Below are 113,247 nucleotides of genomic sequence, written 5' to 3'. Positions count from 1 at the left end.
GAGAACCACTGCGCCCGCGCTACCAAACGATGGGTCAAGAACACCTGCGGACGTGTACCGCACGACCGTGCTCGTTCGGCCGGGCTGCTGGGCTGCGACGACTAGAGATCCGTCGCTTTGGGACGCAATTGCTGGATAGATACTCGCCGACGGCAACGCCGCCTTTCCACGCGAGCCGAAGGAAAAATCGGTCTGACCTTCCGCGGCAAATGCTGAGGCAGGACCCTTGAGAGGTGCGCTGCTGACAGCAACGCAGAGCAAGAGGAAGAAACGAGGAAGAAGCCGGTCGTAGCGCATCTACGCCTCCCTGCTCGGTGGGGAGCAGTTCGATATTTGGGGGTGCGGGAGGCTACACCAACCCCGGCGAAACGTTCCAGCGAATCTGTGCCTGAACAGCACGTTGGCGACGAGTCTGTTCAAGCCGCTCTTAGTGGAGTGCTTTTACGGTTCTAGAGTCTCGTGCTCTGCGCCCCAGAGAAGTGCCCCAAAATGGGGCGGGATTTCGGCCGCGGCGTGATACTGGTACGGGCGATGAGGGGCGACCGTGGGAAATTGTTTTGAAGAACCGGCCGGCCCCTCACCGTCCGCTACAAAATGGCCTCGTCTGACATTGAGCAATATCGGGCACTTCCGACAATGACGTGGTCGAGGAGTCGCATGCCGAAGACGTCGCCGACCTCCTTCAGCCGCTGGGTAATCGCCCGGTCCTCGGCGGACGGGGTTGGGTCGCCGCTCGGGTGGTTGTGGAGCAGAATGAAGGCCGCGGCATTTGAAAGAATCAGACTCTTCATCACCTCCCGGGGATGGACCAACGACGCGGTGAGCGTGCCCACTGACAGGGTCTCGGCCCCGAGGAGCCGATTCTTTCCGTCGAGTGCCAGCACCAGAAATCGCTCTCGGTCCCAGGTGCCTGCGTCCTCGGCAAACAGCCGGTAGACGTCGCTCGACGTCCTGAGCGGCTCCGAGTAACGCTCGCCGGAATCGCGGACCAACGTCACCCGGTGATAGAGCGCCCGCGGAGGGCGGCCCGTGGCCGCCCTCCCCTCCTTCGTTGCCACGCGAGGCGTGTTCACGCCGCCGCCTCGCCCGCCTTCGTGTGTTCGCGGAGCCAGAGCTCGGCGGCGACACTCGCGCGAACGACGTCGGCCAAGTCGCGCGGATTGAAGCTCGCCGTCGACTTCCAGTTCTCGCCGTCCTTGTAGAGGCGCGTCAGCGTCACGCTGTAGCGCGTGCCGTTCTTGGTGGCGTTCGGCCACACGACGGCCTTCACGAACCCGACCTTCACTTCGTGGACCGGTCGAGTCTTTTCCGCATACTCCTTGGGCATAGTGCCCTCCTTCCTGTACGGGTCACACCTCGTTCGGGTGCAACTGGTTGGAGCCTGAGGGCAGGTCCGAAAACCTCTCGTGAGAACCGTTCCCACGCTGCCGCCCTCGCGCGCCGCGGGCGACGGGCGAGAGGGGCATGTGAATGGTCTACCGGGTTCGAGACTGAAAAAGAGCCTTCACCGGGATTATGCGTTCTGGTCGTCCGCGCGTGACTTTTCCCGATAATAACGCGGCGCGGCGAAGCCGGGCGGAGATTTCACTTCCGTTTTCCCGGCAGTCTGCTACGCGAATCGCATGGGCGACCTCGCGCTCACACCAAGTTTCCTCACCTCCCCCCACCTGGAGGTTCTAAACAACGGTGGATCACACGCACTACAGGGACCGGGGTTCTTCCCGGGCAACCGTTTCGGTTTCCCATCCCAACATCGCCGGACGACCTCTACGGAGATCGTGCGTCGAGTGGCGCTCAGTCGACGCCATGTAACAGACGCTGCTGGTGCAACCAGTAGCTCTTATTGGGATGCAACGAAGATGGGAAAATTAATCTTCACGGAAAACGGACGGCAGATCTCACGGAACTTCGCGAATTATCGGGTCATGCTCCCTGACGGGCGCATGTCACGACCGCGCAAGTTCCCGGGGTCGATCGTGATGACGACGGGAGACGGTGAACCTCGAACACTCGAGTTTCAGTTTCCCGACGGCAGCACGCGGAGTCGGCTATGGTCGTGCTTCCTCAGCCTCGCCGCTGGGATGCTCGTCATGCGATTCCTCGACATCATCGTCATGGTGCTCCAAAACATCTGACGACGTTGTCAGCAAAGACACCAGGAGCCTTGGCTCCTGGTGTCTTTCTTCTCTCACGAAGCGAGCGGTTTCACCTCGCAAGATAGTAGGCCACGAGTTCATTTGACCCCCAGCTGAGGAAGAATCCTCCCAACGTCACCAAGACGAACGGAAAGAGAATCTCCGCGAGCGTAGGCCGCGGTTCAGGGCAGATGACCTCCATGGCTTCGTGAAACGCGCGAACGCGTTCCACCGGAACCTGCACCTCACGATCACGTGGCAATGTTCGCAGGAAGGCGAGATAGTCGCGCACGATGTCGTTGGCGGTAGCGTGGTCCATGCGAGAAGAGTCCCATAGACGGCATCATTCGGGCTATCCGGGCATGCCCGTATTTTGCGATTGCCACTCGCGAAGCGCGCGTGCTACCCGAGGAGCAGGCAGCACGACGATTTTCCACACCTCCCCACGCCAGGAGGTTCTAAACGAAGGCGAAACTACCAAATGGTCCTGCGGGACGACACGGTAGAATTCAAAGGAGGTACGACACCATCATCAGCGTGCAAACAGCGTGAAAGCGACGCGACGCCGATGTTGCGACGACGATAGACGAACTGTCAGTCTGTGTCGTACCGAGACAAGAGCCCTTCGGGGCTCTTGTCTTTTGTGGGCCGGAAGATGGTTGGCACTGCCCGAGGAAGTACGGGAATCCGAATCGGCGCTCCTCCGAGGCGCGACACGATGGGATGCCGGGTGGTCCAGCGACCGAACTCCTCTGCCTGAACCGCGTCGTCGAGCAGGTAGACGATGGTGAGCAGCTCGTGGCGTGCGAGATGCCACCACGGCGCAAATCCATCCGAGGCGACCAGGTCTTGCAGCAACCCAAGCGCGCGCTGGAGCGCATCGTCGCGGTCGTGCCAACGGAGCGGATGCACGCGCACGATATGGAGGCGGTCGTTCGCGCGATAGCACCGGACGTAACGTGGGACCCGGTCGAGAACGATGTCCGCTTCGCGAATCCCGGCAACCAGCTCGCGAAACTCGCGGGGACTGAGCAGCGCCTTCACGGGGCGCATCATCCGGCAGAACCAGAGCACGCAAAGCGCCTCGGCCAATTCCGCGTCGGAGAGCGGCGTGTGATGCGTCGTGTAGTACGTACGCCCATTGGCAACGTGCCGGGTCAGCTCGCCTCGCGCGCGTAGAGCTTCGAGTGCCCGCGACGCGCTACGCGCACTGTCACCGAAGAACGTTCGCGCTACGATCTCGACTGTCGTGCAGCCGTAGATGCGAACCTGCGCAAGAATCGCACCCCCATGCGCCCGGTGCGGTGGTTCAGCTCTTTTCGGCTTTGGAGGCAAGGAGCTTTTGGAGCTTCGCCTTCTGCGCCGCCGCAACCGCCGCGGCCTCCTCGACGCGCTCGCGTTCGATGGTGTCGACCGCCTTGGTGCCAACGGACAGGTGCGGTGTCGGTGTCGGCCAGGCTGCCGTGGCGCGGGCATCGTAGGTATCGCGAGTGAGCGGCCACGTCGTACGGACCGGAATCGGCAAGCCCCCGAACTGCGAGTACCCGCTTCCACGGGAAATCTGGGCAATGGCGTGGAGCGGGTGGTCAGTCGCGCCGATGATGTCGTTCCGGGTGAGACGCGGCTTCACGATTTCCGCCCACGTCGCTGAGGACGTCGAGCCCTGCGGCGAATACCCGCTCGTGAACGAGGACATCAGGGCGACCTCTTCCCCGGACATCTCCATGAGCGCACGCACTTCCGTCGGTTCGCTCACGCTGAAGTAGAGTTTGAGGCGCGTATTCGTGCGGACAGTCGGCCGGAGGTCACCGCTCGGCGTGTCGAGGTCTGCTTGCGTCTGGTTCGCGAGCATCGCGGCGACGCCAAAGCTCCGCGCCTGCTCAAGGATGATTTTGAAATTCTCCCCGGCGAGTCGCTGAAATTCGTCGATGACGAGCAGGGCCTTGCGCTCCTCGGCGCCGGCGCGCTGGCGGTCGATCGCCGCGGTGAGCAGGGCATAGAGAGCGAGCTTCCCAATCTCGCGCACACTGATGCTTTCGAGCGCCGCCGGCAGCCAGAAATACACGACCTGACGCTCCTCCAAGACTCGCGCCATGTCGATGACCGAGTCGGCTGCGGGTGGTGTCGCTGCCGTCGTCAAGAGCTGCGGATAGAACGTCAGGGCGTGAATCGTGGAGATGAGCTCGAAGACATCCTTCTTCTCACGCTTCAGCGCTTCGAGCTCCTTGTAGAGCGCGTCGAAGGAATCAATGTTCGGGTTCTTTTGGAGGACGCTCAAGAGCGCGTACCGACTTTGGCGCGAGTAGTACGAGCGCCCATAGCCCTCGCCGTGCGAGAGGGCGAGCGAGTCGAGAATCAGCTGGCAGAGCTGCGGCAACGAGCGTGAGGTCGTCTTCAAGGACGTGAACGGATTGAAGTAGTGGGATGCCCGGTCCTTTTCGGGGGTAAAGAACCGAAACGGAATCTTGAGCGTCGCGCATTCCTCGCGCAGCGTGTGGAAGAACGCCGGGTCTCCCTTGAGGTCGAGGATCACCATCGGGGGCCGGGGCGGACCATGCTGGCCGTCCCGCGGCTCGCCGCCACGAAGCAGTTGGAGGACAAGCGGCATGACGCCGAGACTCGTCTTCCCGCTTCCCGTTTCGCCACAGATGTAGGCGTGTTCGTGAAGGACGTCTCGGTCCAACAGCACTGGGAACTTGAAGTTGGGTTCGACGCCGAGAAACAGGTGGTGGGCCTCGTGCACCGTACCGCCGAGCGGGTCAGGCGCCACGTGCGGGGAGATGCGGAGCCGGTCTACGTACCACTGCCATTCGGTGCGTCCATCCTCATCAAGACCTGATGTCCAGGTCCCGTCAGCGTTGCGGACGCCTTCGATTCGGTCGCGCTGCTCCGCAGCTTCGAGCAGCGGACGAGCATACACGGCGAGGAGCAGCACCAGCGGCAGCGTGAGGGCAATGATGAGCGCCACGGGAAGGATGAAGACCCAGAGCGGGCTTCCGTCGCGGAGCAAATAGAAGAACACTTCGAGCCAGCGCACCGGAGAGTCATGGAGCAGCTCGCGGAGTGCAGCGGCCGTGTAATGCCCTGATGCTCCAAACCACAGGATGTCGTTCGGCGCATACAGACAGAGGGCTTCCGCGAGCGTGACGAAAAGCGGCAAGAGGAGCAAACACACGGTGGCGATACGTCGTCGAAGGGTCGTGGGCGCTTGCCAGATACCCGGAGCGTGCGTCGACTGCGCACCGTAGTGCAGAAACTGGACGAGTACTTCCCGGGCGACGGGCACGAGCCGCAGCCCAAAACGATGCGGCGCCAGGCGCGAGAAGGCGAGCACGTAGAGGCTTACAATCGCCGCGCTCGCTGAGAGCATCGGCACACCCACGGCAATCGCGAGAACGATGGCCAATAGACGGTAGTCGGGGGCACCGCCTGCCGGCTGCAAGGTCGCGCGGGTCTCCGGACGCAACCGGGGATGAGTTGTAAGCCAGGCCTGATAGAAGCGGCACGGCGCTGCACCCTCGACGGCAAACGCACCGAAGGTCAGGCCGGCCAGGATGAGGCTTCCGAGTAGACGACTTGGCAGGATGAAACTCAGGAGATGCGCGAGCGCCGCGAAGGCGAGCGGTCCCCCCAAACGCCAGACGATGCCAAGCGCCGTCGCACGACGCGTGAGCACCAACGTGACCGTCGCGGCGCCACCAACCGACATCGCAAGCGCATAGGCCCAAGTGATCGGAATCAGCTGGTCGAGGAGCACCATCCCCCACGCCAGCAGATGGGCGACGATGGCGAGGAAGAGCAGGAGTGAGAGTGTCTCGCGAGCAAGCGTTTCGGTGGAGAGGGCCTGCTCTCGGTAGGCGAGGTCCATGTCGCGCATCGCCGCAAGGGGCGGCAGTCGCGCCGTGTTCAGCTGCGATGTGGATTTCGGACTGTAGAGTAGCGGGTAGCGTTGAATCGTCGGCTTGTCGCCGAGGTCGTAGACATCGCCGGGGGCATTTAGGAATTGCGGCGTCGGATTCGTCGGCACCTTCTCAGCCATGGCGTAGCTTTCGGACTGCGTCGTGGAGTGCGTGTGGTGGTGGGGCGTAGGCCGTTCGCACTTCGAGAGGGAGCGACGTTCTCCGAAGCACTGTATCGACCCGCATCCGTCGTTGTCCTTCGTCGAGCAGCACGGCGACCGCGTATAACCGATTCTTCATCCAGGATGCGAGGATTTCATTGGCCGTCAGCGCCCCGGCGTAACGGGCAAGGGTCTTCACAATGACCGTCGTTCGCGTCTGCGGTCCTGGTACATAAACGCGATACACGCGCGGCGGCTCACCGGGCTCGACCACATGCGGACCATGCGGGGGCTCCGTGCCAAGCAGCGCTTCGAGCTCGGGCCGCTCCAATCGATAGCGCAGCGGCTCGTCACACGCGGCAAACCAGAGCACTGCAAGCGCTTCCGCAAGGGCCCGACTGCCCAGCGGATGCGCGCGATGCGGGAGGCCTCGCGTGGCAGCCTCCGCCGCGGTGAGTTGGTAGAGACGCAGCGGACCGCCACGCAGGGGGCGCGACCGGATGCGACCGGCAGCAGCGAGGCGTCCGAGAACATTCCGGGCGTCGGCACCGTCGAAGAACAAGCGCTCCAGGATCGGGCGCAAACTGACGTGGTAGAGCCCAAGGTGAGCGAGCAATCGCTCGTCGCGTCCAGGACGGGCCGCAACCTCACCAGAGTTCATAGGCGAGCCCCTCATCGGTGCAAAAGGCGTGGAACGCCGCGAGCTTCTTGGCGTCGTACTCGCCCGCGAGCTCGATCGCCGTCCGATGTCGTCCATCGGTCACGTAGGCATCGGGGCGCTTCTCCCCCGCTCCGCCGAGGTCGTCGACGTGGTCCTCAATCACCCAGGAACGCGCCCGGGTCGGCAAGTCACGACGCATCTGAAGGTACACCTGGGCCAAGTGGAGGTCGTGGGTGACTTCGACCACCCGCGGCAAGCGCAGGGTCCCGCGGCCGAACTGTTCCGCCGTGGGAGCCGTCGGCGTCACGCAGGGGGTCAGGACGGCCGCAGCTTGCTGCCACCGACTTCGAAGCGTTCCTGCAATGGTCGAGAATTGCGGCGTCGTTTCGTCCGGCTGCCAGCACACCAAGGGACGGCGCAACGACACCATCGGTCGCGCCAGGAGAGCGTCCGACCGCACCCATCCTGCCTCCGCAAGCGCCGCCATCCTCGCCGCAGCCTGTGCCACCGCCGACGGTCGAGCACCCCACCATGCCTCGGCCAGTTGTCCCATGGACAGGACTCGGAGACGCGTACCGAGGACCGTGAGGATGTCGCGGTCTCGTGTGGTGAGCGCAACGCCGACTGCCATCAAGGCCGGACTCTAGCGAAACACCTGCGCTTCCGACCAGGGTCGGACCCCGTCTTACATGCGGGTGGACTTGTCTTTGGGGGTTCCAGGAAGGGTTCCTGAGTTCAGCAGCTTACGGACGATTCTGGGCATGCAGAGGAGCATGCAGAGGTGTGGAGGCTTTGCGTGGGGAGGTCACGGAGGTTCGAACGGAAGACGATAGGGGTCGGAGTTGTCAGCCGAAAGCAGCGGAGAGGCCCGGCGTCGAGAACAAAGAAAGGACCGCCAGCGAAATCGCCGACGGTCCGTGACTGCCCGTTTAGTTTAGTACTCGTCAGGCAGGAGGACGGTGGTTGCCGAGCGGTCAGCTTCGGTGATCACCCAGAACTTGACGCCTGCCGCTGAGTGGTAGACCGAGAACAGCCGGAAGCCCTCACGTAGGGAGAGCTCGTTCTCTTCCCAATCTTCGGGCCCGCAGTCGCCCCAGTCCCCGACCGCGTGGCGACGAAGCGCGCTCAGGATGTCGCCCGGCGTCAACGCCGCAAGGGCTCCCGGCGTACTCAGGGTCCTTCCGAGTTCGAATTTCCCCCGCAGCTTCTCGACCGTTGTATGTAGTTTACTCATGGTTTTTTTCTCCGATGTTACGGGCTAGCGGCTGTTCCCTCCGCCGGCCTTTGTGTCGTTGCTCGCTCTCGGAACTGAGAGCAGAGCGAACCTTGTTCGCTCATAGCGGCCGACACGCACGGCCCGCCGAGGGGTCAAGGCTCGCGCCTATGGCGCGACGAGCGGAGCGAGCTTGGCCTTGACGCCGCAAAGGCGGGTCGTGCTACCGGGAACTCTCGCAGGGCCCAGACCTGGGCTCACCAAGAGAAGAGCGGTTCCGAGGTGCCTACGGAGAGTCGAGGACGGCTGCTGCGGTGGTCAGCGCCGCCGCCCCTTCGGGCGACGACGCGGTGCTTCCTCGACAACTACGAGCTCCATGTTGTCGGCCACGTAGGTACGACAGATGACTGGGGCAGGCATGCCGGTTGTTGGGTCGATAGGCCAGGGCACGCGTGGGTGGTCCGCAGCCGCGTAACCGCGGATGAAGTCCGCCGAAACCCGGCGAGGCTTCCGGTACGTGACACGTAGTCTCGGAGCGGACACATCGACGCACGTAGCGAATAGGTCACGTGGTGCCAAGTGCGATGGCTCTACGACCAGCAGGCGCGTGACTATTGAAGTGCCGATTGATGTCGTGCTGCGAGGTCCTTGAAGATCTTCGTCAACAACGCGCCTCGACTCCGAACGCGAACGCCGCCTTCCTCTGCATCCCGGAGCTGACTGAGACCCTGCTGAACGAGGTCGGCACCGAGGGCCTCCGCGCATTTGGTCCACCACAGCACATCGTCGCGACTCCCGACGCGCGCGGTAATCTCCTGGACGAGAAGAGCAACCTCGGGGTCGAGGGACAGGGCTGCGTGGCGCGGGAGGCGGTAGCTCTGCGTGGGCTTGGTCCGCCGCTCGAACACGACGAGCCACTCACCCGTACGCGCGGATTTCTCGAAAGAGTATGCGCGAAGCGTTGGCACCCCGCGGGTGAGGAGACCGTCGGCAGCACGAGCAATGGTCGCCCGGAGGTTGTCGGGACGCGCCGCCTCAATCGGTAGGGCGCGCGCGAGGTCGGCGACGTAGCGCTGATGCCGTGCCTGCGAAACGAACTTCTTCGAGAGGTAGAGCGCAAGCCGCTGCTCCAGCGGCTTCAGTGAGTGGAACAGGTCGGAGTTGAACCCGAGCGAGAAGAAGCCGCGCGTCCGCGCGATTTGCTGAAGCACGCGGCTGACTTCGATGAAGCCAAACGGCAGCTCCTCTTGCCAGGAGTTGTTTGGGCGGGGCTTGAAGTAGCAAACGTCGCCGAACAATCGCCAGTGCATATCGACGTAAGCTTGGCGCTTCCGGTCCCAGAAAGCGTTCCGACAATGGAAATCGTAGCCGCGAAGGATATCGAGATCGCGGCGGAGTCGCGCGTAATCCTTGGTCGAGGGGTTCCGCGCCTCAGGCCACGTGCGAAGCAGGAGGGCGCGCGGTGTGCCGAATTGGATCTGCGTCCCGCGGCATCCTTGCTCGATGTAGAGCTGGAGGAGCTCGTAGAGTACCTGCTGCGTGGTTTGGCCCCCGAAGCCGAAGGGGCCGGGATAGACCTCCCAGTGACGTTCAATCCGCGCACCGTCCCTGCCGGTGATGGTATCGGCGTAGACGAGGGGCTCCCGCGAAGCCGTGTTTCGGTCGTTCTTGCTGTAGCGAAAGAGCGGGAATTCGGCGAGATCGAAGTCGTATCGGCCCGTGTCCATCGCATCGGACCGAGCTGCAAGCACCCTGTCGTCGTTTCGAAGAGACGACGATGGTGTCGAGGCTGGCGCGAGATTCTCCAGGCCTAATTGATCTAGGATGGTTTTCGCAGAGAATGGTTGTGTAATTCTTCCGTGCATATTTCTTCAAACTTAACCCGCATTGCGCTTTAATGCATTAAGATAATTTAAGATCATTCTTCTTTAAGAAGTACTTTACCTTCCCAGATCGCGGGTCGTTGCGGCCAGTTGCACCGACTTTTCCTACCGAAAGCACGAACCGTCCCTACTGAAAGCACGAACTTTGGCGGCAAGCTTCCTACTGAAAGCACGAACGCAGGGCGCGCGTTCCTACCGAAAGCACGAACGGCAAATGGCGGGCTGTGGATAACTCGGGCGCCCCCGCCCCGGCACCTCCGCACGGCCGCTGCCTCTCCCCCCGAGAAGCACAGCGGTGACGCTGCCCGCTCCACGCAACCTCGCGCCAGGCTCTCTGGCCTGGCACTCGGCCGCTCGTTCCACGCGCAGCGTAGCGCCTTTGACGAGGCCAATTTTTGGCCTCGCGGGCCTCACGTCGGGTGAAGGCCCGCTCACCCAAAAAAATGTTGTGGGGTGAGAAGAAAGGAGCACGACCAATGACAGGACGACGACCAGATTTTGTGGTGCACTCTGCGGTAGGAGCGCCGGGACGCCGCCGACGGCGAGAAGTCGGCGTGGCCTTTTGGAACGCGCGCAAGGACGCGCTGATGGTGCTGCTCGATGCGCTGCCGCTTTCGGGGAAACTCATCCTCGCGGAGCCGGCGAGCCGGCGACACGAGGCGGGAGAGCGCTCCGATGTCGCGCCCTGAGAACCAGCGTCGGTTGCGTGGCAAAGACTCGGGTCGCGGCGATGCCGACATCGCACGTGAACAGCTGCTCGACGTTAAGCAGGCGGCCACGATGCTCGGCGTCCGGCCGGGCACGCTCTACCAGTGGGCGTACAAGCGGCGGATTCCTGTGGTGAAACTCTTCGGTCGACGGGGCGCGCTCCGGTTTCGCTTGAGTGACGTGGCGCAACTGATCCAGGATTCCGTGCGCCCGGCGCGACCGTCCTCGGACGAGACGCGGTGAGGCGAGGACGACGTCCATGGCCGCGAAACCTGAACAACCGAAGCGGAAACCGCGCGAGCGTGGGCGCGGGGTGTTCGAGCGCCCTGTCGGCTCCGGCACCTGGTGGGTGCGCTACCACGACGAGCATGGACGGGAGCATCGCGAACGCGTGGGCGCGCGGGGGCTTGCGGTCGAGGTGTATCGGAAGCGCAAGACCGAGGTCGCCGAGCGACGCTTCTTTCCGGAACGCATTCGGCGGCGCGAGGTGCGCGTGGCCGACATGCTCGATGATTACCTGAGCCGCATCGAGCACACGCATCGGAGCTATTCCGAATCGGTGCGCCAGGCGGCGCTATGGAAGACGGCGCTTTCCGGGCGGACGCTTCGGGAAGTCGTGATGGGCGACCTGGAGCGCTACAAGGCCCGCCGGCTGTCGGGCGAGCTGAAGCCCGCGGAGCGCCGCATCCGGAAGCGACAGCGCGGGCGGGTCATGATTGCGACTGTTAACCGCGAGCTGAGCTTCCTTCGGCGGGTGTTCAACGTCGCCATCGCCGATGGATTCGCCGAAACGAACCCCGTCAAACCGACGCTCTTCGGGAAGGAGAACAACGCGCGGGTGCGCTTTCTGACCGAGGAGGAAGAGGCCCGTCTCCGGGCCGCCGTCGGCGAGGCGCACTGGCCGAAGGTGGCGCTCGCGCTCCACACGGGGCTCCGGCGGGGGGAGGAGTTCGGTCTCCGCTGGGAAGATCTCGATTTCCACACCGGGCTCATCACGATTCCGCGCGCGAAGAGCGGCACGCTCCGGCGGGTTCCGATGAACGATGCTGCACGCGAGTTGCTGCGCAGCCTCCCGAGTCGGCTCAAGAGCGCATTCGTCTTCCCAAGCCAGACCGCCAAAACGGCCCTGGATGCGAAGAACTTCGTGCACCGGGTGTTCGAGCCGGCGCTGCGCGAAGCGCGCGTCACGGGCTTTCATTGGCACGATTTGCGGCACACCTTCGCGAGCCGCCTCGTCATGGCGGGCGTCGACCTCCGCACGGTCCAGGAGCTCATGGGGCATCAGTCGTACGAGATGACCCTCCGCTACGCGCACCTCGCCCCGGCGCACACGCTCGAAGCCGTGCAGCGACTCTGCCGGAATGTCACGGACGTTGACTCCTCAACCGGCACCACTACCGGCACCAGCGCGTCCGAGACGAAAAACCCCGACAAAACACTGGACGTCGAAACGAGGGAAGCCCCTGACAACGCAGGGGCTTCGAAGAGAGCGGGCGACCGGGGTCGAACCGGCGACGTCCAGCTTGGGAAGCTGGCATTCTACCGCTGAATTACGCCCGCGTGGGTTCGTCGATAGCGGAGCCGGCGTGGCGTGACAAGTCGCGCGGCCGACCGTTTCCTGCCGCGCGGCGGCGTCACCGATCCCAGCCGAGGCACCGATGACGACGGTCTTCCCTTCGAAACGACGATGCCTGCGTCGGAGCCATGGGCGAGGCTCCGGACCGTCAAACGCGCCTTGACCTCGTTCCGGCGATTGACTTGAATGCCCGGCCTTGGCCGCCTCGACGACGCAGACGATCCGCAAGATCTTCGCGGACAGCCTCGCCGCCAAGCGCACGTTCCTGCGCGAGCACGGCGCACGCATCGCACCCGTCGCCGACCTGATCGTAGCGCGCTTCGCCGAGGGCTCGAAGCTGATGCTCTTCGGGAATGGCGGCAGCGCGGCCGACGCGCAGCACCTCGCCGCCGAGTTCACGAACCGCTTCATGATCGAGCGCCCGCCGCTTCCGGCGATCGCCCTCACCACCGACACGTCGGCGCTCACCTCGATCGCGAACGACTACGGCTACGACGAGACGTTCTCGAAACAGGTCGAGGCGCTCGGGAAGCCCGGCGATGTCGCGATGGCGTTCTCCACGAGCGGCAATTCGCCGAACGTGCTCCGCGGCGTCGAGGCGTGCCGCCGTCTCGGCGTCCACACGGTGGGGCTCACCGGCGGGAACGGCGGCAAGCTCCGGACGCAGGTCGACCATTGGCTGAACGTGTCGGCGAGCCGCGAGGCCGCGCGCATCCAGGAGACGCACATCCTGATCGGCCACGCGATCTGCCAACTGGTGGATGCCGCGCTCTATGGCGGCAAGCGCAAGAAAAAGTAGTCCGCCGGCGGCGACGGTCGTCACGCTGACGAGCGATTTCGGAACGCGCGACGCGTTCGTCGGTATCATGAAAGGCGTGATCCTGCGGACGGCGCCAGCCGCCCGTCTGGTCGATCTGACGCACGACGTACCGCCGCAGAACGTGCTCGCGGGCGCGTACGCACTCGCCGGCGCCGCGCGCTGGTTCCCGCGCGGCACGATCCACGTCGCCGTGGTGGACCCGGGCGTCGGCGCACGGCGCCGCGCACTCCTCGTCGAGACCACCAACGCGTGGTTCGTCGGTCCCGACAACGGCCTCCTGAGCCTCGCCGCGCCCGCCGCCGCGGTCCGCCGCGTCTTCGACGTGTCGCGCTCGCCCGTGCGCCTCCGTCCGGTGAGCCGGACCTTCCATGGTCGTGACGTCTTCGCGCCGGTCGCGGCGGCGCTCGCCGCCGGCGTCGATCCGCGGACGCTCGGCACACCGCTCCGCGCGATCGCGCGCCTGCGGACGCCCGCGCCCCGGCGTCACGGCGGAAAGCTCGTCGGGACGGTGCTGTGGGCGGACGGCTTCGGCAACCTCGCGACGAACGTCGGCCGCGCCCATCTCGCGCGCGCGGCCTTCCTGGGCCGGAGGCTTTCCATTACGATCGAGGGGCACGTGCTCCCGTTTCGGCCATCGTACGCGAGCGTGCCCGCCGGGCGCGCACTTGCGCTCGTCAACAGCTCCGATGTGCTCGAGATCGCCGTGAATCGCGGCTCCGCCGCCGAGCGGTTCGACGTCCGTCCGGGCACGACCGTCACCGTGGAGCGCGTGTAGCCATGGTCCCGCATCCGCACGACGAGGTCTTGGGCCCGCCAGGGTCGCCGGTGACGCCTCCGGCGTGGGTATCCGCAGAGACACCCGCACGCCGCAGCCGGCTCCGCCCGATCCACGTCGGACTCTTCTTCGCGACGCTCTTCACGACGACGCTCGCGGGGAGCTTCCAGGCGGGCGTGAACCCGTTCGAGGACTGGCGGCTGCTCGCGCGCGGTCTGCCCTTCTCGGCGACGCTCATGGGCATCCTGCTCGTGCATGAAATGGGTCACTTCGTGATGTCGCGCATCCACGGTGTCGAGGCGACCCCGCCCTATTTCATTCCCGGTCCGCCCTTCCTCGTCGGAACCTTCGGAGCGTTCATCCGCATGCACACACCGACGTCGCGCAAGGCGCTCTTCGACGTCGGCGCGGCAGGACCGTGGGCGGGATTCCTGGTCGCGATTCCGGCGGTGTTCTACGGGCTGACGCTCTCCGAAGTGCGCCCCCTCGCGCCCACGAGCGAGAGCCTCATGCTCGGCGAGTCGATGGTGTTCGTATGGCTCGCGCGCGCGGCGCTCGGCGTCTCGCCGTCCGACGCGACGATCTTGCTGCACCCGATCGCGCTCGCGGGGTGGTTCGGTCTCTTCGTGACGTTCCTGAATCTCCTGCCGATCGGCCAGCTCGACGGCGGGCACGTCGTCTATGCTCTGCTCGGACGCCGGCACCGCCTGGTCGCGCGCGCCGGCCTCCTGGTCATCGTCGGGCTCGCGTTTCTCGGCTGGCAGGGTTGGGTCATGTGGGCGATCCTGGTCACGATGCTCGGGCTCGATCATCCCTCGACGATCGACGACACGCCGCTCGACCCGGCGCGGCGCGTCGCCGCGTGGCTCACGATCGCGCTCTTCGGCGTGACGTTCATGCCGGTACCGATCGCGATCTCCTGATCGTGGCGAACGCCTACCCGCTGAGGGTTCCCGCATGGCGCGAGATCTCCGGCCTCGTTCACGGGTTCCTCGGTCGCGCACACGGCTTGCCTGCGGGCGCCTTCACGACCCACGACGTACGCGACGCGCTGGCGCGCGCTGGCGAGGCGCCTTGCCCCGTCGCGGCGGCGCGCCAGGTCCACGGCGCGACCGTGTTGTCCCCCGAGGATGTCCCGCTCGCGCGCGAGGACGGCGTCGGGATCGTGGCCGACGACCTTCCCGAGGGAGACGTCTGGGTGAGCGCGTCGGCCGACGTGGTGCTGACGATCCGCACCGCCGACTGCGTGCCGATCCTCCTGGTGGCGCCGCGCGCGCGCGCCGTCGCCGCGGTGCACGCCGGGTGGCGCGGCGCGCTCGACGGCGCGATCGAGGCGGCGCTCGCCGCGCTGGCGGCTCGGTACGATGCCCGCCCCGAGGACGTGTCGGCGGCGATCGGACCCGCGATCGACGGCTGCTGCTACGCGTTCGGCAGCGAGCACGTCGCCGCGTTCGAAGCGCGCTTCGGTCCCGAGGTCGGCGCGGCATGGCGTCGCGAGGGCGAGGCGTCGTTCCTCGATCTCCGCACCGTCTGCCGGCGCGCGCTCGAGCGGGCGCGCGTGCCCCGCGACGCGATCCACGTGCTCGGTCCGTGCACCGCCGGCCACCCGGACGAGCTGCATTCCTACCGGCGCGACGGCGCGCACGCCGGACGCCAACTGAGCTACATCGGCTGGCGATCCCGCGCCTGACCCGCGGCTGCTCCTAGCGCGCCGTGCCGGTCGCGGAGTCGGACGACGTCGTACGCGCCGGCACGGGACCAAGCTCCTTCTCCGGATCTTCCACCACCCGCCGGAGCACGGCCGCGATCGCCGTACCCTGGGCTCCGTCGATCATCCGGTGGTCGAACGTGCAGCCGAGCGTCACGACCGAACGCGCGACGATGCGGTCGCCCTCGACGACCGGCTTCTTCTGCACCTCGCCGATGAGAACGACGATCGGGCAGCGGCTCATCGGCACGAGCGGAGCGAGGGCGAAGCTCATGCCGAACCCCTCGAAGTTGCCGATGTTCGAGACCATGGCGCTCCCGAACTGGTCGGACTCGATACCGAGACGCGAGAGGTCGAGCTGGAGATCGTAGAGGAGGAACTCCATCGCGCGCACGGTCAGACCGAGCAGCGCGTTGGGAAGGCGGTGCACGAGGCTCTTGGTGCGCTCCACGCCGGGATCCGCGTGGCGTCGGACGCGCGCCGCGCGGGTGGCGAGCTCGCGCGCGATCTCGGCGAGCGGCATGGCGTCGACCCTCGTGAGCTTCGTGCCCGAGAGGTCACGGCCGCCCTCGGTCGCGACCTGCAGGAAGATATCGACGTCCTTTCGGAGAGCGATCCGGCGTCGGGTCACGATCCCGTTCGCCTGCGGCATGCGCTGGATGCCGAGCGCGAGCGCCTTGGTCACGAGGTGCGTCATGCGGACCTTCGTGCCGGAGACGCCGCTCAACGCGTCCAGGTACGGCAGGGCGCGATCGACCACCAGGTCCATCACCCCGTAGACCGTCGGGTCGTGGGGACGATCCCAGACGTGCGGCGCCAGACGGCGCCAGCTCGTCAGTTGCTGTGCGGGTTCGAAGAGCCTCCCCATCCCGGCGGCGCCGGATTCTAGGGACCGTTCGGGAGAATGTCCACGACCCGATCGGGGGTTGTTGGCCCATATCGAAGTTGGTAAGTTCGATGGCGGCCTGACGCTGGCCGGGGAGGGTTCTCATGCGGAAGCTCATCATGGTGGCGGTGGCGGCGGCGCTCCTGGGTAGTGCGCAACTCTCTTTCGCGGCCAACGGGGCCGACGACTACGACGACTCGCAGGCACACCCCCTTCGTCTCGCGGCCTACATCATCCACCCGATCGGGTTCACCCTCGAGTGGCTGGTGACGCGGCCGTTCCACGAGTTCGTGGCGCAACCCGATCTCGCACCCGTCTTCGGGCACACGTCCCACGAGTATTACGGGGACGCCCCGGTCGGAAATGCAAACTCCGCCGAGCCCTACCGCGAGTAGGTCGGCGCCGGGCGCTCGCTCGCCCCGCCGTCGTCGACTTCGCCGACGATCTCGAGGTTCGCGAAGCGTCGGATGAGCTTCTTCGTGCCCGCGCGTGCGAACTGCACCAGCAGCTTCTCCTGCTCGCCGCGTCCCTCGCTGCGCCGTACGATCCCGACGCCGAACGTCGGGTGACGCACCTTGGTTCCCGGCGGTAGGCACCCGTTCCCGCCGAAGGCCTCCGGTGCTTCCTGGCTGTAGCTGTAGTCCATGACGGGGCCGCTCGGAGTGCTCGGCACGCTCGGGAGACGCCGGAACGGCTTCTCGGCGGCCCTCGCCACCTTCACGTACTGTTCGGGGATCTCCTCGAGGAATCGGGACGGCGGCCGCTCGCTGATGGTGCCGAAGCGAAGGCGGCGCTCGGCGCGGAAGAGATAGAGCTCCGCGCGCGCGCGCGTCATGCCGACGTAACAGACACGACGCTCTTCCTCGAGCGCCTGCGGATCTTCGAGCGTCCGCTGGTGCGGAAAGATGCCCTCCTCCATGCCGAGCACGAAAACGACCGGGAACTCGAGGCCCTTGGACGTATGGAGCGTCATGAGCGTCAAGCGATCGCGCGCTTCGGCCGTGCGATCCCAGTCGGTGACGAGCGCCGCCTCCTCGAGAAAGCGTCCGAGGCGCGCCCGGGCCGCTTCGTCCACGGGCGAGCGCTCGTCAAAGTCGCGCGCGACGGCGAGGAGCTCGTCGATGTTCTCCCCCCGCGACGTCCGTTCGCCTTCCGTATCGTCGAGACGCTCGCGGTAGGACGTGAGCTCGAGGAGGCGTTCGAGCACCGTGGCGAGCGAGACCCCGTCGAGGGTCGTGCATAGTTGGTCCAACAAGTCGGCGAAGACGCGCACCCGACCCGCCGACGTCGACGCGAGGCCGGGGATCGGCGTCGCGCGCCGGAGGAGCTCGGTGATCGGAACGTCGGCCTCCCGCGCGGCGAGCCGCAGCGCCGAAACGGTCTGGTCGCCAATACCGCGCGTCGGCGTGTTGATGATGCGCTCGAGGCTCGCCTCGTCGGCGGGATTCATGAGCACGCGCAGGTACGCGAGCAGGTCCTTGATCTCCTTGCGCTCGTAGAAGCGTATGCCGCCGACGATCGTGTAGGGCATGGCGGCGCGCATGGCGGCTTCTTCGATCGCCCGCGACTGCGCGTTCGTCCGATAGAAGACGACGACGTCGTGGAGGCGCCGCCCCGCGTTCACCAGCCGACGAACTTCCGCCATGACCATCCGCGCCTCGGCGAGGTCGTCCTCGGCGACGGCGACGGTCACCGGGGCTCCCTGCGGGTTGGCGGTCCAGAGCGTCTTGCCCTTGCGATCGCTGTTGTTGGCGACCACCGCACCCGCCGCCGCGAGGATGGTCTTGGTGGAGCGATAGTTCTGCTCCAGGCGGATGACCGTCGCGTCCGGAAAGTCGCGCTCGAAGTCCAGGATGTTACGGATCTCCGCCCCGCGCCACCCGTAGATCGACTGGTCGTCGTCTCCGACGACGCACAGGTTCGGACGCTCCCCGCCCGCGAGCAGCCGCAGCAATGCGTACTGCGCCCGGTTCGTGTCCTGGTACTCGTCGACGAGCACGTGGCGCAGGCGCGTGCGATAGCGTGCCAGAACCTCGGGCTGCTCGCGTAGTACCCGGGCCGCCAGCATGATGAGATCGCCGAAATCAACGGCGTTCTGTCGTTTCAGGAGGCGCTGGTAGCACCGGTAAACGCGCACGACGACGTCGCCCGAGAGCGGCCGGCGCGCCAAGGCCTCCGGGTCGAGGCCTTCGTTCTTCGCGCGGTCGATCGCCCACGCGATCGCCGCCGGTGTTCCCGCCTGCTCGCCGATGCCCTCCTCGGCGAGGCATTGGCGCAGCAGCTTCGCGCAATCCTGCTCGTCGAAGATCGAGAAGGTGCTGGTGTATCCGAGGTGATGGACGTGCCGACGCAGGATCTGCGCCGCGGCGCTGTGAAACGTGCTCATCCAGAGCTCGCCGACCCGGCCGCCGACCATCGCGCCGAGCCGGTGCCGCATCTCGGCAGCAGCTTTGTTCGTGAAGGTGAGCGCGAGGATGGAGCGGGGCGACGTGCCGTCGGCGACGAGCGTCGCGACGCGGGTCGTGATGACGCGCGTCTTCCCGCTCCCCGCCCCGGCGAGCACGAGCAGCGGGCCCTCGCCGTGCATGACCGCTTCCCGCTGCCGCTCATTCAATTCGACCGCCACGTTCGTCTCCTCCAGATCGAAGTTCCCGAGCGTGCGGGACGCCTCCTTGTAGTCGACACGGCACGAGAAGGGAACTTTGCGATCGCCACGAAGCTGCTAGGGAAGAGCCATCGTGTACGAGCGAAAGGACGCGCTGCACCAACGGGCCAAGCGCGAGGGGTACCGCTCGCGCGCGGCCTACAAGCTCCTCGAGCTGCAGAAGCGCACACGCGCCGTTCGACGCGGCGACGTGGCGCTCGACCTCGGGGCGTGGCCGGGCGGCTGGCTGCAGGTCCTGGCGGACCTCGTGGGTCCCACCGGACGCGTCGTCGGCGTCGACGTCGCAGCGATCGACCCCTTGCCAGCTCCGCAGATCACGGTGCTCCGCGACGACGTCACCGACCCCGACTGCGCGGGGCGCGTCGCCGTCGCGCTCGGAAAGCGCGCGGACGTCGTGCTCTCGGACCTCGCCCCGAAGCTCACCGGCATCGCGCCGCGCGACGCGGCGCAGTCGGAGATCCTCGCCATCGCGACGCGCCGGATCATCGCCCGCGTGCTCCGGCCCGGCGGGACCCTCATCATGAAGACCCTCGGCGGCCGCGAGGGAGAGGCCGCGCACGCTGAGCTCAAGAAACTCTTCCGCGGCGTCCGCCAGCTCGGTCTCGAGTCCACCCGCAAAGGTTCATCGGAGCTGTATATCGTCGCCGTGGATTTCAAACCCTGAACTATCCGCTTACACCGACTCCTGAAGCAGCGCCCGACAACGTGCTCAGCGGCGCGCGCCGGGAGATGACCGGCCTCGGCGCGCGGGTTCTCCGCCTTCATGATCGTGTCGGCCCGGGCCGGGCCCGGAAGCCTGGCGCCGATGCGCTGCGCCGAGTAGTATCTCCGCCTCTCGGGGCGTCGGTCCCCGGCGTTACGGTGGGAGGGCAAGCTATGCGGTCGGGTTGGTCGTGGCTCACGGTCGTGCTCGCGACGGGCATTGCCGCGTCGGTCGTCGGCGCGGAGGAGTCGCCGCGCAACATCACGGTCGTCGGGGTAGGGCGTGAGATCGGCGCCCCGGACGTCGCCCGGTTGAGATTCGCGGTCGAGCAGACCGCGCCGACCGCGCAGGCCGCGAGCCAGGCGGCAGCCAGGAGCGCTACGCAACTCGTCGAGGCGCTGCACAAACAGCTCGGCGAGGACGGAAAGGTGCAGACGAGCGGATACGACCTGCGCCCGGTCTACCGTCAGGAGGCCGGTCGTATGCCGCCTGATCGCCCGCATCGTCCCGAGATCGTCGGCTACACCGCCTCCAACGAAGTGACGGTCGAGACCCGTCGCGTCGACGCTGTCGGTGCCCTCATCGACACAGCGGCGAGCTCCGGAGCGGCACGCATCGGCGAGGTGTCGTTCGGGCTCCGCGATCCCGGGCCGGCGCGCAACCGCGCGCTGAAAACCGCCGGGGCCGACGCCAGCGGTCAGGCCGCGGCGATCGCGGAGGCGCTCCAGGTGCGGGTGGCCCGCGTCCTCGAGGCCACGACCGAGGGTGGGGCCGGCCCCATCTCGTACAAGCGGGCGGCAATGGCGATGGCGGCGGAGTCCGTAGCCACGCCGATCGAGCCGGGAGACGTCACGACCGAGGTTCGCCTGCGGGTGACGTACGGAATCGAATGAGCCGCTCGGACTTGCGCTCCGCTCCCAACCATACGCATGATCGACCGGAGCGTCGTAGCTCGGGGAGGGGAATGAACGTGCGCGAGGCATCGCAACGGCCGAGTCGGTCCAAGGCACGAACGGCGGCGGAGAGTAGCGAGGCGGAGACGACGCTCCATCGGTTGCGGGCACGCGGCGAGCGTCTGCTGCAATGGTTTCCGGAGCTGCGGAGAACCTGGCAGCGTGATGCCGAGCCGAACCTCGAAGCCCTGCTCGGACAGCTGCAAGCGCTCGGCGGACAGGTCGGTCGTCGGGCCCAGAAAACCGGACGAGATCTCGAAGCCCGCGTCGAGCGGCTTCTCGGCGATCTCGAGCGCCAGGCCGTGCGAGGTCTCGGACCCCTTCTCTCGCGAGCGAATCTCGCCTCGGGTAGCGATCTCGCCGACGTCCACGAGCGCCTGCAGGACCTCGAAGCGCGCCTCGCGCCGCTCGCGGGTCGCCATGCGGAGCTCGCGGAGCGCCACGATGCGCTCGCGGCGCGCGAGGCGGATCTCGCGCGGCGCCACACCGAACTCGCGGAGCGGGACACCGAGCTCGGTGCCGCGCTCGACGCGGTCCGCATGACGCTCATGGAGGCCCGTGCGGACGCCATCGAACGCCTGCGCGAGATGACCATGCGACTCACCGCGAGCGAGGAGCTGCAGCACGACCTCGGCCGCGTTCACGAGCACCTCGATGCACTCTCCAAGGAGCAGGTCGCGAGAAGTCTCGACATCGGAAAGCTGCACGACCGCTTGGTGCGCCTCGAGATGCGCATGGGCGACCTCGTGAAGGAGCAAGGGGTTCAGGTGAACCTCCAGCAAGAGACGGAACGCCGGCTCGTCGATATCGATCATGCGGCCGGCGAGGCGGCGCGCGTCGCCCAATACGTCCACAACCAGGTGGAGGGTGCGGCAGCGGACGGACGCGCGACGGACGCACGCCTCACGGCCCTCATGTCGGCGCGGAACGGTGACCACGACGAACTCACGCGTCTCGCGGACCTGCTCGGCAGCATCCATCAGACGCTACGGCAGGTCGATCTGCGGCTCGGCGATCTCGGAGAACGGTACGCGGCGGTGCGCGACGAGATCGCGAACCTGGCGGTACGGGTGAGCCATCTCGAGCTCGCGCCGACGCAGCCGGTCTCCGCCACCCTCCTCGTGGGAAGCACGGAAGGCCACTGACCGCGTGGAGATCGTTCCGCTTCCGCTGCTCTCGGACAATTACGGCTACCTGCTGATCGATCCCGACGTCAGGCGCGCCGCGATCGTCGATTGCTCGGAAGCGGGACCGGTGCTCGCGGAGGTGGAGCGGCGCGGGCTTCGCCTCGAAGCGGTCCTCTCGACCCACCACCACTTCGACCACGTCGGCGGCAACGAAGATGTCGCCCGCGCGCTCCCCGGAATCCGCGTCATCGGGTCACGCGCCGATGCCGCGCGCGTGCCGGCGATCACGGAGGGTCTCGACGACGGCGAAGAATTCGAGGTGATCGGCTGCCGCGGCCGCGCCATTCTGATCCCGGCTCATACGAGCGGCCACCTCGCGTACTTCTTTCCGAGCGCCGGTCCGAGCGTGTTCTCGGGTGACACGCTCTTCGCCGCAGGCTGTGGACGGCTCTTCGAAGGATCGCCCTCCCAGATGATGCACTCCCTCGGCAAGCTCGCGATCCTGCCCGACGCGACGCAGGTTTGGTTCGGACACGAGTATACGGAAAAGAACCTGCGCTTCGCGCACGAGCTCGAGCCGACCAACGCCGACATCCGTGCCAAGCTCGCGCGCGTCGAAGCGCTCCGAAGGGACGGCGCGCCGACAGTGCCTTCGACGGTCGGTGAGGAGAAGCGAACGAATCCGTTCCTTCGCTGGGAAAGCGCTGAGCTCCGCCGGACGTTGTTGCAGCGCTTCCCCGACCTTTCGACGGACGCCGTCGCGGTCTTCGCGAAGACACGCGAGCTCAAAGACGCCTTTTGAGAGTTTTTGCATGACCTGCCCCGAGCTGCTTTCCGAGCGCGATGGCGCCATCGCGCTCATCACGCTGAATCGCCCCGAGAAGCGGAATGCTCTCACGGTGCCGATGCTCGAGGCGTTCCGTACGGCCGTTCGCGATGTGGCGACATCCTCCGATGTTCGGGTGCTCGTCGTCCGGAGCGCTGGCACGGCCTTCTGCGCCGGCCTCGATCTGAAGGAGATGGGCCTCGCGCGACGCGCCGACGGCAGCGTCGAGTATCCGGAGATCGAAGGCGTCCTGCACGAGCTCGAACGCTGTCCGATACCGACCATGGCGATGATGCAGGGTGATGCAATCGCCGGAGGGCTCGAGCTCGCGCTCCACTGTGATCTGCGCGTGGCGGGTGCGGGAGCACGCATGGGCATGCCGCTCGCGAAGATCGGGCTCGTCGTGCCCTTCCCGTTGACGCAGAAGCTCCTCGACACGATCGGAACGGCGAAGACGAAGGAGATGCTGTTCACCGGAGAGCTGCTCGGCGCCGACGAAGCCTGCGCGGCCGGTCTCGTCACCCGCGTCGTTCCGGACGCCGAGCTCGAGGCCGCAGCGCGCGCGCTCGCGGCGGACATCGCCGCGAATGCCCCTCTCTCGCTGCGAACCATGAAGGCGGCCATCGCCGAAGCCAATGCGTTCCGGAACGCACAGCCTTCGGCGGAACTCGCGGCCCAGGCGGCCGCCGCTCGGAAGAGCGAGGACCTGCAAGAAGGCCTCCGTGCGGTCTTCGAGAAGCGCCGCGCCGTGTTCCACGGTCGCTGAATCGGCCGGCGATCAGCCCCGGGCCGGCTCCAACAGCGGCTCGAGCTCTTCCCAGGTCGTGGCGGGCGCCGAGCACGTGTAACGGTGGCACACGTAGGCGGTCGCGCGTCCCGCGATCTGCGTCTTGCCCTCGGCGAGCGGCATCACCACTCGCTGGTCGGGATCGGCAATCGCGATCGTCTTGTTCGGTACGTAGGTCGAGTGCACGCGCGCCGCGAGCGCTCGCACGTCGCGATCATCGCGGCCGCCCACGATCACTATCTCACGCGGCTTCCGCCGATGAAAATCCATGGCGGCAATCATGTTCGCGAAACCGAACGGATTCTTGCTCATGCCGACACCAAATACGGCGAGCGCCCGCTCTGCCGCCGTCATGAAGCGCTCCTCGCCGAGGTAGTGATGGAGGCGCAACAAACCGTGGACGGCCGCTGAGTTTCCGGAAGGAATCGAGCTGTCGAACGCGGGCTTCGGTCGATGCACCAGCGTCTCGTGGTCGCTGGCGGTGAAGAAGAACCCGCCGCCTTCACGATCCTCGAAACGATCGACGACGGCGGCGCCGAGATCCCGCGCCTCGTACAGAAGCGCGGGGTCGGCGACGTCCTCGAACACGTCGAGCAGCGCGTTCATCAGGAACGCGTAGTCGTCGAGATAGGCATCGAGCTTCGCCTCGCCGGCGGTCCAGGTACGGAGCAATCGCCCGTCACGGTAGAGCTGCTCGTGTACGAAGCGCACCGCTCGCTCGGCCGCCTCGCGATACCTCACATCGCCGAGAACCTTCGCTGCCTCGGCGAAAGCCCCGATCATGAGCGCGTTCCAGCTCGTCAAGATCTTCTCATCGCGCGCCGGCGGCACCCGCCGTGAGCGCGCCGTGCGCAGCGCGGTGCGCGCCTTCGCGACGGCGTGGGCGACCGCCTCGACGGACCTGCCGAAGAGTCGTGCCATCGGCTCGGTGTCGAGGGTCCGGTGCAGGATGTTCTTGTGCTCGAAATTTCCCCCCGGTGTGACGTCGTAAAGACGGCAGACGAGCTCGACGTCGGCGGCGGCGACGGCGGCCGCCACCTCCTCAGGCGTCCAGACGAAGAACTTGCCCTCGACCCCCTCGCTGTCGGCGTCCTGTGCCGCATAGAAGCCGCCGTTCGGATGCGTCATCTCGCGCAGTACGTAATCGAGGGTCTCGCGAGCCACTTGCGCGAAGCTCTCGTCCCCCGTCGCTTGGTATCCCTCGAGATAGAGGCGCACGAGAAGCGCGTTGTCGTAGAGCATCTTCTCGAAATGGGGCACCAGCCACTGCGAGTCGACGGAGTAGCGATGGAAGCCGCCGCCGATCTGGTCGTGGATGCCGCCCGCGTCCATGGCGCGCAGCGTGGTCACCACCATCTCGAGGAACCGCGGTTCACGCGTCGCGTGCCAGGCGCGGAGGAACAGCGAGAAGACCATCGTGTTCGGAAACTTCGGAGCGTCCCCGATGCCACCGTGGCGCTCGTCGTAATGCCGGGACACCGCACGCGCGGCGCCAATGAGGAGATCAGCGGGGATATCGCCCGCCGTCGCCGCCTGTTCGCTCTCCTTGAGGCCGGCGAGAATCTGCTCGATGCTATCGCGAATCTGACCCGGCTTGGTGCGGTACGCTTCCGAGATGCCGGCCAGCACGCGCGGGAAGCCTGTCATGCCCTGCCGGTCGACGGGGGGGAAGTACGTGCCACCCCAGAACGGCGCGCCCGTCGGCGTCAGGAACACCGTGAGCGGCCAGCCGCCGTGTCCCGTCAGCATCTGCACGGCGCTCATGTAGATATGGTCGAGATCCGGCCGCTCCTCGCGGTCGACCTTGATACACACGAAGTGCTCGTTCATGAGGCCGGCGATGGCTTCGTCCTCGAAGGACTCGCGCTCCATCACGTGACACCAGTGACACGCCGAGTAGCCGATGCTGAGGAGGATCGGCTTGTTCTCGCTGCGGGCGCGCTCGAGCGCCTCGGGACCCCATGGATACCAGTCGACGGGGTTATGCGCGTGTTGCAACAGGTACGGGCTCGTTTCGTGGATCAGTCGGTTCGTGTGCGCGTGATCCACGAGGAGGCTCCGATCAGTAGCCCACTGGCGATCCGCCCGGGCTCGCCTCGCGCCACGCGGCGAGCGCATGGAGGCCGGCCCCCACTTGCACCGCCACCAACTTTTGGAGCGGCAGTGTCTGCAAGTTGCTTTGACTGGTGATCTGCCCACAGACCTCTTCGAGCCGACGTCGCACCACGCGCGATACTTCTTCGTTCCCGCGCGCCACGGCCAACCGGTACACCTCGCCCAGGTACAACATGTGCTGGAACACGCGACAGACCGTGGAGTCGAAAGCCTCGGCGCGGGTGGCTTCCCTCGCGTACTGCGGCGCTTCCACCTCACGCTTCAACGCGGCAAGCCGCTTCGGCGTCTTCTTCGTGTACTCGTCGACCGACCGATACAAGCGGTCGCGCGGCGCGCCGCGCGACACGATCGCGAAGTACTCGCGGATGTCGTGATAGATCGAGTCGACCCGGAAAACTCCCTGCAACATGGCGTCGCGCCGCGAGATGCCGGCAGGCGTCCGATCCTGCAGGACGGGGTCGAAATAGTACGGCAGCTCGCTGACGAGGGAATACCCGGCCGTCACGCTCTTGAGGTGGTCGTCGGAACTCGTACCGCCTTCGATGAATGGAGCCGGATCCTCGCTCAGGTTGCGGGCCAGGTAGTCGTACGTCTCTCGCACCCCGAAGAGCGCGAAGATCCCTTCATCGAAACGCTTCACGTAGGGTGCTTCCGGCTCGCCCTGGTGGATCGGCAAGCCCTGGGACGCGGCGACGCGGCGCAGACGCGGGAACAACCCGGGAAGCGGGCGAGAGACGTAGAAATACACCCCGCAGAAGCCGGCGTTGTGGAGCGAATAGAGGAAGGTCGGCCGGCTCTGGTCCACCACTTCCATGACCGCCTTGGTCTCCGGGCACGGCGATTGGAAGTGCAGGCTCTTGTAGTGGACCGGGAAACTCCACTCGATCTGCTCGCGGCGGGGCGGCCGATAGAAGTTCAGCGCGTAGGTGAGCGGCGTGAAGGCCTCCTTGAACCACCCCTCGTTGAGCAGCGTGCCATCCGGATCGGAGCACTTGATGACGTAGAACGTGTAGCCGAGCTCGTCCCGAAGATCGTCGTCTTCGCAGAGCCGTCGGGTGAGGAACTCCAGTGTGAGCGTCCCGATCGGCTCGTTCGGGTGCGGCGTGCCGAGAAGCAGCGCCCGCTTGGGCCCGGTGCCTATCGTGAGCATCTCGATCGGTCGCCCCTCGGTCGACGTCCCGATCGTCCGCAGCGTGACGAGCTTCGGGTAGCGCCGCGCGAGGTCACGTGAGCTCGCCGAGAGCTCCTGGACCGTCAGAAATTCTCGATAGTCCGGTACGTCGCCGATCAACTGGTAGACATCCATGTGGACGCGAAAAGTACCACACGGCTCTTCTACGTGAAAGGAAACGCCGGGATCGCGCCGCTAGGAAAGCTCCTTGCTCGAATAGCCGAGGATGCGGCGAGCGATGATCATCATGTTGATCTGCTGCGTGCCCTCGAAGATGTCGTTGATCTTCGCGTCGCGCATCCACTTCTCGAGGAGCAGCTCGCGCGAGTAGCCGAGCGGCCCGAGGATCTCAACGGCCTTCTGCGTCACCTGTGTGACCACCAGGCCGGCCTTGGCCTTCGCCATGGATGCCTCGAGATTGTTTCTCTGACCCCGATCCATCATCCACGCCGCTCGCCAGGTGAGCAGGCGTGCCGCCTGGAGGTTCGCCTCCATGTCCATGAAGTCGCGCTCGATGGCGGTGAGCTTATGGACCGCCGTACCGTAGCGGATCGGAATGTTCTGGCGCTTCAGCTCCTCGCGCACGAAGTCGAGCGCGGCGCGTCCCACACCGATCGCGCTCGCGGCGACGATGGGCCGCGTGGCATCGAACGTGGCCATGACACCCTTGAACCCCTCACTCGTCTTCGGAACCTCGGGGCTGCCGAGAATCTGATCGAGAGGAATCCGGCAGTCCTCGAAGATGAGCGTCGCCGTGTCCGAGACGCGAATGCCCATCTTGTCTTCGCACTTGGCTATGGTCATGCCCGGCGTGCCCGCGTTCACGATGAAGGACTTGATCCCGGCGCGTCCGGCGGAGCGATCTACCGTCGCCCACACCACGATGAAGCCGTTCGATTTGCTGGGGTCGCCGGCCATGAGACCACTCGTGCAAAAGATCTTGGTGCCGTTCAGCACCCAGTGGTCGCCGTCGCGGACCGCCGTGGTCTGGATCGCCGCGCTGTCGGAGCCGGCGCCGGGCTCGGTGATCGCCATGGCGGACCACACCGCCTTCTCGCCCTTGAATCGCGAGAGGAACCGCTCCTTCTGCTCCGGCGTGCCCGCGGCCATGACGGCCGCACCGCCCAGTCCTGGCCCCGGCATCGCCAGGTACAACCCCGCGTCACCCCACGAGAGTTCTTCGACCGCGACGCACGTGCGCAGATTCCGCTCGGCGTCGGGCCGCGGCTCCGTCTTGTCACGATTCTCTCGGCCCGGCCCGATGCCGGAGTTCTTGGAGAGTTGCCACGTCATGTTGATGAAGTCCCACGGCTTCTCGTGCTCGCGCTCGTCGTAGTCGCGGGCGATGGGACGCATGGCGTGCTCCGCGAGCATGTGAAGCTGCTCGCGCGTCGCGACGATGTCCGGGGAGAGCTCGTAGTCGATCATGGTCGTCGTCCTTTCAAGCGATGGCGAAGCCTTCGAGCATCGCGAAGCTGCGCGCGTTGCGCAAAAAGAGCTCGACGAGGTGGTCGCGGATGTATCCATGCCCACCGAGCACCTGCAGCGCGTTGTCGGTGATCTTGAGCGCCATCTCCGCGGCGTAGCGTTTGGCGAGATGCGCTTCGCGGGTCGCGTCCTCGTTGCGATCGAGTTTCCACGCGGCCTCCCACGTGAGCAGGCGCATGGCGTCGACCTCCATCGCCATATCGGCCAGCATGAACGCAATGGCCTGCTTCTGCGCGATGACCTGTCCGAAAGCGCGGCGATCCTTCGCATAGTCGCGGGCGTAGTCAAAGGCCGCGCGCGCGACGCCGACGGCCATGGCCGACTGCGCGACCCGCCAGAGGTTCGCCAAGCGCGCGATCGCGCCGTCGCCGCCGCCGAGGAGTTGTTCGCGCGGAACCTTGCACCCGTCGAACACAAGGCGTGTGGTCGCCAGGGCCTTGAGGCCCATGTTGCGTTCGCGGTCGCCGATCGTGAGACCGGGCGTCTCGCGATCGATCAGGACAGCTTGCGGGTGCGACGCGCCGGTGCCGTTCGAGAGACCCGCGATCACGAGGAACTGCCGTGCCTCGTTCCCGAGCGGTACCAGGCACTTCTCGCCGTTCAGCGTGTAGTCATCGCCGTCGCGCTTCAGCGACGTGGTGGGCGTCAAGGCGTCGAAGTCCATGCGCGGCTCCATGACGGCAGCCGAGGCCGGCTCGAAGCGGTCCCCGCAGAAGCGCGGCAGGACGGATCGCTTCAATGCGTCAGAGCCGAACTCCAATACCGGGACCGTAACCAGCCGCGGCGCCAACAAGTGCATGGCAATCGAGAGATCGCCATAGGCGAGCTCTTCGGCCACCACGGCGCCGCTGATCGCCGAATGACCGTTGCCGAAGCCTCCGAACTCCTCGGGGATGATGCTCTGCACGAGGCCGAGCTCCCATCCTTTCTGGATCAACGCCGAGGGAATGAGACCCTTCTCGTCCGCCTCGCGCGCGTGCGGGCGGATCTCGTCACGTGCGAAGCTCACGACCGTGTCGCGGATCAGCTGTTGTTCTTGGTCGAGCTCGAAGTTGATCATCTAGCGCTCCTTCGATGATTTACGCCGCGAGGCTCGTCCGCCAGCGGCCCGCCTGGGCGGCGCTTCGGTGGGGGTGAGAAGCGCGAGGACTTGCGCGACGACTCCCTGCATGGCTCGCGTGAGATCGACCCTTTCCGGGTCCTGGTAATGCTGCAGCTCGGCACCGATCACGCCGCCGGCGAAGAGCTCCGCTACGAGGGATGCGTCGACGTCGCGACGGAAGACGTCTCGCTCCTGGCCGACCCGGACGATGCCGGCAAGGTAACTCCGGAAGCGACGAAGGATCCCGCGGAACGCCTCCGACAATCGCGGATTGGTGTCGAGCGCTTCGACCATCAGGGTCAGAATGAAGCGCCGGAGGTTGTTCTTGGTCGCGATGTGCACGCAGACCCGTGCGATCTCGGCCAATGCTCCCGCGGGATCGGTCGAAGGATTCACCGAGCCGACGACACGTTGCTCGAATTCTGCGATGCGATCCTGGACCGCTTCGAAGAGGAGCTCTTCCTTGTCGCGAAAATGGTAGTAGAGCGCCCCTTTCGTAACGCCGGCCGCGCTCGCGATGCGATCAATCGACGTACCCTGGTAGCCGTACCGGGCGAAGCAATCGATCGCGATGGCCATGAGCTCCTTGCGACCACGGCCCGCCGCTCTGACGCGTCCCCCGACGGGTTCCGCCGAAGAAGCTTCCGACCGTTGCGGCATACTGAACGTTTAGTATTGCTCGCTGCGTTATGTCAACGAGGGGCGTAACCACGCGGAGCCGCGACGGAAACGCTGGCGCCGGTCGCGGCGCATCGCTATGGTCGGAGCCGCATGCTCGAGCGCAACCGGATCGCCGACACGCTCCGGAACGCACGAGAGAAGCGCGGGATGACGGTCGAGCAAGCCGCGTCGGCCACAGGGATCCCTCTTCAGTACCTTCGTCTCCTGGAAGGCGAGTCGAACGTCCGGGTCGGCGTGTCCGACGAGCTCTACCTCGTCCCGTTCCTCCGGAAATACGCGAGCTTCATGGCGATCGATGCCGAGGAGCTGCTTCCCGAGTTCCTCGGGATGGTTCAGCAGATCCCCGCTGACACGAGTCCGCCGTTGCGGCTCGCCTATCGGCCACGCTACGCGGGATTGTGGAAACCGATCTCCGTAGTCGTGACGGCCGGGTTCGCAGTGACCTTGCTGCTACGGCAGACACGCACCCGCCCGAGCTTCGAGGAAGCCAGCACGGGAGACGCGAACCGCACCGCCATCACCGCAGAAACGTCGTCGACTCCGGAGCCGACGTCTTTCCCCACAGGTGAGCCAGCGGTCGCCGCGCCGCCTGCTATCGATGGCTCTCCACCCGCACCGACCGTTTCGGCACCACCACTCGTCGACGCGACACCGCTCGGCGCGCACGAGCTCACGATCGCAGCCAAGGAAGACGCATGGCTCGCGCTCGCAACCGACGATCAGTCCGCCAAGCAGTACCTGCTGCGTGCGGGAGAATCGCGTACCTGGACCGCGACGCATTTTTCTCTGACGGTTGGGAACGCTGGCGGGATATCGCTCTCCCTCGATGGCCGCGAGCTGCCTCCGATCGGCAAGCCGGGTCAGGTGATACGCAAGCTCCGATTCCCGGAAGCCGCGCCTAGCAACCCCCCGGGCTGAGGCAGCGCGGGCGAGGATCTCGCTTACGACTTTTCCGAGGCGGCCGCGATGCGGGCCGCTTCGCGATCAACGGTACGACGTGCGCCGGCGAACTCGGGAGCGCCGACATCGATGTTCTTGAGAACGTCCTCGGCTTCGTCGTGCGCCCGTCGTGCCGCCTCGAGGTCGATCTGCCGTGCGGCCTCTGCGCCGTCCGCCAGCACCGTCATGACGTTGTCGGCGACCTCGGCATAGCCCCCGAAAATCGCGATGACATGGCGTTGGCCACCGACCTTGTACGCGAGCCGACCGGGAGCAAGAGCCGTCAGGAAAGCAATGTGGTCCGGCAGGACACCGAACTCGCCGGCGGCGCCGGGCGCGATCACTTCCTCGACCTCCTCGTCGAGAAGGAGGCGTTCCGGAGTGACAATGCGGATGCGAAAGCTGTTGGCGGCCATCGGAAGCTGCGTGCTTAAGCCGCGAGTCGTTTCGCGTTCTCGATGACGTCTTCGATCGTCCCCTGCATGTAGAAGGCCTGCTCGGGGATGTCGTCGTGCTTGCCGTCGACGATCTCTTGGAAGCCTTTGATGGTGTCCTTGATGTTCACGTAGACACCAGACTTCCCGGTGAACGCTTCGGCCACGTGGAAGGGCTGCGAGAGGAACCGCTGCACCTTTCGCGCACGCGCGACGGTGAGCTTGTCGTCCTCGGACAGCTCGTCCATACCGAGAATCGCGATGATGTCCTGCAGATCCTTGTAGCGCTGCAAGATCTCCTGCACGGCTCGCGCGGTATGGTAGTGGTCCTCGCCGAGAATCGTGGGGTCGAGAATGCGCGAGGTCGAATCGAGCGGATCGACCGCCGGATAGATGCCGAGCTCCGCGATCTGTCGCGACAGTACGGTCGTGGCGTCGAGGTGCGCGAAGGTCGTCGCGGGCGCGGGATCGGTAAGATCGTCGGCGGGCACATAGATCGCCTGAACCGACGTGATCGACCCCTTCTTCGTCGACGTGATCCGCTCCTGGAGCTCACCGAGATCGGTCGCCAGCGTCGGTTGGTAGCCGACGGCTGACGGCATGCGACCGAGAAGCGCGGACACTTCCGAGTTCGCTTGCGTGAAACGGAAGATGTTGTCGATGAACAGCAGCACGTCTTTACCCTCGGCATCGCGGAAGTATTCCGCGGCTGTGAGGGCCGAGAGAGCGACCCGGGCACGGGCGCCAGGCGGTTCGTTCATCTGGCCGTAGACGAGCGTCGCCTTGGCGATAACGCCGGATTCCTTCATCTCGGCCCAGAGGTCGTTTCCTTCTCGTGTGCGCTCGCCGACGCCGCCGAACACCGAGTAGCCGCCGTGTTGCTTGGCGACGTTGTTGATCAGCTCCTGGATGATGACCGTCTTGCCGACGCCGGCGCCGCCGAAGAGCCCAATTTTACCGCCGCGGGCGTAGGGACAGAGGAGGTCCACGACCTTGATGCCGGTTTCGAGCGCCTGAACCTCCGTCGCCTGCTCGACGAACTCGGGCGGCTCGCGGTGGATCGGCAGCGTCGATTTGGCGTTCACCGGACCCATGCCGTCGACAGGCTCCCCGATGACGTTCAGGATGCGGCCGAGCGTTTCGGCACCCACGGGCATGCGAATGCTGTCGCCCGTGTCGCGCACCGACATGCCGCGCACCAGGCCGTCGGTCGTATCCATGCCGATGCAGCGGACGGTACGTTCACCGAGGTGCTGCGCGACTTCGAGCACCAGATTGTCCTCACGCTCGTCGATCGCAGGGTTCGTGACGGTGAGAGCGTTCAGAATCGGGGGCAGCTGTCCCGTGTCGAACTCGACGTCGATTACGGCTCCGATGACCTGGGTGATTTTCCCGACGTTGCCCGTACCATTCGTTGCCACGAAGATCCTCCTGATGAGCCGTCGCGCGCAGCGACGCGTCAACCCTTGAGTGCCTCGGCGCCGCCGACGATCTCCATGAGCTCCTTGGTGATCGTGGCTTGCCGGGCTCGATTCATCTCGAGCGTGAGGCGCTCGATCATGTCGCTGGCGTTCTTGCTGGCACTTTCCATCGCCGTCATTCGCGCGCCGTGCTCGCTGGCGATCGACTCCAGAACCGCCTGGAACACCTTCACCTCGACGTAGCGCGGCAGGAGACTCTCGATGACCGCGTCGCGGTCGGGTTCGAAGAGGTATTCACGCGGGCTGTCGGTGGCCGACGGCGCTTCGATTGGAAGGAGACGCTCCACCGTCGGAACCTGCGAAATGGCGGAACGGAAACGACTGAAGAGCACGTGAACCGCGTCGACCTCCCCGGCGGTGAACCGGGCGACCGCTCGCGCGACGATGCTGCGCGCCAGATCGATCGGACTGCCGCTGCCGGCGGTTGCGTGCTCCACGATCTCGACCGAGCGGCGCTTGTAGAAATCGAATGCCTTGCGACCGATCGTGCCGAGAACGGTGGTTCGGTCGGGCGTTGCGAGGAAGCGCTCCGCTTGCCGGATCAGGTTGGTATTGAAGCCGCCGCAGAGGCCGCGATCGGAGGTCAACACGATGAGCATCACCCGGGCTTCCGGGCTGCGATCGCGAACGAGGACGTGCTCGCGCAACGAGCTTTCCGAAGCGAGCCCGGCGACGACCTCGCCGAGCTTCTCGCCATATGTCCGTGACTGCACCACGGCTTCCTGCGCGCGGCGCAGCTTGGCCGCCGCGACCATCTTCATGGCCTTGGTGATCTGCTGCGTGTTGCGAACCGAAACGATCCGCTTGCGGATGGCCTTGAGACTCGCCATCAGGCGGCGAACCGTCCCTTGAACTCTTCGAGGACGGCGTTGAGCTGCGCCTTCACCTCGTTCGAAAGCTCCCGCTTCTCGCGAAGCGCGACGAGGGCCTGTGGGTGTTTGCTCTCCACGTAATCGAAGAGCTCCGCCTCGTAGCGGTGCATCACTTCCGGAGGCAGCGCATCGATGAAGCCGTTCGTGGCAGCATAGACGATCAGCACCTGCTTCTCGACGGCCTGCGGCTGCAACTGCGGCTGTTTGAGGATCTCGACCAGCCGCACTCCGCGCGCGAGCATCTTCTGCGTGGAGGCATCGAGGTCCGAGCCGAACTGCGCGAACGCCGCCATCTCGCGGAACTGGGCGAGGTCGAGACGCAGCGTGCCGGCGACCTGTTTCATCGCCTTGATCTGTGCGGCACCACCGACGCGAGACACCGACAGACCGACGTTCACCGCGGGTCGGACGCCCGAGTAGAAAAGGTCGCTTTCGAGGTAGATCTGCCCGTCGGTAATCGAGATGACGTTCGTGGGAATGTAGGCCGAGACGTCGCCCGCCTGTGTCTCGATGATCGGCAGTGCGGTGAGGGAGCCGCCGCCGCGATCGGCGCTCATCTTCGCGGCACGCTCCAGGAGACGCGAATGCAGATAGAAAACGTCGCCGGGGAATGCTTCACGCCCAGGGGGGCGACGCAGCAGCAGTGAGAGCTGCCGATACGCGACCGCATGCTTCGAAAGATCATCGTAAATGATGAGCGCGTGCTGGCCGTTGTCGCGGAAGTACTCACCCATCGCGCACCCCGTGTAGGGCGCTATGAACTGGAGCGGTGCCGACTCGGAAGCGGTTGCCGCAACGACGGTCGTGTACTCCATCGCGCCTGCCCGCGCGAGCTTTTCGACGACCTGGGCGACCGTGGAGCGCTTCTGGCCGATTGCGACGTAGATGCAGGTCACGTCCCCGCCGCGTTGATTGACGATCGTGTCGAGAGCGACGGCGGTCTTGCCGGTCTGGCGATCTCCGATAATGAGCTCGCGCTGACCGCGGCCGATCGGGATCATCGTGTCGATCGCCTTGATGCCCGTCTGCAACGGCTCCTTGACCGGCTGCCGCGCGACGATGCCGGGCGCTTTCAGCTCGATGCGGCGATTCTCCGTGCTCGCGATGGGTCCCTTCCCGTCGATGGGCAGCCCGAGGGCGTTCACGACACGTCCCCGCAGAGCTTGACCTACCGGAACCTCGGCGATGCGACCCGTACGCCGCACCTCGTCGCCTTCGCCGATCGCGCGCGCCTCACCGAACAGCACCGAGCCGACGTTGTCCTCTTCGAGATTGAGGACCATGCCGAAGATATCGTGTGGGAACTGAAGGAGCTCCCCGGCCGCGGCCTTGTCGAGGCCGTAGATGCGGGCGATGCCATCGCCACAAGAAAGGACGACGCCGGTTTCTCGCACCTCGAGCTCACGGCTGTACTCGGCGATTTGCTGCTTGATGACGTCGCTGATCTCGGCGGCGCGAATCTCCATCACTGTTCCTTTCTCAGTGCTTCAACTTCCGGTGGCCATCTGCTGCCGCAGTTTGCCGAGCTCCGTCCGCAGACTGCCGTCGTAAACCTTGCCTTCCACCTCGACGATCACACCCGCGATGAGATCCTGCACGACCTCGACCCGTGCCTTGACGGTCCGACCAGTGATCGTTCCGAACGTTCGCGTGATCTCCTCGAGGATGTCGGCGGAGAGCGGCGTGGCGCTGCAGATGACCGCTCGGGTGATACCGCGCTCCCGATCCAGCAACGCATCGAAGACCGTGCGGATCGCTTCGACGTGACGGAGGCGCTCATGGTCTGCGAGCAGCGACAGAAAATCACGAAGAGCCTGCGGGGCATCAACCGTCTCGACGATCTTCGCGAGGAGCGCCCGCTTGCGGTCACGATGAACCGGCCCCGTGAGCACTCGCATGACGTTCGGCTCGACGAGAGCATCCGTCATGGTGCCGAGGGCTGAGCCGACGGAATCCAGAGACCCTTGGGCCTTGGCGATCGAAAAGAGCGCCCGTGCATAGCGGCGGGCAATGGCATCGGGCCTCATCGCGTGCCCGCCTCCCGGAGGAACGCCTGGACGAAGGACCGCTGATCGTCCGGCGTGAGGGCGTTTCGCACGCGATCTTCCGCAATCCGAGTGGCCGCTTGCGCGAGATCACTTCGGAGCTTCACCATGGCGCGCCGCCTCTCTTGCTCGGCCAAGAGTGTAGCGTCCGCCAGGCGCCGGGCACCGGTCTCTTCCGCTTGCGCCTTCAACCGTTCGGATTGGCGGTTCGCGATCGTGACCAAATCATGCCGAATGCCTTCGGCCTCATCCTGGAGACCCGCGAGACGTGCCTTGCTGGCGGCGAGCTCGGCCTCTGCGCGTGTCAGAGCGGCGGCGGATTCGGCCTGCGATTCGACGAGGTCGGAATGGCGACGCCGCAGGAACTCGCGCATCGCCGGGATCACGAACCGTACGACGATGAAGAAATAGACGGCGAAGTTGATCGCCGGGAACAAGAGCTGATCCAGGCCCGGAGCGTGGTGCTCGGCATCGTGCCCGTGCTCGGCGGTCGCTTCGTGATGCGGATCCGCGGCAGCGGCGACGGCCAGCGGTGCCGCCTGCAACGATGCCACGACGACAAGGACCGCTGCGACCTTGGAGAAAAGGCGCGGCGCCTTCACGCCGCCCGTCCCAGCACTCGAAGCACGACGCTGCCGGCGAGCTTCGAGGCTTCCGCTTCGAGGGGAGCCCTAGCTTCCCGAACCTGCGCATCGGTGGCAGCCCGCTCGCGTTCCAACACGCTCGTGGCTTCGCCGCGGTATCGTTCGAGTATCCCGTGCTCCTCGGCCTCCGATGCACGGCGTATGTCTTCGGCCTGACGAGCTCCCCGCTGACGCGCGTCGGCCAACCCGGATTGCACCGCTGCATCGATCTGGGCGGCTTCCGCGATCATAGCCTCGGCACGTAACCGCGCTCCACCCGTGCTCTCGGCACGCTTCTTCAGCGCCGCCTGCATCGGGGAGAACAGCAGCACGCGCATCAGCTGCCAAAACACCACGAACCCGACGAGCTGGATGACGAATGTTATGTCTGGCGGAAGCTTGATCACGGAATCTCGATCGTCGTTGGGAATGGCACCGCAGGTTCTTCCTAAGAAAGCCTGGGAAGAGTCCTAGGGCGGCGTTGGCTGTGGAGCTTCGTCGAACCCGACGAAAGCGAAGGCTATTTTGTGCCCTCGGAGTGGACCTTCAAGAGGCCGCCGCCGTCGGATATCTTGTCGTCTTTCGGGAACGGCGTGACCTTGCCGGTCGCCTTCGAGGCCTCCGCACCGCCCATCGAACAGTGCCCCTCGAAGATCACACCTTCCTGGATGATGAGGCTCGGCGTCGTGACGTTTCCGAAGAGCTTCCCGGGGGCGCGAATCTCGACACGCTTACGGGCAGTGATGTCACCCGTCACACGACCCTTGATGATGACACAGCTGCCGGTGATCTGAGCGTTCACGATCGCGGGCTCTCCCACGATCAGGGTGTCTTGTGCGGCGATCTCGCCCTCGACTTGGCCGTCGACGCGAACGGTTCCTTCAAAGTTGAGCTTACCCGTGACCCGGCTGCCCTTGCCGAGGTAGGCATTCACCTCACCGGCGACCGACGCCGGGACCGCTTCCTTGTCCAGGCCTTCGCGCTCGATGCGGGGGGGCTCGTCGATTGCCGTGCGAATCTCCTGCGACTCGAAGCGATCGTTCCGGTCGCGATTCTCTTTGCCGAAGAGCGCCATAGAGGGCTTCCTTTCGACGGACTGCTCGCTGATTGGCCGACCCAAAACCGCGTCGTCTTACCATCGGCTATCGGGAGTTGTCAAAATCCGGAGCCGCGTCCGCCTATGCGATCCACGAGGCCCTGAAGCTCTTCGGGCGAGTAGTACTCGATTTCGATTCGGCCGCCCGGACCCTTCGGAGCAATGCGAACTCGAGTCCCGAGCGCAGCCGAGAGGTCGCGCTCGAGGGCCGCGCGATGCGGATCCCTTGGAGTCACCGGCTGGGCGGATTTGCGCGTCGAAGCGAGCTGCTCCGCGTCCCGAACCGACATCTGACGCGCCTGGATCTGCTTGGCCGCGCGAAGCTGAGCATCCGGATTGTCGATGGAAAGAAGAACGCGCGCATGTCCGGCAGTGAGCCGACCGCGTGCGATGTCGTTCTTGATCGCCTCGGGAAGTCGCAAGAGACGCAGGGAATTCGCAACCGCCGGCCTGCTCTTGCCGACCCGCTCCGCCACCTTCTCCTGGGTGAGGCCGAACTCATTGATGAGTCGCTGATAGGCGGCCGCCTCTTCCAGCGGAGAGAGATCATCGCGTTGCAGGTTTTCGACGAGTGCCAGCTCCAGGCTCTCGCCGTCAGAGAGATCGCGGACGTAGACCGGAACGTGGGTCAGGCCCGCGCGCTCCGCGGCTCGCAACCTCCGTTCCCCTGCGACGAGCTCGAAATCGCCATCGGCGAGGCGCCGCACCAGGAGGGGTTGGATGACCCCTTGTACGCGGATGGACGCCGCCAGCTCGGCAAGCGGGCCCTCTCCGAACTCGATCCGAGGTTGGCGAGGATTCGGGCGGATCCGGTCGAGGGCCACCATCAGGTCGCCCGGCGTCGCCTCCTGGACGGGCTCCGGAGCCTGAGATGCCTTCCCGGCTCCCGGAATCAAAGCGTCGAGTCCGCGTCCCAGGGCCTTGCGCATCGCCTATCTCCCAACAGCGTTTTGAACCAACTCTTGCGTCAAGGCGGCGTATGCCTTGGCACCTCGTGAGCCAGCGTCATAGACCATCGCCGGCACGCCATAACTCGGGGACTCGCTCAGGCGAACATTTCTAGGAATCACAGCCTTGAAGACCTGCTCCGGGAAGTGCTGTCGGACCTCGTTCACGACCTGGTGAGCGAGGCTGTTTCTCGTATCAAACATCGTTAGTAAAAGACCCTCAATCTCAAGAGATGGATTGAGGCTCTGGCGAATGAATCCGATCGTGTCGAGCAGGGCGCTCAGGCCTTCCAACGCGTAGTACTCGCACTGGAGGGGGATCAAGACCGCGTCCGCGGCGCTGAGCGCGTTGACCGTGAGGAGCCCCAAGGAAGGCGGGCAATCGATGATGATGAACTCGAAGCGGTGCTTCAGCGTAGCGATGGCCTGCTGAAGCCTGAATTCACGGCGCGGGAGGGGTACCAACTCGATCTCCGCCCCGATCAGGTCTCGACTTGCCGGCATCACCCATAGGTTCTCGACCTGAGTAGAACGTACGATGTCCTCGACCGCACGCTCTCCGATCAACGCGTGATAGACAGATGCGCCAACCTCTTGGGGATGAATTCCGAGGCCGCTGGTGGCGCTCGCTTGCGGATCGAGATCGATCATCAACGTCAAATGGCCCGAGATAGCCAAACCAGCACTGAGATTGACCGAAGTAGTTGTTTTACCAACGCCGCCTTTCTGGTTGGCGACCGCTAGAACCCGTCCCACGAGCACCTCCGCGCCATGAACGGCCGTGTCGCATCGCGTACCACAAAGCGAAGCATACGAAAAGGACGCTCGACCTCGCCCGCCTGAGGCAAGACGTGGGCGACGTTTCACGTGGAACAAAATTCCGATCGAAGTTTCACGTGAAACTATGAATCGTCGCTACGCCTGAAAGCGCAGCACATCCACGGCTCGATCCCGGTCGCCCTCGATCCCGTACCGTACAGTTCTCTCGAGGGTGAACGAGCGCCCCTCGATGACTTCGGAATCCTGCGCTTTCATCCGAAGCAGCATCCCGTCTTCATTCACCCACGCCGCCGCAACTGCCACCAGCCCCTCGTCGGACCAGACCGCGCGCGAAATCACCACCGCCGCTTGATGCACGTATCCCGAGGGCGGCGTCTCGGCCCGGCCGGCTATCACTTCGACATTATGGAGTCCGAGGGTCCTCCGAACCTCGGAGAGAAAGCTCGCCTTGCGCTGTTTGGACTCCACGAGCACGAACGGTTGGTGCGGCCGCACGATCGCCAGAGGTAGACCTGGAAATCCTGCTCCCGATCCGAGGTCGACCACGGTGCCGCGGAGTGGAAGCAGGGGACTTATCGCCAAAGAGTCCAGTAGATGACGGTCCACGAGCTCGCGCGAAGAACCACAGGACAGGAGATTCGTTCTACGACTCCACAGGTCGAGGATGTCGGCGAACCTGGTGAGCTCTCGAACTGCCTCGGGCGTCACTTCGACACCGAGGGCTGCGGCGGCGATTACCAGATGCTCGCGGTCATTCTCCGACAACCGCAGGGTCGTCGGCCTCACGACGCTGGCGGGACTTCAGGAAGACGGAGAGAATGGCGATGGCCGCTGGCGTTACGCCTGGAATTCTCGATGCTTGTCCCAGGGTCTTCGGTCGCACGGCCGAGAGCTTCTCGCGAATCTCCTTCGAGAGGGAAGGGACGTCGGAGTAGTTCAAGTGGCCGGGAAGGTCGAGGCCATCGAGACATCGAAGGCGAGCTATTTCGCGCTCCTGCCGACGAATGTACCCCTCGTACTTGATGCGACATTCGACCTCGCTCTGTACTCCTTTCTCCGGCAGAGGAAAACCTTCGGGACGTCGCCCGATCAGGTCCTGGAAGGCCGTCGATGGGCGACGGAGGTCGCTAGCAAGTCCGATCGACTCGAGGAGGCGGATCTCGTCTCTGATCCTATCCTCCTTCGCCATCACGAAATCGTATCGTTCACGACCGATCAGTCCGGACTCGAAAGCGATCCGGGCGAGCCGCTGGTCGGCGTTCCCTTCGCGAAGGATCAACCTGTGTTCGGCCCGGGAGGTGAACATCCTGTACGGTTCGCCGCCCACCCCCCTCGTAACGAGGTCATCGACCATGACTCCGATGTATGCCTGGTCTCGCCCGAGGATGATTGGTGTCTCGCCCCGCACCAACCGAGAAGCATTCAACCCAGCCAAGAGTCCCTGCGCCGCGGCTTCCTCGTAGCCGGTCGTGCCGTTGATCTGTCCGGCATGGAAGAGACCAGAAACCGCTTTGGTCTCCAGGGAAGGGTGGAGTTGGAGCGGATCGACGTAGTCGTACTCGATCGCGTATCCGGGGCGCATGATCTCTGCACGTTCGAGCCCCGCGATCGAGCGAACCATGGAGACCTGGATGTCGAGAGGGAGACTTGTCGAAAGACCGTTCGGATAGATCTCTACCGTGTCCAACCCCTCCGGCTCCAAGAAAATCTGGTGGCGATCCTTCTCGGCGAACCGGACTACCTTGTCCTCGATCGACGGGCAGTAACGCGGACCCCGCGAGTTGATCCGTCCTGAGAACATCGCCGACTCCGGCAGGCCCCGTCTCACGATCTCGTGAGTGTCCGAGGTCGTGTGGGCGATGAAGCAAGCGACCTGTGGTTGCCGGATCACCGACGCAAACGACGAGAACGGCGTCGGATCAGGATCCCCGGGTTGCTCAGCCAACCGGGAGAAATCGATGGTTCGACGGTCCAGTCTCGGGCAGGTGCCGGTCTTCAATCTCCCGACGACGAATCCAAGCTCCTCGAGACTCCGGCTCAAACCCAGGATCGCCGCCTCGCCGGCGCGACCTCCAGCGAAGCTCCGCCTCCCGACATGGATCAGTCCCTGGAGAAAGGTGCCGGTCGTCAGGATGACGGCTTTCCCCGCGAACACCTCACCGAACCCCGTCTCGACCCCGACGACGCGTCGTCGGTCCACACGCAAACGCTCGATGCTTGCCTGGCGCAGCGTCACGCCCCGTGCGGCCTCGACGATTCGCTTCATCCGCGCGCGATACAGTGCCTTGTCCGCTTGCGCTCGAGTGGCCCTTACCGATGGACCCTTCTTCGTATTGAGCGTCCGAAACTGGATTCCGGTTTCGTCGATCGCCCGCGCCATCTCACCACCAAGGGCATCGATCTCCTTCACCAAATGTCCCTTACCGATCCCGCCTATTGCAGGATTGCAAGACATTTGTCCTACGTGGTCGATATTCTGTGTAAGGAGTAGGACGCGAGCCTTGGTTCGTGCGGCTGCCAAAGCCGCTTCGATGCCGGCATGTCCGGCGCCGATCACGATGACGTCGTACGAATCCATTGTTCGACGCCAAACTTATTTTCCGAGACAGAAATCGGCAAATACCCGGTCGAGGACGTCCTCCGTTGTGATCTCACCCGTGATGGACGAAAGCGCCGCAGCCGCCAGGCCAAGGTCGCTGGCGACTAGCTCGAGCGGTGAGCCTTCCTCGATCGCTCGCTCGGCGCGGCTCAGATGCGACAGGGACTCGCGAACGGCATCGTGATGTCGGGCACGGAACAGGACGACTTCCTCTTCGTCCGGGTGCTGGCCGAGTCCGAAGACCGTACTCTTCATGGCCGCCATGAGCGCCTCGATGCCTTCCTGGGTCACTGCGCTCACGCGGACGATCGGCGCATCCCCGACAAGCGAACGCACCTCCGCATCCGACACCTGCGGCGGTAGATCCGTCTTGTTCACCACCGCAACGGTTCGACCGGGCCGAACGGCGTCCACGACGTGTGCGTCGTCCGCATCCAGGGTCGTGCTTCCGTCAAAGATCACCAATACGCACCTGGCCTCCTCGACCGCCCCTCGGGTCCGCTCGACACCCAGCGCTTCGACCAAGTCCGTGGTACTCCGAAGGCCCGCCGTATCCAGAAGCACCACCGGTGCTCCACCGACGACGATCCCTGCCTCCAGAACGTCGCGCGTGGTCCCCGGAATGGGCGTCACGATCGCACGATCGCGACCCACGAGCGCGTTCATGAGGCTCGATTTGCCGACATTGGGGCGACCCACCAGCGCCACACGTGCACCGTCGTATTTCAAACGTCCTCGTTCGAACGTCGCCGCCATCCCTTCCAATTCGCGCCGCACCCGCTTCAGCGCGTCGCCTACGTCGGTACCCTCGACCTCCGGGAGATCCTCCTCGGAAAAATCCAGCGCGGCCTCACAAAGCGCACATGCGCCCACGAGCGCTCCGCGAAGCCTCGCCACGCTGCTCGAAAGATTTCCTTCGAGCTGCGACAACGCGAGACGCCGGCCCGCCTCACTCCGAGCGGCGATCAGATCCGCGACCGCCTCTGCTTGCGCGAGGTCGATGCGCCCGTTCAGGAACGCGCGCTTCGTGAACTCTCCGGGCTCGGCGGGGCGGGCTCCCGAAGCGCACACCGACTCCAGGACCCGCTGGGTGACGAGCGCGCCGCCGTGACAATGGAACTCCACCACGTCTTCGCCTGTGAAGCTCGACGGTGCCCGCATCCCGAAGGCCAGGACCTCGTCCAGTACCTCGCCGGTTCTCGGGTCGACGAGCTTGCCTACGTAGATCCGCCGCGTCTGTGGAACACCCGGCCCACCGCGACGACGGAAGATGGCGCCGGCCACCGCATGGGCATCCGTACCGCTGACCCGAACGATCGCGACTCCTGCGGAACCGGCTGCCGTCGCGACCGCCGCGATGGTGTCGCGCGTCATGATGGGCACCGGCTCGCGGCAGGAGTGGCCGCAAGCGGGTCTGGGGGCGGGAGGCTCGCTACGCCGGCTGAGACGCCGGGGCCTCGCGATTCGACCACCACTGCTGCGCGATCGTCAGCACGTTGTTCACCAGCCAGTAGAGCACCAGCCCCGACGGAAAGTTGATGAACATCACGGTGAACATGACCGGCATCAGCACCAGCATCATCCTCTGTTGAGCCGGATCCATGCCCGTCGATGGCGCCAGATACTGCTGCAGTATCATGCTCCCCCCCATCAGCAGCACCAGGATCGGAAGGGGAAGGCCGAGGATGGCGAACTCGTTGCACCCGCTGATCGTTCCTTGTCCGGGCCATGGATAGCACTCGTGCGCCGACAAGTCGTGTACCCAGAACGCGAACCGTGCGTGACGAAGCTCGATCGCCTGACTCAGGGCTTGGTACAACCCGATGAACACCGGAAACTGCAGGAGCATTGGCAAGCAGCCCCCGAGCGGATTCACGCGATGCCTGCGATACAGCTCGATCATCTCCTTGTTGAGCCGCTCACGATCGTCCTTGAACTTCTCCCGGAGCTTCGCCATCTGCGGCTGCAGACGCTGCATGTCCCGCATCGATTTCATGCTGCGATTCGTAAGCGGGATGAAGAGGACCTTGATCAGAATCGTGAGCAGCACGATGTCGACGCCGTAGTTTCCAGTGATTCGATGAAACGCCTTCAGGAGACGCAGCAGCGGCACCGCCAGAAAAGAGAACCAGCCGAAATCCACCGCGCGCTCCAGCTGATTTCCGACGGTCGTGAGAACCTCGACGTCCTTGGGTCCGACGAAGACCGTGAACCGGGCGGAATCCGTCGAGCTCCGCGCACTCGTTACCAGCAACTGTATGCCGCCGTTCTCTGGGCTGACCGTCGCGCGCGACGCGGCCGGTTCTTCGGGCATCAGCGCGGCAAGAAAATAGTGATCGGCGTAGCCCGCCCAACGCACGGGCGGTTGGAAGATCTTTACCGGTGAACCCGCCAGGCTGGTCGCGAGATCGCGGACGACCTTCTTGTCCTCGAGCACCAGCGTGCCGCGGTAGTGGGCCTCGGGATCACCCGAGACCACCTCTCCGATCTGATGTCTCCACCCGAGCCCGATACGGCCGAGTTGCGCTGGCGCCCCGGTTGCCGTCACCTCGACCGAGAATGGATAGCTGGCACCGGAGAAGGTGAGCTTCTTCTCGATCGTGCCGCCCGAAGGCAACGTTCCACGAAGAACGATCGCCTGCGTCTCCGCGCCCCGCAGCGTCAGCTCGGATCGATCGGCGGTGTACAGCACGCGCGTATCGTCCTCGACGACCTTGCCGTCGTCCGATGCCAATCGCGCGCCGAGGGGGGCGGCGGCCCCGGACGCGACCTGGATAAGCTCCAATGGCTCGCTGTCGGCGCCGACTGCCGCCCGAAACGCCTTCAGCTTCAGACTCGAGATGCGACCGCCCGCGGTTTCGATGCGGGCCGTGAAGAGCTCCGTATCCACGATAACCGGTTCGGTCGGCGGCGGGGAGACCGCGTCGTCGATAGGCTGCGGTGCCGCTTCGTGTTTCGCCACCGAGGTCCCATCGGGCGTTGGAGCGTCGGTGCTCGTCGCTTCACCCGACGGTGGCGCGGGATACAGATAGCGTAGGGCCTCTTGATATCCGACCAGAACGATCAGACACAGAACGGCCGCTACGATCGCGCGTCGTTCCATCATTCACCGAGGCGAGCCGGGAACCGGGTCGACTCCCGCCACGGACCATGGGTGACACCGTAATAGCCGTCGAGCCGCCAGCCACGCCCCGCGCGCCGCACCGTGCACGAGAACAGCCTCCTCGGCGTACTCGGAACAGGTCGGATAGAATCGGCAGGCCGGTGGCAGCAAGGGAGAGAGCACTCGTCGATAGATCCGGATCGGAAGGACTGCTCCCACCCTCAGTGCCGATCGACGGTCACTCACCGGGAGCTCGCGTGCCTACGTCCGAATGCCTCCAAGATCGACCCCACGTCGCTCTGAACGATCGCCGCTGGAACCGCTCCTACACCCGCTTTCGCGATCACGAGCAGGTCCCCGAAGAAGCGGTCGCGCATCGGATGACGCCGGAAGCTCTCACGGATCCGACGCTTCAAGAGATTCCTGGTCACGGCACCGCCAACCTTGCGGCTCACGGTGATACCCAGCCGCCCAGCCGCACCCGAACTCTGGACGACGAAGGTGAAGTGCTCGGTCCTCCGCCTTTCGCCCCTTCGCCCCAATGACAAGAACTCCCCGCGGCGCCGAATCCGTGCCGACCGCGTGAAGCCCTCGCCATTTTCGGCTGTCATCGGGGCTGCTTCGGAGGGATCGAGACCGTCAGCCGCTTTCGTCCCTTGGCTCGCCGTCGCTTCAGGACGTTACGCCCACCGGGCGTAGCCATCCGCGCGAGGAAGCCGTGGGTTCGCTTACGGCGCGTGTTGCTGGGCTGGAAAGTTCGCTTCATGGAATCGGGCTATCCATCACAGGGGATCGCCGCTGTCAATTTCTTATGCGGAGGCGGCGGCCGCTTCCCCGCCCGCCGCGGGAGCTTTGCTTCCGTGTTCCGCGCACTTCGACCCGATCGCACGGGGCTTCCGGCAGGCTTCCGCCGTACACGTCTTGTATCGCGCCTTCGGCAAAGCCCCCTCACGCCACCGCTTGTAGTGTCGCGCGCAGTACCCCTTACCTGCCACCGCGCCGGAACACCCTTCGAACTTGCACGTACCCTTGGACATTCGAGATTCTCCTCTGGTGCGGTCACCGCAAGACCTCGGGGTTTCCCGACCGAGGATGCCGGGGTCTTTCACATCGGTACCTCCATGGCAAGCCGAACAGCTCGATGCCCCCATTCCTATAGGTAGGACGCGCCGGCTGGACCTGGTAGGACCCGTCCGCGTGTCACTCAAGTATGCGATCCTGAGTCTGCTCGCACACGACCCTCTCACGGGTTACGAGCTGATGAAGCTCTTCGACGGATCCGTCGGCTACTTCTGGCACGCGACCCACCCGCAGATCTACAAGGAGCTGGCGCGCCTCGAACGCGCGGGACAGATTGCCCATCGCAGCGTGGAGCAGAAGGGTCGTCCGACGAAGAAAATCTACTCCCTCAGCGAATCTGGTCGGGACGAATTGATCGAGTGGCTGCGGGTTCCCCCCACCACTCAACGGGTCAAAGACGAGATGATGCTGAAGACCTTTTGCAGCGGTCTGCTGTCGGACGACGAAGCACTCGCCCTCATTCGCCGCCATCGCGAGTTGCACGAGATCAAGCTACAGCGCTACCAGGAACTCGAGCGTTTCCTGGAAAGCGGTCTCCCTGTCGCTACTCGCGATCGCCTCGGACCGTACCTCACCTTGCGCCGCGGGATCCGCTACGAGCGCGACTACATCGCGTGGTGCGATGAAGCTGCCAAGCTTCTGCAACGCTTGGCTCAGGCGATGCCGCTTCAACCCCTCAGACGATCGCGGCCGGGCCGTTTTTCACGCAAACGACACGGATAGCGGCACTCATTCTTCCCTGGGATCCCCATCCTCCGCGTTGCCGTTCGCGGCGCCCCCGTCTTCTTCTTCCTGATCCGAATCTTCTTGCTCCGCCAGCCGCGCGAGGCTGACCACGCGTTCGCCCTCTTCAATGTCGATCAGCCGCACGCCTTGCGTATTGCGCCCGATCACCCGGATGTCGGCGACACGCAGCCGGATGATCTTTCCCGTGCTCGTCACCAGCATGAGGTTGTCCTCGTCGGTCACTTGTTGGACCCCGATGACCGCCCCCGTACGTTCCGTCGCCTTCATCGTGATGATGCCTTTGCCTCCGCGAGCCTGAACACGATACTCCGCGATGTCGGTACGCTTCCCGTAGCCGTTCTCGGCAACGGTCAAGACGCTCGCCCCGGGACTGAGGATCTCCAGGCTGACAACCTCGTCGCTACTGTCCAGGGTGATGCCTTTCACCCCGGCCGCGCCGCGTCCCATGCTGCGAACCTCCTCTTCACGGAAGCGGATCGCCTGGCCGGCGCGCGTCGTGAGGATCACCTCCTGTCGGCCGTCGGTGAGACGGACCCCGATCACCTCGTCGCCGGTATCCAGTCCGATCGCTATGATCCCCGATGGTCTCGGGTTCGCGTACGCCATCAGGTCGGTCTTTTTCACGATACCTTGCTTCGTCGCGAAGAACACGAAGTGGTTCTCACGGAACTCGCGGACCGGAAGAAACGCCGAGATCTTCTCGTCCGGATGCAGGTTCAGCAGGTTGACGATCGCCTTGCCACGAGCGGCTCTGCCGGCCTGCGGCAACTCGTGCACCTTGATCCAGTACACCTTGCCGATGGTGGTGAAGAACAACAGGTAGCTGTGCGTCGACGCGACGAAGAGGTGCTCCACAAAGTCTTCGTCCCGTGTCGTGGTACCGATCTTCCCCTTGCCGCCTCGTCGCTGCGCACGATAGAGCGAGGCTGGATTCCGTTTGATGTAGCCCTCATGGGAGATGGTGACCGCCATGTCCTCGTCGGCGATCATGTCTTCGATCGATATGTCCCCGACGTGCTCGACGATCTCGGTGCGCCGCGTGTCGCCGTACGTCGATTTCAGCTCGCGCATTTCCGTGACGATGATCTTCGATATCTCACGCTCGTCGGCGAGGATCGTCCGCAAACGAGTGATCAGCGCTTCGACCTCGTGGTGCTCCTCGAGAATCTTGTCCCGTTCCAGATTCGTGAGCCGTTGCAGCCGCATATCGAGAATCGCTTGCGCTTGCAGCTCCGAAAGCGCGAACGTGCTGATCAACCCTTCCTTGGCCGCCGTCGGGTTGGCCGCCTTCCTGATGAGCTGAATCACGGCGTCCAGGTTCTCGATCGCGATCTTCAGCCCCTCGAGAATGTGGAGCCGCTCCTCGGCCTTGCGCAGGTCAAAGACCGTTCGCCGCGTCACCACCTCGAAACGATGAGCGACGAACTGCTGAAGGGCCTCCTTCAGGCTCAGCAGGCGCGGTCGATTGTCGACGATCGCCAGCATGATCATCCCGAAGGATTCCTGCATCGGCGTCATCTTGTAGAGCTGGTTGAGCACCACCTCCGGAACAGCGTCGCGCCTGAGCTCGATCACGATGCGCATGCCCTGCCGATCGGACTCGTCGCGAAGATCGTAGATGCCCTCGATGCGCTTCTCGTTCACCAGTTCCGCGATCCGCTCGAGCAGGCGCGCCTTGTTCACCTGATAGGGGAGCTCGCTGACGATGATGCTGCTGCGGCCGCTCTTCTTCTCGACCTCTGTCGCGGCGCGAGCCCGAACCTGGAGAACGCCCTTTCCGGTCTCGTACGCCTCGCGAATGGCGTCCTTGCCGTGGATGAAGCCCGCCGTCGGAAAATCCGGGCCCGGAAGATGCTCCATGAGGCCGGTGATCGTGATCGCCGGGTTCTCGATCAACGCAACGACGGCGTCGGCGAGCTCGTTCAGATTATGGGGCGGAATGTTGGTCGTCATCCCAACGGCAATGCCCGAGCTTCCGTTCAGCAGGAGATTCGGGAGTCGCGCCGGCAGCACGCGCGGCTCGTGCAGCGTCTCGTCGTAGTTCGGGCTGAACTCGACGGTTTCCTTGTCGATGTCGGCCAACAACTCGCCGGCGATTCGCGCCATGCGTATCTCGGTGTACCGCATGGCAGCGGCCGGATCACCGTCCACGGACCCGAAGTTTCCCTGGCCGTCGACGAGCGGGTAGCGCATGGAGAACTCTTGGGCCATGCGTACGATCGCATCGTACACGGCCGAATCGCCGTGTGGATGGTACTTACCGATGACGTCGCCGACGACGCGCGCCGACTTCTTGTAGCCCTTGTTCCACTCGTTCCCGAGGTCGTACATCGCGTACAAAATGCGACGATGCACGGGCTTCAATCCGTCGCGGGCATCCGGCAACGCGCGACGGATGATGACGCTCATCGCGTAGTCCATGTAGGACTGACGCATCTCGTCTTCGATGTTGACCGGAATCTTGTTCTGCTTGAGCGTCGACTCCATCGCTCTCTTCCCTCACCCGAATGGCTCTCAATCGACGGCGGATTCCCGCCAGGCGTCGGATATGCTCACGGTGCTCCGACGATTGCGTCGATACACCGGTGCACGAATCAGACGTCGAGATTCCTCACCGCCAAGGCATTGGCTTCGATGAACTTCCGGCGGGGTTCGACCTCGTCGCCCATCAGCGTCGAGAAGACCTCGTTCGCAGTGTAGGCGTCGGAGAGCTTCACCTGCAGAAGGGTTCGCGTCTCCGGGTTCATCGTGGTCTCCCATAGCTGCTCGGGGTTCATTTCTCCGAGTCCCTTGTACCGCTGGATCTCGAGCCCCTTCCGACCGTCACGAACGATCTGTTCGACGGCCTCCCGGAGGCTGCCCGCCGTGACCACTTTGCTGCCCGTCGTCAGGGTGAACGGTGCCGCTCCCGTCGCACGCAGATCCCCCGCCAGACGCCGCAGTTCCTCGAACTCGGGGGACTGACAAAGCTCCATGTCGACGACCGTGCGATGGCTCGTTCCGTTTCCCCGCGTCGAGAAAACGAGCCGCTGGCTGTTGTGCTCCGCGTCTTCCTCGACCGCGAACGTCACGGGCAGCAACTCGGAGTGGACGCTTGCGAGCCGCGCGATGACTCCGTTGGCGACCTCGACCACACGTTGGCCGTCCCGGAGCCATACCTGTGGATCACCATCCACGGCGGCGATCGCACGAACGATCTCACGCTGTCGCTTCTTGCGCTCCACGACGTCGAGGATCTTCTCGAAGCGCGTCGTTCGCTTGACGATGCCCTTCAGCGCCACACCCGTGAAGCTCGTTCCGTTCGACTCGAGTCTCACGTCCTCGGTTCCGAGCTCGATCAGATGGTCCTCGAGCGCCGCCTCGTCCTGGAGATAGCGCTCCTGCCTTCCGCGTCGCACTTTGAAAAGCGGCGGTTGGGCGATGTAGAGGAACCCCTTCTCGATGAATTCCTCGAACTGGCGATAGAAGAACGTCAACAGGAGCGTTCGGATGTGCGAGCCGTCTACGTCGGCGTCCGTCATGATGACGATCGTCTGATAGCGCAGCTTCGAAAGGTCCTTCCCGTCCTTGCCGACGCCGGCGCCGAGCGCGGTTATAAGCGTCCGGATCTCCTGCGACGAAAGCATCTTGTCGAAGCGCGCCTTCTCGACGTTCAGGATCTTCCCACGCAACGGAAGGATCGCCTGATTACGCCGGTCGCGTCCCTGCTTGGCGGACCCGCCGGCCGAATCGCCCTCAACGATGAAGATCTCGGAGAGCGCCGGATCCCGCTCCTGGCAGTCGGCGAGCTTCCCCGGAAGTGATCCGGAATCGAGCGCTCCTTTACGACGGGCGAGCTCTTTGGCCTTGCGGGTTGCTTCGCGAACGCGCGCGGCCTCGAGCCCCTTCTGCACGATGCGCTTCGCTTCGGCGGGATGCTCCTCGAGGTACGCTCCCAAGCGCTCGTTGACCAATGCTTCAACGAAACCTTTCACCTCGCTGTTGCCGAGCTTGGTCTTGGTCTGTCCCTCGAACTGCGGCTCCGGAACCTTCACGGAGATCACCGCCGTAATCCCTTCGCGACAATCATCGCCCTGGAGTGCCTCCTGCTCCTTCTTGCTCAAGCTGGCCGTCGCCGCGTAACTGTTGACTGTTCGCGTCAGCGCAGACTTGAAGCCGACCAAGTGCGTCCCGCCTTCCACCGTGTTGATGTTGTTGGCAAACGCATAGATGTTCTCGGAATAGCCTTCGTTCCACTGCATCGCGAGCTGCATCTCGACACCTTCGCGTTGGCCTTCGAGATAGATCACGGGATGGATCGGAGTCTTCGTGGAGTTCAGATGCTCGACGAACTCGACGATCCCTCCCTTGTAGTGGAACTCGTGTCGCTTCTGGTCGCGTTCGTCCTGTAGCGAGATGTAGACACCCTGGTTCAGGAAGGCGAGCTCGCGAAGGCGTTGGGCAAGCACGTCGAAGCTGAACTCTTGAACCTCGAAGATCAACGGATCAGGCTTGAACGTGACTTTCGTACCGCGCTGGTGGGTCGTTCCGACCTCCTGTAATCGACCATCGGGAACGCCGCGACGATACCGTTGAGCGTAGACTTTGTTGTCCCGTCGGATCTCGACCTCGAGCGACTCGGAGAGGGCATTCACCACTGAGATGCCGACACCATGCAATCCGCCCGAAACTCGGTATGCTCCCTTGTCGAACTTTCCTCCGGCATGCAGCTTCGTGAGGACAACCTCGGCCGCGGAAATTTTCTCGGTCGGATGGATGTCGACGGGAATTCCGCGCCCGTTGTCCTCGACGGTAACGCTGTTCTCGACGTGGATCGTCACGTCGATGCGATCGCAGTGTCCCGCGAGCGACTCGTCGATCGAGTTGTCGACGACTTCGAACACGAGGTGATGGAGTCCTCGTTCCCCGGTGTCCCCGATGTACATACCGGGACGCTTCTGGACGGCTTCGAGACCCTCCAGGATCTTGATGCTTTCGGCGCTGTACGCGGACGACTCGTGCGAAATGTTCTCTGCCATGGTCATGCTTCGGAGTCAGTGCTGGCGCGACGGAGCCGACCCACGGCTCTCCACCACCCCGCTTCTCTAGTTCCGAAACCTAGCAAGCGGATACTGAAGCGTAAAGCGATTCCGCTTTCTACATCGTGGGCTTAGAGCCGCATCGGCATCACGACGTACGAGTAGCTCTCATCTTCCTGCATACGCAGGATGCCTGGGCTGACCTCGTCGGTAAGCCCTATCTCGATCGTGCCGGCTACGCCGCCCAGCGACAGTACATCGAGCAAGTAGCGAGCGTTGAATCCGATCGCGAACTCGTCTCCGGCGTAGTCTGCTTCGATCTCTTCACGCGCTTCACCAATGTCTGGGTTCGTCGTCGCAACCTCGAGAAGGCCGTTCTCGAGACGAAGCTTGACTCCGCGAGCCCGCTCGCTCGACAGGATCGCAACACGACGGAGTGCGCCGAGAAGCTCCTGCGAGTTTACGCGCACGTGACGCTTGCTCTCTTTCGGGATGACTTGCCGGTAGTCCGGAAACTCTCCTTCGATCAGGCGCATGAAGAGCTCGACTCCATCACGTTCGATTCGAGCCAGATTACCACCGATCGAAAAGCTCAACTCTCCTTCGGAACCTTCGAGCAGCCTGCGGGCCTCGACCAGACCCTTGCGCGGCAGGATAACCCCCGGCCGAATCTCGGCCCCGGCCTCCTCGCGTTCGACCAATGCCAGTCGATGACCGTCCGTGGCGACCATCCGGACATGACTCTTCTCGATGGTCTCGATGAATACCCCACCCAGACTGAGCCGCGTCTCGTCGGTCGATACGGCGAACAAGGTCTTTTCGATCATCTCGGCCAGTGCGTCACTGGCAAGACGCATCATCACCGTTCCCTTCTTCGCCGCGGGGGTCGCTGCCGGAATGCTAGGGAAGTCCTTGGGATCGATCGAGAGCATCCTGTATCGGGCTCGTCCGCCTGTTACTTCGACACCACCACTACCCGCACGTAGGACGACTTCATCGCTCGGAAGCTCCCGCACGATCTCGTACAACTTGCGAGCATTGAGTGTGATCGAACCGGGCTGAGCGACTTTTCCCTTGCAGGAACGACGGACACCGACTTCGAGATCGGTTGCGGTGAGCTGGATCTCGGCACCCGTTGCCTCGATCAGGACGTTCGCGAGGATGGGCAACGTATTGCGTTTCTCGACGACTCCCTGCGTCAAGTAGAGCCCCTGCAGAAAGTCACCCTTCTCGACCCGTAGATCCATGTTCGAATGTCCTCGGTAACGCGCCTTTCTAGCGTACTGCTCTTAGAGAAGTAAAATTAGAAGAACTAGTAGTAGTAGGCACCTCCCGGCGGTGGAAGAAACTCGCAAGGTCCCGGAACGCCGCATTCTTGTGGGATTCAGTATGTGGATCCGAGGACTGGCAATCCAGTGGGATGCGCGAGGCGACCACCGGCATCAACAGACGGTGCAGAAGACGTCCCCAAGCGATCCAACGATCATCCACAGGGTGCGATCTCATCCCTTACGTTGTGTCAATCGTTCGAGCTCATCGAGAGCCGTTCGGAGACGTTCGTCGTTCTTGAGGCGACGGTCGATGGTGTTCACGGCGTGAATGACGGTGGAGTGATCTCTACCGTCGAAGCGCGCTCCGATGGTGGGAAACGAGTTCGCCGTGAGCTTTCGCGCTAGGTACATGGCGACCTGACGGGGAAACGCGATGTTTCTGCTGCGCTTCTTGGAAAGCAGGTCACCGAGCCGAATGCCGTAGTGTTCGCACACGGTCTGCTGGATCGCCTCGATGCTCAGCGTAGTGCGGCTGCGAAGCAAGTCGTGCAGGACGTGACGAGCGAAGTCGACCGTGATTGCGGTCTTGGACAAAGAAGCGAATGCCGACAGCCTCGTCAGACATCCTTCGAGCTCGCGCACGTTGGAGTCGATCTTGGAAGCCAAGTAGATGGCGACCTCGCGCGGAAGGTCCAGACCGTCGATTTCCGCTTTCTTCTCGAGGATCGCGACCCGGGTTTCCATGTCTGGAGGCTGCAAGTCGGCGATGAGACCCCATTCGAAGCGATTCCTGAGACGCTCCTCGAGCCCGGGTATGTCTTTCGGCACCGTATCGGAAGTCAGGATGATCTGTCGGTGAGCTTCGTGCAGAGCGTTGAACGTGTGGAAGAACTCCTCCTGGGTACGCTCTCGGTTCGCGAGGAACTGAACATCGTCGATGATGAGGACGTCGATTCTCCGGAAGGTCGATTTGAACTCTTCCATGCGGTCGCGCCGGAGTGCCGTTATCAGTTGCGTCATGAAGGCTTCGGCGCTGAGGTACGCGACCCTGGCCTCGGGGTTCATCTCGAGGGTGGCGTGTCCGATCGCGTTTGCGAGATGCGTCTTGCCCAGGCCTACCCCTCCGTAGAGGAACAGCGGGTTGTAGTGATGTCCCGGTTGCGCAGCGACGGCTTTGCAGGCTGCGTTGGCGAACTGGTTGCTCGCTCCCACGACGAAGGTGGAAAACGTGTACCGTGGTACAAGGGCGCCCACCCGGATCGGACGCCGGCGTCCGACGGGTGTCTCGCCCGGGAACAGTTCTCCTTGGGCGCGGGGTGCGGCGAGGACGCTGATACGACACGCACGTCCGGCGGCGAGCATGGCCTCCTCGAGGCTTCCGGGGTGATGGAGGCTCATCCAGCTCGCTACCGAGGCGGTGGGTGCGACGAGACGAAGCTCGTCACCGTCCATTCCGGCGAAGCGGAGGCCCTCGACGCCTGCTTGATAGGCTTCGGGTCCGAACTTGGTGAGCAGCAACTCGCGAGCTCGCTGCCACGCGAGTTCGGGCGAGGTCTCGACGGGTGCTGGGCGGCTCATGGCAGCCGACGCCAATGTCGCTTCATAGGTCGATCAACATCGCATCACATGAACGAACCAGAGCAACGAGCAAGAAGGCGGGTGTAGACCCTTTGATCTGGGCACGCAAGCAGAAACGTGCCGATGATGATCGCGATGACCGCACGTTGACCCCTTGGTGGCGCGATGGTACCCGCCAATCGTCCGATGACGCTCTCGACGAAGCTCTACGACGAAGCGTCCCGTTTGTTTCCGGGCGGCGTGAACAGTCCCGTGCGTGCCTGGCGAAACGTGCGGGGCCGTCCGCTCTTCATCACCCGAGCAAGCGGCGCCACCGTCACCGATGCCGACGGCCGAACGTATCGCGACTTCGTCGGGTCCTGGGGTGCTGCCATAGCCGGCCACGCGAATCCCGCGGTAGTAGGCGCCGTGCATTGCGCGGCGAGCAATGGTCTCGGGTACGGAGCGCCGACGCCTTCGGAGATCGTACTGGGACGTGCGATCGTCGAAGCCATGCCGTCCATCGAGCGCTTACGTATGGTCAATTCCGGCACCGAAGCGACGATGTCCGCTGTACGCGTCGCGCGAGCATACACAGGGCGCCCGAAGATCCTCAAGTTTGCGGGCTGCTATCATGGCCACTCCGACGGGTTACTGACTCGTGCGGGATCCGGGGCGCTGACGTTCGGCGTTCCCGACAGCGCCGGAGTTCCGGAGGCGATCGCCGCGAATACGCTGGTTGCAACGTACAACTCCGAGGAAGCCGCCGCATATCTTACCGCCTACGGCGACGAGGTGGCGGCGGTCATCGTCGAGCCGATCGCCGCGAACATGGGAGTAGTGCCCCCAGCCGACGGGTTCTTGCAGCGTCTCAGGCAGATCACCACCGACGCCGGTGCGCTGTTGATCTTCGACGAAGTCATCTCGGGCTTTCGGATAGGACGCGGTGGCGCGCAGGAGATGTTCGGCGTCCGACCGGATCTGACTTGTCTAGGCAAGATCATCGGCGGCGGTCTTCCGGTTGGGGCGTTTGGCGGTCGCGCCGACGTCATGGAGCTGCTGGCACCCCTCGGTCCCGTCTACCAGGCAGGGACGCTCTCCGGGAACCCCGTCACGATGGCGGCCGGCGCTGCTACGCTTTCCCTACTCGACGGACCGGCGTACGAGAGGCTCGAAAGGATGGGCGCTTGGGTCGCTTCCGAGCTTTCGGATGAGCTCCGACGTTCGAGCATCGTGGGGTGCGTGCAAGGCGTCCGCTCCATGTTCACGATTTTCTTCGGAATCGAAGCTCCGAGGTCGCTTTCGGAGGTCGAAGGTGCCGATCGAGAGGCCTTTCGAAAATTCTTCTTTGCCATGCTGGAGCGGGGTTTCTATCTTCCGCCTTCCCCATTCGAAGCGGCTTTCGTCTCGCTAGCGCACACGGAATCGGACCTCGAGGCATTGGTCGCAGCGGCGCGAGAGGCACTCCGCGGCATCCGATGAAGGCCCCCGCGGACTCGTCCTTCTTCCGTTATGCAAAATATTTCGCGGTCGCGTTCGAGTTCATCGGGTCCATAGCGGCTGGAGTTTTTCTCGGCAGTGCGCTAGACGCCTGGCTCTTGACCGCGCCGTGGCTGGTGATCGCGATGACCATCGCGAGTACCGTGGTCGGCTTCTACCGGATGGTCCAGATTCTGCAGCGCCTGCAACGAACTCGATGAACTTCCGACTCAAACGCATCCAGGGATTGGTACTGCTGCTGAGCGTACTGGTCACCGTTCTGGCTCAGTCCGTCGGATTCGTCACGCCGATGGGAATCCTCATCGGGGGCCTGGCTGCGTGGCTGGATTTCGTCGTCATCAAGGAGTTGGGCTCTGCGATGCTCGTCCGTCGAGTGGCGAAGTCCCACATCGTGCCGTTGGCGTGCGCGAAGTCCGTCTTGTTGGTGCTGATCCCGGCGGGTGCCCTTGTACTTCCGAGAAGCGTCGTCGACGGAGTGTCGTTCGCCGTCGGCGTCACGATGCTTCCCCTCGCTATCGTGATCGACGCGTGCCTCGGAATACCCTCGATGCAAACTGGAGACGCGTGAGATGGAGCACGGCTTTGCTTGGGTGCAACACGTTCCTGGACTGGCGCTGCTCGAGCCTCATACCGCGACGGCATTGCTGGTCATGGTCGGTTTGCTGCTTTTCGCGCTCCGAGCGCGTCAGCAATTGGTTTCGGCGACGGATGTCGTCGTGCCAGACCAGGGGTTCTCGGCCCGGAACCTGGCCGAGGTGATCACGGAGTTCATCACGAATCTCGCCGAAAGTGTGATCGGCCACGACGGCCCGAAGTACGTTCCGCTCTTCGCCAGCCTCTTCGTGTTCATTCTGGCATCCAACCTGATCGGTCTGATCCCCGGCTTCACGCCTCCGACCGACAACTTTAACGTTACGCTCGCGCTGGGTGTCGTCGCTTTCGTGGCGTACAACTACTACGGCCTGCGCGCGCATGGCGTGGCGTACCTCAAACAGTTCGTTGGTCCGTTGCTGCTTCTGGCGCCGCTGATGATCGTGGTGGAGATGTTCAGCCATCTGTTCCGTCCCGCCTCGCTGGCGATTCGTCTTTACGGCAACATGTTCGCGGACCATCTGCTGTTGGGAATCTTCACTGACCTCACGAAAGTACTGATCCCGGTGGTCTTCTATGTTCTCGGAACGTTCGTTTCGCTGGTCCAAGCGCTGGTCTTCACTCTGCTGACAATGGTCTACGTCGGGCTCGCGATCAGTCACGATCACTGAGGACTTCACGGTTCATTCGATTCGATCGGTCCTGCACGGGGAAGAGGAAAGAGAAGGATGAGGGGAGCACGGCCGGCGAATCCCAAACAGGAGGGTAGGATGTCATACATCGTTCGTATCGTGGTTCTCGTACTGGGGATGATCGTCGTTGCGAGCCCGAGCTTCGCCGCGGAGGGCACGGCGGCGGATGCGAGTGGCCTGATCGCTCTCGGCGCCGGTCTTGGCATCGGCATCGCTGCGCTCGGTGTGGGTCTCGGTCAGGGTCGTGCGACTGCGGCCGCAATGGAGAGCATCGGTCGGAACCCCAACTCGGCCGATCGCATCTTCGTGCCGATGATCATCGGCCTGGCGTTGATGGAGGCTCTGTGTCTTTACGCGCTGGTGATCGCATTCTTCTTGCAGGGAAAGATCGGGTAAGAAACGCGGAAGGGTCGCTCGTTAGAGCGACGTTCGGGCGAGGGGCGGGACGGTTGTTCCGCCCCTCGTTGTTTTTGGGAGGCTCAAAAACAGCTTGGGTTCGTGGCCGCTTTTGGGCTATGGTCCTCGAGACCGACGCTCCGAAGCTCCTGATTCCTGTGTTCGCGTGGTGGTTGGGAAAGGAGGTCGCGGTGGAAGCAAACGCTGGAGCAGCGCGAGGTGTCGCCTTCGCTGCAGGTCAATTCGCTGGTCGCCAGAAGGTTCTCCTCGCGGCGATACCAATCGACGATCTGCAACCGAACCCGCAGCAGCCTCGTCGGTTCATCGACCCAGAGGCGCTCGAAGAGCTCACCGCCTCCGTTCGGCAACGAGGGATCCTCCAGCCGATCATCGTGAAGCGTGAGGGTGACCGGTACCTCATCATGGCCGGTGAGCGTCGGTACCGTGCAGCCAAGGCGGCTGGATTGACGGTAGTGCCTGCGATCGTCCGCGACGACGACGCGAACGAGATCGCCTTGATAGAGAACCTGCAGCGGGAGGACCTGACCGCCCTCGAGGAAGCCGAAGGTCTCGGGGCCATGGTCGCTCGGTACGGATACACCCATCAGGCGCTCGCGCAACTGCTGCACAAGAGCCGCCCGTATGTCTCCAACACGCTCGTGTTGACGCACCTTCCCGCCGAAGTGAAAGCGGAGCTGCATCGTTATCCCGCAGTGTCTCGCGAGATCCTCATGACGATCGCGCGCCAAGAGTCGGAAACGGAGATGCTGAAGCTCTGGCGGCGCGTGAAGCTGGTCAACATCTCGGTCCACAAGTTTCGCGAATCACGTCGTCCCGATCGGACGACCTCTCGTGCGCGTGAGGTGATGGCTGCGGCGCGTCGAATCAACAGGAAGCTCCGTGACTTCAAGGTGGAATGCCTGGAGGGGGACGAGCGTCAAAAGCTCACGCGGGTGCTACGGAGAACCAGAAAGCGCGTCGAGCTTCTCCTGGGTGCCCTCGGAGCGTAGTGAAGTCAGTCCATGGACGCGCCTGACACCGGTTGCTCTTGCTTGGTGAGCAACAGCTTGCTCACACGGCGCCCCTTCATTTCGATGACCTTGGCCGTGTAGCCGTCGAGCGACACCCAATCGCCGAGTCGCGCGATACGCCCCAGCCGAGCGATCATGTAGCCGCCGAGCGTGGAGCTCTCCTGGTCGGGTAGGGTGAACCCCAGGCGGGCAGCGATCTCGTCTAGAAGGACCAGGCCGTCGACGACATAGCCGTCCGGGGTCGCCTCCATACGGGGGGTTTCTGTGTCGAACTCGTCTTGGATCTCGCCCACGATCTCTTCGAGAATGTCCTCGAGGGTCACTAGACCCGAGGTGCCGCCGTACTCGTCGACGACGACAGCCATGTGTACCCGGCGCTGCTGGAAATCGCGCTGGAGCGACTCGAGTGGTCGACTTTCCGGAACGAACAAGATGTCGCGCTTCAGCTTCAGAAGATCCGAGCTGTCTCGCAAGCCTTCGACGGGTTGAAAGAGATCCTTGGCGTGAATCATGCCGACGACGTGATCGATGTCGTCGTCGCAGAGCGGATATCTGGTGTGCTGCGTCTGACGGATCGTGTCGAGATTCTGGGTGAGCGATCGACGCAAGCTCAGGTACACGATGTCGGCTCGGGGAACCATGATGTGTTTGGCCGATCGACGTGTATAGTCGAAGACGTTCTCCAGAAGCTTCCGCTTCGAAGCGGACAGTGTTCCCGTGCGATGCGACTCGGCGAGCAGCAGCCGGAGCTCTTCTTCCGAGTGCGCCAGCTCCGTTTCGGTGGCCGGCGTGATGCGCAGGAGCTGGAGAAAGAAGCCGGACGACGCGTTCAAGAACCATAATGCCGGGTAGAAAAGACGATAGAAGAGTCGCAACGGAGGCGCGACCAGCAGCGACGTTTCTTCCGGCCGGCGGATCGCGAGCGACTTGGGGGCGAGCTCGCCGAGCACGATGTGCAGGAATGTGATGACGGCGAACGCTATGGTCAGCGAGATGCTGTGGATGACTTTCTCCGACCATATACCGAAGGAAGCGAACAAAGGGCCGACGATGCTGGCGAATGCAGGCTCGCCTATCCACCCCAGTCCCAAACTCGCCAAAGTGATGCCGAGTTGCGTGGCCGACAGGTACGCGTCAAGGTCCTTGATCGCGTTCTCGACCGCGACCGAGCCGCGGACGCCCTCGCGAACGAGCTCTTGCACCCGTGTCGAGCGAACTTTGACTATTGCGAACTCGGCGGCGACGAAGAACGCGTTCAAGAGTACGAGCAGAGCCGCTAGAAGCAGATAGCCCGTACTCATGCGTTGCGATCGTCGGACATAGGGCTCTCTGGCGAAACGGAAAGAGGCGACGTTGGAGGAGCCCCCATCACGGGTGGTCGAGAACTGTAGCCAATGCGACGGATGCACCGCAAGGGCGGCATTTCGGCTGCTGACACGTCCAGGGCTGCTGGTGTAGGTTGCCAGGGAGCGAAACCGAGGAGGGTGCACATGCGAAGGGATATGAGGACGGTCATCGCTACGTTACTGACGTTGGGATTGGCAGCGCCCTGTTTCGCGGCCGCGACACCCATCGGTCCCGGTCGGCCCATAGGAGAGCAAGGCTTCGAACGCCAGCTCCGAATGAACCCAGAGCTCCGCTCCTTCGTGGAGCTACGCGGGTATCCCGACTGGGTCGAGGAGGTGGAGGTCGACAGCACACGACCGCTCGATGCGTACGAGCTTCGCCTCTACTATCTGCGTTTCGACCGCGAGGTCGCGTTCACGCGGGCCTTCATCCTCGGTCGTCCGCAGGTCAGCCTTCGCCTCTTCGATCGTCCGATCGCGCCGGCGGATCGGGCGCGAATCGAAGAAGCGTACCTCGCGATCGATCCAGCCAGACGATCCGAGCGCGCCGCGGATCGCGCGATGGCGGCGGCCGAGCACGCCGAGCGTGCCGCAGATGCCGTGGAACGCCTCGCGGATCACGCCGAGCAATTGAACGAGCGGATGGAACGAGACTTCCACCGCCGCTTGCGCAAGTAGCATCGGTTCCTTCATCTCGCGATCGGGTGCAGCCGCAGTCTTTTGAGGAATCGGGCGTGTGCGCACGATTCTAGGGGCGTGCGATCCTCCGAGAACGACGCTGCGCGCGCGCAGGCAACTCTCAATGCGGCGACCCTAGAAAATGCGGGTTTCCCCGCTGGCGGGAAAAGTCGCAACCAGTTGGATCGCAAGCAGATTCACCGTCGACGGCCACCGTCGTTCGCTGTCGCCACCGCAGTGCTCCGCGCTCCCGAGAAGATTCGAACCAGAAAGGGGGCCCGATGGCACGGAACTTGGTCACCATGCGTCGTAGTCACACTCCGCGTTGTCGAGAGGAGATACCGACGCATGTTCGGCGAACCCACCACCGCTTCCGCGAACTCCCGCCCCGCTCTGCTCAGCGACATGCATCTCGATTTCCGCAGCTCGTACGAGACGATGTTCCTGCTCGTGGAGCTGTCGGATGCGATGAAGCGGGGCGTCCGGCACTACAAGCTGGACGGGACTCCCCTTGATCGCCTGAACAACGTCGTCGAGGCGCTGATCTTCGACGGAGAGGTCTTCTTCGACGACGCGACGAGTTCCGCACCGCTCGGACACTGAAACCGGAAGCCTTGGCGAGGTCGTCCGTCGTACGACGACTTTTCGGGCCAGTCTTCTTGGATCGCTGACTAGGCCGATTTCTTCAGGTACTCACGCGGCCCCGTGATGCTGTGTCGGCGACCGTTCACGCGGCGAAACGGAAAGCGGTAGAGCGTCGGCTTGCCTTGTCGGATGCGGTGCAGCTCGGCCGCCTTCCAACGCGCCATACCCGTACGAAGGTACTCAGGCTCGAGGTTCAAAGCCGCGCATACGTTCTCGAACGAGAACGGCCAGTCCGCTTCGGCACCGGACGTCCAGCTTTCGACCTCTTCGACCAACCGTTGGCTGCGCCTGTTGTCCGACATCACGTGGCGCTGGAAAGTTGCGATCGCTTCCTCCAGCACCGCGAGCATGAGTCGCTTCTCGGGTTGAAAGGCCCCGTCCGAGCCGACCCGATCGAAGTATTGAGCCGGGACGAGCGTGTCGGGCTCGAGAGGAGTTGCGGTTCGCTCTTCCGTCACTGCGCTACGCAATTCCATCGATCGATCCTCCCCGGTTGAGCGACGCCGGCTGCTGTGTACCCAACCTGGCCCGGGAGAGAGCAGTTGGCATGCCACCAGGGTTCGTACGCGCTAACATCCCGATGTAGCGGCGATCGCATGTCGGAGGTTTGATCGGATGGGCCGTCGCTCGGCGGCCTAGATTGGATCGAAACGAGACCGTTATGCGGTGAAACACGACAGCCGGTGAGGCTTCCGGGCCGGGCTATTCCGCAACCAAGACACGCCGTACACGCGTTGCTACGACCCGGCGATCTGGTAGCTTCCGCCGTCCGATGTCGGAGTTCACGACGGGGAGCGACCCAGCAGCGCAGCAACCGATCGAAGACGTCGAGCAGTTGATTCGCTATGTGGCGAGCGGCGCGAAGCCCGAAGCCGACTGGCGTGTCGGCACGGAGTACGAGAAGGTCGGGGTCCTTCAGGAGAATGGCTGGGCAGCCCCCTTCAGCGGAAAGCGCGGCATCGAGACCGTGCTCGAGCGCCTCGCCGAGCGGTTCGGGTGGATCCCGAAACGCGAGCGTGGTCGGCTCATCGCTCTCACGGGTCGCGATGCGAACATCACGGTCGAGCCCGGCGGACAGCTGGAGCTCAGTGGTGAGCAGTGCTCGAGTATTCACTGCGCCCACGCGGAGCTGATCGAGCACATCAAAGAGATCGTCACGGTCGGCGCCGAGCTCGGGATCGTTTTCCTCGGCCTCGGTATTCAACCGGTCAGCCGGGTCGAGGCGATCGAATGGGTGCCCAAACGGCGGTACGAGATCATGGGTCCGTACATGACGCGCGTCGGAACTCTGGGTCAGAAGATGATGAAGCAAACGGCTACGGTGCAGGCGAATTTCGACTTCGGCGACGAACGCGATGCGATGCGAAAATTCCGGGTGGCAATGGGGCTCGTCCCCTTGATCTCCGCGATGTTCGCGAACTCGTCCCTTTCCGAGGGGAGGACGAACGGCTTCATGACCCTGCGGGGTCACATATGGACCGATACTGACAACGCGCGTTCGGGACTGATGCGGTTCGCATTCTCACCCGAGGCGAGTATCGACGACTACGTCGAATGGGCGCTCGACGTGCCGATGTATTTCATCATCCGAAACGGAGAGTACGTGGAGACGCATCAGACGTTTCGCGACTACGTGCGGAACGGCATGGGAAGCGAGCGCGCCACTCTCGAGGACTGGGCGCTCCACCTGACGACGCTCTTTCCCGAGGTTCGGCTGAAGCGATACCTCGAGGTGCGGAGCGCGGACAGCCAGCCGCCGGAACTGATGCTGGCGTTGCCGGCGTTGCTCAAGGGGATACTCTACGAGCGGGACTCGCTGGAAGGGGCGTGGGATCTCGTGCGCTCGTGGACCTGGGAGGAGCGGCTGGCGATCTATCGCGACGCGCACCGCGAGGGCCTCTACGCGCGGATCAGGAGGATCGCCCTCGCCGACCTGGGTCGCGAGCTCGTCACCATCGGCGCAGCGGGCTTGCGCCGACAGAACAAGTTGGATGCCAAGGGCGAGGACGAGCGGATCTATCTAGACCGGCTCGAAGAGCTGGTGCGTCACGGGAAGTCTCTCGGACGGATGCTTGCGGAGCTCTGGGAAGGTCCGTGGAATCGCGACGTCACACGCCTCATCGAGCACACAACGTACCGGCTCCCGCAGTAGGTTCCTCCACGGCCATGCCGACGCGTCGGTGATGCGTCAGCCGCTGACGATGCGCTAGCCACGTCGAGGACCGTCGCTAAAGTGTCGTCGAGCGTAGGAGAACCACGACAATGAGCGAAGCCGCAAGCTGGGAACCTAGTTTCGTGCGAGTGACGACCAGACCGGGAGCAATTCGCCGACTTCCGCTCGAAGGTGTCTTAGTCGCCAATGACGGGCTCGAGGAAGTCCGACTGTCGCCTGCACGCGGTACTACGGCGTCCGATCGCGCCCCGAGCGTCCGCGCGTTCCTCGTCCAGGGCGAAGCACTCAGCAGTGCCGGTCTGCAACGAGGGGACTACCTCCTGGTGGACGTCGCGCGCGTGCCTGAGCCGGAAGGTCTGGTCCTCGCCAGGGTCGCCGGCCGCCCCACGCTTCAGTGTGGCTCCGCTCTTCGGGAGATGGAACCGCCTTGCGACATCGTGGGAACCTTCGTCGGGATCATCAGGCGTAAGGGATTTCCACCGCGCTGCGGCGCGCCACCTTCAGGTGACGATGCTCTCACTCTCGCGACCGCTCGCTCTCCTAGCCGACAAGGGATTCTGCGTAGTCAGCTGAGCATGCTCGAAGCGACCCGAGCCACGACGCGCAATCCCCGTCTCCGAAGAGCGCTTCGCAATGAGGCGGAAATGGTCCGTAAACAGCTTCAGATCAGCGTACTTGACAATTAGCCCTGCTAATTGTCGATCGTAAGCTTTTTCATTTCATACGCCCTCTCCCACGGGCTAGTAATTTGCCGCAACGCGGCAATTCGAGGGGAGACAAGGGTCATGCAAGCAAGGGGTAAAAAGTCAGAGGGTGGCACCGGTGCTGGGCTGTTCGAGCCGGATATTCTGTTGCCGAATCAATATTTTGCCGCTTTTCGCCGGGGTCGGGCGGTAGAGGGTGAGCGTCGTCTGATGCTGGCGGTCCTCGAAGACGCTGTCGACAGCTACCGAAAGCACGCAGCGGCTTGCGACCCGCGTGAGCAGGCATGCTTCCTCGAGGCAAAGGAATGGTTCTCGTCGAACGATCGCTCGTGGCTCTTTGCCTTCGAGAACATCTGCGACGTTCTGGAGATGAACGCCGACTATCTGCGTTCCGGCCTCGATCGCTGGCGCCGGGCCGTCGCGGTTCGCGCCTCGCAGCGCAGCGAGGTTCACTACGAAGGTGCTTTGCAGAACGCTATAGCGTGAGGTGTTGAGCGGCCGGGCTTCAATGTTGGGGCGCGGCCGTTTCCGGTCTTCCCCGGTACGAGACAGACGTGGGAACACCAGTCTGATCTCGGATCGAGCGGTGTAGACGCACCGGATCGACGCGATCGATCCAACCACGCTGCGCAATGATCCGGTTCGCTTCGTCTTCCAGGTTGCCTCGGAGCCCGTAGATGTCCGGGTGGACCTCGACGAAGATCTCGCCGTCGCGACTGCCCAGCTTGACGGGTTGGTAGAGGAACTCCCCGGGACTCCCAACCGTCACCTCCCGAAAGAGGATCGCGATGTCCTCGTTGTAGAGTCGGATGCATCCATGGCTGACTTGCATGCCGACACCCCAGGGCATGTTCGACCCGTGGAGTGCGTAGAGCGGGAGCGTCAATTCCAGACGATACTGGCCGAGCGGGTTCTCGGGGTCGCCGCCCGCGATAAACGTTCGGGGATCGTTGCGCTCACGGATGTGCTCGGCGCGGATCGATTCCGGGATGACCCAGGTGGGGCTCTCGGTCTTGCCTCGGATCTTGAACGTTCCCTCCGGCGTTCGCCAATCGTCGCGACCGAGTCCGACGGGATAGGTCACCAGGGTTCCGCCGCGGAAATGGTAGAGCCGCATCTCCGGAATGTTCACGATGACACCCGCAGGACGGGCGTCCGGCAGCACGAACTCCGTAGGGATCACCAGCACTTCTTTCGGCGATGGCATCCAAGGGTCCACGCCGGGATTCGCGGACGTCATCTCGTTGTATCCGAGGTCGAAATGGCGACCAACGTCGAGCAAGGTGTCGCCCTCCTCCACGACGTAAGTCTCGAGGGCACCGACGATGCTTGTGCCACCCGCTCCGGGCGATCCGCTGACCGGGTAACGAGTCGGGTTCCGGGTGGCGAAGTCTTCCTCGGTCCATCTCGATGCGTTCGTCGACGTCGCGACGAACGTCAGGAGCGATCCGAGCCACAGGACAGCACAGACCCCACTGACCACCGCGACACGCCTCGTAACCCCAATCCCCATTCCAACGCTCCTCGAAACGACAGCCACCGCGCCGCGATTCTGACGACGTCCGCGGCTGGTCGGCCGGTACTCTGGAGCAAGGCGCGTTTCTTGTCGAGACGGAATGACCTGTGAAATACTGCCTTCGCGGCAGGGTGCGAAGGTCGGGAGGCAAATCGCGATGCAAACCGGTAGTCGGTGGGTGTGGGTGGCGGCGGTTGCGGCAATGCTCGTGCAGGTGCGACCGGCGGCATCGAATGCGGCGGACGCGCCGCGCGTGACGGCGAAGTCGGCGATCATCGTCGATGCGCGAACGGGAAGCGTGCTCTGGGCGCAGGATCCCGACGAGCAGCTCCCTCCGGCGAGCACGACCAAGGTCATGACGGCGATCTTGGCGTTGGAGAGCGGTCGTCTGCGGGACCGGGTCGAAGCGAGTCCCGAGGCGTGCATGGTGGCACCGAGCAAGGTCAACCTCCGCCCGGGGCAACGTCTTCTGCTCGAGGATCTCGTCTATGCGATCCTCCTGAACTCGGCGAACGATGCGAGCATCGCGATCGCCGAGCATCTCGCGCCGTCAGTCGACGCCTTCGGCGCCCGCATGACGGCTCGAGCCCGGCTGCTCGGTGCTAGGAGGACGCGCTTTGCGAATCCTCACGGGCTTACGCAGGACGGGCATTATTCGACCGTCCGGGACCTGTCGACGATCTTTCGCTATGCGCTCGCCGTCCCGAGGTTCCGGGAGATCCTCGGGACCAAAGCAGTCGTCGTCGGCGTCGAGAACAGCACGCGTCGTATCGCTCTGCGGAGCCACAACCGGCTTCTCGAGAACTATCGCATCCCCGTGATTGGGAAGACGGGCTATACCATCGCGGCGAAGAAATGCTTCGTCGGGGCCGGCAGCTACGGCGGCCGCGAGATCATCGTTGCGCTGATGGGATCGCGAGACCTCTGGGGCGATGCCCGTCGGCTGCTCGAGTTCGGCTTTGGCGACGAGATGCCGCCCGACGCGGATCGACGATCCAAGACGCAGCAAGCGGTGAATCGTGCTCCGCAGAGCGAACGACGCGCGTCGACGGCGAGCGCAAAGGCCGTACGATTGCCTCAGTACGCTATCCACGTCGGGACCTTCGATCGCCAGGATCGTGCGGAGCGTCTGGGTCGCGCCCTCGGCCGACGAGGATTCGACGTGTCGGTCGATCGCCTCGCCGACGGTCGAGGTCGGCGGCGTCGCGTCCGGTATCGCGTGGAGGTTGGGCCCTACAAGGACCGCCGACAGGCGGAATCGGCGGCGCGAACGATGGCGGCGCAGGTCGATTTGCCGACCCGTGTCGTGCAGCGCTGACGGCCTCTCAGGGGATCGCGAGTAGATCCGGGAGTTCGCGAAGCTCTGCGATGGCGCGTGCCGTGCCGCTGCACGAGCCGACGCCGACGTACGGAACACCCGCGGCCGCGGCCGCGTCGCGGTCTATCGACGTGTCGCCAACGTAGACCGCGGCGGATGCCGGGACCTGGGCCCGATCGAGATTTGCCAAGAGAAGATCGGGGGCCGGCTTCGCGCGCGGTACGTCGAGGATGCCGAGCCAGGCCGACAGAAAGCGATCGAGACCGAAGCGACGCACGACCTCTCCGACGGTACGCCCCCGGTTCGTCGCCATCGCCACGCGACAATGACGCGCCAGACGAGCCAACGTGCCGTCGAGCGCGGGCGTAGGACGCATCAGTTCATAGAAAGGCGAGTAATCCGCGTGCGAGGCCGCCGCTTTGGCGCGTGCGAGCATGGCATCATCGTCGGAGAAAAGGTGCGCCCAGAGCTGCGGACCCGACATGCGCTGACACAGATCGCGGGCCATGCCGACGAGCGGGCGGTGGCCGAGATCCTTCAGGACGGAATCGTAGAACGCGACGTTTGCTTCGAACGAGTCGAACAGGACACCGTCGCAGTCGAGAATCACAAGTCGAACCGCGCTGCCGCGGGGCAACGTGTCGGTTGGGGTCACGGTTGTCGGCGGCCGAGCTCTACGATGCGCTTCCACCGCGCCATGCGCTCCGTGCGCTCCTCCGAGCTCCAGCGCGGCTCGAACGACTTGTCGCGACGCCACATGCGGTCGAGCTCGGCGACGTCCCGCCAGAACCCGGTCGCCAAGCCCGCGAGGTAGGCGGCGCCGAGACACGCGGCGTCGAACACGACCGGCCGTTCGACCGGTACGCCGGTCACGTCAGCCTGACACTGCATGAGGAAGTCGTTCCTCGCGGCGCCGCCGTCGACGCGCACGACGTCGAGGGTGGATTCCGGAGCATCCGCGCGCAACGCCTCGATCACCTCCCCGCAACGGAAGGCGATGCCCTCGAGTACCGCTCGGATGATCTGGGCGCGGCCGGTTGCACGCGATAGTCCGCCGATCACCGCACGTGCTCCGGGATCGAGGTAGGGCGTGCCGAGCCCTTGGAACGCCGGAATACACCAGACGCCACCACTGTCCTCGACGCTCCTCGCGATCGCCTCCGAGTCCGCCACGTCCGAGAGGATGCCGAGCCCGTCCCGGAGCCACTGCATGGCGGCCCCGACGGTCACGGCGCTTCCTTCGAGACAATACGATCGTGCGCCATCGAGCTCCCACAGCACGAGCGGGAAGCAGCCGTTCGGGGACAAGCGAATGGACGGGCCGACGTTGAGGTCCATCATCGCCGCCGTTCCATAGGTGATCTTCATCATCCCGGGCTGGATGCGGAGCTGTCCGAACATTGCGGCTTGCTGATCTCCTGCACGCGCGGCAAGCGGGATCGGGGCGCCGAACAGGTTCGTGTCGGTGACTCCGGCGATCGCGCTCGTCGAAACGATCGCCGGAAAGCTCGCGTGCGGCAGGTGCAGGCTCTCGAGCAACGCCGCGTCCCAGCCGCCGGTCAGGAAATCGTAGACCCCCGTGCACGAGGCGTTCGAGTCGTCGGTGACGTGAGACGTTCCGCCCGACAACTGCCACGTGAGCCAGGTATCGACCGTGCCGAACCGAAGGCGTCCGGCATCGGCGCGCGCCCGCGCGCCCGGGACGTTCTCCAGGACCCACGAGAACTTGGACGCGGATTGCAGCGGGCTCAAGATGTAGCCGCGCCGTCCGAGATCGTTGCAGTACTCGACGGTCCGGAGATCCTGCCAGCCGATGGCGGGATAGATCGGCTTTCCGGTGTCGGCGTCCCATACCAGCGCGGAAGCACGCTGGTTGCAGATGCCGAGCCCCGCGATCTCCGTGGCCGGTATCCCAGCGCGCTTCAGGGCGGCGCGCGCTACTTCGAGCGAGCGGGTCCAGAGTTCGAGCGGGTCGTGCTCGACCCAACCCGGTCGGGGACAAAGGAGCGAGATCTCCGAATGGGCCGTCGCGACCTCACGCCCGTCGTGGTCGAAGATGTAGGCGCGGACGCCGCTGCCGCCCTCATCGATGGCGAGGACGTGCGAGCTCAAGCGCGGCGGCTCGTGGGGTCGGGGAGCAGTGCTCCCGGGTTCATGATCCCGAGCGGATCCAGAGCCTGGCGGATCTTCGTCAGCAGCGGATACGCCGACCCGAGCTCGCGTGGAAGCCATTCTCGGCGAACTCGGCCGATGCCGTGGTGATGCGAGATGGTCCCGCCGGCCGCGAGGGTCGCCTCCATCGCGGCGTTCCAGATGCGGAAGTAGAGATCCTCGAGATCCTCGGGTCGGTCCGGCCTTCCGGCGAAGGTGAAGTAGATGTTGGTACCCGTCGCGTAGCTGTGAGAGCTGTGGCCCGACGCGACGAGGATTCCTGGGACGGCGCGCATTCCCGCCAGAACGCCGGCGTAGAGGCGGTCGATCCGGTCCCAGGTCGATGCCACCTCGATCGTGTCGACGACCATGCCTTGGTTGAGGAAGTACTCGAACCCCGGAACCGCGTTGCGATGATGGAGCCAGCTGTCGACCGGCGCGGCGCCGACGACCCGACCGCCCACATCACCGGCGACGCGGATCGCGCCGTCGAGTTCCACGCGGGTGAGCTCGGGTGGGCCCTCGGTCAGGACCAGCAGCAGGCTTTCGCCGTCATTGGCCGCGCCCGCGAAGGATCGGCCCGCCTCGATCTCGTCGTAGAGCCGCAGGACGGCCGGGCGCCACCCCGAGCGCATCACACGGCGAAGCGCCTCGAGGCCCACGCTCATCGATGGGAACGCGATCGCCACCTTCTCGGTCGACGGCGCCAGCGGGTGAATCTCGTACGTCAGCTCGGTCAGGATGCCCGTCGTGCCCTCGGCGCCGAGGAAGAGGTGTCGCAGGTCTTGCCCCCCGGCTGTCCGCGGTACGGCGCGCGTGCGCACCACCTCACCGTCGGGCAGCACCGCCTCGAACGCGACCAGCATGTCCTCGATGTTGCCGTACTTGGTCGAGAACTGACCTGCGGCGCGGGTCGCGACCCAGCCACCGACCGACGACAAGGCGATCGATTGCGGGAAGTGGCCCATCGAGTACCCCGCGTCGTTCAAACTCTGCTCGAACTCCGAACCGAGAAGCCCGGGTTCGACGGTCGCCAGCAGGGCGGTTCCGTCGATGTGCTTCAACGTCCGCATCGCTCCGAGATCCACGACGATCGAGTGCTCCGGTGCCAGGACCGCGCCGCATACGCCGGAACCGGCGCCGAAAGGAACGACCGCCACGCGCTCGCGGGTCGCGTACCGGAGCACGGCGCTCACCTCGGCGGTCGCTGTCGGGCGAACGACGCACACGGGGTTCGCGATCGGCGCGTTTTGCAGGCTCCGCCAGACCGAGATGACCCAGGTGTCCCGACGGGCACGTGCGAGGGTTGCGGGATCGTCGACCACGCGCGCGGGGTCGAGAAGATCGTGCAGGTCGTAGCGAATGCGTTCGGCGGTGCGCATCGAATCATTCTCCTTGTCAGACGGCGATATTCCGCCACGCGAGTCGTGCGTCGCACTGACGCGTGAAGGCGGCCACTTCGCGATGGACGCGGTCGGCGTTCCAGCCGAGCTCTCGCGCGGCGATCGCCGCGACCGCGGGCGCCGCGCCGCGCGCGGTGTCGGTCGCGAAGTAGGACAACCGCGTCCGGCGTTCGAGGATGTCGACGAGAGTGAGAGCCATCTCGTGGCGAACGGAGTACCGGACCTCCGCCGCGCATAGTGGAACGCCGGTGGCGACCGGGGACCACGTGTCCGGACCATCCGCCGTCGCCACGAGATCGAGCGCGTCGCCGCCGTACGTCGCGATCAAGCGCGCTCCGGTTTCCGCCGGGAGCGCGCCGAGCGCGGCTCGCACCAGCGGCAGCGCCGCGAACGACTCGAGATCGAGTGCTCCGTGCAGGTCCCCGCCGGGCAGCGTCTCCTCCGCGCTACGCGAGGCCGCGAGACTGCGGCCGATCAGCGGCGCGACGGTTTCGACCACGCGCTCGGCCATTCGCCGGTAGGCCGTGAGCTTCCCGCCGGCAATCGTCACGACCCCGGTCGTGCTGACGACGATCTCGTCCTTGCGCGAGATCTCCGAGGGCTTCTTTCCGGGTTCCTGCACGAGCGGCCGCAATCCTGCCCAGGCACCGATCGCGCGGTCGCGGCTCGCCGCGATGCCTTGGAAGGTTCGCTCGAGCGCTTCCTGGAGATACGCGACGTCGTCGACGGTGGCCTGCGGCTCGTCGAGCGGACCGACGTAGTCCGTGTCCGTCGTTCCGACATACACGTGATCGCGGCGGGGCACGACGAAGACGGGGCGTCCGTCACGCGCCCGCATGACGACGCAATGCCGCGCCGGCAGATCGGAAGGGCGAAACACGACGTGGATGCCCTTCGTGAGGTGCAGGCTCGGCGCGTCCTCGGGCCGATCCAGCCGCCGGACGTCGTCCACCCACGGTCCGGCCGCGTTCACCACCGCGTGCGCGCGGACGGCGAAGGTGACGCCGCTCTCTTCGTCGCGGAGGTCGACCACGCGCGGAGCCCCGGCGGCCCCGAGCTGCGTCACTCGGAGGTAGTTCCCCACGACGGCGCCCGCGTGATGCGCAGATTTCAGGGTGTCGAGCACGAGCCGCGCATCGTCGGTCTGGTACTCCGGATAGCGGATCGCTCCCTGGAGTCGCTCGCCCGCGAGATGGGGCTCGGCAGCGAGGGTGTCGTCCCGTCCGAGCACCTCGTGGCGCTCGGACGCGGCGACCGCCGCAAGCTTCTCGTAGAGAGCCAGGCCGACCCGCAGCTTGTAGAGCCCCGCGCTCGTCCGACCGTGCACAGGCAACAGCATGGACGCGACCGCCGTTCGGTGCGGCGCGATCCGACGGAGCGACTTGCGTTCCGTTGCAGCCTCGCGGACGAGCGCGATCTCGCCTTGCTCGAGGTACCGCAGACCGCCGTGGATCAGCTTCGACGAGCGGCTGCTGGTTCCCGAGGCGAAGTCGCGCGCTTCGACCAGCGCGACGCTCAGACCGCGCAGCGCCGCCTCGCGGGCGACGCCGGCGCCGGTGATGCCGCCGCCGATGACGAGCAGATCGAAGGTCTCGTCCGCGAGGCGGGCGAGGTTGCGCACGCGGCAGGCCGGATCGAATCCCGACATGCGGCTTCAGTAGCCCCACTCGTCGAGGTCGTCGTCGTCGATGCCGAAGAAATGCGCCACCTCGTGGAGGACCGTCGTACGGATCTCGTCGCGGATCTCCGCCGTCGAATCGCATGATTCGATGATCGGCAGGTAGAAGATCGAGATCTTGTCCGGCAGTGCCGCGTAGTCGTGGCCGCGCTCGTGCAAGGGGACGCCTTCGTAGAGCCCGAAAAGCGTCTCTTCGCGCGGATCGAGGCCCGCACCGCGGATCTGCGCGTCGGTGGGCTCGTCCTCGACGACGACCTCCACGTTCTCGATGCGAGAAGCGATGTCGGGAGGGAGCGTTGCGAGAACCTCGGTCACGAGTCGGCGGAATTCCTTTCGCGTCATGACGCGCTCCGCAACGCCGCCGGCGCGGCCGTCATGGGTGTGGTGCGACCCCCGCGGCGCACACCGGTGGAACCGTGCCACACGCGGTTTTCCATGACAAGGACGAGCGGCTGTAACTTGACAACCCCAGGGTCGTGGGGCACACGAAACGCACTCGAAAATCCCACCAAAGTCGTTCTCTGGGGTACCCCCCAAGGAGGTTCTCTTCATGCTTCTCGACGGCAAAGTTGTCGTAGTCACGGGTGCGGGTCGCGGCATCGGCCGCGAGGAGGCGCTCCTCATGGCGAAGCTCGGCGCCAAGGTCGTCGTGAACGATCTCGGCGGCGGCTTCGACGGTAGCGGAGCCAGCACCGGGCCGGCGCAAGAGGTCGTGAACGAGATCAAGAAGGGCGGCGGCGAGGCGGTCGCCAACGGCGACAGCGTCAGCGACTTCAAAGGTGCGCAGCGCATCGTCGAGTGCGCCGTCGACACCTTCGGAAAGCTGAACGCCGTCGTGAACAACGCGGGCATCCTTCGCGACCGCATGATCTTCAACATGTCCGAGGACGACTGGGATTCGGTCATCGCCGTGCATCTGAAGGGCACGTTCGCATGTACACGCCATGCCTGCGTCTACTGGCGCGAGCAGCACAAGGCCGGCAACATCCTGAACGGCCGCATCATCAACACGGCCTCCGATTCCGGCCTCCTCGGCAACCCGAGCCAGAGCAACTACGGCGCGGCCAAGGCCGCGATCGCGGCGTTCTCCGTCATCATCGACAAGGAGATGGCGAAGTACGGCGTGACCGTGAACGCGATCGCGCCCGTGGCGCGGACGCGCCTCACGGTGGAAGCGACGCCGGCGACGGCGGCTCTCATGGGACAGGAGGTGCCGGCAGGCCAGTTCGACGTGTTCAGTCCGGCGAACGTCGCGCCGCTGGTCGCCTGGCTTGCGAGCGACGACGCTGCGGGCGTGCACGGCGAGATCTTCCGGGTCGGCGGCGGCACCGTCTGGCTGATGCAGGGTTGGCACTCGGTCGGTAAGGCCAAGAAGGGCGGCGAGTGGGAGGCGTCCGAGCTCGGCACCGCGCTCAAGGCGGAGCTCGCGAAAGGCGCCACCCGCAAGGAGACGATGAACGACGTCTTCGCCGAGGGTCTCTGATCTGCCGGACGTCCGGCGTCGCATCCTGATCGTCTGCCACGCCAATGTCAGCCGGAGCATCATCGCCGAGGCGCTGCTGAGGAAGATGTTGACGGAGCGCGGACGGGATGACGTGGTCGTCGCGTCGGGCGGAATCGCTCCCTACGCACGGGATTCGAGCCTGGTGTCTATGGATGCCAGACTCGTTTTGCGAGAGGACTCGATCGAGATCTCGTCCGAGGCGACGGCGTGTGACCTCAAACGTCACCGCGATCGGTTGCTCGAGGCCGACATCATCGTCACCATGACGACCGAGCAGAAGGACATGTTGACTGCCTTCCCCGAATCGGACGGCAAGGATGTGCTCACGCTGGCGGAAGCCGCAGGAGAAGCGGGCGACGTCGAGGACCCCGCTGGCCGCGACGAGGATTTCTATCGCGCATGCCGCGATCAGATCCGCCGCTGTCTCGCGAAAGCCCTCGATCGTCTGGCGCCTCCCCTCGGGGCGTGAGGGGCAGCCGAGATGAGCTCCGACAACCTTTCGGATCACGAGATCCGCGAGATCCTGACGGAGCCCATGACCGTCGCCGTGGTCGGCTGTTCGCCGGATCCCACGCGCGACAGTCACAAGGTCGCGCGAGCGCTTCAGACCATGGGCCACACGGTGATCCCCGTGAACCCCCAGGCGCGCCAGATTCTCGGGCTGCGCTGCTACGGCTCCTTGCGGCACATCGAGGAGCCGGTGACGATGGTCGACGTCTTCCGCCGCTCCGAGCTCGTGCCCGCGATCGTGGACGACGCCATCGCGATCGCGGCGCGCATCCTGTGGTTGCAGCTCGGCGTCGTCCACGAAGAAGCCGCGGCGCGCGCGCGAGCTGCCGGGCTCACCGTCATGATGGACCGCTGTCCGGTCGTCGAGTACCGCCGGCTCGTGTCGGCCGATTGATCGTGCGCAGGCCGCTGCACACCTGGGAGCGTCTCGCGAGCGAGATCGCGTACACCTGCCGTATCTTCACGATCCGGCGTGACCGCTCACGGTTCTCTCGCGACGACGCCGAGCACGACTTCCACGTTCTCGAGTCGACCGACTGGGTGAACATCATCCCTGTCACCGCGGCGCGGGAGGTCGTTCTCGTGCGGCAGTTCCGTCACGGTATTGGCGACTGCACGCTCGAGATACCGGGCGGAATGGTCGACGCCGAGGATCCGTCACCGCTCGTCGCGGCACGCCGGGAGATGATCGAGGAGAGCGGCTACGACTCGGACTGCGTCGAGCCGCTCGGTGCCATCCATCCGAATCCGGCGATCCAGAGCAATACGTGTCACTCGTTCGTGGCATGGGACGTGGAACGGCGACACCAAACGCGGTTCGATACGACGGAAGAGACGGAGGTTGTGCTCGTACCCCTTGCCAGTATTCCCGAGCTGATACGCGCGGGCGACATCACCCATGCGCTCGTCGTGGTGGCGTTCCACTGGCTGGCACTGCGGACCTGACCGTTCTTCGATCGTAGCGCAACGACTGCACGAGCAAGGCGCGTACCCGGAAAGGAGAACCGCGTGGCCGTCATACGATTGCCGGAGATCGAGGAGATCTTCGGCGTGCTCGACCGGCGAGGCATCTCACGCGAAGCGGTCGTCATTCCGCTTACCAAGCGCGATCCGGGATCCGTGCGGCTCTTGCCGAATGAGAAGCTCGAGATCGTCGTGCCCGAGCGGCAAAGCGTCGCCGCTTGGCTGCCGGAGCTCGAACGGCACATCGACGCCGTGATGAACGGGGGCTGAAGCAGTCGGCCTACTTCCCGATCAGCACCGGGGTGCCGATCGGGACCATGTCGTAGAGCTCTGCGACGTGCTGGTTCAGGAGCGAAACGCATCCGAACGTCCAATCGTCGCCGCGGACGTTCGAGTCCTCGCGGTCGGTGCCGTGGATGCCCACCGCGCCGCCGATACCTGGCGCGCGACCGTCGATGATCGGGACCCGTCCTTCGCTCAACGCCATCGCATAGCGGCTGCGATCGTCGTCGTTCGGATAGCTGAGCAACAGAAAGCGACTCCAGCGCGCGTGTGGCCGCTTCGAGCTGATGCGGTAGACGCCTTCGGGCGTCCGAAGGTCGCCCTGATAGACCTTGGGCCCGTAGGACGCGATGCCGAGGACGATCGGATAGACTTTCACTTGTGTCGTGCGGTGGTAGACCGTGAGCGTGCGCTCTTCCTTGCGGACGACGACTGCGTATTCACTGCCCCGGGTCCAGGCGAACGCCGGTGTAGCGCTCGGACTGGGGGTCGGAGTGGGAAGGGTGACCGGATCGGCCTTCGGCGGCGGCGTCAGGAGGGCGCACGCGGCCAGCATGCTGACGACGACCACCCCGACCGCAGCTGCCACCACCTTCCGCAACATGGCCAACGCGCGCAATTTGCAATAAGATCTGCACGAGGGCAAGCACCGGCGCCACGTCGCTACGGATGAAGATCGATCGCACGGAGCTTCGTCGCGTCATGGGACATTTCGCGACGGGTGTCGCGGTCATCACGACGCGGGACGTCGACGGGAAGCCGTACGGCCTGACGGCGAACGCCCTCTGTTCGGTTTCCCTCGAGCCCCCTCTCCTCCTGGTTTGTGTCGACAAGCGCGCGGAGAGCCATCCGGCTTTCGAGCGCGCCGGGATCTTCGCGGTGAACATCCTCGGGCACGGTCACGAGGACCTATCGCGTCGCTTCGCCGTCTCGGGCGGAGACAAGTTCGGGGACGTCTCGCACCGCACCGGTGGGACCGGAGCGCCTATCCTCGACGGCGTGCTGGGCGTGGTCGAGTGTCGGGTGGTAGCGGCGCACGACGCCGGGGACCACACGATCTATCTCGGCGAGATCGAGCATCTCGAGGCGTCCGAGGGCGACCCGCTCCTGTTCTTCCGCGGAAAATACCGGCGCCTCGACGAAAACTGAGCCCTCGCACGGCGTTTTGGAGGTGGGAAACCCTCCGGACGCGGTGTACAACCAACCTCTGCACATGGCCGCCAAGCAATTGGGTATCATCATCCTCGCTGCGGGGCGCGGTACCCGCATGCGATCCGACCGGGCAAAGGTCTTGCATACGATCGCCGGGAAGCCGTTCGTCGTCTCCGTCGTGGAGACGGCGGCCGCTCTCGTGCCGACCCGGCTCGCTGTCGTCGTCGGCCATGAGGCGGCTGAGGTGGAGCGGGTTTGCGCCGCCCATCTCGCGCGCCAGCCGATCGCCGGTGGTACGACGTCGTATCCCCGGCAGATCGAGCAACGCGGCACCGGCGACGCGGTGCGGGCCGCCGAAGCGGTCTTCGCGGGATTCGACGGCGACGTCCTGATCCTCTACGGCGACGTTCCCGGCCTGAAGGCGGCCACGCTGGGAGCCCTCGTCGAACAGCACCGGGCCTCCGGTGCGACCCTTTCGCTCTTGACGAGCGAAGCTGAGGATCCGACAGGCTATGGTCGGATCGTGCGCGGACCGAATGGCCGGCTCCGCGGTATCGTCGAGGAACGGGACCTCGAGCCAGCGGATCGCGCCATCCGCGAGATCAACCCGGGCATCTATTGCGCGCGCGCCGGCTTCCTCTGGCGGGCGCTCGCGCGTCTGCGGGCCGACAACGTCCAGCGCGAATACTACCTTACGGACATCGTGGCGATGGCGGTCGAAGCGGGTGAGGTCGTCGAGACGCGGTCCGTGCCGGACGCGGGAGAAGTGGCCGGGATCAACTCGCGCGAGGACATGGCAGTCCTGGAGCAGCGCGCGCGTCGCGACCTCGTCGAGAGATGGATGCGGGCCGGCGTCACCTTTCGCGATCCCGCGACCGCCTACCTCGAGGAGGACGTCACCATCGGCAGCGACACCGAGATCGGTCCGAACGTGCAGCTCCTCGGTCGTACGGCGGTCGGTCGGAGTTGCGTGATCGACGGGACCGCGGTGCTCCGCGACGCGAGCCTCGGTGACGGCGTCCACCTGCGACTCGGTGTGGTCATGACGGAGTGCGAAGTCGGCCCGGGAGCCATCGTCGGGCCCTTCGCGCACATCCGGCCCGGAAGCGTGCTCGCCGCGGGCGTCCACATCGGCAACTTCGTCGAAACCAAGAAGGCGAAGATCGGCCGCGGCACCAAGGCGAATCATCTGACCTATCTCGGCGACTGCGAGATCGGCGCCGGAACCAACATCGGCGCCGGGACGATTACCTGCAACTACGACGGGTTCGCGAAGCATCGCACCGTGATCGGGGATCGGGTGCAGATCGGCAGCGACACCCAGCTGGTGGCGCCCGTTACGGTCGGTGACGATGCGTACGTCGGCGCCGGGACGACCGTCACCGTCGACGTGCCCGCGGGTGGCCATCTGGTCGTGAGCCGCGTGCCGCAGCGCACGATCGCCGGCTGGGTCGCCCGCAAGCGCGCCGGGGTGGTGAACGAACCCGCGCCGTCCGCCGTGACGCCGGCACCGCGCAAGACCGTTCGCGCCAAGAAGCGCACGCCGAAGCGCAAGGTGGTCGCCGCGAGAGGCGCGGCACGCGCCCAGGGCGGTCGCCGAGGAAAACGCTGATGTGTGGGATCATCGGATACGTCGGGAACCGTGATGCCGCGTTCATCCTGGTCCAGGGTCTGAAGCGGCTCGAGTATCGCGGTTACGATTCGGCCGGCGTCGCCACGTTCCACAATGGCCAGATCGCGGTGCGTCGTGCGCTCGGAAAGCTCTCGAATCTCGAGAACCTTCTACGCGAGGATCCGATCACGGGCAGCGTCGGCATCGGCCACACGCGCTGGGCGACCCACGGACGCCCGTCCGAGCAGAACGCGCACCCCCATCGCGCCGGACGGATCGTCGTCATCCACAACGGCATCATCGAGAACTACCTGGAGCTGCGGGCCGCGCTGCAGTCGCGCGGACGGCGCTTCAGCTCCGAGACCGACACCGAGGTCATTTCTCACCTCATCGACGAGTGCGTTCAGGACGGGCTCGATTTCGTCGCCGCCTCGCGCAAGGCCATCGCGCAGCTCCACGGCTCGTTCTCGATCGTCGTGATGCACGAGGACTGTCCCGATCGCCTGGTCGCCGCCAAGAGCGCGACGCCGATCGTGATCGGTCTCGGCGACAACGAGAATTTCGTCGCGTCGGACATTCCCGCGATCCTCGACCATACGCGCAAGGTGTTGTTCCTCGAGGACGGCGAGATGGCGGAGGTGACCCGGGACGCGGTGACGGTGACGACGTTCGCCGGCGAGCCGGTGGTGCGCGAGCCTCGCACGGTCGCCTGGGATCCCGTCACCGCGCAAAAGGGCGGGTATCGCCACTTCCTTCTCAAGGAGATCCACGAGCAACCCCAGGCCATCATCGACACGATGCGCGGCCGTCTGCTCCAAGAGGAGGCGGACGTCAGCCTCGACGAGATCGCCGCCGCGCCGTGGCTCGCGAACGCCAAGCGGATCGTGCTCGTTGCGTGCGGCACGGCGTGGCATGCGTGCCTCGTCGGCAAGTACTTCCTCGAGCAGATCACGCGCATCCCCGCCGAGGTCGACTACGGAAGCGAGTTCCGCTACCGCGACCCGGTCGTCGAGCCGGGAACCGTACTGATCGTCGTGTCCCAGTCGGGCGAGACCGCCGACACGCTCGCCGCGGTCGAGGCCGCGCGGGAGCGCGGCGCCAAGGTGCTCGCCATCTGCAACGTCGTCGACTCGAGCATCGCCCGTCGCGCCGACGCCGTCATCTACACCCACGCAGGTCCCGAGATCTCCGTTGCCAGCACCAAGGCCTTCACCACGCAGCTGACGGTGTTCTACCTGCTCGGCCTCTATCTGGCGCGGCGCCGAAAGCTGATCGACCATGAGGCGGCGCATGCGCTGATCTCCGACCTCGTGAACCTGCCGAAGCGGATCGAGGAGTGCCTCGAGCGCGAGCGGGCCATCGAGAAGATCGCCAAGAAGTACGGTGACGCCAGGAGCGTTCTCTACCTCGGGCGCGGCATCAACTATCCAATCGCTCTCGAAGGCGCGCTCAAGCTGAAGGAGATCTCCTACATCCATGCCGAGGGCTATGCCGCCGGCGAGATGAAGCACGGTCCGATCGCGCTCATCAACGAGTCACTCCCGGTGGTCGTTCTGCTACCGAAGGACGCCGTCTACGGCAAGACCTTGTCGAACATGAAGGAGGTCGAGTCCCGGGGCGGCCGGATCATCGTGATCACCGACGCGCCGTCGCCGGAGCTGGAGGACATCGCCTGGGAGGTCATCCAGGTGCCGACCAGCAATCCCTGCCTGCTGCCGCTCCTCCTGACCATCCCGCTCCAACTCCTGGCCTATTTCATCGCGGTCTACCGTGGCAGCGACGTCGACATGCCGCGCAACCTCGCGAAGAGCGTCACCGTCGAGTAGCCAGGTTTCATAGGTGCCGGTTGGGATGCGAGTCTTCGGGGTGCGGCCGTCGTGCGTGTTCCGTCGCGGCCGGGTCCCGGATATGGTTTCGGGACGATGAGCCCGCATCTGGTCTCCATCGAGGAAGCGATCGCCGAGATCCGCGGCGGTCGGATGATCGTCCTGATGGACGACGAGGACCGCGAGAACGAGGGCGACATCTGCATGGCGGCCGAAAAGGTCTCGCCGGAAGCGATCGCCTTCATGGCCCGGTACGCGCGCGGATTGATCTGTCTGCCGCTCACCGACGAGAAGCTCGCCGATCTCGGGCTTCCGATGATGGTCGCCGAGAACAGCACGCCGCTCGGTACGGCCTTCACGCTGTCGATCGACGCCCGGCGCGGCATCGGCTCCGGCATCTCGGCGGCCGATCGTGCGACGACCATCCTCACCGCCGTGCGTGATGGGGCGGGACCCGGAGACGTCACGACCCCCGGCCACGTGTTTCCGCTCCGTGCACGCCGTGGCGGCGTGCTCGTGAGGACCGGTCAGACCGAGGGCGCCGTCGATCTCGCGCGGCTCGCGGGACTCAGGCCGGCCGGCGTCATCTGCGAGATCATGAACGACGATGGCTCGATGGCGCGGCTCCCCGACATCGAGAGGTTCGCCGCGACCCACAATCTGAAGATCGCGACCGTGGCCGAACTCATCCAGTACCGGCTCCGCCACGACTCGCTGGTGCACCGCATCGCCGAAGCGCGGTTGCCCACGCGTTTCGGCGGCGATTTTCGCGCCGTCGTCTACCGCAGCGACGTGGATGGCGGCGAGCATCTGGCGCTCGTGCGCGGCGACATCACGCCCGGCGTCCCGACGCTCGTGCGCGCGCACGCCGAATACCTTCCCGGGGACGTCTTCGGGTACACCCAACGCGACACGGGCGCCGTCCTGCAACGGGCGATGCAGATCATCGCCGACGCGGGCCGCGGCGTCGTGCTCTATCTCCGGCGCGAGGAGCACGGCGTCGACCTCTTCGCGGCGAGCGACGGAACGAGCGGACAGCCGAGCACCACCTCGGGACTTCGGCTGAACGAGTTCCGCGACTATGGCATCGGCGCCCAGATCCTGCGCGACCTCGGCGTCGGCAAGATCCGGCTCCTCACCAACCATCCACGCCGCCTCGTGAGCCTGCCGGGATACGGCCTCGAGATCGTCGAGCGGGTGCCGCTCGACACGACGCCGCCGAACGAGTCGCCCGACGAGACCGTGGGCGGGAAGGTCGCGAAGCTGCGCTGAGCCCGCGTCAGCGGAAGGTGAGACCGATCAGTCCGTACACCGTGTTGATGCCGGGGTTGCTGCTCGCCATGCCGGCGTTCGACATGTGCCGGAATCGAGCCTGCAGGCCGACCGCCACTCCGGGGCGCACCTCGTACTCGAGCCCGCCGCCGATGGTCGACGTGAATTGCAGCCGCGTCCCGAGATCCTGCTTGCGGAGGTCGGTGTACACGGCGCCCTCCCCGGCTTCGATGAACGGCCGCAGCGTCGCCTCGCCGAACACCAAGCGGACGAAGAGGGCGTTCATGCCGATCTCGAAGCTGTCGGTCTTGTGCCTCCCGTTGTCGTCGTTGACGTACGCGGCCCAAGGCTCGATCATCCACAATGCTCGGATGCCGTACTTCTCGAACCACCTCGAAGCAGGATCCCACAGCGAAAGGCCCCAGTACGGATGGATGGCGTAGTACTGAATCAGGCTCGACGAGTTGATGCCGCCGCCCGCGCGTACGCCCCACTCGCGCAATTCGAGGCACGAACCATCCGCGGACGCCGACGTCGTCGAGACGAGCCAGGCGAGCAAGGCGACCAGGAGCGTTCGCGTGATCCGCATATGGGCGCGAGGCTGTATCCGGATGCGCTACCCGCCGCAAGCAACCTTCGTCCGCGGGCTCGCGGAGTTCTGCGCGTGATCGGCCCGGTGCTGGGTGCGGCGGTGCTCGGCGTCGTCACGTGGTGGTCGCCGGTCGCCGCCGGGGGTCCGACCCTCGATGCCGCCTGGCGCGTGACGACCGGCGGAAGCGGCACGAGCCCGTCGGAGCTCGCGCTCACCGTCACGATCGAGAAGGGTTGGCATGTGAACTCCAACGACCCCGACCGCCCGTACTTGATTCCGACGACGCTCGAGATCACGCCGCCGTCCGGTGTGACGGTACAGAGCATCCGCTATCCGGAGCCCGTGATTCACGGGCTCGGCTTCGCGCCGGGAACCGCCCTCAGGCTCTACGAGGGTACCTTCACGATCGGCGTGCGCGTGGCAGGGGTGCCGCCTGGGCACTTCGATGCCACGCTCGGCTATCAGGCGTGCAACGAGGAGACGTGCCTGCCGCCGCGCACATTGGCGGTGCCTTTCGACGCGACGCGCGCCGCGAAAGGGGCCAAATGAGCGGCAACGGCGCCATTCTCCTGCGCGCGAGCGCGGCAGGCGAGACGATCCGCGCGATGGCCGCGATCACGACCGACGTCGTGGAGGAGGCTCGCCTCCGTCACGGTACCTATCCGACGGCAACGGCGGCCCTCGGCCGGACCCTCACCGCCGGGCTCCTTCTCGGCGCGACGATGAAGGACGAGGAAGGACTCTCGATCGAGCTCGTGGGCGACGGCCCGCTCCGGCGCGTCATGGTGACGACCAATGGCGACGGCCGCGTGCGCGGCTACGTTTCCCGCCCCGGGACGCATCTTCCGTCGAGGAACGGCAAGCTCGACGTCGCCGGCGCGATCGGCGAGGGTCTGCTCTGCGTCATGCGGACGCAGCCCTGGAACAAAGAGCCGTACCGGAGCGTCATGAAACTCGTGTCCGGCGAGATCGCCGAGGACATCGCGCACTACCTGGTCACGTCGGAGCAAATGCCGTCGGCGACGGCGCTCGGCGTGTTCGTGAACGTCGACGGCACGGTCGGCGCCGCGGGCGGCTTCCTGGTGCAGATCCTGCACGGGGCTGCACCGGACCTGACGGAGCTCGTCGAGCGCAACGTTGCCGCCTTGCCGCACGTGACCTCGCTGATCCGCAACGGCGCCGGACCGGACGATATTCTCGCTGCCGTGCTCGCCGGCCTCGAGGTCCGGCGCATTGCCGATGCGCCTGTCCGCTTCGCCTGCTCGTGCACCCGCGAGCGCGTGCTCGGCGCGCTCCTGCTTCTCGGCGCCGGAGAGATCGAGGACATGGTCCAGAACGAAGGCAAGGCGGATGTGCGGTGCGAGTTCTGCGCCGAGCGGTATACGGTCGACGCCTCGGAGCTGACGATGTTGATACGAGATGCCGAAGGCTCGGCGTGAGCCGGAAAGGGCGACGACCATGGACGTGACGCAGGCACTGCTCGGTGAGCACGGGGTCGTGCATCTGCTGGTGGAGCAGCTCGAGGAAGTGCTCGAGCGCTACCAGACGGCGACGGAACTCCGTGCGGCCTGCGAGCCGCTCGCGATCACCCTCCTCGGACACGCGCGCATCGAGGACGAGACGCTGTTCCAGCCCTACGAGAAGCACATCGGGTCGCTCGGTCCCCTGAAATGCCTTCGCCACGAGCACGAGCTCATGGACCAGCAGATCCGCGCGATGTTCCGCCTCGAGGACCCGAACGCGCTCCGCGAGCAGATCCGTGCGCTCCTCGACGTCACGCGCCGCCATCTCGCCCGCGAGGAGGAGGTGATGTTCAAGGCCGCGCGCGAGGCGATCGAAAAGGACGAGCTCGAGCACCTCGGCCACCATTGGGCGGAGTTCCGCGGCGTGATGTTGCGCGACTGATCCATGCCTCGAGGAGTGGGACGTCCGCGAAGCCGGGGCGCGTCCGGATCGTTGCGTCGACCTTGCGGGCGGCGGCGAAGGAATGCCGTGGCACCTGATCCCAGGGGATCGACTGCAGGTCCACCGCTCGCGACCGGCTGACGTAGGCGTCGAGATCGAACACTGGGGCGGCCATGCGTCCTCCTACGCGTCGGCAGCAGGCCTCGGATTGGTGCGCGAGGCAATCCGCCGGCCGCGCTGTCGACGGAGAACGCTCGAAGATCCGCGTGAGCATCGAGCGACAAAACGCGGATTCGCGACGGTGTGCAACGGCTGCGCGCGCTTCTCGGACGCGAGGGTCATGGAGACTGAACCGACGATGGGCCGGACGAACGACGATTTCGACGACGTCGCGCTCGAAGCGCTGGCGGAAGCATACGCCGCGCCGGCCTCATCGGTGCCGCGGCGGCGGTCGCCCTCGTGATGGCGGGTCTCCTCGCGTCGGAGATTCGGCGCACCGGGACACGCAACGGGGAGGTGGCCGCGCTCACGCGCCAGAACCAGATGCTGGCGGCCCGGCTCGACGAGCAGGCGCGTACGATCGCCGGCGTCCGTGACGCGCTCGAGGCGCAGACGGAGATCCTGCGCCTCGTGGGCGGGCCGCGGGTGATGAGCGCTGCGCTCGCACCGCAGGGAGGACGCGCCGGCACGGGTCGCGTACTTCTCGATGCGGGCTCCGGCAACGCGGGCCTCGTGCTGACCGGAGTCGCTTCCGCCCCCGAGGGCGCGACCTACGAGCTGTGGGCCATTCGCGGCAGCAAGCCGCCGGAGCCGGCCGGCCTCATCAAGGTCGATCCCCGGCGCGGCGTCGCGATGAGCGTCCCGACTCTCGCCGCACCGGACGAGATCACGGCGTTCGCGGTCTCGATCGAGCCCGTCGGCGGGTCGGCCGTGCCGACCGGACCGATCGTCCTCGTAGGTGCGGTGCGCGGCTAGCTGACAGGAGTCTGCGCCATGCATCACAGCAACGACGCCACGGTGACGCCGGGACCGCCGGCGCTCGGCTCGGCGTCCTGGAACGCGGTCGCATAGGCGGTGCGCGCGAGGAACTCCGTCACCGCGCGCTTGAGGGCGCCCGTTCCAAGTCCGTGCACGATGCGCACCGAGGGGAGTCCGGCACCCTGCGCTTGGTCGAGGAAATGCTCGAGACGGCCGAGCGCCTCGCGCACCCGCATGCCGACGAGATGCAGCTCGCTCGCTGGCTCGTCGGTCGCGGCCGGTCGGTGCGGCCGCGGTGTTACGCCGGCAGGCGGCGCATCCGGCAGGCGCCGGCGGAGGTTCGCGATGGGAGCCTGGAAGGTGAGCCCGCCGCTTCGAAGACGCCCCGTCTCTCCCTGGATCTCGAAGAGCTCGCCGCGAATGCTGGTGCCCCGGACCTCGACGTTGTCGCCGAGCGCGGGCGGCTCGTCGTCCGGCTCCGGCGTCTGCGTCGCGCCGGCACGGTCGCTGATCGCCGCCGCGGCCTTGCGACCGAACTCCGCGAGTGTCCGGCTCGCCTCCGGGCCGCGCCGGCGCACCGCTTCCAGCACCGCGCGACCCTCGGCCTTGAGCGCGCGCACGAAGGCCCGCGCTTCGTCGAGCTCGCTCGCCCAGCGCTGCCGTCGGCGGTCGGTGAGCTCCGCCACGAGCGCCGCGTGTCGCGATTCGAGCTCGGCGAGCGCACGGCGCTCCTCCTCGAGGGCCGCGCGCTCGTTTTCGTGCCGCCGCCGGCTTTCCTCGAGCTTCGCGATCGCGTCGGCGAGGACGCGCACCGCGGTCGCGCGTCCGGCGTCGGCCGCGTCGATCACGTCCACGGGGAGGCGGAGACGGCGTGCCATGGCGAGGCCCAGACTTTCGCCGACGGATCCGTAGACGAGTCGATAACGCGGCGTGAAGCTCACCGGGTCGACGTCCACCGCCACCACCTCCGCACGCGGTTCGTTCAAGGCGTAGAGCTTCACCAGCGCGTAGTGCGTCGCCGCGCCGACCAGGACGCCGCGCGCGATCAGCCGATCGACGAGGGCGACTGCGAGCGCGGCGCCTTCCTCGGGATCCGTGCCGCCCCCGGGCTCGTCGAGGAGCACGAGCGCGGGGGGCGCCAGACGCGTGAATACGTCGACCAGGTTCAGTACGTGCGACGAGAACGTCGAGAGGTTGCGCTCGATGCTCTGGTCGTCGGCTAGATCCGTGAAGACGCCTTCCACCCAAGGGACGACGCTGCCCTCGTCGGCGGGGATGAGGATCCCCGCTCGCGCCATGAGCGTCAGCAAGCCGAGCGTCTTGAGCGCCACGGTCTTGCCACCGGTGTTCGGGCCGCTCACGACGAGGGCGCGCTTGCCGCGCTCCAGGCGGATGTCGATGGGTACGACGGCTTGACCGCCGACCACGAGCTCCGGATGGCGGGCGCGGCGGAGGTCGATCGTGCCGTCCCCGAACGCCGGACTCGTCGCCCGCAGGCGGCGTGCGAGCAAGACGCCGGCGTGGAGAGCATCGACGTCGGCAAGGGCGGCGGCGGCGCGCCCGATCTCGTCCCGGACGGCGCCGACCTGGGCGGTCAGCAGCAGGAGGAGTCGCTGCTCCTCCTGCTCTTCTTCCTTGCGAAGCAACAGCAGGCGGTTATTGAGATCGATCGCGAACATCGGCTCGACGAAGAGGGTCTCGCCCGAGGCCGATCGGTCCTGCACGACGCCGGGGGTGCGCGCCGCCGTCGAGGCCCGGATCGGCACCACGAACCGGTTGTTACGGATCGTGACGTAGCGGTCGGCGATGCCGCTCGCCTCGCCGCCTTTCGCCACCAGACGACCGAGACGCTCCTCGAGGTCCTGGCGGAGATCGCGGGTCGCGGCCCGGAGTTCGCCGAGGCGCGGACTCGCGTCATCGCGGAGGAGGCCCGCGTCGTCGAGCATACGGGAAAGCGCCGCTTCGAGCTCGGGGAGGGCTCGCAGGCGACGGGGGAGGTCGGCGAGCACGGGATGGCTGGCTACCTTGCCCGCGAGGAAGCGGCGCAGGGTCTCGACCTGGCGCAGGACGGTTCGAATCTCGACCAGGCGGTCTACCGGCAGCACCGCGCCCTCGCGGCGCGCGAGCGCCAGCGATTCACGGATGTCCGGGAAGAAGGCGAGCGGGAGGGGACCCGCCACTTCGAGTAGACGGAAGAAGCCCCACTGGCGCGCGAGCGCCTGCTCGGCCACGGCCCGCTCCGGGAGCGGCGCCAGCAGTCGGCAGATCTCGGCGCCCGGCGTCGAGACCGCCAGTGCGGCGAGAGCCTCCAGGATCTTCGGAAAGCCGAGCACGTCGAGGTCGCGCGCGCGCATCGCGCCCGGTGCTACTGGAGGCCTCCCGCGGTGGCAAATCGCCTTTCGCCGGGACAGAATGCCGCTGGTGGAGATCGCCGGCGCGACCGCGCTCGTCACCGGAGCGTCGAGCGGCATCGGCGCGAGCGTCGCCCGCTCGCTCGCCGCGGCGGGGGCGCGGGTCGCGCTCGTCGCCCGTCGCGCCGATCGGCTGGCGATGCTGGCGGCCGAGATCGGCGGCGGTGCGGCGCCCTTCGCGTGTGACGTTCGCGATCCCGGGCAGATCGCGGCGACGGTCGAGGCCGTCGGCACCAGCCTCGGACCGGTCGACCTCCTGGTGAACAACGCCGGCGTCGGACGTTACCTCGGGTTCCTCGAGAGCGGTCCGGAGGACGTTGCGGCCGTCTTCGAGACCAACCTGCACGCGGCGCTGCATTTCACGCGCGAGGTGCTTCCCGGAATGCTCGCGCGCCGACGCGGCTACATGGTGAACGTGGCCTCGATCGCCGGCAGGATCGGCTCCCGCAACCACACGATCTACTGCGCCTCGAAGTTCGCCCTGGCCGGTTTCAGCGAGAGCCTCGCCCTCGAGCTCGACGGCACGGGTGTCGGCGTCACGTTGGTCAACCCCGGCATCATCGACACTCCGTTTTTCGACCACGCATCCTTTGTCGCGTTTCCCCCCGGCGCACGGGCGCGTGCCATCCCGCCCGAGCGCGTGGCCGCGGCCGTGGTACGGGCGGTGACTCGCGACCTCCCGGAGGTCACGGTGCCGGCGACCTACGCAATCGGGGCCGTCCTGAAGGCGGCGGCGCCGCGCTTCTTCCGTCGCGTAATGCGGCGCTTCGCCTGATCGGGGTCGCGCGTCTTGTCACTTTCGGGGCGCGTTGCTACTTCCAGCCGCCTGCAGCGGAGGTGATTCGAGGTGGTCGAAGGGAAGCGGAAGCTCGCGGCGCAAGCGTCGCCGCGCATGGTTCGACGCCGAACCTCGAAGCCGGGCGCTCGCCGCCCTGTCCCCGACGAGTTCGGGCTCGATCCCGAGTTCCGCGCCCGCGTGCTGCCCCTCTTCCGGCTGCTCTACGAGAACTACTGGCGCGTCGAGGCCCGCGGGGCACGCAACGTTCCGCGTAGCGGTCCCGTGATCCTGGTGGCGAACCACTCCGGCGCGTTGCCCTTCGACGCCACCATGATCGCGTACGCGCTCGAGGAGGCCAGCCACCCGCGGGCGGCACGTTTCCTCTACGATCGCTTCGTCGAGAATCTGCCCTGGGTCCCCGACTTCTACCGCAAGGCCGGAGGGGTCGTGGCGAGCCGCGAAAACGCCGCCCGGCTGCTCGCCAAGGGGGAGCTGATCGGGCTCTTTCCCGAGGGCGTATCCGGACTTTCGAAGCTCTACTCCGAGCGCTACGTGCTGCAGCCCTTCAGCGGGGGCTGCGTGCGGCTCGCCCTGCGCTTCGGCGCGCCGATCGTGCCGGTGGCCGTGGTCGGCGCCGAGGAAATCTACCCGCTCGTCGGACGGTTGAAGGCCATCGGAAACCTTTTCGGGGCGCCCTATCTGCCGGTCACGCCGTTCTTTCCCTTCCTTGGTCCGCTCGGCCTCATCCCGCTGCCGAGCAAATGGCGGATTCGTTTCGGGAGGCCGATCGTCCTCGACCAGGTGTCGCCGGGTCGCCTCGACGCGACTGCGATCCGGGCCCTCGCCGAGCGGGTGCGCCGCTGCGTGCAGGGCATGGTACGCGGGCTCCTCGGGGAGCGCGACTCGATCTTCTGAGTGCCAGGAGGGTAAGCTCCCTGGCACAGAGTGCGCGCACTCGGCACTGCGCCCTGGCAAAGCGTATCGGCAACTCGTCGTAGTTCCTTAGGATTTCCGGCGGCATGGCGGTTGCTCCAGCGACCGTCGAGATGTCCCGCCGCCGCGTCCTCGTCCTCGTGCAACTGATCGCCGTCGCCGTAGCGGCGGCGGGCATCCTCGTCTGCCAATCGTTCGCCTCTCCCTTCCAGACGGCTTGCGTGCTCGTCGCCCTCGCCGTGGCGGCGAGTCTCGGGGTGTGCTCGCTCCACGGGCTCGACCGCGAACGGGTCGTGCGTAGCGAAGCGCGCCGCCTCAAGAACGAGATGTTGGCGAACGTCTCGCACGAGCTGCGGACGCCACTGAACGCCATCCTCGGCTACGCCGAGGTCCTCGATTCGATCGAGGGTCTCCGTGAGGCCGAGCGGGCCGAGATGAACGGGCGCATCCTGGCGAACGCAGTCACCCTCACGTGCTCGGTCAACAACCTCCTCGAGTACTCCTCGGTCGTCGCCGGCGAGACCATGCTCCGGCGGGGAACCGTGTCCTTGGGCGAGCTCTTCGAGGAGATCGAACCCTGGGTCGGACGGCTGATCGACGACAAGCCGATCCGCTTCGCCTGGGAAGTCGACCCGCGGGTGCCGGTCATCGAGACGGATCGCGGGAAACTCAGGCAGACCCTGCTGAATCTGCTGTCGAACGCCGCCAAGTTCACGATCCACGGCGAGATCCTCCTCTCGGCCGACACCGGGCCCGCCGGGATCGAGATCAGGGTGAGCGACACGGGTGTGGGCATGAGCTTGGCCGAGCAGTCGGTCATCTTCGAAGACTTCCGGCAGGTCGAAGGCTCGATCACCCGGCCCTTCGGGGGTATGGGCCTCGGCCTCACGTTGGCGCACCGCTTCAGCGAGCTCCTCGGCGGCACCCTCGAGGTCGAGAGCGCGCCTGCCAAGGGAACACGCGTGTCACTTCGTTTGCCGGTCGCGCAGACGCAAATTGGCAACTTTGCACTGGAGGTGGCGCGCTCGTCGGCCGCCGCCTGACAGAGCGCCACGCTTTCGTCATGCCCACTCCCGGCTTCACGATCGTAACCCTGCTTCCACCCGGCGAAGTCGAGGTCGGCACGTACGTTGCACACGTCGTCAACGGAACCGCGAACGATTGGTACGCCCGCCCGCAGCGACGGACGTCAGGAGGCCGCCATGGATACGCAGTCGCAGCTCACGCTCCTCGATCTGATCGAAGCCGTCGCGGAGGTGACCGATTCCGAGGCCGAGCAGGTGAGCGTCGTGGCCCATCTCGTCAATAGCGGTCGCGTACGGCTCACCGGCAACTTCCGCGGCGCGCAGCTCCCCTAGAGGGCCTGTCGCCTCGAGGGCTCCCTTCGGGGAGTGCGGCCGGCTACTAAAGTCGGCACGCGCGAATCCGTACGAGTCGTCGGGAGCTACGTTTCGCCGTACGTCCGCAAGGTTCTCGTCGTCCTCGATCTCAAGGGCATCCCCTACGAGATCGACCCGATCATTCCCTTCATGGGGAACGACGCGAGCCCGATACGTCGGATCCCCGTTCTCACGGACGACCAGATCACCCTCACGGACTCGACGGTGATCTGCGAATACCTCGACGACCGCCACCCCGAGCTGCCGGTTCGGCCGTCGGGCGCGGTGGCGCGTGCCCGTGCGCGTTGGCTCGAGGAGTTCGCCGACACGCGGATGGGCGAGGTCGATCGATCCCTTCGTCTGGGGTGTCCCGGCCGATCAGGAGATCGTCGATCGCTACCTTCGGCACGGCGGCGCCGCGACGCGGTCTCATGAAGATCTGAGCGGCCGCCGTCCGGTGATCGTGCAGTAGCCGAAGCGGTCCATGACCGCGAGGTCTCCGGTGCGGAGCCAGCCGTTGCCGCCGATCGTCGTCGCCGTGAGCTCGGGCATCTTGTAGTAGCCGCGCATCACCGGGAAGCCGCGGCAGCAGAGCTCGCCTTCGCCGCCGGCGGCAATTTCCACCCCGCTCGCCGGATCCACGATCTTGACCTCGACGTCGGGGAGCGACCGGCCGGCCGTCGTCGCGCGCAGATCCATCGGGTCGTTGGTGCGCGTCTGGGTCACGACCGCCGTCGTTTCGGTCTGTCCGTAGGCGACCGTCACGTCGGGCAGGTGCAGGCGGGCGGCGACCTCGGGTACGAGGCCGACGGATGCCTCGGCGCCCGCGATCACCCCCGTGCGGAGCGACCTGAAGTCAAGGCGGATGGCAGCGGGGTGGCGGAGCGCCGAGCCGAGCAGGCGCGGCTCGGCATTCAGCGCGGTGCAGTGCTCAACGGCGAGCGTTGCGAGCATCTTCCCGGCGTCGAAATGCTCCGCGGGCACGACCATCGCCGCGCCCCTTCCGAGCGCTCCGAGGGTCCCGATGACGCTGCCGAACGGCCGCGCGAACGACACGGGCACGCAGAGCCGGTCGCTGCGGCCGAGCCGCATGCAGTCGCCGACGGCGATCGCTTCGTTGACCAGGTTCAGATGGGTGAGCTCGACGCCTTTGGCCGCGCCCGTCGTCGCTGACGTGTACTGGATGATCGCGACGTCGGCGGGCTCGACGGAGTCCTGGCGGCGGCGCAGCAGGTGGCTCGTGATGCCGGCGCCGCCGGCGAGCACCTCCGACCACGTGATCGTGCCCGGGAGGCGGTCGGCGTTGCCGAGGAGCGCGACGCGCTTCAGGATCGGAAAGCGGCGACTGGAGAGATGGCCGGGGCGGGCCTTTGCGAGATCCGGGCAAGCCTCGAGCAGCACGTCGTAGAGGCTCACCTCGTCGACGCGGTCGACCAGGAAGAGCGTCGCGGCGTCGGAGTGCGCGAGGACGTGTGCCAGGTCTTCGGCCCCGGCCGCGGGATCGATCGGTACGAGCACCGCTCCGACCTTGGCGGCCGCGAGCTGCACCAGCACCCATTCGACGCGGTTGCTCGCGAACAGCGCCACGTGGTCCCCCGCGTCGACGCCGAGGCCCATGAGGCCCTTCGCCACCTGGGTCACGTGGGCGTGCAGATCGCGATAGCGCCAACGCACGTGCGCATCGACGAATACCACCGCCTCGCGCTCGCCCATCCCGAGCGCAGCGCGGTCGAAGTATTCGCCGACGGTGAGCTGCTCCATGCGGGGCTTGTAGCATCCGTGCTAGGAAACGCACGCCATGCCGGATGCGCTCTACTTCGCCATCAAGCGCATCCTCTCGCCCGTCGCCGACGCGTACTTCTCGCTGCGTGCGACCGGGCACGACGCGCTGCCCGAGGGCCCGTTCATCGTGGCGGGGAACCACTCGTCGCTGCTCGACTGGGTCTTCGTCGCGCGCTTCGTCGAGCGTCCGATCCGCTTCGTCCTGAGCCGCGAGTTCTACGATCAGACGGGGCTTTCGGGGCTCTATCGGCACCTCGGCGTGATTCCGATCCGCGACGGGGCGATCGAGCTCTCCGCCGTGCGCCAGCTGCTCGCGACCCTCGAGCGCGGCGAGATCGTCGGCGTCTTCCCGGAAGGCGCCATCACGCGGGACGGGGCGCTGCTGCCGGCGCAGCCCGGCGTCGTCGCGATCGCGGCGCGCGCGGGGGTGCCGATCGTTCCCGTGGGCGTGCGGGGAGCTTTCGAGGCCTTTCCCCGCGACGCGCGTCTGCCGCGACCCCATCCGGTGCGCATCGCGTACGGGGAGCCGCTCGCCATCCCGCGCGGAGCCGCGCGCTCGCGCGAGGAGCAGGCGCGGCTCGCCGGCGAGCTCATGCGGCGGATCGGCGAGCTGCGGGCCGACGTGAATCCGCAGGCTCCGAGATAGGTCAGCGGACGAAAGGCGAGGCGGCCCGCGCCAAGGCGTCGTCGATGCGCACCCGATGGACGGGCATGAGGCTCGAAGGCCATGCGAGTGGACCGAACCACGCGAGCCCGGACGTCTCGTCGCCGAGCGTGAGCGTGCCGCCGGTCGGCCGACACGCGAAACAGGTGGTAACGAAGTGAAACACGCCGCCGTCGGCGTATGTGATGATCTGGTGGTGATCGGGGTGGGAGTAGACGCCGACCAGACGCTCGACCTCGATCGTGAGCCCGGTCTCCTCGTCGACCTCACGGCGCAGCGCCTCGAGGACCGATTCACCGAACTCGACGGCGCCGCCGGGCAAGCCCCAGAGGCCGTTGTCGGTCCGCTGTTGCAGGAGGATGCGGCCGTGCTCGTCGAAGATCACCGCCGACACACCGGGGCGGATCTGGCGGATCGGCGGGGTCACGACGGGGAGAGGCTCAGTGCGTGACGATGCCCGCCGCGCGCTCGCGGACCTGGGCATCGACCGCTCCGGCGATCTCGCCGAAGGCTCGGCTCTGCGGATGAGCCGGATCGGCGACGACGATCGGCGTTCCCGCGTCGCCCGCCAGGCGGATCGCGCGCACGAGCGGGATTTCGCCGAGGAACGGCACGCCGAACTGACGCGCCATCCTCTCGCCGCCGCCGTGTCCGAAGATCTCGGCGCGCGCGCCGCAGCCGCCGCAGAGGTGGTAGCTCATGTTCTCGACGACGCCGAGAACCGGCGCTTGCAGCTGCTCGAACATCGTGATGCCGCGGCGAACGTCGAGGAGCGCAACGTCCTGCGGCGTGGTCACGACGACCCCGCCCGCGAGCGGCACCTGCTGCGCGACGGCGAGCTGCGCGTCGCCGGTGCCGGGCGGCAGGTCCAGGATCAGGTAGTCGAGCTCTCCCCAGACGACGTTCCGGAAGAACTCGGTGATCAGCTTGGTCACCATCGGGCCCCGCCAGATGACCGGGGTGCGTTCGCCGAGGAACATGCCCATCGAGATCGCGCGGATCCCGTGGCGCTCGGCGGGGACGATGCGACGGTCCTCCCGAACCGGTGGCGCTCCCTCGATTCCGAGCATCGTGGCGACGCTCGGACCGTAGACGTCGGCGTCGAGGAGGCCGGTGCGCAGTCCCTTGGCCGCGAGCGCGCACGCGAGGTTCGCCGCAACCGTGGATTTCCCGACGCCGCCCTTGCCGGACGCGACCGCGACGATCGCGCCGACCCCGGGGATCTGTGGCTTCGGGCGCGGTGCCGACGGCGGCGGCGTGGCGAGACGCGTCGTCTCGACGACGATCTCGACCGCCAACCCGGTTGCCTCCCGTACGAGGTGCGCGACCTCGTGCCGAATGGCGTCCATCGCTTCCGCGTTCTCCGAGGTCGTCGAGAGCTCGATCGTGACGTTCCGCGAGCCGACCTGGATGTCCCGCACCATGCCGAACGACACGATGTCGCGGTTGAAGCCCGGGTACTTCACGCGACGAAGCACCTCGAGCAACTCCTGTGGGGTGGGCATCCGAGCACGCATAGCACGTGGGGGCAGGCCGGGGAATTTTCCGCAGCGCCGGGCGCTCCTGGCACCCGCGGCTGTGTCAGCATCGCGCTGGCACACGGCACACGCGATGAAAAGCGCGTGATCTCAGGCGCTTAGCCGAGCGGACCCGATGGTCCGACCCTTGCTGAACACGCCTATAGCCGCGCCGCTGCGTGCCACTATACGAGAAACCACGAAGGAGACCCCCCATGACCGACGAAAACGTGCACCGGAGCATCCGAGAGCTCAGGATCCGGCTGGGCATGACCCAGGAGGAGTTCGCCCACGCCGTTGCCGTCACCTTCTCCACCGTGAACCGCTGGGAGAACGGCCACGCCAAGCCGAGCAAGCTCGCGCGCCGCGCGATCGAAGCCCTCGCGCGTCGCGGCAATCCCCGCCGCGAGACCAGTGCACCGATCAACGGCGATCGCCTGACCTCCGAGGCGATGGTCGCAGCAGAGCCGCACCAGTAACCCTACCCCTCCTTGCTGGACGCTCCCGAGGGTGCCTCCCCCGTGCCCTCGGGAGCGCGGCTCTGCCGCGATGCTCCCGAACCGTCGTCGCGACCGCCGAGGCGGCGGAAGAGACTCCGTAGGCCTCGCCAGACCTTCGGCGCCATCCACGCGACCCCGATCACGAACGCCGCGAGGAACCCGAGCATCAGGAGGGGGTGGTTGAACACGAGCCACACGCCGACGAGCGCGGTCGCGTCCTCGGCGACGCTCGCGACCCAGTTGCTGAAGGGCTCGGGGCTCGCGTTCAGCGCGAGGCGGGTCGTCGCTTTGGTCGCGTGCGCCGCCAACGCCATGCTGCCTCCCGCCAGGACGGCGGCGAGCTCGAGGGGCGGGCTCACCGGACCGAACGCCCGTGCCGCGAGGATCGCTCCGGCCGGCACGCGGATGAACGTGTGTACGGCATCCCACGCGCTGTCGACGTAGGGGACCTTGTCGGCGAAGAACTCGACGACGTAGAGCACCAGGGCGAGCGTGATCACCCCCGGGTGCGCGAGCACCTGGAGGTCCGGCGGCAGTTGGATGGCGCCGGCCTGGGCGGCGAGACCGAGCGCGGCGACGGTCGCGTAGAGGTTCAGCCCGGCCGTGAAAGCGGTGCCGAGCGCGAGCCCGAGGGCGGCGATCGTGTCGTTCATGGGTGCGCTCCCAACGTGCGTCGCGGGGCGGCGTCGCGATCCCGTTGCAGGTCGGTGGCCGACCCCCTATCCTCCGCTCCGGCAGGCCTACCATGTCGCGACGTCGCCGGCACCCGCCGCCACCGGCTCCCGCCAAGACGACCACGAAGCCCTTCCACGCGCCGTTCGAGAGGCTTGGCACGCTGGTGCGCCCGCGCTCCGCAGCGCCGCCCGAGCGTCGCATGCCCTCGCCGCCCCGCCCTCCGGTCGTTCCCGCGTCCGCGTCCCCTGCCGACGAGGACGACGCCACGTCCTTTGCCGCCGCCATGGCCGACGTCCGACGGCTTCGAGCCGACGGGCGCGTGGATGCTCCCGCGCCGACCACGCTCACGACACGCGCGACGATCGACGAGGACGCCGAGGCGTTCGGTGCGCTCGTCGAGCTCGTGAAGGGCACGAGCAGCTTCGACCTCAGTGACTCGACCGAGTATGTGGAGGGCGCCGTCGTCGGTTTCGACGCGCGGATCTTGAAGCGCCTGCGGCGCGGCGAGTTCGCCTATCAGGCGATGATCGACCTCCACGGAATGTCGGCGGCGGCGGCGCGCGTCGAGGTCGAACGGTTCGTCATGCGCTCGGTCGCCGAGGGCAAGCGCGTCGTGTTGATCGTGCACGGTCGCGGCCGGAACTCGAAGGACAACGTCCCCGTGCTCAAGGAGCGGTTGAAGAGCTGGCTTGCGCGTGGGCGGATCGGGCGCGCGACCCTCGCATTCGCGTCGGCGCGTCCGGCCGATGGCGGCACCGGCGCGCTCTACGTGCTCCTGCGCCGCCAGCGTGGTCCGAAGGAGCCGATCACGGTTTTCGAGGGAGCGAAGCGCGAGTGAGGCACGCCGCCGACGTGTGCACGGCGCTCCGGGTGGTCCTCGCGCCGGTGCTCGCGTGGGAGCTCGGTCGAGCGCGCGCGGACGTCGGGTGGATGCCCTTCGCCATCTACGTCGCCGCGGCGGCTACCGACTACGTCGACGGCGCGCTCGCGCGCTCCGCGGACACGGCGTCGCGTCGCGGTCGCCTCTTCGACCACGGGGCCGACGCGCTGCTGCTCTTCCCCGCGTTTCTCGTGCTCGCCGCCGAGTGGCGCGTGCCGTGGATCCTGCCGGGGGCCGCGATGCTGGCCTTCACGCTCTACGTGCTCGACGGGTGGCGGCGGGCCGGCTCGGTCGCGGCCCTCGAGCTCATCGGGAGCCGCTCGGGCGCGGTCGGCGGCGTGCTGAACTACGTGATCGTTGGCGCGGCGACGGCCGCCGTGGCGCTCGACCACGCGGCGGTCGACGCCGCGATCTACGCGGCCGCGTTCGCGGTCGCCGCCGTGAACGGCGCGGCAGTGCTCGAACGGGCGACCGGGCTCTTCACGACAGCTCGCGGGTCGCTCGCGGCAAGAAGGGAACCCCGAGCGTCGCGTTCATCACCATGAACGTCACATGGGCCGTCAGACTGAAGGCGAGAAGGCTTGCCTCCGGCGCCTGATCGCCGAAGAAGTGCAGCCAGAAGTACTGCGGCGCGCCGAGGTGCGCGACCCCGATCGGCAGCGCCGCGGACAGGAAGATCACCGGCAGGAACACCAGCAGCTCGAGATAGGACAGGTGCAGGCCGAAGCACTGGAGTGCATAGTAGTAGACGATCGTCGCCATCAGGAAGTTCGGTGCCTTGAAGAGGACGAGCAGCAGGTAGTGGCGGAGGTGCGCCAGGCGAAAGCTCCGCAGCATGCCGGCCGCCTTGTCCTGCGTGAGGCGGTCGCCCGCGAGACGGAAGAACGCGACGTGCGCCCCGAAGTAGACGTAGAGCGCGACGTACACCCAGCAGAGGCCATCGATCCGGCGGGGCGCGATTGCGGCGCCGAGGCTCGAGAAGAAAACGAGCTGGTAGAGCTCGACGAACATCATGAAGAGCACGGAGCTCGCGACCTCGAGCAATGGGATGCCATCGCGGCGGTTCAAGTAGAGCGCGATGCTGCCCTGGCCGAGCGGCGAGTTGAGGAGCGTCAGGAGATAGGTCGTGGCGCGGATCGGCAGCACGTCACGGTAGGCGATCGTCGTGTTGAACCAGTTGATCACGCGCGTCAGGCAGAACGTGTCGATGAGCAGATACACGATCGAGTACGGCAGCATGATCGCCAGGTAGGCGAGCACGTCGACGCTCCGGAGCGCGTCGACGACCCGCGCGATCGGGACGCGGCGGAAGATCAGCGCGAAGATGACGGCCGTGACGATCCACGGGACGAGGCGCTTCACGCCGTGACGGTGATCGCGGGAGCCGCTCGCGCGCACGCGGCCGGACCATAACGGCCGCTCTTCCGCCAGACAACCGCGTCCGGTTGACTTGCGGTGACGCGGGCTCGTAGATGCCGACCATGCGCTGGGCTCTGGTCGCCGCCGTGGCGGCGTCGCTGACGACGGCGGCCGCCTGCACCCCGATGCACTCGCAGTATGCCGTGCAACGGAGCAACCTTACGTGCGATCAGGCCAACCGCTACGCGTTCCAGAGCATGAAGACGCTCGGCTACACCGTGACGACCTTCGAGCCCGCCGCGCTCGGGAGAACCGGCGTGCTGCGCGGCAACAAGACCGAGCGCGAGTCCGGGCGGCCCTCGGGCGCCGACGGGGTGGTGCACATCACCTGCGAGCCGACCGAGGTTCGGCTCGAGGCCGAGCAGGATCAGCTCTTGAGTCAGGACCTCACCTTCACCCGCGGTTTCTACCTCGCCTTCACGGGGATCGCGGATCATGCGGCGAGCGACGTTGCCTACGCCGACGAGCAGTCGGGCGGCACCGCCGAGGGCGGCGTGAAGTTCAAGATCCAGCCGCAGCTCGCGCTCGAGACGAAGCTCGACTTCGGCGAGGACCTCGCGGCGGGCGGCGTGCTCGCGGTGAAGGTCACGGTGCAGAACGGCAGCAAGATCACCTACACGCTCGACCCCGCGGCGATCGAGCTCCGTCCGCGCGGCGGTACCGAGAAGGTCCGCCAGGTGGACGTTCGCGAGGCCGCGCAGAAGATCGCGCGCGCCGCCGCCGCCGACCTCGACCCCGGGATCGCGGGTCCGTCCGCGGGCGCCATCGAAGAGACGCTGCGCAAACGCGGTTTGCCGAGCGGGACGCTCGCGCCCGGGGATCACGCGGAGGGCTTCGTCTACTTCCCGACCGGCAGCTACGCCCGCGCCCGCGCCACGCTCGTCGACGTCGAGAGCGGTGAGAGCGAGGGGTTCCTGGTCGAGTTCTGACCGAGACGACCATGACCGGACGCGACGCCCTGCTCCGCGCCTTCGATCGCCTCTTCGACAAGGCGGCGAAGAAGCTCTCCGTGACGTGTACCAACGCCGACAAGGACCAGGCTCGGCGGCGCTTCGAGGAACGGTTCTCCATGCTGCTCGAAGCGCTGAAGGCGCTCGAGATCCGTGAGCTTCCCGAGGAGGCGATCGTCGGCATGGAAGAGGCGATCGAGAAGCTCTCGCCGGCCGATGTCGTCGGGCTCCTCGCCACCGTGCCGCTCGTACCCCAGGCGCAGGAGATGATGCGGCTTCTCGCCTATCGCGCCGCCGAGCAGCGCATGCTCGAGCACTACGTGGCGACGGCGAGCGACGAGTACGGGGGGAACTGACGACCCTGGCGCTTCCGCGGCGGAGCGGGCGCGTCGTTCAGGCGCGGCCGCGGAACTTCGGGAGCGTCACGTCCGCGGAGACGTCCTCGAACACCACCTCGACCGGCATGCCGATGCGGATCCGGTCGACGGGGTAGTTGACGAGGTTGGAGGTGATCTTCGGACCCTCCGCGAGCTTTATGACGACCACCGCGTAGGGCACCTCGCGCGCGAAGGCCGGATGATAGACCTGGTGCATCACGTTGAAGCTGAAGATCTCGCCGCGCCCGGAGACCTCCCTCCACGACGCCGCCGTCGAGAGACAGCCGCTACAGAGCTCGCGAGGCGGGAACCGCAGCATGCCGCACCCGTCGCAGCGCTGCACCACCAGGCGATGCTCCCTGGCCGCCGCGAGGAACGGGGCGAGGTCGCCCTCGTGCTCGGGCAGGGGTCGCGGGATCGTGGGACCGGCGCTCATGACGGGAGCGGGCTCAGGACGAGCGTCGTGTGCGTCGAGAGGAGGCCGCCGTTGCCGCTCACCAGCACGACGTCGTGACGCGGGACCTGACGATCGCCGGCTTCGCCGCGCGCCTGGACGATGCCCTCGGCGAGCGGCGTCATGCCCCACATGTAGGCCGAGGAGAGCTGGCCGCCGCCGGTGTTCACCGGCAGGCTCCCGCCCGGGGCGGTATGGCCCGCGGCCACGAAATCACCTGCTTCGCCCTTCGCGCAGAAGCCGTAGTCCTCGAGCGTCACGAGCACCGTGAACGTATAGCAGTCGTAGAGCTCGGCGATCCGGACATCGCGTGCGTCGATCCCCGCCATGGCGAATGCCGTCGTGCGCGCGAGCGGCGCGCCCGACACGAGGGTTTCGGAGGGGTCGCCGCCGGGATGACCCTGGCCCATGCCCCACACGTAGACGGGCGGCTTCCGGAGCGAGCGCGCGCGCTCGGCGGACGTCACGATGACGGCGACACCGCCGTTCGATACCAGGCAACAATCGAGGATGTGGAACGGCTCCACGATCCAACGCGATGCGTGGTAGTCCGCGAGGGTCAGGGGCACGGCGTGGAGCTGTGCCGCCGGATTGCGGTTCGCCCAGCGCCGCTGCGCGACCGCGACCGCGCCGAGGTGGTCCTGGGTCGTGCCGTAGACGTGCATGTGGCGGCGGGCGACCAGCGCGTACATGGCGTTGATGCCGAACTGGCCGTACACCGCGTCGAGCCCGCGGGCGAAGGCGTAGGAGGCCGCCGAACCCTCGCGCTTCCCCGCGCGCGCGTGCTGTTCCTGCGGGGCTTTCAGGGGCCGATCCGAGAAGACACACGCGACCGTCGTGCACAGGCCCGCCGCGATCGCGAGGGCGGCGTGCTGGATCATGGCGCCCGCCGTCGCACCCCCGAGGTTCATGGTGCTTTGCAGCTTCAGGTCGCGCAGACCGAGCGCTTGCTGCAGCATGAACGATCCCATCGCCGCGTTGCCCCAGGCGATGCCCGGGTTGAGCAGCAGGCCGTCGAGGTCGGCGCGCGCGAGGCCGGCGTCCGCGAGCGCGAGCTCGACCGCCTCGACGGCGAGGCCCATGTGGCTGCGGCCGTAGACCTTGCCCTGCCGAGTCTGGCCGAGCCCCGCGATCGCGATCTCGCCCTTCGACGGCATCGCGTAGAGCTAGGCGAGGTGTGGCGAGGGGTCAACTCGTGAGACGGACCGTGGTGGTTCTCCTTGACTGACGACTGGCCCGCCGTGATAGCTTCCGCGCGACCCCTCACAGTGCCGTGAGCCGGTGCCGTTCCGTCTCGTTGGTTCCCGGAAGCGGGGTGTGTCGCGCGGTAGGAGGTGTTCCATGTCGGTCCACATGTCCCCTCGAGTGCTCGCAATGGCGCTGGTCGTCTGCGCGGCCATGGATCTCGAAGGGGTTTCGGCCCACGCGATCGTCGTCGGTGGCGGCGGTAGCAGCCGGGTCGACTGTCTCGCCGCGTTCGACGCCGCCGTGAACACGCCGGCGACCAAGCCGCGCAGCATCCGCTGCGCCGACGGCGAGCCCTGCGACCTCGATGGGACCGTGAACGGCCTCTGCAACTTCCAGGTCTCGGTATGCGTCAACAGCTCGTTCAACCCGACCGCCTGCTCGCTGAACGGTGTACGCCTCGTCACCGTCGAGCACGCGGTGGACGACGGCACTCCCAAGTTCGACCCCGAGTTCCAGGCGCTGCAAACCCGCATCGACAGCGACATCGCGCCGTATCCCAACAACGCCGGCGATGCCTGCACGACAGCGACCAACTTCTTCGTGCCGATCAAGGGTCCGTTGAAGGGCGACAAGTGCAAGCGCGGCAAGAAGCAGATCCGGGTAGTGACCGAGTCGACCCCCGCCGCGGGCATGGGGACGATACTCGTCGACAAGGACAAGATCGACCTGGTGTGCGACCCGCCCGTCGGCGGCTGCGACCCCGGTGTGCTCTTCGCCGGCACCTACGATCGCGTGCAACGGCAGGTCTTCAACCAGAGCTGCGCGGTGAGCGGCTGTCACGACTCGAACTCGTTCTCCAGCGCCGGGAACCTGCTCCTCGAGGCAAGCGCCTTTCCGGGAAACCTGATCAATCGGACCCCGACGAACGCGGACGCCGACGCACTCGGCTGGAAGCGGATCACGCAAGTCGACGCCAATACCGGTGATCCTGCGACGAGCTACATCCTGTACAAGCTGAACGGCGACTTTCCGGGTCCGGGATTCGGCGATCGCATGCCGAAGGACCGCCCGAAGCTCGACGCGACGCTGATCAACGTCATCACGTTGTGGATCCAGGCGGGCGCTCCCGAGACCGGGTGGGTCGCGGGAACGGACTGACTCGACCGATGAGCTGAGTCGAAAAGGAGATCGAGACGATGGCAGACGGCACACCTCTCACGCTGGCGCACGCACGGCATCTGCTGCGGCGCACGGGCTTCGGCACGTCGCAGGCGGGAGCACAGTCCTTCCTGGACGCCCATCCGACGCGCGGCGCCGCGGTCACGGCGCTCCTCGGCTTCAAACCTTCGGGGTTCAAGCCTGGAGGGAGGGAGCACGCCGACCTCCATGACAAATGGATCAAGTACATGCTCAAAGTGAAGAGCCCGCTGCAGGAGAAGCTCGTGCTGTTCTGGCACGATCACTTCGCGACGGGCATCTCCAAGGTTTTCGAGACGAAGCGCATGGCGTCGCAGAATCGATTGTTCCGCCTGAACTGCAAGGGAAACTTCAGAACCCTGGTGAAGGCCGTCAACAAGGACCCGGCCATGATGGAGTTCCTCGATACGGTCAGGAATTACGAGGAGATTCCGAACGAGAACTACGCGCGCGAGTTGATGGAGCTCTTCACCCTCGGAGTGAAGGACTCGGCCGGAGCGGACAACTACCTGCAGGAGGACGTCGCGCAGATCGCGCGCGCGTTCACGGGGTGGGACTACGACAAGGAAGCATATCTCAGAGACTACGAGCATGACTTCAGTGACGAGTGGCCGGATCGCGGGTTGCCGATCGGCGCGCCGTCGCCCGCGGGCAACAAGCGGATCTTCGAGCACACCGGCGGGTTCGGTGGCGGTGGGCGCGATTTCGCCGCGAGCGGGGAAGGCGAAGCGGAGATCGACACGGTCGTCGACATCATCCTGGAGCACAAGGACAGTCAGGGTAAGAACACGGTCGCGCGGCGCATTGCGCGGCGGCTGATCGAGTACTTTGCGCACCCGAGCCCGGATCAGCCGTACATCGACGCGGTCGTGACGGCATCGGGCTTCGACACGAGCTTCGACGTGGCCGCCCTGTTGCACGAGATCTTCGTGCACGACGACTTCTATCTCACCGCGGTTCCGCCGGTCGGCGCCGCGACACCGAAATCCGTCCGCTGGCCGATCGACTACGTGGTGACGTCGCTGCGCCTCTTGAAGATGAAGCTGAAAGGGAAGGAGCAGTACGTCGACGGCGGTAGCTACAATCGCGTGCTGGATCAGTTGTCGAACATGGGGCAGGTGCTGTTCGACCCGCCGAGCGTATTCGGTTGGGACTGGGAGACGGGGTGGGTCAGCAGCTCGACCATGCTGGCGCGCTACGGTTTTGCCCGGGACCTGACCTCAGCGCGGGGCGGCGGTGGCACGAGCTTCCGTCCCGACAAGCTCATGGACCTGGATCTCAGCGATCCGAACGACATCCTGACCGCCGCCACGGATGTTCTGGGAATCACCGGCGACCTCACCGCGGCCGAGGAGGCGACGTTGATAACCTACCTCACCGACGATGGGGTGAACCCGGCCCTCGACCTGAACGACTACGAGACGCGGAACAGCAAGCTGCACGGGCTCTTTGCCTTGCTCATGCAAACGCCTGCGTTCCAGCTGCAATAGCGGCGGGAGGAGACGATCCATGGCCATTACACGACGACAGTTCATCAAGCGGACCGGTCTCGCCACGGCAGGGAGTCTGTTCGTTCCGCGGCTTCTCGGCAACGGATGGGTGCGGGACGCGTTCGCGGCGCTCGAAGACAACAATCGCTATTTTGTGGTGATCTTTCTCGACGGTGGCAACGACGGTCTCAATACCGTGATTCCTGCGGCCAACGGGAGTGGGACGCTGCGCGACGACTACAACGACGCCCGCGGCAACATCAACATCACGCCCGCCGAGCTCACCGGCAGTTTGATCGGCACCGACCCCGGGACGGGCGCCCAGCTCGGCATCCATCCGGGCTTCGACGTTCCGGCGGGATTCTTCGACAACGGGGCGGGCGCGGGAGGGCTCAAGGCGCTCTACGATCTCGGCAAGGTCGCGGTGATCCAGGGCTGCGGCTACCCCGAGTACAGTCTCTCCCACGACGAGTCGCGCACGATCTGGCAAGCCGGTCTCGCGCTCGGGTCTCTGGGGGGTACGGGGTGGGTGGGCCGCCACCTGGCATCACAGTACAACGGGAGTCAGATTCCGGCCGTCAACATCAGTGACTCCGTCGTCGGCGAGTTTCGTCAGACGGGGACCAGCGTACTCGCCGTGCGAGATCTCGACGGGTTCGAGTTCCCGTTCGACGGCGACTATCCCGGCGACATCGGCGACCCGCTCCTCGATATCGGCAAGAAGGCATGGGCGTTCCGACAGCTCAACCTCTCTGGGATCGCCGGCGCGCAGCCGTCGGCGATCTACATCGGCAACACCGGCAACGCGACGCTCGAGAGCGCGGCGGCGTATCAGTCGCTCAGCGACCTCTACAATAACGACCCGGCGCGCGCGCCATTCGAACAGTTGTATACCGACGTCGGCCGCAGCCTGGCGCGTGACCTTCGCGAGGTGGCGCGCGTCATCAACGGCGTCGAGCAGGGCGTGACGAACGTCAACGCGCGCTTCTTCCAGGTGAGCAACGGCGGGTACGACACGCATTCCGATCAGGGGGGCGCGGAACAGAACGGTCAGCACTTCGGTCTGCATGCCGAGCTCGGAGCCGCCCTGAAGGTCTTCTACGACGACCTGGCGCAGATGGGCGTCATCAATCGGGTCTGTGTGCTCGTGTGGAGCGAGTTCAGTCGCCGCATCCCCCAGAACGACAACGGAACCGATCACGGTTCGCAGGGTCCGATGTTCGTGATCGGAGGTTCGGTGAATGGCGGCGTGTACGGAAACCACCCCAACATCAACGAGCTCGCCCTCGATAACGAGGGGAACACCGAATATACGCAGGATGCGAATCCGTTCCGGTCGACCGACTTCCGTGACGTCTACGGCACGGTCTTGAAGCACTGGGTGAACCTGCCGCAGGGAACGGTGCAAGGGTTGCTGCCGTTGGACAACAGCATCGAAGCCCTCTCCGACCCGGCACACTATTGGCGGAGCGCGAACTTCGACCTGGGATTCGTCTAAGAGAATACAAGGGGCGCAGAAGACCGTCGGCGGAACGAGACGGCAGCGGCACTCGATGACGCTCGCCGACTACTATTTCGCCGACCCGCGTGTCTTCCTGATCCCGATCGAGCACCTCGGCCCGGCGGGGATGAGCGCCGAGCTCGCCGCCGGGCTGCGGTCGCGCGGCGCGTGGTCGCGAGAGCAGGGAGCGCTCTTCGACCGATCCTTCCAGCTGTACTGGAAACGGAGCGCCGATCTCGCGCGCCGGACGCGCACCTGGATGCCGCCGCGCATACGGCACGTGGCCGTCGTGCTGCGCGAGGACGGCGTTCGCCCCTATGCGCAGATCCTCAACACGAGCGCCTGGACGGTCTACGCGTGCGACTTCGATCCGCGCGTGTCGCATCCGGAGCTCGGCGCGTACGTGCTGGCGCACGGGGACCGCATGGCGCTCGCGGGCGAGGCCACGTTGGCGGCCTTGCACAACGCGGTCTGGTGGCTCGAACGTTCGGACGAGGAGTGCGCGGCGTTCGCCGCGGCGGCGGCTCGTTCGCGCCGCCCCGATGCCGACGGCCTGCGCGCGGTGGCGCGCGCCCTCCCCTGGCTGCGACGGCTGCGCCACGAGACGCTCGCGCCTCCGGTTCCGGGAGCGCCACATCGTGCGATCCCGGGGACCGGCATCCTCGTTCCGCGGGCACTCGAAGGCGAGCCGCGATCGCTCGTCGACGCATGGTCCGCGGCGGCACGCCGCGCGCTCGATGGCTACCGCGCCGCCTGGCGGGCCGATCCGGCGCGGGTGATCGCGGAGCTCGGCGACTGGCTCGCGCGCGACGCGCCGCCGCTCCTGGTCACCGGCGGGAACGGCCGCATCGTGTGGGACCCCGCCCATCCCGAGCGCATCGGCGCGCTGCGCGAGGCGTTGGAGCGCGGTGACGCCGCGGGCGTGGCGGCCGTTCGCGACGATCTGCGGCTCGTCGCGCGCCACACGCGCGCCTTTCATGCGGCGCTCGTCGATCCCGCCGCGTTGCCGCCTCCGGCGGCCGAGATGGAGCAGCGCGGCTACAGCTATCTCCACCGCGAGCGCGGCCTGATCGCGTACGATCTCGACGAGCCGGGCATGGAGCGGCTCTCGGGTCCGGATCTGCCGTATGCACGGGCGATGCTCGGAGCCCGCACCGTGCACGAGTGGGCGCATCTCGCGGTGGACGCGGGGTGGGTGCCGTGTGTCGCCGGAGAGCGCGCGTTCGCCGCCCGGCGCGGCGTCCTGGCCGAAGCGTTCACGCGTGTGGTCGCGGCGATGTCGCCCGCGCTGCGCGCGCTCACGGCGGTCGATCTCTCCGACCTCAGCATCGGTGGGCTCACACCCGGCGAAGCGCTCGTGCGCCTCTTCCTTACGCGCATTGCGGATTGGCAGGCCAACGTACTCGCGCAGCGCTTCCTCGACCGGACCGAGATCGAGACGTACGTCCGCCACAACATCCGCACGCTGCGGTTCGTTCACCCGCCGGCGGAGCTCCTGCGGATGCTCGTGCGCTATCTTTTCGAGCTCCAGTACCTTCGCTTCAGCGAGGTGGCGGACGCGCGCGCTTTCCTCGTGCGCAGCACGTGGTTCGCCAGCGACTGTTTCGCGACGGGCCTGGTCGATGCGGACATGTTCGCGGAGCTCGACGAGCGGGCCGCCGCGCTCTGCGCGTGCTGGGCCGTCGACGAGGCGCGCTTCACCGCGAGACGATGAGAAAACGCTTGCGAAGCGCGGTCAGCTGATCCTGGATCGACGGCAGGCGACGCGTCTCCATCAACGCCTGGAAGATCTCGCCCTCGGGCGCTTCGCGATGGACCTCCGTGAGCTCGTGGACCGCGTCGAGGATCTCGTGGATGACGCGCGGGATCTCGCGCTGCGGGATCACGAGATCGCCGCGACCGAGCGTGCCGTTCCAGTTCGACGCGTAGGGGCGCAGAACGTGGAGGATCTTCTCGGTCACGCTCTTCTCGAGACCCATCGCGACGACCGTACCACAGAGGTCGCACCGACGTGAACGGGGCCGGCGGACGGTATCCCCGGGGGGTGACGTGCGGGCCATGGCGTCCGCGCGGTCCGGATTTTCCCTTTGCAGGGTCGAAGGCCTGTGCGAGAACGACGGTTTGGAGGAACTCCCCATGTCCATCCGGTCCTTCGCCGTCGTGTGCTCCCTGCTCGTCCTCTTCGCCGCACATCCGGCCGGTGCGGTCCCCGTGCGCGTCTTCGCGGTCGGCAACGAGGTCCGCGTCGAGGACGTCGTGAACGTCCAGGCGTTTCGCGACAAGATGTTCGCGCTGGTCGACGCGGCCCTGCCCAATCGCGGGAACTTCGTCCAGGCGGGTGTCGACGACGTCGTGAGCCACATCCAGCCCGCGGATCCGAATGCCCCGCCGCTCGTCCTGGTGAACTTTCCCGAGGACGTCGGCCTGGTGGCGGCGATGACCGGGTCGCGCGGCGCGCCGGCCCGCGGCTCCATCTCGACCGGCGGCGCCTTCCTGGCGCTCCTCAACACGTACAGCAGTCGGATCAACTACTACCGGGCGAAGTTCCAGAACCTGGCGATGTTCCAGGCATTGCTGCTCGCGCTCACCGACGTGAACTATCGCGTGGTGTACGAGACGTACCGCGACATCGCGATGACGTACGGGGTGTACGTGAGCGCCGGCGTCAACGTCGCCGAGGCTCGCCGCATCGAGGCCGCTGACGATCCGGCGCGCGTCGGGCAGCTCCGCGATCCCGACGAACCGCTCCGGCCCTACGCGTACGAGGCGACGTCGCCCGAGGTGCACAACACGACGATGATCTTTCGACCCGACGGTGAAGTGATGGTGCCGGACGGAGTCGGCGGAGTGCTCGCCGCGCCGAGCCAGACGGGCGGCATCCTCCGCGGCAGCATCAACAAGTCGTACCTCGTACCGCTCGAGCTCGACCTCCTGTCACTCGCGGCCTCGCCGGTCCGCGATCTCGACGTTCTCGACACCCCGCTCGGCCGACTCGGCGTGGTGATCTCGAAGGACGCGTGGATGGTGGACGTCAACGAGCGGTGGGATGCGAAGCGCGCCAACCTCCTCATTCAATCGGAAGCCTTCAGCGCCTGGGCGTTCAGTGATTCCGACGACGGTCCCGACGTTCTGAAGGAAGGCGGCTTCGGCGCTCTGCAACGTTTCCCGAACTTGCTCTACAACGTCACGCCCGCGCTGGTCGGCAATCTCATCGACGTCACCTTCGACGGTCAGAGCAGCATCCTCGGCAAGCGCACGAGCGCGTCTCCGGGTCCGCTCTCCGCGAGCAACGCCTGGATCGGCCAGAATCCCGACACCGGATTCCTCGCGATGGCGCCCTGGGTGATCGACGATCCCGGCATCGCAAATCCCCTGCTCACGCGCGCCCAGCGCCGGACGCAGCTCGCCGCGACGGGCGATCTCCTGAAGCCGCGCTCCGCGGTGCTCTGCCCGACGACCCTCACGGTCGGCGCGTGCCGCGGCGGCTATCGCGAGAGCATCGTCTTCGCGGACGTCGACACGCCGGGAGCGCGGGTGCTCGGACCGGCCGACCCGGGACCGCGCGTGCCGACCGCATTCGGCGTCAACGTTCAGGTGAACGCGACCGAGGGCTCGCCCGCGACCCAGCGGCATCCGCGTGCGGCCGCCGGCGCCGGGCGCCTCTACGTGGTGTGGGACGATGATCGCGACGGCTACGAGAACGTGTACATGGCGGTCAGCTCCGACGGCGGCGCGACCTTCGGCGGCGACGTGAAGATCAGCGCCAGCGCGCCGGGAGCGGTCGTCGAGCTCTTTCCGCAGATCACCGTCGCGCCGAAGCAGGATCGCGTCTACGTGACGTGGCAAGAGTTCGTGAACGGCCGCGACGACGACGCGGGGCGCATCATGCTCGCACGCTTCGACCTCGCGGGTGCCAAGCTCGGCGCGGACGTGCGCGTCGACAGCGGCGCCGACGGCTACGGAAAGTGGACGCCGCAGGTCGTCGCCGACCCGAGCGGTGATCCGGCCGTGGTCTGGATCGACGAACGCGATCCCGGACCCGACGGCGTCCAGTTCGAGCACGTGTACTTCGCGTACAGCACGGACCTCGGGACGACCTTTCGTCCGAGCGCGCGTCTCGACGACGTCGGCGTCCGGCGCGGCGCCGTGCCCGATCCGCTCGCGGTGAAGCTCGACAATCGGTGGCGGCCGACCGTCGCCATCCGCAATCGACGCCTCTTCGTGGCGTGGGCGGACTTCCGGAACTACAACTGGGACATCTATTCGACCCGGGCGTCGCTGACCCAGAAGCGGCCCGGGAAGAACGTCCGGGTCGACGACTTCGGAGCGCTCGAGCGGCTGAACACCGAGCCGAGCATCGTGGTCGATGCGAAGAGCGGGCTCGCGAGCGTTGCGTGGACCGACATTCGGGCACGCGAATCGGACAGCAACATCTTCTTCACCCAGGCGACCAAACGAAACGCGTCCGCCTTCCAGCCGAGCCGCCGGCTCGACGACTCGCAGATCGGCTTCGACCCCGACGTCGACACGCCGACCACCCAATCGCACCCCGACATGAAGATGGCGGATCGCACCATCTGCGTCGCCTGGCAGGACGACCGGGGCGGCACGAACGACGTGTACTTCAAGAGCAGCCTCGATGCGGGCGCGAGCTTCGGCGCGGACGAGCGCGTCGACGACAGCGCGGCGGGGCCGAGCGCCCAGACCGCGCCCGCGGTCGCCATCGACGCGACCGCGGGTACGCGGTGCTACGTCGTCTGGGAGGACGCGCGGAACGGCAACTCGGACGTGTTCGTGGCGAGTCGCCTCATGCCGTGATCCGGGCGCGCTCAGGCGGCGGGCGCCGGGCGGAGCCGCGTCAGGAGGGCGACACCCAACAGGTTGAAGCCGATCTCGCGGACGCGCTTCAGCAGCATCATGGCGAGCCCGAGGTCGGGGGGTAGGCCGAGCATCCGGAAGATGACCATCCCGCCCGCCTCCTGTACGCCGAGCGTGCCCGGGATGAGGACGCCCGCGAGCCGCGTCGGCTGCGCGAGGGCCTCGACGATGATCGCGTCGCCGATCGATACCGGGTGCCCGATCAGGTGCATGATCACGAATACCTCAGCGGCTCCGGTGACCCAGCCGACGAAGTGGAAGGCGACCGACACGGTCGCCGCCTGCGGCCGCGCGCCGTAGAACGCGCGGAGACGCGCGTCGACCGCCGGCGCGCCCGCCGCAAGTCGTGCGGCGAGCCGCGCCCGCGGGAAGATCCGCAGCATCAGGCGCGCCACGAACGCGACGAGCCCGCGCCGCTGCAGCACGACGAGCAGGAACGTCACGCCGACACCGGCCAGCGTGAGCCCGAATACGGTCGATACCGTCACCATGCCGACGTCGCGTCGGATCATGAAAAGCGCGACGCCGACGACCACGAACGCGATCTGCGCGATCGTGAGCGCGGTCTTCGCGAGGATGACCGAAGCGGCACCCTCCGTGAGCGGGACGCCGAAGCGCTGCAGCACGAACGCCTTCACGGGCTCGCCGCCGAGATAGGCCGTCGGCGTGATGCTGTTCATGGCTTCGCCGATCAAGCGCGCGAGGTAGAGCAGCCAGAGCGGAGGGCGGTAGTGCACGAACGTCACGCGCCAACCCGCGGCGTCGAAGATCGAGGAGACCGCATACGGGACGAAGACGAGCGGCGCCCACCAACCGAGTACGGCGATATGACGCGCGAGCTGCAGCGGCCCGCTCTGGTAGATCAGCGCGGCGAGCAGCAACAGGCCGACCACCGCGAGCGCGAATTGCGTCGAGGACGGCGACGACGTCGCCGGCGACCACGCACCGCGCTCGGAGCTCTGGACGCGATCGTCGGAGCCGTCGGGGACTGGGACTGAGGGCGACATGCGAGCCGGCGTCCGAAGGGCGCGGAGCCTAACAGCCGTCACCAACCGCGGCAAGGAAAGATGCGTCGGCGGTTTGTTGCAAAAGACCGTGATTGCAGGCATCCGATCCGCGTGCCGGTGCGTGCATTCGTGGCGAGCACGTTGCTCGCGCTCGTCGCCATCGCCGGGTGGATCGACGCCACGCCAGCGCACGCGCTCGAACGCAGCTACATTCCGTTGCCGGAGATCTTGACGGATCCGAACGAGGGCAACACGTACGGCGCGCTCGCCGTCGTGTTGTTCCTCGACGAGCAGAAGATCATCAAGTACATCCTCGCGCCCGACGTTCGGTACAACAAGATCACCGGCGTCTTCCCCGCCTTCCGCCTGTTCGGCTTCCCGTCGCGCGACAAGAAGTGGAGCATCGTCGCGCGGAAGTCGCAGAACATCGACGAAGACTACGAGTTCATCTACAGCGACAACGCCTTCTGGCAGGATCGCCTCCGGCTCTCGGCGCTCTTCGAGTACGAGCGCGATTCGACGGAGCGCTTCTTCGGATTCGGGAACGGCTCCTCGGAGAAGGACGAGTCGAACTATACGGCGAAAGAGACGATCGGGCTCGTCCGGCTGAACTATCGGCTGCAACCGACGCTCGAACTGACCTATCAGTCGCGCGTCCGCGTGTTTCGTGTCGGTAAGGGCGGCGTCGACGACTTCCCGTTCATTGGCGACGAGCACCCCGATACGCCGGGGCTCGGCGGGGCGACGATGGTCGGTCAGGAGATCGGCCTCGTCTACGACAGCCGCGATGATACCAACATTCCGCGCCAGGGCGGCTTCGGTCTCTTCAGCGCCGAGTTCATTCCGCGCCTGCTCGGCAGCTCGTTCACGGCCATCAAGTACGCGGCGGAGGTGCGGAAGTTCATCCCGCTGCGCGAGCGCTTCGTGTTCGCCATGCACGGCCGCATCAACTACCTGCAGAGCGACGCCGACGTTCCCTTCTTCGAGCAGAACGACGTCGGCGGCCGGCGCAGCCTGCGCGGGTTCGGCAGTGGGCGCTTCGTCGACAAGAACAGCTTCTTCGCGTCGGCCGAGCTTCGTACCCGCGTCTATCAGCGGCAGGTCTTCGGGGTGAACGCCGAGCTCGAGCTCGCGCCGTTCTTCGATTTCGGCCAGGTGTTCCGGTCGTCGCGAGCATCGCCCTTCAACGACCTGCACGCGGTCGGCGGGCTCGGGTTCCGGGGCGTCGTACGTCCGCAGGTCGTGGGCTTCGTCGACATCGGCCTCGGCGAGCAGGGCGTCGCCGTCTTCACCGGGCTCGAGTATCCGTTCTGAGCCGCGCCGGTCACCCGCCCCGGCGGACGAGGACGAGTCGTTGCCTGCCGCGCGGGTCGGTGCCGTCGCTGGTCTCGAGGACGGCGAGCTTGCTCCGCTCCGACGCCGGGAGGTCGGCGAGCTCGGTGTCCCAGATGAGGAGATAGGTCGGCCCGACCCCGGCGCGTCGGCCAGGCTTCCAGTGCCGGGTGCCGGGGGGCGCGTAGAACATGGCGCCGAAATCGAAGCTGCCGCGATAGAAAGCGAGCGGCTTGCCCTCGGTCATCGTCGCGGCCCTGCGGACGAACGGTCCGAGTGTGCGCAGGCGGGCGAGCTCGGGTTGGAAGACCGTGAAGATCAGCGTCCAGAGCGCAATCCCGAACACCGTGTACGAGAGCAGTAAGCCCGCGGGGTCGCGTCCTCGCATCGCCCGCGCGCACCACAGGAGCGCCCCGAGCATCGCCGCCGTCCCGACCAGCACGAGCGCGAGATGGCCGTCGATGATGCCACGCACGAGGGGCAGGTTGGCGCGATCCTTCGGTGCCAGCAGCGGCGCGATCGCGGCGAACGGGTCGAAGCCCATGCCTTCGGCGAGCGTCGACGACAACGGGACGAGCGCCGCACCGCAGAGGACGGCGACAACGACGCGCGCCGGCGTGCCGTCGAGCCAACCCGTCGACGCGCGGCCACGCGCGAGCTCGCTCCACCACCAGGCGGTCACGAGCGCCGCCGCGGGATAGAGCGCGAGGAGGTAGACGCTGCGTTTCGCGTCGGCGAGCGAGTAGAAGACGAACACGACAGCGAACCAGACCAGTGGGAACGCGAGCCGCGGATCGCGTCGCGCCGCGCCGTCGCGCACCGCCGTCGCGAGCGCGGCGAGAACGAACGGCGTCCACGGCAGCAGGCCGGCGAGGAGGGTCG

115 protein-coding genes, 1 tRNA gene and 1 pseudogene (1 of these 117 only partly in view) are annotated in these 113,247 nt (G+C 66.0%); 57 read left to right on the top strand and 60 right to left on the bottom strand.

The features are described from left to right. The 3 genes from IT293_01735 to IT293_01725 all read right to left on the bottom strand — a co-directional run. Positions 1-297: the start of a hypothetical protein gene (locus tag IT293_01735; GenBank protein MCC6763358.1), read on the bottom strand. Its footprint begins 7,698 nt before the window's first position; the window shows 297 of its 7,995 coding nt (coding positions 1-297); the start codon lies at positions 295-297; the stop codon falls past the left edge of the window. 290 nt (positions 298-587) lie between these two features. Further along, positions 588-1,073, bottom strand: a complete 486-nt coding sequence (locus IT293_01730) for a JAB domain-containing protein (protein ID MCC6763357.1) — start codon at positions 1,071-1,073, stop codon at positions 588-590. Beyond that, positions 1,070-1,327 carry a hypothetical protein gene (locus IT293_01725; protein ID MCC6763356.1) on the bottom strand — a complete coding sequence of 86 codons (258 nt, stop codon included), beginning with the start codon at positions 1,325-1,327 and terminating at the stop codon, positions 1,070-1,072. Before IT293_01725 ends, IT293_01730 begins: the two co-directional genes overlap by 4 nt. A gap of 616 nt (positions 1,328-1,943) precedes the next feature. Between IT293_01725 and IT293_01720 the strand changes: the two genes are divergently transcribed. Continuing rightward, complete coding sequence (locus IT293_01720; protein ID MCC6763355.1) at positions 1,944-2,135, top strand: hypothetical protein; 192 nt, start codon at positions 1,944-1,946, stop codon at positions 2,133-2,135. 70 nt (positions 2,136-2,205) lie between these two features. Here the strand turns inward: IT293_01720 and IT293_01715 are convergent, their stop codons facing one another. The 7 genes from IT293_01715 to IT293_01685 form a co-directional block, all read right to left on the bottom strand. Then, the gene (locus IT293_01715; protein ID MCC6763354.1) at positions 2,206-2,454 is read right to left on the bottom strand and encodes a hypothetical protein; all 249 of its coding nucleotides are present in this window, start codon (positions 2,452-2,454) and stop codon (positions 2,206-2,208) included. Positions 2,455-2,729: 275 nt separating this feature from the next. Then, positions 2,730-3,179, bottom strand: a complete 450-nt coding sequence (locus IT293_01710) for a hypothetical protein (protein ID MCC6763353.1) — start codon at positions 3,177-3,179, stop codon at positions 2,730-2,732. Positions 3,180-3,444: 265 nt separating this feature from the next. Continuing rightward, entirely contained in the window at positions 3,445-6,174 is a 2,730-nt protein-coding gene (locus IT293_01705; GenBank protein ID MCC6763352.1) for a type IV secretion system DNA-binding domain-containing protein, read from the bottom strand. Next, complete coding sequence (locus IT293_01700; protein MCC6763351.1) at positions 6,167-6,856, bottom strand: hypothetical protein; 690 nt, start codon at positions 6,854-6,856, stop codon at positions 6,167-6,169. The genes IT293_01705 and IT293_01700 overlap by 8 nt, the downstream gene beginning before the upstream one ends. Further along, positions 6,843-7,409 (bottom strand): hypothetical protein, encoded by a 567-nt coding sequence (locus tag IT293_01695; GenBank protein MCC6763350.1) that lies wholly within the window; start codon positions 7,407-7,409, stop codon positions 6,843-6,845. Before IT293_01695 ends, IT293_01700 begins: the two co-directional genes overlap by 14 nt. 381 nt (positions 7,410-7,790) lie before the next feature. Further along, positions 7,791-8,090, bottom strand: coding sequence for a hypothetical protein (locus tag IT293_01690; GenBank protein ID MCC6763349.1), 300 nt, complete (start codon positions 8,088-8,090; stop codon positions 7,791-7,793). Between the two features lie 590 nt (positions 8,091-8,680). Further along, on the bottom strand, positions 8,681-9,796 hold the full coding sequence (locus IT293_01685) for a hypothetical protein (GenBank protein MCC6763348.1): 1,116 nt from the start codon (positions 9,794-9,796) through the stop codon (positions 8,681-8,683). An 831-nt stretch (positions 9,797-10,627) separates the two neighbouring features. Between IT293_01685 and IT293_01680 the strand changes: the two genes are divergently transcribed. After that, positions 10,628-10,903, top strand: coding sequence for a helix-turn-helix domain-containing protein (locus tag IT293_01680; protein ID MCC6763347.1), 276 nt, complete (start codon positions 10,628-10,630; stop codon positions 10,901-10,903). A 16-nt stretch (positions 10,904-10,919) separates the two neighbouring features. Continuing rightward, positions 10,920-11,981, top strand: a pseudogene (locus IT293_01675) (site-specific integrase). Positions 11,982-12,148: 167 nt separating this feature from the next. On the opposite strand, the gene IT293_01670 reads toward IT293_01675, so the two are convergent. Then, positions 12,149-12,220, bottom strand: a tRNA-Gly gene (locus tag IT293_01670). A 236-nt stretch (positions 12,221-12,456) separates the two neighbouring features. Between IT293_01670 and IT293_01665 the strand changes: the two genes are divergently transcribed. Genes IT293_01665 through IT293_01650 form a run of 4 tightly spaced genes read left to right on the top strand, consistent with a single transcriptional unit; the run spans position 12,457 to position 15,521 of the window. Next, a complete protein-coding gene (locus IT293_01665) occupies positions 12,457-13,035 on the top strand; it encodes a D-sedoheptulose 7-phosphate isomerase (protein MCC6763346.1) in 579 nt (192 codons plus the stop codon). Further along, positions 13,010-13,831: an SAM-dependent chlorinase/fluorinase gene (locus IT293_01660; GenBank protein MCC6763345.1), complete on the top strand. Its 822-nt coding sequence runs from the start codon at positions 13,010-13,012 to the stop codon at positions 13,829-13,831. Before IT293_01665 ends, IT293_01660 begins: the two co-directional genes overlap by 26 nt. 50 nt (positions 13,832-13,881) lie before the next feature. Beyond that, positions 13,882-14,754 carry a site-2 protease family protein gene (locus IT293_01655; protein MCC6763344.1) on the top strand — a complete coding sequence of 291 codons (873 nt, stop codon included), beginning with the start codon at positions 13,882-13,884 and terminating at the stop codon, positions 14,752-14,754. 2 nt (positions 14,755-14,756) lie between these two features. Continuing rightward, a complete protein-coding gene (locus IT293_01650; GenBank protein MCC6763343.1) occupies positions 14,757-15,521 on the top strand; it encodes a polyphenol oxidase family protein in 765 nt (254 codons plus the stop codon). 13 nt (positions 15,522-15,534) lie between these two features. Here IT293_01650 and IT293_01645 read toward each other — a convergent pair whose 3' ends face one another. Then, positions 15,535-16,407 carry a 2-oxo acid dehydrogenase subunit E2 gene (locus tag IT293_01645; GenBank protein ID MCC6763342.1) on the bottom strand — a complete coding sequence of 291 codons (873 nt, stop codon included), beginning with the start codon at positions 16,405-16,407 and terminating at the stop codon, positions 15,535-15,537. A 122-nt stretch (positions 16,408-16,529) separates the two neighbouring features. On the opposite strand from IT293_01645, the gene IT293_01640 reads away from it, so the two are divergent. Next, complete coding sequence (locus IT293_01640; GenBank protein MCC6763341.1) at positions 16,530-16,820, top strand: hypothetical protein; 291 nt, start codon at positions 16,530-16,532, stop codon at positions 16,818-16,820. Here the strand turns inward: IT293_01640 and IT293_01635 are convergent. Continuing rightward, on the bottom strand, positions 16,808-19,012 hold the full coding sequence (locus IT293_01635) for a UvrD-helicase domain-containing protein (GenBank protein ID MCC6763340.1): 2,205 nt from the start codon (positions 19,010-19,012) through the stop codon (positions 16,808-16,810). The two genes, IT293_01640 and IT293_01635, sit on opposite strands and share 13 nt — an antisense overlap. 151 nt (positions 19,013-19,163) lie before the next feature. On the opposite strand from IT293_01635, the gene IT293_01630 reads away from it, so the two are divergent. The 5 genes from IT293_01630 to IT293_01610 all read left to right on the top strand — a co-directional run bounded on the left by IT293_01630 (position 19,164) and on the right by IT293_01610 (position 23,465). Next, positions 19,164-19,754, top strand: a complete 591-nt coding sequence (locus tag IT293_01630; GenBank protein ID MCC6763339.1) for an RlmE family RNA methyltransferase — start codon at positions 19,164-19,166, stop codon at positions 19,752-19,754. Positions 19,755-19,966: 212 nt separating this feature from the next. Next, complete coding sequence (locus IT293_01625) at positions 19,967-20,686, top strand: SIMPL domain-containing protein (GenBank protein ID MCC6763338.1); 720 nt, start codon at positions 19,967-19,969, stop codon at positions 20,684-20,686. A 77-nt stretch (positions 20,687-20,763) separates the two neighbouring features. Next, entirely contained in the window at positions 20,764-21,891 is a 1,128-nt protein-coding gene (locus IT293_01620; GenBank protein MCC6763337.1) for a hypothetical protein, read from the top strand. Between the two features lie 4 nt (positions 21,892-21,895). Beyond that, positions 21,896-22,675, top strand: coding sequence for a hydroxyacylglutathione hydrolase (gene gloB / locus IT293_01615; protein MCC6763336.1), 780 nt, complete (start codon positions 21,896-21,898; stop codon positions 22,673-22,675). Between the two features lie 10 nt (positions 22,676-22,685). Further along, a complete protein-coding gene (locus tag IT293_01610; GenBank protein ID MCC6763335.1) occupies positions 22,686-23,465 on the top strand; it encodes an enoyl-CoA hydratase/isomerase family protein in 780 nt (259 codons plus the stop codon). Between the two features lie 12 nt (positions 23,466-23,477). Here the strand turns inward: IT293_01610 and IT293_01605 are convergent, their stop codons facing one another. From IT293_01605 to IT293_01585, 5 genes are read right to left on the bottom strand one after another with little or no spacing between them, the layout of a single operon-like run. After that, positions 23,478-25,604 carry a thioredoxin domain-containing protein gene (locus IT293_01605; protein MCC6763334.1) on the bottom strand — a complete coding sequence of 709 codons (2,127 nt, stop codon included), beginning with the start codon at positions 25,602-25,604 and terminating at the stop codon, positions 23,478-23,480. After that, complete coding sequence (locus IT293_01600) at positions 25,549-26,907, bottom strand: peptidase M14 (GenBank protein ID MCC6763333.1); 1,359 nt, start codon at positions 26,905-26,907, stop codon at positions 25,549-25,551. The genes IT293_01605 and IT293_01600 overlap by 56 nt, the downstream gene beginning before the upstream one ends. A gap of 60 nt (positions 26,908-26,967) precedes the next feature. Further along, positions 26,968-28,200 carry an acyl-CoA dehydrogenase family protein gene (locus IT293_01595; GenBank protein ID MCC6763332.1) on the bottom strand — a complete coding sequence of 411 codons (1,233 nt, stop codon included), beginning with the start codon at positions 28,198-28,200 and terminating at the stop codon, positions 26,968-26,970. 13 nt (positions 28,201-28,213) lie between these two features. Next, on the bottom strand, positions 28,214-29,320 hold the full coding sequence (locus IT293_01590) for an acyl-CoA dehydrogenase family protein (GenBank protein MCC6763331.1): 1,107 nt from the start codon (positions 29,318-29,320) through the stop codon (positions 28,214-28,216). Beyond that, a complete protein-coding gene (locus IT293_01585) occupies positions 29,321-29,941 on the bottom strand; it encodes a TetR/AcrR family transcriptional regulator (GenBank protein ID MCC6763330.1) in 621 nt (206 codons plus the stop codon). Positions 29,942-30,190: 249 nt separating this feature from the next. Between IT293_01585 and IT293_01580 the strand changes: the two genes are divergently transcribed. Beyond that, positions 30,191-30,961, top strand: coding sequence for a DUF4115 domain-containing protein (locus tag IT293_01580; protein MCC6763329.1), 771 nt, complete (start codon positions 30,191-30,193; stop codon positions 30,959-30,961). Between the two features lie 23 nt (positions 30,962-30,984). Here IT293_01580 and IT293_01575 read toward each other — a convergent pair whose 3' ends face one another. The 17 genes from IT293_01575 to rpmH all read right to left on the bottom strand — a co-directional run bounded on the left by IT293_01575 (position 30,985) and on the right by rpmH (position 45,728). Beyond that, positions 30,985-31,398: a F0F1 ATP synthase subunit epsilon gene (locus IT293_01575; GenBank protein MCC6763328.1), complete on the bottom strand. Its 414-nt coding sequence runs from the start codon at positions 31,396-31,398 to the stop codon at positions 30,985-30,987. 14 nt (positions 31,399-31,412) lie between these two features. After that, the gene (atpD, locus tag IT293_01570; protein MCC6763327.1) at positions 31,413-32,837 is read right to left on the bottom strand and encodes a F0F1 ATP synthase subunit beta; all 1,425 of its coding nucleotides are present in this window, start codon (positions 32,835-32,837) and stop codon (positions 31,413-31,415) included. Between the two features lie 38 nt (positions 32,838-32,875). Continuing rightward, positions 32,876-33,727 carry an ATP synthase F1 subunit gamma gene (gene atpG, locus IT293_01565; GenBank protein MCC6763326.1) on the bottom strand — a complete coding sequence of 284 codons (852 nt, stop codon included), beginning with the start codon at positions 33,725-33,727 and terminating at the stop codon, positions 32,876-32,878. Continuing rightward, positions 33,727-35,235, bottom strand: coding sequence for a F0F1 ATP synthase subunit alpha (locus tag IT293_01560; GenBank protein MCC6763325.1), 1,509 nt, complete (start codon positions 35,233-35,235; stop codon positions 33,727-33,729). Before IT293_01560 ends, atpG begins: the two co-directional genes overlap by 1 nt. A gap of 21 nt (positions 35,236-35,256) precedes the next feature. Then, positions 35,257-35,796 carry an ATP synthase F1 subunit delta gene (atpH, locus tag IT293_01555; protein MCC6763324.1) on the bottom strand — a complete coding sequence of 180 codons (540 nt, stop codon included), beginning with the start codon at positions 35,794-35,796 and terminating at the stop codon, positions 35,257-35,259. Then, on the bottom strand, positions 35,793-36,416 hold the full coding sequence (locus IT293_01550) for an ATP synthase F0 subunit B (GenBank protein MCC6763323.1): 624 nt from the start codon (positions 36,414-36,416) through the stop codon (positions 35,793-35,795). Before IT293_01550 ends, atpH begins: the two co-directional genes overlap by 4 nt. Further along, positions 36,413-36,844, bottom strand: coding sequence for an ATP synthase F0 subunit B (locus tag IT293_01545; GenBank protein ID MCC6763322.1), 432 nt, complete (start codon positions 36,842-36,844; stop codon positions 36,413-36,415). The genes IT293_01550 and IT293_01545 overlap by 4 nt, the downstream gene beginning before the upstream one ends. A gap of 113 nt (positions 36,845-36,957) precedes the next feature. Next, positions 36,958-37,512, bottom strand: a complete 555-nt coding sequence (locus IT293_01540; protein MCC6763321.1) for a polymer-forming cytoskeletal protein — start codon at positions 37,510-37,512, stop codon at positions 36,958-36,960. An 80-nt stretch (positions 37,513-37,592) separates the two neighbouring features. After that, a complete protein-coding gene (locus tag IT293_01535; GenBank protein MCC6763320.1) occupies positions 37,593-38,462 on the bottom strand; it encodes a ParB/RepB/Spo0J family partition protein in 870 nt (289 codons plus the stop codon). A 3-nt stretch (positions 38,463-38,465) separates the two neighbouring features. Continuing rightward, the gene (locus tag IT293_01530) at positions 38,466-39,236 is read right to left on the bottom strand and encodes a ParA family protein (protein ID MCC6763319.1); all 771 of its coding nucleotides are present in this window, start codon (positions 39,234-39,236) and stop codon (positions 38,466-38,468) included. A gap of 159 nt (positions 39,237-39,395) precedes the next feature. Continuing rightward, positions 39,396-40,025, bottom strand: coding sequence for a 16S rRNA (guanine(527)-N(7))-methyltransferase RsmG (gene rsmG, locus IT293_01525; GenBank protein MCC6763318.1), 630 nt, complete (start codon positions 40,023-40,025; stop codon positions 39,396-39,398). Further along, positions 40,012-41,838: a tRNA uridine-5-carboxymethylaminomethyl(34) synthesis enzyme MnmG gene (gene mnmG, locus IT293_01520; protein MCC6763317.1), complete on the bottom strand. Its 1,827-nt coding sequence runs from the start codon at positions 41,836-41,838 to the stop codon at positions 40,012-40,014. The genes rsmG and mnmG overlap by 14 nt, the downstream gene beginning before the upstream one ends. Before the next feature lie 15 nt (positions 41,839-41,853). Continuing rightward, positions 41,854-43,233 (bottom strand): tRNA uridine-5-carboxymethylaminomethyl(34) synthesis GTPase MnmE, encoded by a 1,380-nt coding sequence (gene mnmE, locus IT293_01515; GenBank protein MCC6763316.1) that lies wholly within the window; start codon positions 43,231-43,233, stop codon positions 41,854-41,856. Positions 43,234-43,291: 58 nt separating this feature from the next. Further along, positions 43,292-44,962 (bottom strand): membrane protein insertase YidC, encoded by a 1,671-nt coding sequence (gene yidC / locus IT293_01510; protein ID MCC6763315.1) that lies wholly within the window; start codon positions 44,960-44,962, stop codon positions 43,292-43,294. A gap of 3 nt (positions 44,963-44,965) precedes the next feature. Further along, on the bottom strand, positions 44,966-45,187 hold the full coding sequence (yidD, locus tag IT293_01505) for a membrane protein insertion efficiency factor YidD (GenBank protein MCC6763314.1): 222 nt from the start codon (positions 45,185-45,187) through the stop codon (positions 44,966-44,968). A gap of 17 nt (positions 45,188-45,204) precedes the next feature. Beyond that, positions 45,205-45,573 (bottom strand): ribonuclease P protein component, encoded by a 369-nt coding sequence (gene rnpA / locus IT293_01500; GenBank protein MCC6763313.1) that lies wholly within the window; start codon positions 45,571-45,573, stop codon positions 45,205-45,207. Beyond that, the gene (rpmH, locus tag IT293_01495; protein MCC6763312.1) at positions 45,570-45,728 is read right to left on the bottom strand and encodes a 50S ribosomal protein L34; all 159 of its coding nucleotides are present in this window, start codon (positions 45,726-45,728) and stop codon (positions 45,570-45,572) included. The genes rnpA and rpmH overlap by 4 nt, the downstream gene beginning before the upstream one ends. Positions 45,729-46,159: 431 nt before the next feature. On the opposite strand from rpmH, the gene IT293_01490 reads away from it, so the two are divergent. Then, positions 46,160-46,765, top strand: coding sequence for a PadR family transcriptional regulator (locus IT293_01490; protein ID MCC6763311.1), 606 nt, complete (start codon positions 46,160-46,162; stop codon positions 46,763-46,765). Between the two features lie 6 nt (positions 46,766-46,771). Here IT293_01490 and gyrA read toward each other — a convergent pair whose 3' ends face one another. The 4 genes from gyrA to dnaA form a co-directional block, all read right to left on the bottom strand. Then, on the bottom strand, positions 46,772-49,276 hold the full coding sequence (gyrA, locus tag IT293_01485) for a DNA gyrase subunit A (protein ID MCC6763310.1): 2,505 nt from the start codon (positions 49,274-49,276) through the stop codon (positions 46,772-46,774). Positions 49,277-49,383: 107 nt separating this feature from the next. Further along, on the bottom strand, positions 49,384-51,807 hold the full coding sequence (gene gyrB / locus IT293_01480; protein MCC6763309.1) for a DNA topoisomerase (ATP-hydrolyzing) subunit B: 2,424 nt from the start codon (positions 51,805-51,807) through the stop codon (positions 49,384-49,386). Between the two features lie 131 nt (positions 51,808-51,938). Further along, on the bottom strand, positions 51,939-53,054 hold the full coding sequence (gene dnaN, locus IT293_01475; protein ID MCC6763308.1) for a DNA polymerase III subunit beta: 1,116 nt from the start codon (positions 53,052-53,054) through the stop codon (positions 51,939-51,941). Positions 53,055-53,309: 255 nt separating this feature from the next. Then, positions 53,310-54,656: a chromosomal replication initiator protein DnaA gene (gene dnaA, locus IT293_01470; protein ID MCC6763307.1), complete on the bottom strand. Its 1,347-nt coding sequence runs from the start codon at positions 54,654-54,656 to the stop codon at positions 53,310-53,312. Positions 54,657-54,842: 186 nt separating this feature from the next. On the opposite strand from dnaA, the gene hemL reads away from it, so the two are divergent. From hemL to IT293_01440, 6 genes are all read left to right on the top strand, one after another. Further along, positions 54,843-56,117, top strand: a complete 1,275-nt coding sequence (gene hemL, locus IT293_01465) for a glutamate-1-semialdehyde 2,1-aminomutase (protein ID MCC6763306.1) — start codon at positions 54,843-54,845, stop codon at positions 56,115-56,117. Next, positions 56,114-56,335, top strand: a complete 222-nt coding sequence (locus IT293_01460) for an AtpZ/AtpI family protein (GenBank protein ID MCC6763305.1) — start codon at positions 56,114-56,116, stop codon at positions 56,333-56,335. The genes hemL and IT293_01460 overlap by 4 nt, the downstream gene beginning before the upstream one ends. Next, positions 56,332-56,703 (top strand): hypothetical protein, encoded by a 372-nt coding sequence (locus IT293_01455; GenBank protein MCC6763304.1) that lies wholly within the window; start codon positions 56,332-56,334, stop codon positions 56,701-56,703. The genes IT293_01460 and IT293_01455 overlap by 4 nt, the downstream gene beginning before the upstream one ends. Before the next feature lies 1 nt (position 56,704). Beyond that, a complete protein-coding gene (gene atpB / locus IT293_01450; protein ID MCC6763303.1) occupies positions 56,705-57,397 on the top strand; it encodes a F0F1 ATP synthase subunit A in 693 nt (230 codons plus the stop codon). A 99-nt stretch (positions 57,398-57,496) separates the two neighbouring features. Further along, positions 57,497-57,814, top strand: coding sequence for an ATP synthase F0 subunit C (locus IT293_01445; protein MCC6763302.1), 318 nt, complete (start codon positions 57,497-57,499; stop codon positions 57,812-57,814). Between the two features lie 119 nt (positions 57,815-57,933). Beyond that, positions 57,934-58,824, top strand: coding sequence for a ParB/RepB/Spo0J family partition protein (locus IT293_01440; GenBank protein ID MCC6763301.1), 891 nt, complete (start codon positions 57,934-57,936; stop codon positions 58,822-58,824). Positions 58,825-58,829: 5 nt separating this feature from the next. Here the strand turns inward: IT293_01440 and IT293_01435 are convergent, their stop codons facing one another. Continuing rightward, positions 58,830-60,146: an HlyC/CorC family transporter gene (locus tag IT293_01435; GenBank protein MCC6763300.1), complete on the bottom strand. Its 1,317-nt coding sequence runs from the start codon at positions 60,144-60,146 to the stop codon at positions 58,830-58,832. A gap of 93 nt (positions 60,147-60,239) precedes the next feature. Between IT293_01435 and IT293_01430 the strand changes: the two genes are divergently transcribed. Both IT293_01430 and IT293_01425 read left to right on the top strand, forming a co-directional pair. Further along, a complete protein-coding gene (locus tag IT293_01430; protein MCC6763299.1) occupies positions 60,240-60,869 on the top strand; it encodes a hypothetical protein in 630 nt (209 codons plus the stop codon). A gap of 348 nt (positions 60,870-61,217) precedes the next feature. Further along, on the top strand, positions 61,218-61,472 hold the full coding sequence (locus IT293_01425) for a hypothetical protein (protein ID MCC6763298.1): 255 nt from the start codon (positions 61,218-61,220) through the stop codon (positions 61,470-61,472). A gap of 68 nt (positions 61,473-61,540) precedes the next feature. Here IT293_01425 and IT293_01420 read toward each other — a convergent pair whose 3' ends face one another. Continuing rightward, on the bottom strand, positions 61,541-61,990 hold the full coding sequence (locus tag IT293_01420) for a hypothetical protein (GenBank protein ID MCC6763297.1): 450 nt from the start codon (positions 61,988-61,990) through the stop codon (positions 61,541-61,543). 296 nt (positions 61,991-62,286) lie between these two features. Between IT293_01420 and IT293_01415 the strand changes: the two genes are divergently transcribed. Both IT293_01415 and IT293_01410 read left to right on the top strand, forming a co-directional pair. Continuing rightward, a complete protein-coding gene (locus IT293_01415) occupies positions 62,287-63,666 on the top strand; it encodes a glutamate--cysteine ligase (protein MCC6763296.1) in 1,380 nt (459 codons plus the stop codon). 806 nt (positions 63,667-64,472) lie between these two features. Next, positions 64,473-64,877 carry a hypothetical protein gene (locus tag IT293_01410; protein MCC6763295.1) on the top strand — a complete coding sequence of 135 codons (405 nt, stop codon included), beginning with the start codon at positions 64,473-64,475 and terminating at the stop codon, positions 64,875-64,877. A 19-nt stretch (positions 64,878-64,896) separates the two neighbouring features. On the opposite strand, the gene IT293_01405 is transcribed toward IT293_01410, so the two are convergent. After that, positions 64,897-66,183 (bottom strand): L,D-transpeptidase family protein, encoded by a 1,287-nt coding sequence (locus tag IT293_01405; protein ID MCC6763294.1) that lies wholly within the window; start codon positions 66,181-66,183, stop codon positions 64,897-64,899. On the opposite strand from IT293_01405, the gene IT293_01400 reads away from it, so the two are divergent. Continuing rightward, the gene (locus IT293_01400; GenBank protein ID MCC6763293.1) at positions 66,161-67,225 is read left to right on the top strand and encodes a D-alanyl-D-alanine carboxypeptidase; all 1,065 of its coding nucleotides are present in this window, start codon (positions 66,161-66,163) and stop codon (positions 67,223-67,225) included. The two genes, IT293_01405 and IT293_01400, sit on opposite strands and share 23 nt — an antisense overlap. A 7-nt stretch (positions 67,226-67,232) precedes the next feature. On the opposite strand, the gene IT293_01395 is transcribed toward IT293_01400, so the two are convergent. From IT293_01395 to IT293_01375, 5 genes are read right to left on the bottom strand one after another with little or no spacing between them, the layout of a single operon-like run. Continuing rightward, complete coding sequence (locus IT293_01395; GenBank protein ID MCC6763292.1) at positions 67,233-67,916, bottom strand: HAD family hydrolase; 684 nt, start codon at positions 67,914-67,916, stop codon at positions 67,233-67,235. Then, complete coding sequence (gene glpK, locus IT293_01390) at positions 67,877-69,337, bottom strand: glycerol kinase GlpK (protein ID MCC6763291.1); 1,461 nt, start codon at positions 69,335-69,337, stop codon at positions 67,877-67,879. Before glpK ends, IT293_01395 begins: the two co-directional genes overlap by 40 nt. Continuing rightward, a complete protein-coding gene (locus tag IT293_01385) occupies positions 69,334-70,758 on the bottom strand; it encodes an FAD-binding oxidoreductase (GenBank protein MCC6763290.1) in 1,425 nt (474 codons plus the stop codon). The genes glpK and IT293_01385 overlap by 4 nt, the downstream gene beginning before the upstream one ends. 16 nt (positions 70,759-70,774) lie before the next feature. Beyond that, entirely contained in the window at positions 70,775-72,427 is a 1,653-nt protein-coding gene (locus tag IT293_01380) for a glycerol-3-phosphate dehydrogenase/oxidase (protein ID MCC6763289.1), read from the bottom strand. Positions 72,428-72,433: 6 nt separating this feature from the next. Then, on the bottom strand, positions 72,434-72,799 hold the full coding sequence (locus IT293_01375) for a metallopeptidase family protein (GenBank protein ID MCC6763288.1): 366 nt from the start codon (positions 72,797-72,799) through the stop codon (positions 72,434-72,436). Positions 72,800-73,007: 208 nt separating this feature from the next. Here IT293_01375 and IT293_01370 point away from each other — a divergent pair, with 208 nt between their 5' ends. The 5 genes from IT293_01370 (at position 73,008) to IT293_01350 (ending at position 75,704) form a co-directional block, all read left to right on the top strand. Beyond that, complete coding sequence (locus tag IT293_01370; GenBank protein ID MCC6763287.1) at positions 73,008-73,940, top strand: SDR family NAD(P)-dependent oxidoreductase; 933 nt, start codon at positions 73,008-73,010, stop codon at positions 73,938-73,940. A 1-nt stretch (position 73,941) separates the two neighbouring features. After that, on the top strand, positions 73,942-74,430 hold the full coding sequence (locus IT293_01365; protein ID MCC6763286.1) for a low molecular weight protein arginine phosphatase: 489 nt from the start codon (positions 73,942-73,944) through the stop codon (positions 74,428-74,430). A gap of 12 nt (positions 74,431-74,442) precedes the next feature. Next, positions 74,443-74,865, top strand: a complete 423-nt coding sequence (locus IT293_01360; GenBank protein MCC6763285.1) for a CoA-binding protein — start codon at positions 74,443-74,445, stop codon at positions 74,863-74,865. A 14-nt stretch (positions 74,866-74,879) separates the two neighbouring features. Next, positions 74,880-75,416 carry an NUDIX hydrolase gene (locus IT293_01355; protein MCC6763284.1) on the top strand — a complete coding sequence of 179 codons (537 nt, stop codon included), beginning with the start codon at positions 74,880-74,882 and terminating at the stop codon, positions 75,414-75,416. Positions 75,417-75,479: 63 nt separating this feature from the next. Continuing rightward, a complete protein-coding gene (locus IT293_01350; GenBank protein MCC6763283.1) occupies positions 75,480-75,704 on the top strand; it encodes a hypothetical protein in 225 nt (74 codons plus the stop codon). Positions 75,705-75,714: 10 nt separating this feature from the next. Here the strand turns inward: IT293_01350 and IT293_01345 are convergent, their stop codons facing one another. Then, complete coding sequence (locus IT293_01345; protein MCC6763282.1) at positions 75,715-76,320, bottom strand: L,D-transpeptidase; 606 nt, start codon at positions 76,318-76,320, stop codon at positions 75,715-75,717. 65 nt (positions 76,321-76,385) lie between these two features. On the opposite strand from IT293_01345, the gene IT293_01340 reads away from it, so the two are divergent. The 4 genes from IT293_01340 (at position 76,386) to ribB (ending at position 81,578) form a co-directional block, all read left to right on the top strand. After that, a complete protein-coding gene (locus IT293_01340; GenBank protein MCC6763281.1) occupies positions 76,386-76,865 on the top strand; it encodes a flavin reductase family protein in 480 nt (159 codons plus the stop codon). Positions 76,866-76,929: 64 nt separating this feature from the next. Next, positions 76,930-78,480: a bifunctional UDP-N-acetylglucosamine diphosphorylase/glucosamine-1-phosphate N-acetyltransferase GlmU gene (gene glmU / locus IT293_01335; protein MCC6763280.1), complete on the top strand. Its 1,551-nt coding sequence runs from the start codon at positions 76,930-76,932 to the stop codon at positions 78,478-78,480. After that, positions 78,480-80,306, top strand: a complete 1,827-nt coding sequence (glmS, locus tag IT293_01330; protein MCC6763279.1) for a glutamine--fructose-6-phosphate transaminase (isomerizing) — start codon at positions 78,480-78,482, stop codon at positions 80,304-80,306. Before glmU ends, glmS begins: the two co-directional genes overlap by 1 nt. A 96-nt stretch (positions 80,307-80,402) precedes the next feature. Continuing rightward, positions 80,403-81,578 carry a 3,4-dihydroxy-2-butanone-4-phosphate synthase gene (ribB, locus tag IT293_01325; GenBank protein MCC6763278.1) on the top strand — a complete coding sequence of 392 codons (1,176 nt, stop codon included), beginning with the start codon at positions 80,403-80,405 and terminating at the stop codon, positions 81,576-81,578. A gap of 7 nt (positions 81,579-81,585) precedes the next feature. Here the strand turns inward: ribB and IT293_01320 are convergent, their stop codons facing one another. Then, on the bottom strand, positions 81,586-82,167 hold the full coding sequence (locus IT293_01320; protein MCC6763277.1) for an acyloxyacyl hydrolase: 582 nt from the start codon (positions 82,165-82,167) through the stop codon (positions 81,586-81,588). Between the two features lie 75 nt (positions 82,168-82,242). Here IT293_01320 and IT293_01315 point away from each other — a divergent pair, with 75 nt between their 5' ends. From IT293_01315 to IT293_01295, 5 genes are all read left to right on the top strand, one after another. Continuing rightward, complete coding sequence (locus IT293_01315; GenBank protein MCC6763276.1) at positions 82,243-82,719, top strand: hypothetical protein; 477 nt, start codon at positions 82,243-82,245, stop codon at positions 82,717-82,719. Continuing rightward, positions 82,716-83,609 (top strand): Hsp33 family molecular chaperone HslO, encoded by an 894-nt coding sequence (gene hslO / locus IT293_01310; protein ID MCC6763275.1) that lies wholly within the window; start codon positions 82,716-82,718, stop codon positions 83,607-83,609. Before IT293_01315 ends, hslO begins: the two co-directional genes overlap by 4 nt. A gap of 19 nt (positions 83,610-83,628) precedes the next feature. Then, entirely contained in the window at positions 83,629-84,075 is a 447-nt protein-coding gene (locus IT293_01305; GenBank protein MCC6763274.1) for a hemerythrin domain-containing protein, read from the top strand. An 82-nt stretch (positions 84,076-84,157) separates the two neighbouring features. After that, positions 84,158-84,538 carry a hypothetical protein gene (locus IT293_01300; GenBank protein MCC6763273.1) on the top strand — a complete coding sequence of 127 codons (381 nt, stop codon included), beginning with the start codon at positions 84,158-84,160 and terminating at the stop codon, positions 84,536-84,538. Further along, positions 84,490-85,050: an anti-sigma factor gene (locus tag IT293_01295; GenBank protein MCC6763272.1), complete on the top strand. Its 561-nt coding sequence runs from the start codon at positions 84,490-84,492 to the stop codon at positions 85,048-85,050. Before IT293_01300 ends, IT293_01295 begins: the two co-directional genes overlap by 49 nt. A gap of 23 nt (positions 85,051-85,073) precedes the next feature. On the opposite strand, the gene IT293_01290 is transcribed toward IT293_01295, so the two are convergent. Continuing rightward, on the bottom strand, positions 85,074-87,407 hold the full coding sequence (locus IT293_01290) for a Smr/MutS family protein (GenBank protein ID MCC6763271.1): 2,334 nt from the start codon (positions 87,405-87,407) through the stop codon (positions 85,074-85,076). Positions 87,408-87,474: 67 nt separating this feature from the next. Here IT293_01290 and IT293_01285 point away from each other — a divergent pair, with 67 nt between their 5' ends. The 5 genes from IT293_01285 to IT293_01265 all read left to right on the top strand — a co-directional run bounded on the left by IT293_01285 (position 87,475) and on the right by IT293_01265 (position 90,989). After that, on the top strand, positions 87,475-88,239 hold the full coding sequence (locus IT293_01285) for an SDR family NAD(P)-dependent oxidoreductase (protein ID MCC6763270.1): 765 nt from the start codon (positions 87,475-87,477) through the stop codon (positions 88,237-88,239). A gap of 117 nt (positions 88,240-88,356) precedes the next feature. After that, positions 88,357-89,157, top strand: a complete 801-nt coding sequence (locus IT293_01280) for an acyltransferase family protein (protein MCC6763269.1) — start codon at positions 88,357-88,359, stop codon at positions 89,155-89,157. 104 nt (positions 89,158-89,261) lie between these two features. Beyond that, the gene (locus IT293_01275; protein ID MCC6763268.1) at positions 89,262-90,218 is read left to right on the top strand and encodes a HAMP domain-containing histidine kinase; all 957 of its coding nucleotides are present in this window, start codon (positions 89,262-89,264) and stop codon (positions 90,216-90,218) included. A 159-nt stretch (positions 90,219-90,377) separates the two neighbouring features. Further along, entirely contained in the window at positions 90,378-90,533 is a 156-nt protein-coding gene (locus IT293_01270) for a hypothetical protein (GenBank protein ID MCC6763267.1), read from the top strand. 33 nt (positions 90,534-90,566) lie between these two features. Beyond that, the gene (locus IT293_01265) at positions 90,567-90,989 is read left to right on the top strand and encodes a glutathione S-transferase family protein (protein ID MCC6763266.1); all 423 of its coding nucleotides are present in this window, start codon (positions 90,567-90,569) and stop codon (positions 90,987-90,989) included. On the opposite strand, the gene IT293_01260 is transcribed toward IT293_01265, so the two are convergent. Continuing rightward, on the bottom strand, positions 90,984-92,315 hold the full coding sequence (locus IT293_01260) for an AMP-binding protein (protein MCC6763265.1): 1,332 nt from the start codon (positions 92,313-92,315) through the stop codon (positions 90,984-90,986). The two genes, IT293_01265 and IT293_01260, sit on opposite strands and share 6 nt — an antisense overlap. 37 nt (positions 92,316-92,352) lie before the next feature. On the opposite strand from IT293_01260, the gene IT293_01255 reads away from it, so the two are divergent. Continuing rightward, on the top strand, positions 92,353-92,982 hold the full coding sequence (locus IT293_01255; GenBank protein ID MCC6763264.1) for a 1-acyl-sn-glycerol-3-phosphate acyltransferase: 630 nt from the start codon (positions 92,353-92,355) through the stop codon (positions 92,980-92,982). 1 nt (position 92,983) lies between these two features. Here the strand turns inward: IT293_01255 and IT293_01250 are convergent, their stop codons facing one another. Together IT293_01250 and IT293_01245 are read right to left on the bottom strand one after the other, a co-directional pair. Beyond that, positions 92,984-93,427 (bottom strand): NUDIX domain-containing protein, encoded by a 444-nt coding sequence (locus tag IT293_01250; GenBank protein MCC6763263.1) that lies wholly within the window; start codon positions 93,425-93,427, stop codon positions 92,984-92,986. Between the two features lie 13 nt (positions 93,428-93,440). After that, entirely contained in the window at positions 93,441-94,505 is a 1,065-nt protein-coding gene (locus tag IT293_01245; GenBank protein MCC6763262.1) for an Mrp/NBP35 family ATP-binding protein, read from the bottom strand. 227 nt (positions 94,506-94,732) lie between these two features. Here IT293_01245 and IT293_01240 point away from each other — a divergent pair, with 227 nt between their 5' ends. Beyond that, the gene (locus IT293_01240) at positions 94,733-94,996 is read left to right on the top strand and encodes a helix-turn-helix transcriptional regulator (GenBank protein MCC6763261.1); all 264 of its coding nucleotides are present in this window, start codon (positions 94,733-94,735) and stop codon (positions 94,994-94,996) included. Positions 94,997-94,998: 2 nt separating this feature from the next. On the opposite strand, the gene IT293_01235 is transcribed toward IT293_01240, so the two are convergent. After that, entirely contained in the window at positions 94,999-95,670 is a 672-nt protein-coding gene (locus IT293_01235) for a DUF4126 domain-containing protein (protein ID MCC6763260.1), read from the bottom strand. Positions 95,671-95,975: 305 nt separating this feature from the next. Here IT293_01235 and IT293_01230 point away from each other — a divergent pair, with 305 nt between their 5' ends. Together IT293_01230 and IT293_01225 are read left to right on the top strand one after the other, a co-directional pair. Then, positions 95,976-96,530, top strand: coding sequence for a Smr/MutS family protein (locus tag IT293_01230; protein ID MCC6763259.1), 555 nt, complete (start codon positions 95,976-95,978; stop codon positions 96,528-96,530). Beyond that, positions 96,527-97,117 carry a CDP-alcohol phosphatidyltransferase family protein gene (locus IT293_01225; GenBank protein MCC6763258.1) on the top strand — a complete coding sequence of 197 codons (591 nt, stop codon included), beginning with the start codon at positions 96,527-96,529 and terminating at the stop codon, positions 97,115-97,117. Before IT293_01230 ends, IT293_01225 begins: the two co-directional genes overlap by 4 nt. Here the strand turns inward: IT293_01225 and IT293_01220 are convergent. Then, positions 97,053-97,934, bottom strand: coding sequence for a flippase-like domain-containing protein (locus tag IT293_01220; GenBank protein MCC6763257.1), 882 nt, complete (start codon positions 97,932-97,934; stop codon positions 97,053-97,055). The genes IT293_01225 and IT293_01220 overlap by 65 nt on opposite strands. Before the next feature lie 119 nt (positions 97,935-98,053). Here IT293_01220 and IT293_01215 point away from each other — a divergent pair, with 119 nt between their 5' ends. Further along, positions 98,054-98,920, top strand: a complete 867-nt coding sequence (locus IT293_01215; GenBank protein MCC6763256.1) for a hypothetical protein — start codon at positions 98,054-98,056, stop codon at positions 98,918-98,920. A gap of 11 nt (positions 98,921-98,931) precedes the next feature. Beyond that, positions 98,932-99,297: a hypothetical protein gene (locus IT293_01210; GenBank protein ID MCC6763255.1), complete on the top strand. Its 366-nt coding sequence runs from the start codon at positions 98,932-98,934 to the stop codon at positions 99,295-99,297. Between the two features lie 37 nt (positions 99,298-99,334). Here the strand turns inward: IT293_01210 and IT293_01205 are convergent, their stop codons facing one another. Together IT293_01205 and IT293_01200 are read right to left on the bottom strand one after the other, a co-directional pair. Beyond that, positions 99,335-99,754 carry a Zn-ribbon domain-containing OB-fold protein gene (locus IT293_01205; protein MCC6763254.1) on the bottom strand — a complete coding sequence of 140 codons (420 nt, stop codon included), beginning with the start codon at positions 99,752-99,754 and terminating at the stop codon, positions 99,335-99,337. Further along, the gene (locus IT293_01200) at positions 99,751-100,929 is read right to left on the bottom strand and encodes a thiolase family protein (GenBank protein ID MCC6763253.1); all 1,179 of its coding nucleotides are present in this window, start codon (positions 100,927-100,929) and stop codon (positions 99,751-99,753) included. Before IT293_01200 ends, IT293_01205 begins: the two co-directional genes overlap by 4 nt. A 184-nt stretch (positions 100,930-101,113) precedes the next feature. On the opposite strand from IT293_01200, the gene IT293_01195 reads away from it, so the two are divergent. Genes IT293_01195 through IT293_01180 form a run of 4 tightly spaced genes read left to right on the top strand, consistent with a single transcriptional unit; the run spans position 101,114 to position 106,862 of the window. After that, entirely contained in the window at positions 101,114-102,118 is a 1,005-nt protein-coding gene (locus tag IT293_01195; GenBank protein ID MCC6763252.1) for a hypothetical protein, read from the top strand. A gap of 38 nt (positions 102,119-102,156) precedes the next feature. Further along, on the top strand, positions 102,157-103,647 hold the full coding sequence (locus tag IT293_01190) for a DUF1800 domain-containing protein (protein MCC6763251.1): 1,491 nt from the start codon (positions 102,157-102,159) through the stop codon (positions 103,645-103,647). Between the two features lie 19 nt (positions 103,648-103,666). Next, positions 103,667-105,145 (top strand): DUF1501 domain-containing protein, encoded by a 1,479-nt coding sequence (locus tag IT293_01185; protein ID MCC6763250.1) that lies wholly within the window; start codon positions 103,667-103,669, stop codon positions 105,143-105,145. Between the two features lie 55 nt (positions 105,146-105,200). Further along, the gene (locus tag IT293_01180) at positions 105,201-106,862 is read left to right on the top strand and encodes a hypothetical protein (GenBank protein ID MCC6763249.1); all 1,662 of its coding nucleotides are present in this window, start codon (positions 105,201-105,203) and stop codon (positions 106,860-106,862) included. On the opposite strand, the gene IT293_01175 is transcribed toward IT293_01180, so the two are convergent. After that, entirely contained in the window at positions 106,846-107,127 is a 282-nt protein-coding gene (locus IT293_01175; GenBank protein MCC6763248.1) for a hypothetical protein, read from the bottom strand. The genes IT293_01180 and IT293_01175 overlap by 17 nt on opposite strands. Positions 107,128-107,284: 157 nt before the next feature. On the opposite strand from IT293_01175, the gene IT293_01170 reads away from it, so the two are divergent. Further along, complete coding sequence (locus IT293_01170; protein MCC6763247.1) at positions 107,285-109,966, top strand: hypothetical protein; 2,682 nt, start codon at positions 107,285-107,287, stop codon at positions 109,964-109,966. Between the two features lie 11 nt (positions 109,967-109,977). Here the strand turns inward: IT293_01170 and IT293_01165 are convergent, their stop codons facing one another. Then, on the bottom strand, positions 109,978-111,033 hold the full coding sequence (locus IT293_01165) for a flippase-like domain-containing protein (GenBank protein MCC6763246.1): 1,056 nt from the start codon (positions 111,031-111,033) through the stop codon (positions 109,978-109,980). Between the two features lie 117 nt (positions 111,034-111,150). On the opposite strand from IT293_01165, the gene IT293_01160 reads away from it, so the two are divergent. After that, on the top strand, positions 111,151-112,347 hold the full coding sequence (locus IT293_01160) for a BamA/TamA family outer membrane protein (protein ID MCC6763245.1): 1,197 nt from the start codon (positions 111,151-111,153) through the stop codon (positions 112,345-112,347). A 10-nt stretch (positions 112,348-112,357) separates the two neighbouring features. Here the strand turns inward: IT293_01160 and IT293_01155 are convergent. After that, positions 112,358-113,247 (bottom strand): hypothetical protein (locus tag IT293_01155; protein ID MCC6763244.1); only part of this gene is annotated, 890 nt, incomplete at its 5' end.

Source organism: Deltaproteobacteria bacterium (assembly GCA_020848745.1).
Classification (GTDB): Bacteria; Desulfobacterota; Binatia; order UTPRO1; family UTPRO1; genus UTPRO1.
This window is presented reverse-complemented; position numbering and strand designations above follow the sequence as displayed.

Coding starts and splice junctions, on each gene's coding strand:
- IT293_01725 (MCC6763356.1), bottom strand. CDS start 1,327: ATGCCCAAGGAGTATGCGGAAAAGACTCGACCGGTCCACGAAGTGAAG.
- IT293_01720 (MCC6763355.1), top strand. CDS start 1,944: ATGTCACGACCGCGCAAGTTCCCGGGGTCGATCGTGATGACGACGGGA.
- IT293_01715 (MCC6763354.1), bottom strand. CDS start 2,454: ATGGACCACGCTACCGCCAACGACATCGTGCGCGACTATCTCGCCTTC.
- IT293_01705 (MCC6763352.1), bottom strand. CDS start 6,174: ATGGCTGAGAAGGTGCCGACGAATCCGACGCCGCAATTCCTAAATGCC.
- IT293_01700 (MCC6763351.1), bottom strand. CDS start 6,856: ATGAACTCTGGTGAGGTTGCGGCCCGTCCTGGACGCGACGAGCGATTG.
- IT293_01695 (MCC6763350.1), bottom strand. CDS start 7,409: ATGGGACAACTGGCCGAGGCATGGTGGGGTGCTCGACCGTCGGCGGTG.
- IT293_01690 (MCC6763349.1), bottom strand. CDS start 8,090: ATGAGTAAACTACATACAACGGTCGAGAAGCTGCGGGGGAAATTCGAA.
- IT293_01685 (MCC6763348.1), bottom strand. CDS start 9,796: ATGGACACGGGCCGATACGACTTCGATCTCGCCGAATTCCCGCTCTTT.
- IT293_01680 (MCC6763347.1), top strand. CDS start 10,628: ATGTCGCGCCCTGAGAACCAGCGTCGGTTGCGTGGCAAAGACTCGGGT.
- IT293_01660 (MCC6763345.1), top strand. CDS start 13,010: ATGGCGGCAAGCGCAAGAAAAAGTAGTCCGCCGGCGGCGACGGTCGTC.
- IT293_01645 (MCC6763342.1), bottom strand. CDS start 16,407: ATGGGGAGGCTCTTCGAACCCGCACAGCAACTGACGAGCTGGCGCCGT.
- IT293_01640 (MCC6763341.1), top strand. CDS start 16,530: ATGCGGAAGCTCATCATGGTGGCGGTGGCGGCGGCGCTCCTGGGTAGT.
- IT293_01635 (MCC6763340.1), bottom strand. CDS start 19,012: ATGCACGGCGAGGGCCCGCTGCTCGTGCTCGCCGGGGCGGGGAGCGGG.
- IT293_01625 (MCC6763338.1), top strand. CDS start 19,967: ATGCGGTCGGGTTGGTCGTGGCTCACGGTCGTGCTCGCGACGGGCATT.
- IT293_01610 (MCC6763335.1), top strand. CDS start 22,686: ATGACCTGCCCCGAGCTGCTTTCCGAGCGCGATGGCGCCATCGCGCTC.
- IT293_01605 (MCC6763334.1), bottom strand. CDS start 25,604: ATGCGCTCGCCGCGTGGCGCGAGGCGAGCCCGGGCGGATCGCCAGTGG.
- IT293_01600 (MCC6763333.1), bottom strand. CDS start 26,907: ATGGATGTCTACCAGTTGATCGGCGACGTACCGGACTATCGAGAATTT.
- IT293_01595 (MCC6763332.1), bottom strand. CDS start 28,200: ATGATCGACTACGAGCTCTCCCCGGACATCGTCGCGACGCGCGAGCAG.
- IT293_01590 (MCC6763331.1), bottom strand. CDS start 29,320: ATGATCAACTTCGAGCTCGACCAAGAACAACAGCTGATCCGCGACACG.
- IT293_01585 (MCC6763330.1), bottom strand. CDS start 29,941: ATGGCCATCGCGATCGATTGCTTCGCCCGGTACGGCTACCAGGGTACG.
- IT293_01580 (MCC6763329.1), top strand. CDS start 30,191: ATGACGGTCGAGCAAGCCGCGTCGGCCACAGGGATCCCTCTTCAGTAC.
- IT293_01575 (MCC6763328.1), bottom strand. CDS start 31,398: ATGGCCGCCAACAGCTTTCGCATCCGCATTGTCACTCCGGAACGCCTC.
- atpG (MCC6763326.1), bottom strand. CDS start 33,727: ATGGCGAGTCTCAAGGCCATCCGCAAGCGGATCGTTTCGGTTCGCAAC.
- IT293_01560 (MCC6763325.1), bottom strand. CDS start 35,235: ATGGAGATTCGCGCCGCCGAGATCAGCGACGTCATCAAGCAGCAAATC.
- atpH (MCC6763324.1), bottom strand. CDS start 35,796: ATGAGGCCCGATGCCATTGCCCGCCGCTATGCACGGGCGCTCTTTTCG.
- IT293_01540 (MCC6763321.1), bottom strand. CDS start 37,512: ATGGCGCTCTTCGGCAAAGAGAATCGCGACCGGAACGATCGCTTCGAG.
- IT293_01535 (MCC6763320.1), bottom strand. CDS start 38,462: ATGCGCAAGGCCCTGGGACGCGGACTCGACGCTTTGATTCCGGGAGCC.
- mnmG (MCC6763317.1), bottom strand. CDS start 41,838: ATGGATTCGTACGACGTCATCGTGATCGGCGCCGGACATGCCGGCATC.
- mnmE (MCC6763316.1), bottom strand. CDS start 43,233: ATGACGCGCGACACCATCGCGGCGGTCGCGACGGCAGCCGGTTCCGCA.
- yidC (MCC6763315.1), bottom strand. CDS start 44,962: ATGGAACGACGCGCGATCGTAGCGGCCGTTCTGTGTCTGATCGTTCTG.
- rnpA (MCC6763313.1), bottom strand. CDS start 45,573: ATGACAGCCGAAAATGGCGAGGGCTTCACGCGGTCGGCACGGATTCGG.
- rpmH (MCC6763312.1), bottom strand. CDS start 45,728: ATGAAGCGAACTTTCCAGCCCAGCAACACGCGCCGTAAGCGAACCCAC.
- gyrA (MCC6763310.1), bottom strand. CDS start 49,276: ATGGAGTCGACGCTCAAGCAGAACAAGATTCCGGTCAACATCGAAGAC.
- gyrB (MCC6763309.1), bottom strand. CDS start 51,807: ATGGCAGAGAACATTTCGCACGAGTCGTCCGCGTACAGCGCCGAAAGC.
- dnaN (MCC6763308.1), bottom strand. CDS start 53,054: ATGGATCTACGGGTCGAGAAGGGTGACTTTCTGCAGGGGCTCTACTTG.
- dnaA (MCC6763307.1), bottom strand. CDS start 54,656: ATGAGCCGCCCAGCACCCGTCGAGACCTCGCCCGAACTCGCGTGGCAG.
- hemL (MCC6763306.1), top strand. CDS start 54,843: ATGACGCTCTCGACGAAGCTCTACGACGAAGCGTCCCGTTTGTTTCCG.
- IT293_01460 (MCC6763305.1), top strand. CDS start 56,114: ATGAAGGCCCCCGCGGACTCGTCCTTCTTCCGTTATGCAAAATATTTC.
- IT293_01455 (MCC6763304.1), top strand. CDS start 56,332: ATGAACTTCCGACTCAAACGCATCCAGGGATTGGTACTGCTGCTGAGC.
- atpB (MCC6763303.1), top strand. CDS start 56,705: ATGGAGCACGGCTTTGCTTGGGTGCAACACGTTCCTGGACTGGCGCTG.
- IT293_01445 (MCC6763302.1), top strand. CDS start 57,497: ATGTCATACATCGTTCGTATCGTGGTTCTCGTACTGGGGATGATCGTC.
- IT293_01440 (MCC6763301.1), top strand. CDS start 57,934: ATGGTCCTCGAGACCGACGCTCCGAAGCTCCTGATTCCTGTGTTCGCG.
- IT293_01435 (MCC6763300.1), bottom strand. CDS start 60,146: ATGAGTACGGGCTATCTGCTTCTAGCGGCTCTGCTCGTACTCTTGAAC.
- IT293_01430 (MCC6763299.1), top strand. CDS start 60,240: ATGCGACGGATGCACCGCAAGGGCGGCATTTCGGCTGCTGACACGTCC.
- IT293_01425 (MCC6763298.1), top strand. CDS start 61,218: ATGTTCGGCGAACCCACCACCGCTTCCGCGAACTCCCGCCCCGCTCTG.
- IT293_01420 (MCC6763297.1), bottom strand. CDS start 61,990: ATGGAATTGCGTAGCGCAGTGACGGAAGAGCGAACCGCAACTCCTCTC.
- IT293_01415 (MCC6763296.1), top strand. CDS start 62,287: ATGTCGGAGTTCACGACGGGGAGCGACCCAGCAGCGCAGCAACCGATC.
- IT293_01410 (MCC6763295.1), top strand. CDS start 64,473: ATGCAAGCAAGGGGTAAAAAGTCAGAGGGTGGCACCGGTGCTGGGCTG.
- IT293_01405 (MCC6763294.1), bottom strand. CDS start 66,183: ATGATCGCCGACTTCGCCGTCACGCGCGGCGCGTCCGCCGCATTCGAT.
- IT293_01385 (MCC6763290.1), bottom strand. CDS start 70,758: ATGCGCACCGCCGAACGCATTCGCTACGACCTGCACGATCTTCTCGAC.
- IT293_01380 (MCC6763289.1), bottom strand. CDS start 72,427: ATGTCGGGATTCGATCCGGCCTGCCGCGTGCGCAACCTCGCCCGCCTC.
- IT293_01375 (MCC6763288.1), bottom strand. CDS start 72,799: ATGACGCGAAAGGAATTCCGCCGACTCGTGACCGAGGTTCTCGCAACG.
- IT293_01370 (MCC6763287.1), top strand. CDS start 73,008: ATGCTTCTCGACGGCAAAGTTGTCGTAGTCACGGGTGCGGGTCGCGGC.
- IT293_01360 (MCC6763285.1), top strand. CDS start 74,443: ATGAGCTCCGACAACCTTTCGGATCACGAGATCCGCGAGATCCTGACG.
- IT293_01345 (MCC6763282.1), bottom strand. CDS start 76,320: ATGTTGCGGAAGGTGGTGGCAGCTGCGGTCGGGGTGGTCGTCGTCAGC.
- IT293_01340 (MCC6763281.1), top strand. CDS start 76,386: ATGAAGATCGATCGCACGGAGCTTCGTCGCGTCATGGGACATTTCGCG.
- glmU (MCC6763280.1), top strand. CDS start 76,930: ATGGCCGCCAAGCAATTGGGTATCATCATCCTCGCTGCGGGGCGCGGT.
- glmS (MCC6763279.1), top strand. CDS start 78,480: ATGTGTGGGATCATCGGATACGTCGGGAACCGTGATGCCGCGTTCATC.
- ribB (MCC6763278.1), top strand. CDS start 80,403: ATGAGCCCGCATCTGGTCTCCATCGAGGAAGCGATCGCCGAGATCCGC.
- IT293_01320 (MCC6763277.1), bottom strand. CDS start 82,167: ATGCGGATCACGCGAACGCTCCTGGTCGCCTTGCTCGCCTGGCTCGTC.
- hslO (MCC6763275.1), top strand. CDS start 82,716: ATGAGCGGCAACGGCGCCATTCTCCTGCGCGCGAGCGCGGCAGGCGAG.
- IT293_01305 (MCC6763274.1), top strand. CDS start 83,629: ATGGACGTGACGCAGGCACTGCTCGGTGAGCACGGGGTCGTGCATCTG.
- IT293_01300 (MCC6763273.1), top strand. CDS start 84,158: ATGCCGTGGCACCTGATCCCAGGGGATCGACTGCAGGTCCACCGCTCG.
- IT293_01290 (MCC6763271.1), bottom strand. CDS start 87,407: ATGCGCGCGCGCGACCTCGACGTGCTCGGCTTTCCGAAGATCCTGGAG.
- IT293_01280 (MCC6763269.1), top strand. CDS start 88,357: ATGGTTCGACGCCGAACCTCGAAGCCGGGCGCTCGCCGCCCTGTCCCC.
- IT293_01275 (MCC6763268.1), top strand. CDS start 89,262: ATGGCGGTTGCTCCAGCGACCGTCGAGATGTCCCGCCGCCGCGTCCTC.
- IT293_01270 (MCC6763267.1), top strand. CDS start 90,378: ATGGATACGCAGTCGCAGCTCACGCTCCTCGATCTGATCGAAGCCGTC.
- IT293_01260 (MCC6763265.1), bottom strand. CDS start 92,315: ATGGAGCAGCTCACCGTCGGCGAATACTTCGACCGCGCTGCGCTCGGG.
- IT293_01255 (MCC6763264.1), top strand. CDS start 92,353: ATGCCGGATGCGCTCTACTTCGCCATCAAGCGCATCCTCTCGCCCGTC.
- IT293_01245 (MCC6763262.1), bottom strand. CDS start 94,505: ATGCCCACCCCACAGGAGTTGCTCGAGGTGCTTCGTCGCGTGAAGTAC.
- IT293_01240 (MCC6763261.1), top strand. CDS start 94,733: ATGACCGACGAAAACGTGCACCGGAGCATCCGAGAGCTCAGGATCCGG.
- IT293_01235 (MCC6763260.1), bottom strand. CDS start 95,670: ATGAACGACACGATCGCCGCCCTCGGGCTCGCGCTCGGCACCGCTTTC.
- IT293_01230 (MCC6763259.1), top strand. CDS start 95,976: ATGGCCGACGTCCGACGGCTTCGAGCCGACGGGCGCGTGGATGCTCCC.
- IT293_01215 (MCC6763256.1), top strand. CDS start 98,054: ATGCGCTGGGCTCTGGTCGCCGCCGTGGCGGCGTCGCTGACGACGGCG.
- IT293_01210 (MCC6763255.1), top strand. CDS start 98,932: ATGACCGGACGCGACGCCCTGCTCCGCGCCTTCGATCGCCTCTTCGAC.
- IT293_01205 (MCC6763254.1), bottom strand. CDS start 99,754: ATGAGCGCCGGTCCCACGATCCCGCGACCCCTGCCCGAGCACGAGGGC.
- IT293_01200 (MCC6763253.1), bottom strand. CDS start 100,929: ATGCCGTCGAAGGGCGAGATCGCGATCGCGGGGCTCGGCCAGACTCGG.
- IT293_01195 (MCC6763252.1), top strand. CDS start 101,114: ATGTCGGTCCACATGTCCCCTCGAGTGCTCGCAATGGCGCTGGTCGTC.
- IT293_01190 (MCC6763251.1), top strand. CDS start 102,157: ATGGCAGACGGCACACCTCTCACGCTGGCGCACGCACGGCATCTGCTG.
- IT293_01185 (MCC6763250.1), top strand. CDS start 103,667: ATGGCCATTACACGACGACAGTTCATCAAGCGGACCGGTCTCGCCACG.
- IT293_01180 (MCC6763249.1), top strand. CDS start 105,201: ATGACGCTCGCCGACTACTATTTCGCCGACCCGCGTGTCTTCCTGATC.
- IT293_01175 (MCC6763248.1), bottom strand. CDS start 107,127: ATGGGTCTCGAGAAGAGCGTGACCGAGAAGATCCTCCACGTTCTGCGC.
- IT293_01170 (MCC6763247.1), top strand. CDS start 107,285: ATGTCCATCCGGTCCTTCGCCGTCGTGTGCTCCCTGCTCGTCCTCTTC.
- IT293_01165 (MCC6763246.1), bottom strand. CDS start 111,033: ATGTCGCCCTCAGTCCCAGTCCCCGACGGCTCCGACGATCGCGTCCAG.